General features: G+C 55.6%; 110 protein-coding genes, 2 tRNA genes, 1 other RNA gene and 1 pseudogene (2 of these 114 running past the window's edge). 49 read left to right on the top strand and 65 right to left on the bottom strand.

Annotation, left to right across the window (positions count from 1 at the left end; all coding sequences use genetic code 11):
* On the bottom strand, window positions 1–942 hold the 5' portion of the coding sequence (gene murJ / locus SynSYN20_RS01675) for a murein biosynthesis integral membrane protein MurJ (RefSeq protein ID WP_186524478.1). Its footprint begins 666 nt before the window's first position; only the first 942 of its 1,608 coding nucleotides appear in the window; the start codon lies at window positions 940–942; its stop codon lies off the left edge, out of view.
* Between the two features lie 80 nt (window positions 943–1,022).
* Here murJ and sfsA point away from each other — a divergent pair, with 80 nt between their 5' ends.
* The 4 genes from sfsA to SynSYN20_RS01655 all read left to right on the top strand — a co-directional run bounded on the left by sfsA (window position 1,023) and on the right by SynSYN20_RS01655 (window position 5,393).
* Window positions 1,023–1,775 carry a DNA/RNA nuclease SfsA gene (gene sfsA, locus SynSYN20_RS01670; protein ID WP_186524477.1) on the top strand — a complete coding sequence of 251 codons (753 nt, stop codon included), beginning with the start codon at window positions 1,023–1,025 and terminating at the stop codon, window positions 1,773–1,775.
* A gap of 132 nt (window positions 1,776–1,907) precedes the next feature.
* Complete coding sequence (locus SynSYN20_RS01665) at window positions 1,908–3,380, top strand: ammonium transporter (RefSeq protein ID WP_186524476.1); 1,473 nt, start codon at window positions 1,908–1,910, stop codon at window positions 3,378–3,380.
* 129 nt (window positions 3,381–3,509) lie between these two features.
* Window positions 3,510–4,706 carry a 4-hydroxy-3-methylbut-2-enyl diphosphate reductase gene (locus SynSYN20_RS01660; RefSeq protein WP_186524475.1) on the top strand — a complete coding sequence of 399 codons (1,197 nt, stop codon included), beginning with the start codon at window positions 3,510–3,512 and terminating at the stop codon, window positions 4,704–4,706.
* Between the two features lie 60 nt (window positions 4,707–4,766).
* Window positions 4,767–5,393, top strand: coding sequence for a DUF1997 domain-containing protein (locus tag SynSYN20_RS01655; protein ID WP_186524474.1), 627 nt, complete (start codon window positions 4,767–4,769; stop codon window positions 5,391–5,393).
* A gap of 6 nt (window positions 5,394–5,399) precedes the next feature.
* Here SynSYN20_RS01655 and SynSYN20_RS01650 read toward each other — a convergent pair whose 3' ends face one another.
* Window positions 5,400–5,861, bottom strand: a complete 462-nt coding sequence (locus SynSYN20_RS01650) for a DUF4079 domain-containing protein (protein WP_186524473.1) — start codon at window positions 5,859–5,861, stop codon at window positions 5,400–5,402.
* Window positions 5,862–5,911: 50 nt separating this feature from the next.
* Complete coding sequence (purH, locus tag SynSYN20_RS01645) at window positions 5,912–7,501, bottom strand: bifunctional phosphoribosylaminoimidazolecarboxamide formyltransferase/IMP cyclohydrolase (protein WP_186524472.1); 1,590 nt, start codon at window positions 7,499–7,501, stop codon at window positions 5,912–5,914.
* Between the two features lie 60 nt (window positions 7,502–7,561).
* Between purH and SynSYN20_RS01640 the strand changes: the two genes are divergently transcribed.
* Entirely contained in the window at window positions 7,562–8,185 is a 624-nt protein-coding gene (locus SynSYN20_RS01640) for an alpha/beta hydrolase (RefSeq protein ID WP_186524471.1), read from the top strand.
* A gap of 34 nt (window positions 8,186–8,219) precedes the next feature.
* On the opposite strand, the gene SynSYN20_RS01635 is transcribed toward SynSYN20_RS01640, so the two are convergent.
* Window positions 8,220–8,588: a DUF3155 domain-containing protein gene (locus SynSYN20_RS01635; protein WP_186517788.1), complete on the bottom strand. Its 369-nt coding sequence runs from the start codon at window positions 8,586–8,588 to the stop codon at window positions 8,220–8,222.
* Between the two features lie 391 nt (window positions 8,589–8,979).
* On the opposite strand from SynSYN20_RS01635, the gene SynSYN20_RS01630 reads away from it, so the two are divergent.
* Window positions 8,980–10,140, top strand: coding sequence for an ATP-binding protein (locus SynSYN20_RS01630; RefSeq protein ID WP_186524470.1), 1,161 nt, complete (start codon window positions 8,980–8,982; stop codon window positions 10,138–10,140).
* Here the strand turns inward: SynSYN20_RS01630 and SynSYN20_RS01625 are convergent.
* Window positions 10,073–10,846 (bottom strand): adenosylcobinamide-GDP ribazoletransferase, encoded by a 774-nt coding sequence (locus tag SynSYN20_RS01625; RefSeq protein WP_186524469.1) that lies wholly within the window; start codon window positions 10,844–10,846, stop codon window positions 10,073–10,075. The two genes, SynSYN20_RS01630 and SynSYN20_RS01625, sit on opposite strands and share 68 nt — an antisense overlap.
* Before the next feature lie 59 nt (window positions 10,847–10,905).
* Between SynSYN20_RS01625 and tgt the strand changes: the two genes are divergently transcribed.
* Both tgt and SynSYN20_RS01615 read left to right on the top strand, forming a co-directional pair.
* On the top strand, window positions 10,906–12,024 hold the full coding sequence (gene tgt, locus SynSYN20_RS01620) for a tRNA guanosine(34) transglycosylase Tgt (protein ID WP_186525376.1): 1,119 nt from the start codon (window positions 10,906–10,908) through the stop codon (window positions 12,022–12,024).
* A gap of 30 nt (window positions 12,025–12,054) precedes the next feature.
* Entirely contained in the window at window positions 12,055–12,198 is a 144-nt protein-coding gene (locus SynSYN20_RS01615) for a photosystem II reaction center protein K (RefSeq protein WP_006853705.1), read from the top strand.
* Here SynSYN20_RS01615 and SynSYN20_RS01610 read toward each other — a convergent pair.
* The gene (locus SynSYN20_RS01610) at window positions 12,137–12,922 is read right to left on the bottom strand and encodes a WecB/TagA/CpsF family glycosyltransferase (RefSeq protein ID WP_186524468.1); all 786 of its coding nucleotides are present in this window, start codon (window positions 12,920–12,922) and stop codon (window positions 12,137–12,139) included. The two genes, SynSYN20_RS01615 and SynSYN20_RS01610, sit on opposite strands and share 62 nt — an antisense overlap.
* Between SynSYN20_RS01610 and SynSYN20_RS01605 the strand changes: the two genes are divergently transcribed.
* Window positions 12,915–16,163 (top strand): glycoside hydrolase family 15 protein, encoded by a 3,249-nt coding sequence (locus SynSYN20_RS01605; protein ID WP_255476329.1) that lies wholly within the window; start codon window positions 12,915–12,917, stop codon window positions 16,161–16,163. The genes SynSYN20_RS01610 and SynSYN20_RS01605 overlap by 8 nt on opposite strands.
* A gap of 1 nt (window position 16,164) precedes the next feature.
* On the opposite strand, the gene SynSYN20_RS01600 is transcribed toward SynSYN20_RS01605, so the two are convergent.
* From SynSYN20_RS01600 to SynSYN20_RS01585, 4 genes are all read right to left on the bottom strand, one after another.
* Window positions 16,165–17,169, bottom strand: a complete 1,005-nt coding sequence (locus SynSYN20_RS01600) for a Gfo/Idh/MocA family protein (RefSeq protein ID WP_186524467.1) — start codon at window positions 17,167–17,169, stop codon at window positions 16,165–16,167.
* 53 nt (window positions 17,170–17,222) lie between these two features.
* Window positions 17,223–18,500 (bottom strand): hemolysin family protein, encoded by a 1,278-nt coding sequence (locus SynSYN20_RS01595; RefSeq protein ID WP_186524466.1) that lies wholly within the window; start codon window positions 18,498–18,500, stop codon window positions 17,223–17,225.
* 14 nt (window positions 18,501–18,514) lie between these two features.
* Window positions 18,515–18,587: transfer RNA gene (locus tag SynSYN20_RS01590), tRNA-Ile, on the bottom strand.
* A 14-nt stretch (window positions 18,588–18,601) separates the two neighbouring features.
* Complete coding sequence (locus SynSYN20_RS01585; RefSeq protein ID WP_186525374.1) at window positions 18,602–19,090, bottom strand: occludin/ELL family protein; 489 nt, start codon at window positions 19,088–19,090, stop codon at window positions 18,602–18,604.
* 90 nt (window positions 19,091–19,180) lie between these two features.
* Here SynSYN20_RS01585 and pyrE point away from each other — a divergent pair, with 90 nt between their 5' ends.
* On the top strand, window positions 19,181–19,750 hold the full coding sequence (gene pyrE, locus SynSYN20_RS01580; RefSeq protein WP_186524465.1) for an orotate phosphoribosyltransferase: 570 nt from the start codon (window positions 19,181–19,183) through the stop codon (window positions 19,748–19,750).
* Window positions 19,747–20,601, top strand: a complete 855-nt coding sequence (locus tag SynSYN20_RS01575; protein ID WP_186524464.1) for a folate-binding protein YgfZ — start codon at window positions 19,747–19,749, stop codon at window positions 20,599–20,601. Before pyrE ends, SynSYN20_RS01575 begins: the two co-directional genes overlap by 4 nt.
* Here SynSYN20_RS01575 and SynSYN20_RS01570 read toward each other — a convergent pair.
* A complete protein-coding gene (locus SynSYN20_RS01570) occupies window positions 20,598–22,100 on the bottom strand; it encodes a TM0106 family RecB-like putative nuclease (protein ID WP_186524463.1) in 1,503 nt (500 codons plus the stop codon). The genes SynSYN20_RS01575 and SynSYN20_RS01570 overlap by 4 nt on opposite strands.
* A 52-nt stretch (window positions 22,101–22,152) precedes the next feature.
* On the opposite strand from SynSYN20_RS01570, the gene SynSYN20_RS01565 reads away from it, so the two are divergent.
* The 6 genes and pseudogenes from SynSYN20_RS01565 (at window position 22,153) to SynSYN20_RS01540 (ending at window position 29,137) form a co-directional block, all read left to right on the top strand.
* Window positions 22,153–23,616 carry a phosphoglucomutase/phosphomannomutase family protein gene (locus tag SynSYN20_RS01565; RefSeq protein WP_186524462.1) on the top strand — a complete coding sequence of 488 codons (1,464 nt, stop codon included), beginning with the start codon at window positions 22,153–22,155 and terminating at the stop codon, window positions 23,614–23,616.
* Complete coding sequence (gene rdgB, locus SynSYN20_RS01560; RefSeq protein ID WP_186524461.1) at window positions 23,613–24,233, top strand: RdgB/HAM1 family non-canonical purine NTP pyrophosphatase; 621 nt, start codon at window positions 23,613–23,615, stop codon at window positions 24,231–24,233. The genes SynSYN20_RS01565 and rdgB overlap by 4 nt, the downstream gene beginning before the upstream one ends.
* 42 nt (window positions 24,234–24,275) lie before the next feature.
* Window positions 24,276–25,312 (top strand): annotated as a pseudogene (locus SynSYN20_RS01555) (SAM-dependent methyltransferase).
* Complete coding sequence (locus SynSYN20_RS01550; protein ID WP_186524460.1) at window positions 25,312–26,376, top strand: Glu/Leu/Phe/Val dehydrogenase dimerization domain-containing protein; 1,065 nt, start codon at window positions 25,312–25,314, stop codon at window positions 26,374–26,376. Before SynSYN20_RS01555 ends, SynSYN20_RS01550 begins: the two are co-directional and overlap by 1 nt.
* Window positions 26,373–27,560 (top strand): FAD-dependent oxidoreductase, encoded by a 1,188-nt coding sequence (locus SynSYN20_RS01545; protein ID WP_186524459.1) that lies wholly within the window; start codon window positions 26,373–26,375, stop codon window positions 27,558–27,560. Before SynSYN20_RS01550 ends, SynSYN20_RS01545 begins: the two co-directional genes overlap by 4 nt.
* Before the next feature lie 20 nt (window positions 27,561–27,580).
* Complete coding sequence (locus SynSYN20_RS01540; protein WP_186524458.1) at window positions 27,581–29,137, top strand: BCCT family transporter; 1,557 nt, start codon at window positions 27,581–27,583, stop codon at window positions 29,135–29,137.
* A gap of 131 nt (window positions 29,138–29,268) precedes the next feature.
* On the opposite strand, the gene SynSYN20_RS01535 is transcribed toward SynSYN20_RS01540, so the two are convergent.
* The 9 genes from SynSYN20_RS01535 to fabI all read right to left on the bottom strand — a co-directional run bounded on the left by SynSYN20_RS01535 (window position 29,269) and on the right by fabI (window position 42,913).
* Complete coding sequence (locus SynSYN20_RS01535) at window positions 29,269–29,652, bottom strand: response regulator (RefSeq protein ID WP_186524457.1); 384 nt, start codon at window positions 29,650–29,652, stop codon at window positions 29,269–29,271.
* A gap of 116 nt (window positions 29,653–29,768) precedes the next feature.
* A complete protein-coding gene (locus tag SynSYN20_RS01530) occupies window positions 29,769–30,689 on the bottom strand; it encodes a helix-turn-helix domain-containing protein (RefSeq protein ID WP_186524456.1) in 921 nt (306 codons plus the stop codon).
* A 912-nt stretch (window positions 30,690–31,601) separates the two neighbouring features.
* A complete protein-coding gene (locus SynSYN20_RS01525) occupies window positions 31,602–32,969 on the bottom strand; it encodes a sensor histidine kinase KdpD (protein WP_222929748.1) in 1,368 nt (455 codons plus the stop codon).
* A gap of 385 nt (window positions 32,970–33,354) precedes the next feature.
* On the bottom strand, window positions 33,355–35,508 hold the full coding sequence (locus tag SynSYN20_RS01520; protein WP_186524454.1) for a hypothetical protein: 2,154 nt from the start codon (window positions 35,506–35,508) through the stop codon (window positions 33,355–33,357).
* A gap of 670 nt (window positions 35,509–36,178) precedes the next feature.
* Window positions 36,179–38,818: a vanadium-dependent haloperoxidase gene (locus tag SynSYN20_RS01515; RefSeq protein WP_222929747.1), complete on the bottom strand. Its 2,640-nt coding sequence runs from the start codon at window positions 38,816–38,818 to the stop codon at window positions 36,179–36,181.
* 174 nt (window positions 38,819–38,992) lie between these two features.
* On the bottom strand, window positions 38,993–40,492 hold the full coding sequence (locus SynSYN20_RS01510; RefSeq protein WP_186524452.1) for a carotenoid oxygenase family protein: 1,500 nt from the start codon (window positions 40,490–40,492) through the stop codon (window positions 38,993–38,995).
* A 73-nt stretch (window positions 40,493–40,565) separates the two neighbouring features.
* Window positions 40,566–41,171, bottom strand: coding sequence for an imidazoleglycerol-phosphate dehydratase HisB (gene hisB, locus SynSYN20_RS01505; RefSeq protein ID WP_186525373.1), 606 nt, complete (start codon window positions 41,169–41,171; stop codon window positions 40,566–40,568).
* A 54-nt stretch (window positions 41,172–41,225) separates the two neighbouring features.
* Window positions 41,226–42,083, bottom strand: a complete 858-nt coding sequence (locus tag SynSYN20_RS01500) for a bestrophin family ion channel (RefSeq protein ID WP_186524451.1) — start codon at window positions 42,081–42,083, stop codon at window positions 41,226–41,228.
* 47 nt (window positions 42,084–42,130) lie between these two features.
* Complete coding sequence (fabI, locus tag SynSYN20_RS01495) at window positions 42,131–42,913, bottom strand: enoyl-ACP reductase FabI (protein WP_186524450.1); 783 nt, start codon at window positions 42,911–42,913, stop codon at window positions 42,131–42,133.
* A gap of 110 nt (window positions 42,914–43,023) precedes the next feature.
* Between fabI and SynSYN20_RS01490 the strand changes: the two genes are divergently transcribed.
* Together SynSYN20_RS01490 and SynSYN20_RS01485 are read left to right on the top strand one after the other, a co-directional pair.
* Complete coding sequence (locus SynSYN20_RS01490) at window positions 43,024–43,959, top strand: FAD-binding domain-containing protein (protein ID WP_186524449.1); 936 nt, start codon at window positions 43,024–43,026, stop codon at window positions 43,957–43,959.
* Complete coding sequence (locus SynSYN20_RS01485) at window positions 43,959–44,387, top strand: hypothetical protein (protein WP_186524448.1); 429 nt, start codon at window positions 43,959–43,961, stop codon at window positions 44,385–44,387. The genes SynSYN20_RS01490 and SynSYN20_RS01485 overlap by 1 nt, the downstream gene beginning before the upstream one ends.
* On the opposite strand, the gene SynSYN20_RS01480 is transcribed toward SynSYN20_RS01485, so the two are convergent.
* Window positions 44,384–44,914, bottom strand: coding sequence for a hypothetical protein (locus tag SynSYN20_RS01480; RefSeq protein WP_186525372.1), 531 nt, complete (start codon window positions 44,912–44,914; stop codon window positions 44,384–44,386). The genes SynSYN20_RS01485 and SynSYN20_RS01480 overlap by 4 nt on opposite strands.
* Before the next feature lie 43 nt (window positions 44,915–44,957).
* On the opposite strand from SynSYN20_RS01480, the gene SynSYN20_RS01475 reads away from it, so the two are divergent.
* Together SynSYN20_RS01475 and SynSYN20_RS01470 are read left to right on the top strand one after the other, a co-directional pair.
* Entirely contained in the window at window positions 44,958–45,575 is a 618-nt protein-coding gene (locus tag SynSYN20_RS01475) for a thioredoxin family protein (RefSeq protein WP_186524447.1), read from the top strand.
* A gap of 10 nt (window positions 45,576–45,585) precedes the next feature.
* Window positions 45,586–46,800 carry a DegT/DnrJ/EryC1/StrS aminotransferase family protein gene (locus tag SynSYN20_RS01470; protein WP_186525371.1) on the top strand — a complete coding sequence of 405 codons (1,215 nt, stop codon included), beginning with the start codon at window positions 45,586–45,588 and terminating at the stop codon, window positions 46,798–46,800.
* Here SynSYN20_RS01470 and SynSYN20_RS01465 read toward each other — a convergent pair.
* The 3 genes from SynSYN20_RS01465 to folK all read right to left on the bottom strand — a co-directional run bounded on the left by SynSYN20_RS01465 (window position 46,779) and on the right by folK (window position 49,434).
* Complete coding sequence (locus tag SynSYN20_RS01465; RefSeq protein ID WP_186524446.1) at window positions 46,779–48,263, bottom strand: FAD-binding domain-containing protein; 1,485 nt, start codon at window positions 48,261–48,263, stop codon at window positions 46,779–46,781. The genes SynSYN20_RS01470 and SynSYN20_RS01465 overlap by 22 nt on opposite strands.
* Window positions 48,263–48,823 (bottom strand): NUDIX hydrolase, encoded by a 561-nt coding sequence (locus SynSYN20_RS01460; protein WP_186524445.1) that lies wholly within the window; start codon window positions 48,821–48,823, stop codon window positions 48,263–48,265. The genes SynSYN20_RS01465 and SynSYN20_RS01460 overlap by 1 nt, the downstream gene beginning before the upstream one ends.
* A gap of 62 nt (window positions 48,824–48,885) precedes the next feature.
* Window positions 48,886–49,434, bottom strand: coding sequence for a 2-amino-4-hydroxy-6-hydroxymethyldihydropteridine diphosphokinase (gene folK / locus SynSYN20_RS01455; RefSeq protein WP_186525370.1), 549 nt, complete (start codon window positions 49,432–49,434; stop codon window positions 48,886–48,888).
* Between the two features lie 21 nt (window positions 49,435–49,455).
* Between folK and bchD the strand changes: the two genes are divergently transcribed.
* The gene (bchD, locus tag SynSYN20_RS01450; protein ID WP_186524444.1) at window positions 49,456–51,558 is read left to right on the top strand and encodes a magnesium chelatase ATPase subunit D; all 2,103 of its coding nucleotides are present in this window, start codon (window positions 49,456–49,458) and stop codon (window positions 51,556–51,558) included.
* Here bchD and SynSYN20_RS01445 read toward each other — a convergent pair.
* The gene (locus SynSYN20_RS01445) at window positions 51,555–52,448 is read right to left on the bottom strand and encodes an MlaD family protein (protein WP_186524443.1); all 894 of its coding nucleotides are present in this window, start codon (window positions 52,446–52,448) and stop codon (window positions 51,555–51,557) included. The genes bchD and SynSYN20_RS01445 overlap by 4 nt on opposite strands.
* 3 nt (window positions 52,449–52,451) lie before the next feature.
* Window positions 52,452–53,279: an ABC transporter ATP-binding protein gene (locus SynSYN20_RS01440; RefSeq protein ID WP_186524442.1), complete on the bottom strand. Its 828-nt coding sequence runs from the start codon at window positions 53,277–53,279 to the stop codon at window positions 52,452–52,454.
* A gap of 140 nt (window positions 53,280–53,419) precedes the next feature.
* Between SynSYN20_RS01440 and yvcK the strand changes: the two genes are divergently transcribed.
* Entirely contained in the window at window positions 53,420–54,775 is a 1,356-nt protein-coding gene (yvcK, locus tag SynSYN20_RS01435) for a gluconeogenesis factor YvcK family protein (RefSeq protein ID WP_186525369.1), read from the top strand.
* Between the two features lies 1 nt (window position 54,776).
* On the opposite strand, the gene SynSYN20_RS01430 is transcribed toward yvcK, so the two are convergent.
* Genes SynSYN20_RS01430 through SynSYN20_RS01420 form a run of 3 tightly spaced genes read right to left on the bottom strand, consistent with a single transcriptional unit; the run spans window position 54,777 to window position 56,470 of the window.
* Window positions 54,777–55,328 carry an NAD(P)H-quinone oxidoreductase subunit J gene (locus tag SynSYN20_RS01430; protein ID WP_186524441.1) on the bottom strand — a complete coding sequence of 184 codons (552 nt, stop codon included), beginning with the start codon at window positions 55,326–55,328 and terminating at the stop codon, window positions 54,777–54,779.
* Window positions 55,325–56,104 (bottom strand): NADH-quinone oxidoreductase subunit NuoB, encoded by a 780-nt coding sequence (gene nuoB, locus SynSYN20_RS01425; RefSeq protein WP_186524440.1) that lies wholly within the window; start codon window positions 56,102–56,104, stop codon window positions 55,325–55,327. Before nuoB ends, SynSYN20_RS01430 begins: the two co-directional genes overlap by 4 nt.
* Before the next feature lie 3 nt (window positions 56,105–56,107).
* Window positions 56,108–56,470: an NAD(P)H-quinone oxidoreductase subunit 3 gene (locus SynSYN20_RS01420; protein WP_186525368.1), complete on the bottom strand. Its 363-nt coding sequence runs from the start codon at window positions 56,468–56,470 to the stop codon at window positions 56,108–56,110.
* 100 nt (window positions 56,471–56,570) lie between these two features.
* On the opposite strand from SynSYN20_RS01420, the gene SynSYN20_RS01415 reads away from it, so the two are divergent.
* The 7 genes from SynSYN20_RS01415 to SynSYN20_RS01385 all read left to right on the top strand — a co-directional run bounded on the left by SynSYN20_RS01415 (window position 56,571) and on the right by SynSYN20_RS01385 (window position 59,584).
* On the top strand, window positions 56,571–57,044 hold the full coding sequence (locus SynSYN20_RS01415) for a rubredoxin (protein WP_186524439.1): 474 nt from the start codon (window positions 56,571–56,573) through the stop codon (window positions 57,042–57,044).
* 17 nt (window positions 57,045–57,061) lie between these two features.
* Complete coding sequence (locus SynSYN20_RS01410; protein ID WP_186524438.1) at window positions 57,062–58,072, top strand: photosynthesis system II assembly factor Ycf48; 1,011 nt, start codon at window positions 57,062–57,064, stop codon at window positions 58,070–58,072.
* Window positions 58,073–58,181: 109 nt separating this feature from the next.
* Window positions 58,182–58,430: a cytochrome b559 subunit alpha gene (psbE, locus tag SynSYN20_RS01405; protein WP_186524437.1), complete on the top strand. Its 249-nt coding sequence runs from the start codon at window positions 58,182–58,184 to the stop codon at window positions 58,428–58,430.
* Window positions 58,431–58,433: 3 nt separating this feature from the next.
* Window positions 58,434–58,571: a cytochrome b559 subunit beta gene (gene psbF, locus SynSYN20_RS01400; protein ID WP_006853745.1), complete on the top strand. Its 138-nt coding sequence runs from the start codon at window positions 58,434–58,436 to the stop codon at window positions 58,569–58,571.
* 18 nt (window positions 58,572–58,589) lie between these two features.
* Window positions 58,590–58,709 carry a photosystem II reaction center protein L gene (locus SynSYN20_RS01395; RefSeq protein WP_186517718.1) on the top strand — a complete coding sequence of 40 codons (120 nt, stop codon included), beginning with the start codon at window positions 58,590–58,592 and terminating at the stop codon, window positions 58,707–58,709.
* 11 nt (window positions 58,710–58,720) lie between these two features.
* Window positions 58,721–58,921, top strand: coding sequence for a photosystem II reaction center protein J (locus SynSYN20_RS01390; protein ID WP_011618220.1), 201 nt, complete (start codon window positions 58,721–58,723; stop codon window positions 58,919–58,921).
* A gap of 210 nt (window positions 58,922–59,131) precedes the next feature.
* Window positions 59,132–59,584, top strand: coding sequence for a hypothetical protein (locus SynSYN20_RS01385; RefSeq protein ID WP_186524436.1), 453 nt, complete (start codon window positions 59,132–59,134; stop codon window positions 59,582–59,584).
* Here the strand turns inward: SynSYN20_RS01385 and SynSYN20_RS01380 are convergent.
* The 3 genes from SynSYN20_RS01380 to hisS are packed head-to-tail and all read right to left on the bottom strand — an operon-like array spanning window position 59,575 to window position 63,386.
* Window positions 59,575–60,627 carry an NAD-dependent epimerase gene (locus SynSYN20_RS01380; protein ID WP_304623039.1) on the bottom strand — a complete coding sequence of 351 codons (1,053 nt, stop codon included), beginning with the start codon at window positions 60,625–60,627 and terminating at the stop codon, window positions 59,575–59,577. The two genes, SynSYN20_RS01385 and SynSYN20_RS01380, sit on opposite strands and share 10 nt — an antisense overlap.
* Window positions 60,624–62,063: a nucleotide sugar dehydrogenase gene (locus SynSYN20_RS01375; RefSeq protein ID WP_186524435.1), complete on the bottom strand. Its 1,440-nt coding sequence runs from the start codon at window positions 62,061–62,063 to the stop codon at window positions 60,624–60,626. Before SynSYN20_RS01375 ends, SynSYN20_RS01380 begins: the two co-directional genes overlap by 4 nt.
* Window positions 62,064–62,099: 36 nt before the next feature.
* Window positions 62,100–63,386, bottom strand: a complete 1,287-nt coding sequence (hisS, locus tag SynSYN20_RS01370; RefSeq protein ID WP_186524434.1) for a histidine--tRNA ligase — start codon at window positions 63,384–63,386, stop codon at window positions 62,100–62,102.
* A gap of 90 nt (window positions 63,387–63,476) precedes the next feature.
* Here hisS and galE point away from each other — a divergent pair, with 90 nt between their 5' ends.
* A complete protein-coding gene (galE, locus tag SynSYN20_RS01365) occupies window positions 63,477–64,592 on the top strand; it encodes a UDP-glucose 4-epimerase GalE (RefSeq protein ID WP_186524433.1) in 1,116 nt (371 codons plus the stop codon).
* Window positions 64,583–66,778 carry a selenide, water dikinase SelD gene (selD, locus tag SynSYN20_RS01360; protein WP_186524432.1) on the top strand — a complete coding sequence of 732 codons (2,196 nt, stop codon included), beginning with the start codon at window positions 64,583–64,585 and terminating at the stop codon, window positions 66,776–66,778. The genes galE and selD overlap by 10 nt, the downstream gene beginning before the upstream one ends.
* Here the strand turns inward: selD and SynSYN20_RS01355 are convergent.
* Together SynSYN20_RS01355 and SynSYN20_RS01350 are read right to left on the bottom strand one after the other, a co-directional pair.
* Window positions 66,684–67,964: a CCA tRNA nucleotidyltransferase gene (locus tag SynSYN20_RS01355; protein WP_255476328.1), complete on the bottom strand. Its 1,281-nt coding sequence runs from the start codon at window positions 67,962–67,964 to the stop codon at window positions 66,684–66,686. The genes selD and SynSYN20_RS01355 overlap by 95 nt on opposite strands.
* A complete protein-coding gene (locus SynSYN20_RS01350) occupies window positions 67,924–70,335 on the bottom strand; it encodes a UvrD-helicase domain-containing protein (RefSeq protein WP_186524431.1) in 2,412 nt (803 codons plus the stop codon). Before SynSYN20_RS01350 ends, SynSYN20_RS01355 begins: the two co-directional genes overlap by 41 nt.
* Before the next feature lie 363 nt (window positions 70,336–70,698).
* Between SynSYN20_RS01350 and SynSYN20_RS01345 the strand changes: the two genes are divergently transcribed.
* Window positions 70,699–71,685, top strand: a complete 987-nt coding sequence (locus SynSYN20_RS01345) for an SIS domain-containing protein (RefSeq protein ID WP_186524430.1) — start codon at window positions 70,699–70,701, stop codon at window positions 71,683–71,685.
* Between the two features lie 10 nt (window positions 71,686–71,695).
* Entirely contained in the window at window positions 71,696–72,259 is a 564-nt protein-coding gene (locus SynSYN20_RS01340) for an HAD family hydrolase (RefSeq protein WP_186524429.1), read from the top strand.
* A gap of 493 nt (window positions 72,260–72,752) precedes the next feature.
* Here SynSYN20_RS01340 and kdsB read toward each other — a convergent pair whose 3' ends face one another.
* The 3 genes from kdsB to kdsA all read right to left on the bottom strand — a co-directional run bounded on the left by kdsB (window position 72,753) and on the right by kdsA (window position 75,206).
* Window positions 72,753–73,571 carry a 3-deoxy-manno-octulosonate cytidylyltransferase gene (kdsB, locus tag SynSYN20_RS01335; protein ID WP_186524428.1) on the bottom strand — a complete coding sequence of 273 codons (819 nt, stop codon included), beginning with the start codon at window positions 73,569–73,571 and terminating at the stop codon, window positions 72,753–72,755.
* 5 nt (window positions 73,572–73,576) lie between these two features.
* Window positions 73,577–74,293 (bottom strand): glycosyltransferase, encoded by a 717-nt coding sequence (locus SynSYN20_RS01330; RefSeq protein WP_186524427.1) that lies wholly within the window; start codon window positions 74,291–74,293, stop codon window positions 73,577–73,579.
* A 67-nt stretch (window positions 74,294–74,360) separates the two neighbouring features.
* Window positions 74,361–75,206 (bottom strand): 3-deoxy-8-phosphooctulonate synthase, encoded by an 846-nt coding sequence (kdsA, locus tag SynSYN20_RS01325; RefSeq protein WP_186524426.1) that lies wholly within the window; start codon window positions 75,204–75,206, stop codon window positions 74,361–74,363.
* A 53-nt stretch (window positions 75,207–75,259) separates the two neighbouring features.
* On the opposite strand from kdsA, the gene SynSYN20_RS01320 reads away from it, so the two are divergent.
* The gene (locus SynSYN20_RS01320) at window positions 75,260–76,372 is read left to right on the top strand and encodes a hypothetical protein (protein WP_186524425.1); all 1,113 of its coding nucleotides are present in this window, start codon (window positions 75,260–75,262) and stop codon (window positions 76,370–76,372) included.
* Here SynSYN20_RS01320 and SynSYN20_RS01315 read toward each other — a convergent pair.
* The 12 genes from SynSYN20_RS01315 to SynSYN20_RS01265 form a co-directional block, all read right to left on the bottom strand.
* Entirely contained in the window at window positions 76,300–77,220 is a 921-nt protein-coding gene (locus tag SynSYN20_RS01315; protein ID WP_255476327.1) for a sulfotransferase, read from the bottom strand. The two genes, SynSYN20_RS01320 and SynSYN20_RS01315, sit on opposite strands and share 73 nt — an antisense overlap.
* Before the next feature lie 207 nt (window positions 77,221–77,427).
* Window positions 77,428–77,553, bottom strand: coding sequence for a hypothetical protein (locus tag SynSYN20_RS14405; protein ID WP_255476326.1), 126 nt, complete (start codon window positions 77,551–77,553; stop codon window positions 77,428–77,430).
* A gap of 649 nt (window positions 77,554–78,202) precedes the next feature.
* A complete protein-coding gene (locus tag SynSYN20_RS14640) occupies window positions 78,203–80,449 on the bottom strand; it encodes a glycosyltransferase (RefSeq protein WP_186524423.1) in 2,247 nt (748 codons plus the stop codon).
* A gap of 3 nt (window positions 80,450–80,452) precedes the next feature.
* Window positions 80,453–81,337, bottom strand: a complete 885-nt coding sequence (locus SynSYN20_RS01305; protein ID WP_186524422.1) for a hypothetical protein — start codon at window positions 81,335–81,337, stop codon at window positions 80,453–80,455.
* A complete protein-coding gene (locus tag SynSYN20_RS01300) occupies window positions 81,334–82,290 on the bottom strand; it encodes a glycosyltransferase family 2 protein (RefSeq protein WP_255476325.1) in 957 nt (318 codons plus the stop codon). The genes SynSYN20_RS01305 and SynSYN20_RS01300 overlap by 4 nt, the downstream gene beginning before the upstream one ends.
* Window positions 82,290–83,255 carry a glycosyltransferase family 2 protein gene (locus tag SynSYN20_RS01295; protein WP_186524421.1) on the bottom strand — a complete coding sequence of 322 codons (966 nt, stop codon included), beginning with the start codon at window positions 83,253–83,255 and terminating at the stop codon, window positions 82,290–82,292. The genes SynSYN20_RS01300 and SynSYN20_RS01295 overlap by 1 nt, the downstream gene beginning before the upstream one ends.
* The gene (locus SynSYN20_RS01290; protein WP_186524420.1) at window positions 83,252–84,418 is read right to left on the bottom strand and encodes a glycosyltransferase; all 1,167 of its coding nucleotides are present in this window, start codon (window positions 84,416–84,418) and stop codon (window positions 83,252–83,254) included. The genes SynSYN20_RS01295 and SynSYN20_RS01290 overlap by 4 nt, the downstream gene beginning before the upstream one ends.
* An 8-nt stretch (window positions 84,419–84,426) precedes the next feature.
* Entirely contained in the window at window positions 84,427–86,244 is a 1,818-nt protein-coding gene (locus SynSYN20_RS01285; RefSeq protein WP_255476323.1) for an ABC transporter ATP-binding protein, read from the bottom strand.
* A gap of 130 nt (window positions 86,245–86,374) precedes the next feature.
* Window positions 86,375–87,550, bottom strand: a complete 1,176-nt coding sequence (locus tag SynSYN20_RS01280; RefSeq protein ID WP_222929746.1) for a hypothetical protein — start codon at window positions 87,548–87,550, stop codon at window positions 86,375–86,377.
* Between the two features lie 44 nt (window positions 87,551–87,594).
* Window positions 87,595–88,695, bottom strand: a complete 1,101-nt coding sequence (locus SynSYN20_RS01275) for a glycosyltransferase (protein ID WP_186524417.1) — start codon at window positions 88,693–88,695, stop codon at window positions 87,595–87,597.
* Window positions 88,696–89,409 (bottom strand): heme oxygenase (biliverdin-producing), encoded by a 714-nt coding sequence (locus tag SynSYN20_RS01270; protein ID WP_186524416.1) that lies wholly within the window; start codon window positions 89,407–89,409, stop codon window positions 88,696–88,698. It lies immediately after the preceding gene.
* A gap of 74 nt (window positions 89,410–89,483) precedes the next feature.
* Entirely contained in the window at window positions 89,484–89,945 is a 462-nt protein-coding gene (locus tag SynSYN20_RS01265; RefSeq protein ID WP_186525364.1) for a hypothetical protein, read from the bottom strand.
* A gap of 43 nt (window positions 89,946–89,988) precedes the next feature.
* On the opposite strand from SynSYN20_RS01265, the gene SynSYN20_RS14390 reads away from it, so the two are divergent.
* Window positions 89,989–90,441 (top strand): GtrA family protein, encoded by a 453-nt coding sequence (locus SynSYN20_RS14390; RefSeq protein WP_255476322.1) that lies wholly within the window; start codon window positions 89,989–89,991, stop codon window positions 90,439–90,441.
* A 63-nt stretch (window positions 90,442–90,504) separates the two neighbouring features.
* On the top strand, window positions 90,505–90,846 hold the full coding sequence (locus SynSYN20_RS14385) for a hypothetical protein (RefSeq protein ID WP_255476321.1): 342 nt from the start codon (window positions 90,505–90,507) through the stop codon (window positions 90,844–90,846).
* Between the two features lie 218 nt (window positions 90,847–91,064).
* Here SynSYN20_RS14385 and SynSYN20_RS01255 read toward each other — a convergent pair whose 3' ends face one another.
* Complete coding sequence (locus tag SynSYN20_RS01255; protein ID WP_186524415.1) at window positions 91,065–92,018, bottom strand: glycosyltransferase family 2 protein; 954 nt, start codon at window positions 92,016–92,018, stop codon at window positions 91,065–91,067.
* 95 nt (window positions 92,019–92,113) lie between these two features.
* On the opposite strand from SynSYN20_RS01255, the gene SynSYN20_RS01250 reads away from it, so the two are divergent.
* Together SynSYN20_RS01250 and SynSYN20_RS01245 are read left to right on the top strand one after the other, a co-directional pair.
* The gene (locus tag SynSYN20_RS01250; RefSeq protein ID WP_186524414.1) at window positions 92,114–93,538 is read left to right on the top strand and encodes an NADP-dependent isocitrate dehydrogenase; all 1,425 of its coding nucleotides are present in this window, start codon (window positions 92,114–92,116) and stop codon (window positions 93,536–93,538) included.
* Window positions 93,539–93,572: 34 nt separating this feature from the next.
* A complete protein-coding gene (locus tag SynSYN20_RS01245) occupies window positions 93,573–94,847 on the top strand; it encodes a (Fe-S)-binding protein (RefSeq protein ID WP_186524413.1) in 1,275 nt (424 codons plus the stop codon).
* Here SynSYN20_RS01245 and SynSYN20_RS01240 read toward each other — a convergent pair.
* Window positions 94,844–96,217 (bottom strand): four-carbon acid sugar kinase family protein, encoded by a 1,374-nt coding sequence (locus SynSYN20_RS01240; protein ID WP_186524412.1) that lies wholly within the window; start codon window positions 96,215–96,217, stop codon window positions 94,844–94,846. The genes SynSYN20_RS01245 and SynSYN20_RS01240 overlap by 4 nt on opposite strands.
* A 41-nt stretch (window positions 96,218–96,258) precedes the next feature.
* On the opposite strand from SynSYN20_RS01240, the gene SynSYN20_RS01235 reads away from it, so the two are divergent.
* Window positions 96,259–97,491, top strand: coding sequence for an FAD-binding oxidoreductase (locus SynSYN20_RS01235; protein ID WP_255476320.1), 1,233 nt, complete (start codon window positions 96,259–96,261; stop codon window positions 97,489–97,491).
* Here SynSYN20_RS01235 and SynSYN20_RS01230 read toward each other — a convergent pair.
* Window positions 97,466–98,326, bottom strand: a complete 861-nt coding sequence (locus SynSYN20_RS01230; RefSeq protein ID WP_186524411.1) for a galactose mutarotase — start codon at window positions 98,324–98,326, stop codon at window positions 97,466–97,468. The two genes, SynSYN20_RS01235 and SynSYN20_RS01230, sit on opposite strands and share 26 nt — an antisense overlap.
* Before the next feature lie 56 nt (window positions 98,327–98,382).
* Complete coding sequence (locus SynSYN20_RS01225) at window positions 98,383–99,249, bottom strand: alpha/beta fold hydrolase (RefSeq protein ID WP_255476404.1); 867 nt, start codon at window positions 99,247–99,249, stop codon at window positions 98,383–98,385.
* Between the two features lie 126 nt (window positions 99,250–99,375).
* Between SynSYN20_RS01225 and SynSYN20_RS01220 the strand changes: the two genes are divergently transcribed.
* Window positions 99,376–99,690 (top strand): hypothetical protein, encoded by a 315-nt coding sequence (locus tag SynSYN20_RS01220; protein WP_186524409.1) that lies wholly within the window; start codon window positions 99,376–99,378, stop codon window positions 99,688–99,690.
* On the opposite strand, the gene SynSYN20_RS01215 is transcribed toward SynSYN20_RS01220, so the two are convergent.
* The gene (locus SynSYN20_RS01215; RefSeq protein ID WP_186525362.1) at window positions 99,687–101,081 is read right to left on the bottom strand and encodes a cation:proton antiporter; all 1,395 of its coding nucleotides are present in this window, start codon (window positions 101,079–101,081) and stop codon (window positions 99,687–99,689) included. The genes SynSYN20_RS01220 and SynSYN20_RS01215 overlap by 4 nt on opposite strands.
* Before the next feature lie 191 nt (window positions 101,082–101,272).
* On the opposite strand from SynSYN20_RS01215, the gene SynSYN20_RS01210 reads away from it, so the two are divergent.
* Window positions 101,273–103,795, top strand: a complete 2,523-nt coding sequence (locus SynSYN20_RS01210) for a glycogen/starch/alpha-glucan phosphorylase (RefSeq protein ID WP_186524408.1) — start codon at window positions 101,273–101,275, stop codon at window positions 103,793–103,795.
* Window positions 103,796–103,878: 83 nt separating this feature from the next.
* On the opposite strand, the gene SynSYN20_RS01205 is transcribed toward SynSYN20_RS01210, so the two are convergent.
* Entirely contained in the window at window positions 103,879–104,334 is a 456-nt protein-coding gene (locus SynSYN20_RS01205; RefSeq protein WP_186524407.1) for a hypothetical protein, read from the bottom strand.
* Between the two features lie 36 nt (window positions 104,335–104,370).
* A complete protein-coding gene (locus SynSYN20_RS01200; RefSeq protein WP_186524406.1) occupies window positions 104,371–104,724 on the bottom strand; it encodes a hypothetical protein in 354 nt (117 codons plus the stop codon).
* A 141-nt stretch (window positions 104,725–104,865) separates the two neighbouring features.
* Here SynSYN20_RS01200 and mscL point away from each other — a divergent pair, with 141 nt between their 5' ends.
* On the top strand, window positions 104,866–105,249 hold the full coding sequence (gene mscL, locus SynSYN20_RS01195) for a large conductance mechanosensitive channel protein MscL (protein ID WP_186524405.1): 384 nt from the start codon (window positions 104,866–104,868) through the stop codon (window positions 105,247–105,249).
* Window positions 105,250–105,285: 36 nt separating this feature from the next.
* On the opposite strand, the gene SynSYN20_RS01190 is transcribed toward mscL, so the two are convergent.
* Window positions 105,286–105,359, bottom strand: a tRNA-Arg gene (locus tag SynSYN20_RS01190).
* A 22-nt stretch (window positions 105,360–105,381) separates the two neighbouring features.
* On the opposite strand from SynSYN20_RS01190, the gene rnpB reads away from it, so the two are divergent.
* The 3 genes from rnpB to SynSYN20_RS01175 all read left to right on the top strand — a co-directional run bounded on the left by rnpB (window position 105,382) and on the right by SynSYN20_RS01175 (window position 106,816).
* Window positions 105,382–105,772: RNase P RNA component class A (gene rnpB, locus SynSYN20_RS01185), an RNA gene on the top strand.
* A gap of 81 nt (window positions 105,773–105,853) precedes the next feature.
* Window positions 105,854–106,618, top strand: a complete 765-nt coding sequence (rnc, locus tag SynSYN20_RS01180) for a ribonuclease III (RefSeq protein ID WP_186524404.1) — start codon at window positions 105,854–105,856, stop codon at window positions 106,616–106,618.
* Between the two features lie 9 nt (window positions 106,619–106,627).
* Window positions 106,628–106,816 carry a hypothetical protein gene (locus SynSYN20_RS01175; RefSeq protein ID WP_186524403.1) on the top strand — a complete coding sequence of 63 codons (189 nt, stop codon included), beginning with the start codon at window positions 106,628–106,630 and terminating at the stop codon, window positions 106,814–106,816.
* A 168-nt stretch (window positions 106,817–106,984) separates the two neighbouring features.
* Here the strand turns inward: SynSYN20_RS01175 and SynSYN20_RS01170 are convergent, their stop codons facing one another.
* The gene (locus SynSYN20_RS01170) at window positions 106,985–107,794 is read right to left on the bottom strand and encodes an ion transporter (protein WP_186524402.1); all 810 of its coding nucleotides are present in this window, start codon (window positions 107,792–107,794) and stop codon (window positions 106,985–106,987) included.
* A 4-nt stretch (window positions 107,795–107,798) separates the two neighbouring features.
* Window positions 107,799–107,981: an NAD(P)H dehydrogenase subunit NdhS gene (locus tag SynSYN20_RS01165; RefSeq protein WP_186524401.1), complete on the bottom strand. Its 183-nt coding sequence runs from the start codon at window positions 107,979–107,981 to the stop codon at window positions 107,799–107,801.
* Window positions 107,982–108,017: 36 nt separating this feature from the next.
* Between SynSYN20_RS01165 and rimM the strand changes: the two genes are divergently transcribed.
* Window positions 108,018–108,581, top strand: a complete 564-nt coding sequence (gene rimM, locus SynSYN20_RS01160) for a ribosome maturation factor RimM (RefSeq protein WP_186524400.1) — start codon at window positions 108,018–108,020, stop codon at window positions 108,579–108,581.
* Here rimM and SynSYN20_RS01155 read toward each other — a convergent pair.
* The 4 genes from SynSYN20_RS01155 to SynSYN20_RS01140 all read right to left on the bottom strand — a co-directional run bounded on the left by SynSYN20_RS01155 (window position 108,578) and on the right by SynSYN20_RS01140 (window position 111,799).
* Window positions 108,578–110,332 (bottom strand): SLC13 family permease, encoded by a 1,755-nt coding sequence (locus tag SynSYN20_RS01155; protein ID WP_186524399.1) that lies wholly within the window; start codon window positions 110,330–110,332, stop codon window positions 108,578–108,580. The genes rimM and SynSYN20_RS01155 overlap by 4 nt on opposite strands.
* 248 nt (window positions 110,333–110,580) lie before the next feature.
* A complete protein-coding gene (locus tag SynSYN20_RS01150) occupies window positions 110,581–110,985 on the bottom strand; it encodes a type II toxin-antitoxin system VapC family toxin (RefSeq protein ID WP_186524398.1) in 405 nt (134 codons plus the stop codon).
* A complete protein-coding gene (locus tag SynSYN20_RS01145) occupies window positions 110,982–111,275 on the bottom strand; it encodes a type II toxin-antitoxin system Phd/YefM family antitoxin (RefSeq protein ID WP_186524397.1) in 294 nt (97 codons plus the stop codon). Before SynSYN20_RS01145 ends, SynSYN20_RS01150 begins: the two co-directional genes overlap by 4 nt.
* A gap of 185 nt (window positions 111,276–111,460) precedes the next feature.
* A complete protein-coding gene (locus tag SynSYN20_RS01140) occupies window positions 111,461–111,799 on the bottom strand; it encodes a VapC toxin family PIN domain ribonuclease (RefSeq protein ID WP_255476318.1) in 339 nt (112 codons plus the stop codon).
* A 90-nt stretch (window positions 111,800–111,889) separates the two neighbouring features.
* Here SynSYN20_RS01140 and SynSYN20_RS01135 point away from each other — a divergent pair, with 90 nt between their 5' ends.
* Entirely contained in the window at window positions 111,890–112,261 is a 372-nt protein-coding gene (locus tag SynSYN20_RS01135) for a nucleotidyltransferase domain-containing protein (RefSeq protein WP_186524396.1), read from the top strand.
* Complete coding sequence (locus SynSYN20_RS01130; protein WP_255476317.1) at window positions 112,210–112,653, top strand: HEPN domain-containing protein; 444 nt, start codon at window positions 112,210–112,212, stop codon at window positions 112,651–112,653. Before SynSYN20_RS01135 ends, SynSYN20_RS01130 begins: the two co-directional genes overlap by 52 nt.
* Here SynSYN20_RS01130 and SynSYN20_RS01125 read toward each other — a convergent pair.
* Complete coding sequence (locus SynSYN20_RS01125) at window positions 112,628–112,987, bottom strand: type II toxin-antitoxin system PemK/MazF family toxin (protein WP_186524395.1); 360 nt, start codon at window positions 112,985–112,987, stop codon at window positions 112,628–112,630. The two genes, SynSYN20_RS01130 and SynSYN20_RS01125, sit on opposite strands and share 26 nt — an antisense overlap.
* Window positions 112,984–113,198 carry the 3' portion of an AbrB/MazE/SpoVT family DNA-binding domain-containing protein gene (locus tag SynSYN20_RS01120; protein ID WP_186524394.1) on the bottom strand. Its footprint extends 10 nt past the window's final position, so only the last 215 of its 225 coding nucleotides appear in the window; its start codon lies off the right edge, out of view — the gene reads right to left on this strand; it ends in the stop codon at window positions 112,984–112,986. Before SynSYN20_RS01120 ends, SynSYN20_RS01125 begins: the two co-directional genes overlap by 4 nt.

The following is a 113,198-nucleotide window of genomic DNA, read 5'->3' as shown; positions in this document are numbered from 1 at the left end:
GCGAGCGATCAGCTCTGGGCGATCTTGCGGAGCCGTCAGACGGGAAAATGTTGGCAACAGCGGCACCAACAACGCGTTGGAAATCAACCCCAGCGGCGTCTGAACCAGCAAATTGGCGTAACCAAGTCCAGCCGCCGCTCCAAGCAACCCCGAAGCGAAAAACAGATCAGTAAACACATTGATCTGCAGCATTCCCGACGACAGGGTGGCCGGGCCCATCACCTGCCAAACCTCCTGAACACCGGGATGGCGCCAATCCCAGGCGAGACGCAACTGAACCAGCCCCTGCTTCATCAGAGCAGGTAGCTGCAGAAGCCATTGCAGAAACGCTCCCACCAGGGTGGATAACGCCAACACCACCCCTCCCCAAAGCGCGAGAGCGGGCGTTGAGATCGCAGAGCCCGCCTGCCACCAGAGCAAACCGATGCCCACGATGAGCGCGAGGCTGGACATCAACGGCGAAATCGCCGGAATCCAGAACTCATCAGCAGCATTGAGCGATCCAAAGCCAAGGCCGATCAGACCAGCCAACAAAGCCATTGGAGCCATCACTTGCAGTTGCACCGCGGCGATGCGGTGCAACTCCGGACTGAGACCAGGGCCAACAAGCGTGATCAGAGGATCAGCTGCCAACACGAGAACGATCGTTACCAGCAGCAGCAGAGCGCTGACCATCGTGTTCAACGTGGCCAAAATATGAGCACCCTCCTCACGAGGACGGCGGCTGAGCACGCTCACCATGGCGCTATGGAATGGACCATTGATCCCTCCCAGAAGAATCAATAAAAATCCAGGAAGAACATATGCATAGTTGTACGCGTCATAAGCAGCACCCACCCCGAAGGCTGCCGCAATCACCAACTGACGAACCAGGCCGCCAACTTTGCTCAACAACGTGCCGTAGGTGACGACCAGGGCAATGCGCTTCAGAGATCTCGCCATTCGTCGTCTGATCACAGCCCTTCTGAGAGAGCATTCTCAACCCTGTGCCAGGTCACCATGGACTGATTCAGCCAGCAGCCATGACCGGCACCTCGATCCTTCAGTTTCCTGCCCTCAGTGAAGGAGTGCTCCTGAAGCGCTACAAACGCTTTCTGGCTGATGTGGAGCTCAACGATGGACAGGTCGTCACCGTCCACTGTGCCAACACTGGACCCATGAAAGGCGTACTCCATCCGGGCGGGAGAGTCCGGGTTCGCCATGCCCCTTCCCCGAAGCGCAAGTTGGCTTGGACCTGGGAGCAGGCCGAGGTCCCAAGCAGCGACGGAACGCTGTGTTGGGCTGGTATTAATACCGCTTTGCCGAACAAACTGATTCGGGCCCTGATTGAAGCCGGTGGACTCAAAGACCAGCTCGGTCCGATCAAGTCGATCCGCGCCGAGGTCCCTTACGGACACAATCGCAGAAGTCGAATTGACTTATTGCTCACCCCAGACGACAGCGCAGACGATCAACGCCCCATCTACCTCGAAGTCAAAAACACCACCTGGAGTCACGGCGACGTTGCACTCTTCCCGGACACGGTGACCGAGCGGGGCCAAAAGCACCTGGAGGAACTTACGGCACTCATTCCTGAGGCAAGAGGTGTGTTGGTTCCTTGCCTGAGCCGGCCGGATGTCAATGCTTTTGCCCCCGGGGACAGCGCCGATCCCCGCTACGGAGATCTGTTCAGGTTGGCCATGACAGCAGGAGTGGAAGTGCTTCCTTGCCGCTTCAACTTTGAGCTTGATCAGATCACATGGGAAGGCCTCCAGCCGGTTCATCCCCGTCAGTAAAAAGACCTAAAACGTTATTAAATCCAGATTTGGTAGCAACAGCGACTTGAGAAGTGTGCCTTAGCGAGCAGTTTTAGTTCGTTCAATCGGACATCTTCTCGTCCAGCTCAAATTGCAGTCCTGCTTTTTTCCATGACAACTGCTTACGAGTCGCCCACTAGGCGACGCAAATCTCGCCTTCAAGAGGCAAGCCTCTTAGAAGGCCCGATGCTGCTTCTCCAAAGCATCCGCGGATTTAAAACCAATCGCTCGCTCTTGTGGCTTGGCTGCGTGCCACTTGCCCTGTTCGGTCTTGGCCTGTTCAACCTCTCGGCCCATGCCGCAGAGATGCCAGAACTCAGTGCAGCGTTTCTAGCCAACAACCTTTGGCTGCTCGTAGCAACGATTCTGGTGATTTTCATGAACGCCGGTTTCGCCATGGTGGAAGCCGGAATGTGTCGCCAGAAGAATGCAGTCAATATTCTTGCTAAAAATCTCTTCGTCTTCGCCCTTGCTGTAACCGCTTATTGGTTTGTTGGCTATTCGTTGATGTACGGCGATGCCATAGCCGCAGGCTTTCTCTACTTCAACGGGTTGTTTTTTGATCCAGCTGTCACGCCCGAGCTGATCTCAGAAGCTGGACTCGTTCCAAGTGTTGATTTCTTGTTTCAGGCTGCTTTTGCTGGAACCGCGGCAACAATCGTTTCAGGCCTCGTCGCAGAGCGCGTGAAATTTGGCGAGTTTGTGGTGTTCTCGCTCATTCTCACCGCTTTCATCTATCCCATTGCAGGCAGTTGGGAATGGAATGGCGGATGGCTGAATTCTGTTGGCGATAAAGAGTTCATCGACTTTGCTGGATCATCGATTGTTCACTCCGTTGGAGCCTGGGCAGGACTGATTGGAGCGATGCTTCTCGGCCCACGTATTGGCAAATTTATTGATGGCAAGCCTCAGGCCATCCCTGGTCACAACATGGCCATTGCCACTCTTGGCGCACTGATTCTTTGGATTGGTTGGTACGGATTCAACCCTGGATCCCAGCTCGCCATGGATCAGTGGGTCCCTTACGTGGCAGTAACCACAACATTGGCTGCAGCTGGTGGCGCGATCGGAGCCACCGTGATCTCAACCCTGACCTCAGGAAAACCTGATTTGACCATGATCATCAACGGCATCCTTGCCGGCTTGGTGAGCATCACTGCAGGATGCGGCAACCTCACCTTTGTTGGCTCCTGGGTTGCTGGTCTGGTCGGCGGAATCATTGTTGTCTTCGCCGTATCAGCTCTTGACGCATCAGGCATCGACGATCCAGTCGGAGCCTTCTCCGTCCATGGCGTCTGTGGCGTCTGGGGAACCTTGGTGGTTGGTCTTTGGGGTTTTGACATCCAGGGCGATGGCTCACCACTGGGCTTACTCGTGGGAGGTGGCATCAGCCAGCTTGGAATCCAAGCACTGGGTTGTGCGGCCTATGCCATTTGGACGATCGTGACCTGCTGGATTGCTTGGTCTGTCATCGGTGGTTTGTTCGGTGGCATCCGAGTCTCCGAGAAGGAAGAAACAGAAGGGCTGGATATTGGTGAGCACGGCATGGAGGCCTATCCAGATTTCGTGTCATCAGGCCGATAACCCGTTCCATTCGCAGCATTTGATCTGCGCTTCACCTTGTCCCATCCTGGGACAGGGTTTTTTATTGGCTACTGCGATCAGTCGCTAGTGCCAGACAGCCCATAGAGTCGAACCACTGCCGTTACAGATATGGATACTCACGCCTTCAAACGCTCGCTGCATCATTCCGATCGCTACAACCGGCGAGGCTTCGGTCGAGCCGAAGAGGTGGCTGGGAGTTTGGAACAGGCTTACCAAAGCAGCCTGATTGGTTCCATCCGAGACAACGGGTATCACCTAACCCATGGCCGACTCCAGGTGCGCCTCGCCGAAGCGTTTGGATTCTGCTGGGGAGTGGAGAGGGCTGTCGCCATGGCTTATGAAACGCGCCGTCACTACCCGCAAGAACGCATCTGGATCACCAACGAAATTATCCATAACCCCTCAGTGAATGACCACCTTCGAGAAATGGATGTGTTGTTCATCTCCGTGGAGGGTGGAGTCAAGGACTTTTCTGGTGTGGCATCGGGCGATGTGGTGATCCTTCCCGCCTTTGGTGCCACCGTTCAAGAGATGCAACTTCTCAATGAGCGTGGCTGTCACATTGTTGACACCACCTGCCCATGGGTTTCAAAGGTGTGGACGACCGTTGAAAAGCACAAGAAGCAAGCCTTCACCTCGATCATTCACGGCAAGGTGAAACACGAAGAGACGCTTGCAACAAGTTCATTTGCAGGAACGTATCTCGTCGTTCTCGATCTTGAAGAGGCCCGGCTCGTCGCTGAATATATTCTCGGCAACGGCAATCGCGAATCGTTTATGGAACGGTTCTCCAAGGCCTGTTCACCAGGGTTTGACCCTGATCGTGATCTCGAACATTTGGGTGTGGCCAATCAAACCACCATGCTCAAAAGTGAAACCGAAGAAATTGGACGCTTGTTTGAGCGCACCATGCTCAGCAAATACGGGCCAACGAAACTCAATGAACATTTTTTAGCTTTCAACACCATCTGCGATGCCACTCAGGAGCGGCAGGACGCCATGTTCTCGCTCGTTGACGAAACCGTGGATCTGATGGTGGTGATTGGGGGCTACAACTCCTCCAACACGACCCATCTGCAAGAAATTGCGGTCAGCCGTGGGATCCGTTCCTTCCACATCGACACTCCAGAGCGAATCCACACCGACAATTCGATCGAGCACAAGCCCCTGGGAGAAGAGCTCACAGTTGAAGCACTATTCCTGCCCAGTGGGCCCGTAACCGTGGGGATCACCTCCGGGGCCTCCACCCCAGATCGGGTTGTGGAGCATGTGATCCAGAGACTGATCGCCCTGAGCGAAAACTGATCCCCAGACCCCTTTACATTGGTTCATCATGGAGACCTCTCCAACCGGGGACCTGCAGACGTGCTGCTCTTGACGAGACCCTCAACCGACACATTGCGCGGTAGCGAAAGCCGTCAAGTTCGCTGTTATCGCAGTCAATTTCGCGATCGCATGGAGATGCGTGCCGACTTCCAAACCGTTGGGGCCTACCTCGATCGGCATGAAGGCTGGTTTCGACGTTGCGCAGCTCCCATGGAGGTCAAGCCCATCGACGAGCAGGCCTATGCCCTCACTCTTGGACGGTTTGGCAACTTCGGTTTTGAAGTAGAACCCACGATCGGGTTGCGCCTACTCCCTCAGAACGCTGGTAATTATGCAATCTGCACGGTGCCTCTCAGCAATCAAGATTCAGCCTTAGCTGATCTCTATGACGTTGATTTCCAGGCCAACCTCCGCCTTGAAGACAACAGTGCAAGCGACTCGATTGAAGAGCTCACAGCTGTGAGCTGGGATCTTGATCTTTCGGTTTGGATTCACCTTCCCAAGATGATCACCCTGCTTCCTGACGGACTGGTCCAGTCCAGCGGTGATCATTTACTTCGCCAGATTGTCCGCCAAATTTCAAGGCGTCTCACCTGGAAAGTGCAAGAAGATTTCCATGCAAGCCACGGTTTGGCATGCCCACCCAGAAGGCGGGCAGCCTTTTGATCAAGATCAGCGGTTCACCCAGATCTTGTTCACAATCTCCATGCCGCTCACCGCTTGCCAAAGGAACAAGGTGAGCGTGCCCATGTTGAGACCAACGTGCGCTTTACGAGCAATCACATTGCCCTGCTGCATGAACGGAGCCAATGATGCAGCCAAGGCAATCATTCCAGTCATCGCTAAGCCCACGAGCAGATGCGGGCCCACGAACAACTTGCCGTTGTTGATGTAAGTCACGGCCATACCACCGATCATTCCGGTCACCATCACCCCGAGGATCAGGCTTCCCCAGCGGTAATGACGCTGAGCAAACTTGCCTGGGAGCAGGGCCTTGCGTTGCTCTGGGGTACCTGTGCGTACCTTCTTGGCTTTGATCCCAAGAAACATGGAATAGCCACCTGCAGCCAGGAGCCCCCACATCATCAGAGGGTGCATGAAGCTGGCGGCAAAAGGCAAAGCGGGCAGGGTCATAGGTCAGTTCGTTGAGTGGACGGGTAAAACGAGATTAGGTGCCCGCCTTCTCAGTGAAGAAAGTGACGGCGTCCGGTAAGCACCATGGCCAAGCCAAGTTCATCGCAGGCCTTGATCGAGTCAGCATCCCGAAGGCTTCCGCCTGGATGGATGACGGCCTTAATCCCATGGCTTGCGGCAAGACGCACGGTGTCATCGAAAGGGAAGAAGCCATCACTCGCGAGCACAGCCCCTACGGCTTGCTCACCAGCAGCGTCTAAGGCAAGTCGGGCAGACCCAACGCGATTCATCTGACCAGCCCCAACGCCCAGGCTCTGACCATCACGTGCGACCAAAATCGCATTCGAGCGCACGTGACGCACGAGCTGCCAAGCGAAACGGAGATCGGCATCTTCAGCCGCGGTGGGTTGACGCTGGCTCGCCACCGTCCAGGAGGAAGGATCGATCGGTTGATCGTCGAGATCCTGCACCAAAACCCCACCAAGAATGCTGCGGACGTGGTCTTTAGGTGCCGCATCAATCGCCTCAGGCGCCAATTCGAGGAGGCGGAGATTACCTTTGGCTGCCAAGATTTCGCGGGCTTCTGGGCTGTACCCAGGAGCGACAACACACTCCAAGAACAAGCTGGTGAGCTCCTTGGCCGCCTGGCCATCCACCACAACATTCAGGGCAACAATGCCACCGAAGGCGCTGATTCGATCACCATCAAGAGCCCGAGTGAGGGCGGTGGCCACGCCATCACCCACCGCAACGCCACAGGGATTGGTGTGCTTCACCACCACAGCCGCCGCTTGCTCTGCGCGATGCAGGCCCTCTGAGCCATAACCAAACTCACGAACGGTGGCCAAGGCCGCTTCCAGATCGAGCAGATTATTGGTGCTGAGCTCCTTGCCTTGCAGCTGCTTGGCCCCACCCCAGCCCACGGGGCTGCTGAACCAAGCCGCCTTCTGGTGGGGGTTCTCCCCGTAGCGCAAGGTCTGCCGGAGCGGCAGAGCCTCCAGCCATGGCAGAGCTTCGGCTGGAGCTTTGGCTTCGGCAGCAGGTTGCAACTCAGGGCGAGATTGCATCCAACGACTAATCGCAACGTCATAGGCAGCCGTATGAGCAAATGCCTCTAAGGCCAACTGCCGGCGCACATTGGCGTCCACGCCTCCAGCCGATCCAGACAGCGCTTGCAAAAAACTGTCGTACTGCTCAGGACTGGTGAGCACCGCCACATGGGCATGATTTTTGGCAGCAGAGCGAACCATCGTGGGTCCGCCAATATCGATGTTCTCAATGGCGGTGTCCCAACTCACATCGGGGGCTGCGATGGTTTCCCTAAACGGGTAAAGGTTCACCACCACCACATCGATGGGATCGATCTTCTGTTCGAGGAGATCCGCCTCATGGGCCGGATCTCCCCTTCTCGCCAAGATTCCGCCATGGATTCGAGGGTGGAGGGTTTTAACGCGACCACCAAGGATCTCAGGGGCTCCGGTGTGGTCTGCCACTCGCGTGACGGGCAATCCAGCCTCTTCAAGCACTTTGGCTGTTCCACCACTGGATAGCAGCTGATAACCATGGAGCCGATTGAGAGCCTCAGCGAGGGGCACCACACCCCTTTTATCAGACACGCTCAGCAAGGCAGTTGGAGCCATGGCAGCAGGACGAAAGACAGGGCTTAGGCCAACCTACGCAGCAACCGCGCACCTAATGCCATGGCCGCCGATCTGCTCCGCCAACCCACAGCACGGGCTCAGGCACGCCTCGTTCTTCTCCATGGCTGGGGAGCCGATGCCGGCGACCTGATGCCGCTGGGAGAAGCGCTCGCCGAGGCGATCGCGACACCACTCGAGCTGGTTGCCCTGCAAGCTCCCCAACGCCAAAGCCAAGGATCAGGACGACAGTGGTATGGCCTCTTCCCCGCCGATTGGGCCGCCGTTCCAGCAGCTGTTGAAGGGTTAAAAGAACGCATCAACAGCTTGAGTTCAGAAGAGATTCCACTGGAAGCAACGGTGCTCTTGGGTTTTTCTCAAGGAGGTGCCATGACCATGGCTGCCGGCTGTGACTTGCCTCTCGCCGGATTAATTGCATGCAGTGCCTATCCCCACCCCAACTGGCAAGCCCCTCTAACTCGCCCACCTGTGCTTCTTCTGCATGGACGGCATGACGAGGTCGTACCGCATTCAGCCGCCTTAGCGCTAAAAAATGACTTAGCGGACAGCAATCAAGCTTGCGATCTCTTCAGTTTTGACCATGGTCATGCCATCCCCGTTGAGGCTCAGGCTGAAATGAAAAAAGCCCTCAAGCGTTGGCTGGATCAACCAGCTCAGAGCGCTTAAGGGCTTTGCAATCAAGGGTTGGAATGAAAGGGAATCAGACGAAGGCGTATTCGTACTCTTCCATTTCCTCCCAATCATCAGACGCCAGGTCTAGGCCTTCAAAGATGACCTCTTCACCAACGTGATCAACGATGGAACGAAGGGAAGGGAACAGAAAATGATTTTCCTCGGCGTACTGAGCGCTGAACAGTCCTTTTTCACCCCAGAAGAATTTGTCTGTGGTGTGTTCGTTACGGCGCACGTTGACCAGGGCCGGGGGCATGAGAACACCCTCAGCGATATAGCGGCGAGCCGCTGTCACAGGCTTGTGTTCACCAGTTTCGAGATGGTGAGTCGGCACATGCGCCAGCACACGCTGGCCAGCGAGGCGACGACGACTAATCCTCTTACGTTTTTTGGACATTGGGCAAAAATCCCTGTTGAGGGAGTGAGAGGGGGCTGTCAAGAAAGACCGGCACCGTTTTGAAGCGGCAAACGATCAAGTGAGACGCTCATAAAGAGCATCGTGACGTCAGCGAATCGGGGGATCGATCGCGCAGCCAAAGCGGCACGAACAATCGACAAACACCATCGCTTTCAACGGCATAGAACCGATGACAACAGGAGACACATCAACCTCTGCTGTAACCTTGGTAGCAACGAAAGTGCAACCCGAGCAGAATCGACAGGAAACCGGCACCTCAACGAAGAGCGCCGTCGGTCGATCATCTGATCTTAAGACTTTTTCCTGAATTGGCAAGACGGTTCACTCTTGGGTTGCTGTCCCGGCTATATCCAGGCACACAATTTCACGCATGCAGCTGTCCAACCGGTTCCTAACCCTGGTCAAGCAACAGCTGCAGAGCTTCTCTGGCGACGCGTCTCTGGAGAGACTTGTTGTTTACATCGCGCAAAGCAGTGAGGGAGACGCGCCCAGCTTCACGATGTTGGATCAGTGGCCTCCAGATGGTGGCCGACTCCCGGAGATTGCCGACGACCCCCTTCTGCGCATTCCGGCGCCAGAGCGGCACTGGTTTCCCCTTCGCCATGACGACCTCTTGTTAGGAGTTCTGAGAGCAGAGCAGCAGCGCGAATCGGAATGGTCCGAGCAACTCGATCACCGCCTGCAAGCCAGCGCCTCTGCCTTGGCTTACAGCCTTGGCCTTGAGCTCGAACGCAGCCGCTTACTAGACGAGCTCCATCAGCATCGCCAACAGATGAATCTTGTGGTGCATCAGTTGCGCAACCCACTGGCAGCCTTGCGCACCTATGCCCAGCTTCTGCTCCGACGCTTGGGGCCAGAGCATCTCCAACGCCCACTCGTCACAGGGCTTCTTCAAGAGCAGGCCCAGCTCGACCGCTACATCACATCCCTGGATCTCATCGGTCAAGAGAACCTGCCGCATGGCCCCGAGGCGCCCGCCCCACTTCTTCTTCCCCAGGTGGCATCAAAGGGGCCAGGGCTCACGATCGAACACCTGCTCCAACCTCTGATTGAACGGGCTGCCGCAACTGCCGCACTTCAGAACCGCGCATGGCAAGCACCAAGAAACTGGCCTGATTGGACTCAAGAGATTCGGCCAGATGACGATGCCGTTGTCTCAGAGGTCGTGGCCAATCTGCTGGAAAATGCCTTCCGCTACAGCCCCACAGGCTGTCCACTAGGCCTCAGCCTGCTGGAGCACAGCATCTTGATCTGGGACGGGGGACCTCCCATCCCAGATCAAGAACAAGAACTGATCTTCCGCAAAGGCGAACGGGGCAGCAGCAGCAAGGATCAATCCGGATCCGGGCTAGGGCTCGCCCTCGCTCGCCTTCTCGCCGAAGAACGAGGCGGGGCACTGGTTTTAAGCACCAATCCGAACCAGCTCGACCCCAGCTTGCCCAGCCGCGGCAATGGCTTCCTCCTCAGCCTGCCCCCGAGCCCAGAGAAGGCGCCAACAGGGCCGTCAACAACAAACCAGAGGTCTCGCTGAGCATCACAACAGCTCCATAACCATCTCCCGTCATCCCTCCGAGGCGCCGGCCAAGCCACTCAGCCACAACCAAAGCGCTCAGCAAACAAAGAGGAGCCATCCAGAACGGCAGCTGCTGAAACAGTGGGTTCAGTGGGCTCAACACCACCAACAAAACCAGGGTGGGGACAACGTCTCCAAGACCCTTTTGGTGACGGCGGTGAAAACCAGCCGTTCCATTCACCCGCAAATAAGCGAACCGCGCCATGGCCCAAAGGGGCGACACCCTTGCCAAAGCGCTCGTGACCAGCAAAGCGATCGGTGCCAGCGGCCCCAAGCGCACCAAAGCAGCGAACTGCAACAACAGCACCACCACGGACAACTGCACACCACTGGCACCCACACGGCTGTCCTCCATCGCCTCCAGGCAACGCTCAGGCCCTGCAGCGAGACCATCAGCCGTATCCATCAACCCATCGAAATGGAGCCCACCAGTGAGCCACAACCCCAAGGCCAAAACAGCTGGAACGAGCGCGACTTGAGGCCATTCCAAACCGGACAAAAGCCACCACAATCCCGCCTGCAAACCACCAATGACCAAGCCGATCCAAGGAGCAAAGCGGGCGATGCGTTCAAAGCGAGGCTGAGGCCAGGGCCAGGCAGGCAGCACGGAATAAAAAATCCATGCACCCACTAAATCGCGCAGCCACGAGGGCGCTGAAGGCATGACCTCAACCGATCGACCAACACGGCTCACCGTAAATTGATGCGTTGCACGGAGGGCCTGTGTTCCAGTTCGAGATTCAGGCCACTTGCCGCAACACGGGCGCTCGTTGTGGATGCTTCCACACACCTCACGGTCCCGTGATGACGCCACGGTTCATGCCCGTGGGCACGCTGGGCACCGTGAAAGGGGTGACCACCTCCCAATTGGCAGAGACCGGCGCCCAAATGGTGCTGTCCAACACTTATCACCTGCATCTCCAACCTGGAGAGGAGATCGTTGCTGACGCCGGGGGGCTGCATCGGTTCATGGGCTGGGACGGTCCGATGCTCACCGATTCCGGTGGCTTCCAGGTGTTCAGCCTCGGCGACCTCAACCGCATTGACGACGAAGGGGTGGACTTCCGCAACCCTCGCAATGGCAGCCGCATCTTGCTGACCCCAGAGCGGTCGATGCAGATCCAAATGCGCCTTGGCGCTGATGTGGCCATGGCCTTCGATCAATGTCCGCCCTATCCAGCCACAGAAAACGATGTCGCGGAGGCCTGCCGGCGCACGCACGCCTGGCTAGGCCGCTGTGCAGACGCCCATCAACGCGACGATCAAGCTCTGTTTGGGATTGTGCAAGGTGGTTGTTTCCCCCACCTTCGGGAGCTGAGCGCGCGAACGGTGGCGGACTTCAACCTCCCCGGCATCGCCATCGGCGGCGTCAGCGTTGGCGAACCGGTGGAGGAGATGCATCAGATCGTGCGCCAGGTCACACCCCTGTTACCCGCTGATCGCCCCCGGTACCTCATGGGCATTGGCACCCTGCGTGAAATGGCAGTCGCTGTCGCCAATGGAATCGACATGTTTGATTGCGTTCTGCCCACCCGTCTTGGACGGCATGGAACGGCACTGGTTGGGGGCGAGCGCTGGAACCTGCGCAACGCTCGGTTCCGGCACGACCACACGCCGTTAGACGCAAGCTGCCCCTGCATCGCCTGCCGCCAGCACACCCGTGCCTATCTGAATCATCTAATTCGTAGTGAGGAACTGCTCGGCCTCACGCTCTTGAGCATCCATAACCTCACCCATTTGATCCGATTCACCACCGCGATGGGGCAAGCCATTCGTGATGGTTGCTTTTCAGAGGATTTCGCTCCGTGGGAGCCGAGCTCCATAGCCCATCACACGTGGTAGCGTCCGAGCTCCGACCATGAATTCGCCGGGATGGCTGCTTACACCCTCGATTTGCTGGCCCAGTTACCTGAGGCCTATCAAGCCTTCGGTCCGCTGATCGACATCCTGCCGATCATTCCGTTGTTTTTCCTGTTGCTTGCTTTTGTTTGGCAGGCTTCCGTCGGCTTCCGCTGACCAAAACAGCCCAAACAAACTGGGGCAGTGCGAGATAACGCCTCCAGCGGCTTGGTTCCTGTGCGAGCCTGTAAAGCCATTCCACTTGGAAACGGCTTGCCCATTGTGGCGCTCGTTCCTTGAGGCCAGCCCAAACATCAAAGCTGCCGCCAACCCCCATCCAGACACCGGTTTGCGTGGCTTTTAAACGCTGTGTCCAAAGTTCTTGACGGGGAACGCCGAGCGCCACAAGCACCAAGTCAGGGTTGAGCTCGCACAAGCTTGCTTCGAGCTCGGGCCAATCCTCCTCGCTGAGATAGCCATGTTGCGCCAGCACCAATTGCAGTTCAGGGCGCTCCACCACCAAGCGATCACACAAGCGTTCCATCACCTTCGGCGCAGCACCCACGAGTGCCACAGACCAACCATGGGCCTCGGCGTAACCCAATAGTTCCCACGCCAACTCAATGCCAGGGCTTCGGCGAACGCGTACGCCTTGTAAACGAAGAGCCCACACAACGCCTGCACCATCGGGGACCACCAGATCGGCGTCAGCAATCACTGCACCCAAACGAGGGTTGGCTCGTGCTGCCATCGTCATCTCGGCATTCAGGGTCACGATCTGACCTCCCCCATCGGCATGCACACCAATGGCTGCTGCAGTGACATCGCGACACGCATCTACTGGCACCCCAAGCACTTGGAAGCGACGTTGATCACGCGGACCGGTGCTGGTGATGTCCATCCCTAACTCGACTGCGAGGGAGAATCTAGATCCGGTCCCCTGGAAGGCCACGGTTTTGTCGCATCCGAACCCTCAGGAGCAACACGCGCTACGCCTTGAAAAACTCAAGAGCCTGGATGTAGCCATCGAAACGGTGGTTTTGCAACGTCAGCATCCAGTGAGCGGATTGCTTCCAGCCAGCACGGCCAACACCGTGCACGGAAATTACGGAGACGCCTGGGTTCGCGACTGCGTGTACTCGATTCAGTGCGTTTGGGGCCTGGCCATCGCCCATCGTCGCCAGCACGGGGGCACCACCCAACGCAGTTGGGAACTCGAACAACGAGTTCTGGGGCTGATGCGCGGCTTGCTCAACAGCATGATGCGCCAAGCCTCAAAAGTGGAGCGCTTTAAATACAGCCTCGATCCACTCGACGCCTTGCATGCCAAATACAACAGCGCCAATGGCGATCAGGTGGTTGCCGATGACGGCTGGGGGCATCTGCAGCTCGATGCGACCTCTCTGTTTTTGTTGCAATTAGCGCAACTGAGCCGCGGCGGGATCGCCGTGATTCGCAACCGCCACGAAGTGGCTTTCATCCAAAACCTCGTCTACTACGTAGCCCGGGCCTACCGCGTGCCCGACTACGGAATCTGGGAGCGTGGGGACAAGGGGAATGAAGGATTACCCGAACGCAACGCCAGCTCCATTGGCATGGCCAAAGCGGCACTAGAAGCCCTCGATGGCGTGGATCTGTTTAGTTCCCACGGCGATGGATCGGTGCAAGTGCTGGTGCCTCAAGGCGCTGTCGTCCGCTTGCGCCGGGCACTCCAAGGACTGCTGCCAAGGGAATCGGCTAGCAAAGAAGTCGACAGCGCTTGTCTGTCTGTGATCGGCTACCCAGCCTGGGCGGTGGAGGAGCGAGACCTGGTGGAGCGAACCGTCCAGCGAATCCGGCGGGAGCTAGGAGGCCCCTACGGATACAAACGCTTCCGCCGGGACGGTCATCAAACCGTTGTAGAGGACGTCAGTCGACTGCATTACGAACGGGCCGAACTGGTCAACTTCGAAGGCGTGGAATCGGAGTGGCCTCTCTTCCTGGCCTATGAGCAGCTCACAGCCTGCTGTGAAGAGCGTTGGACCGACGCGCATTACTGGCAAGAACGGCTCAAAATCCTGCAGGTCGAACGCCAGGGCCAACAGCTCTACCCAGAGCTCTATTTGGTTCCAGACAGTGCGATCGAACTTGAACGACGGGCACCGGGAAGCCAACAACGACTAGCCAACGACAACGTGCCTCTGCTCTGGACCCAGAGCCTTGCCTGGCTCGGGGAGATGCTGATGGAAGGACTGATCGAGCCAGCGGACCTTGATCCCTGCGGGCGCAGATTTCAGGCCGAGATCGGCGCCGAACAGGTCCTGGTTGCCCTTGCACCAACCAGCAGCGCACTCGCAACCGAACTCAAGGCACAAGGGTTGCCAGTGAGCGATCCGGAGGCCTGCCCCATCCAGGTCGTGCCATCCAGCAACCTCAACGATCGCCTCAGCGCCGTCGGAGGCGATGAGGCTCTCCGCTTGAGCGGTCTACCGATGCTCCGAGCCGACACCTCGGATACAGCCCGCCTCTATAGGCAGGGCGACGAGCAGCTTGCCGTCCTGCCGGCTGTCTTGGAAGAAGACACCTTTTTCGTGAGTCATGACCCACGCCAGCTGATGGAAACGGTTCTCAATGAACTGCACCTGCTGCAGCGGCACTGGCGCGGAGAGGGTTCTCCGCTCTTATTGATCCCGATTGAAGCCGCCCTGCTGGAGAACAATCCAGAGCTGCTGAAGGATCTCACCACGCGTCTGCACTCAGGACAGCTTGAAGATGTTCCCGTTTGCTTCAGCGACCTTGAAACACTCGCCCACAGCGCTCAATGGGTGACGCTGCCAGCCGCAACACCCAGGAACCATGCCCATCAACGCAGCGACGCTGCGCGTTATTTGCAGGACTCCACCGACTTCAGTGACCTCACCGCAGCCCAGGAGCAGGAGCTCGATGACATCCCCCTCGCTCAACTCCGTGATCGTCTCTGGAGCAGCCATTCACTTCGGGAACAAGCCGAAGTGCTTGAACTGCTGAAGCGTCAACTCGGTCATCGAGCGATCCTCAGCGGCCCGAAAGGAACACCGATTGAGCTGATCACCCTGCTCGAGGAGATTTACCACCGCGGGCTCAGCCAGGAGGACTGGAACGTAGCTCGCCGTTGCGCTGGCGCGATGGGGCTCGTCCATCCCCAACTCGAGGATGCTGTCATCGACCTGCTCAGCCGCCAGAAGCAAGTGGTCGTAGGAAGGAACTACACCAGCGACTCTCGCCTCAGCGCCCCGGCCTCAAGCCCGGCGATCGCTGCCCTGATTGAACGCACCTGTGGCAATGACGGCCGTGAGCGCATGTTGCAACAGGAATTGCTGGTGGCTCTTGATGGTCTTGCCCGTCGAGAACCGGAAAAACTCAAGGGGACGCTCACCCTGCAGCTCGGTCAACTCCTGCTTCTGCTCACCTCAGAGCTCGCATCCGAACGCCAACTCAGCCAGGACGAAGCCTTTGAAGCCCTGTGCAGCGAAGCCCCCCATGCGATCAGTTTGCGTCTTCAAGCACTCCTAAATGACGTCGACCACGCCCGAGCAGCCCTACAGCGACGCGAGCTGCTTCACCTGCGCGGCCATGTGCAGTGGACCGTGCCTGAGCCCCTTGAAGAACGACCCAGCGGATCGGACTGGCTCCAACACCGGATGCGACTGGGCTCCCTGCAGCAGGTCCCGAAAGAGTTCTATGCCGGCATCTGGTCCTTACTGCATCACTGCCGCGGCCTTGTGATTGGAGACAAGTTAGAGCGGCGCAACCGGCTCAACAGCGCCTTGGTGCTCGAAAAAACGCCAGGAGAACGCAACTTCGCCATTCAGGTCGAGCACCTGCTCAGTCGCATTGAAGCCGCTGAATACCGCCAACTGTGCTCTGAAAGCCTGCTTTCGCTGATGGCCTTTACGACGACCAACCCCGACATGCACTTTGAAGACGACATCGCACTGGATGTGGTGATTGGTCATGCCGTTCGGGTGGGCTGGCAAAGCACCCATCCCCAACAAGACATTGGAACCTACAGCCAGTACAAAGCTGCCGCTTGGCAACAGTTTTACAAAGCCTCTCCAGCGCAATGCCGCCAGTGGCAAATCGAAGCGCTACGGGAGCTGGCTGAACAAGAAGGTCTTCTCTAAATCAGATCGGAGCGTCCAGAGCAATGCCAACTCCTGGCCGCTCCACAGCCTGCTCAATCAAATCGGCAAGACGAAGGGCCCTTGATGCCTGCTGACCGTCCACAGCGGGGGTTTCACGTCCACGAACACACTGAAGAAAATGCTCCAGCTCGGCATAAAGCGGCTCGATCGAAGTCGTGCTCACCTCTTCAATGAAACCGTCATTGCGGTACAGCAGCTCGCCGTGATCAGCGGAATACCACTCATGCGCACGCCGATGAATATGCAAGGTGTGATTTAAAAAATCCGTTTCCACCAGGCTCCCGCGGCAGTGAGCGCTCAAGCTTCTGATCTTGCGATGACTCATTTTGCTCGCCGTCAGGCTTGCGACCACACCGTTGTCGAATCCAAGTGTTGCGTTCACGTAATCGATCGGTCCTTCTGCACTACGTCCACCAGCCGCTGATAGATGCACCACAGAGGCCCCAGCAAGTTCCAAGACAAGATCCAAATCGTGGATCATCAAATCAAGAACCACAGAAACATCGTTAGCTCGATCGGAATGGGGGCTGTGACGTCTGGCTTCCAGTACGACAACTTCCTCATTCGCCACCACCTTGGTTAATTCACGAAACGCAGGATTGAAACGCTCGATATGCCCCACCTGCAGCAGCCGATCCACCCGACTTGCCGACTCGCTGAGTGAAGCCGCTTCATCCTGACTGGCCGCAATTGGCTTTTCGATTAAAACGTGCAGTCCAGCCTCTAAACAGGCCAAACCAACGGCATGGTGAAGCAGGGTTGGCACAGCGATACAAACCGCTTCGACCTCAGGCAACATGTCGCGATAATCCGCAAACCAACGGCAAGCAAATTGGTCTTTGGCCAGCGCGCCACGCTCCCCATCCGGATCAGAAACGCCCACCAGATCCGCGTCTTTCAAGAGACTGAGCACACGGGCGTGATGCCAACCCATGTTGCCGATTCCGATTACTCCGACCTTTACCGGAACCATAGGGTCGGTCATCGGAGGGAATGCAGGTCAGATCTAATTATCGGTGATCAACCGCTAGGACCGCTTCAGCAATTCGTCACACCAGGGATCACCAGTCGCACCTGAACGATGCGCGGGCCTCTCATCATGATGATTTCAAATTGAACTCCGTTGTGCCGCAGCGCTTCTCCGGCGGCAGGAATGTGCTGCAAGCGTTCCAACAGGAAGCCAGCAAGCGTGTGATGGTCCGAGGCCTCAGGCAGGTCAAGGTCGAGTTGGCGATTGAGCTCAAAGATCTCCAAATCGCCAGCAACCAGCCAGGCACCCTCCTGGCCCTCAATCGCCTGCAGGTCTGGCTCGGCACTTTCATGCTCTGGCTCATCCCCAACAATTTCACCCGTGAGATCGGCTGCCGTGACCAATCCCTCGGTGCCCCCGTGTTCATCCACTACCAATAACAACGGATGGCCAGATCGAATAATCGCAAGCAATTCAGCGAGATTGCTGGTCTCCGGCACCCGCTCTGCAGGACTCAAATAAGGCTCTAAAGCGGAGTCTTTTTGCAGTTCGCCACGGGCGATGGGTTCAGCCAACCGGCGTAAATCCAGCACACCACGAACATCATCCAGTGACTGCCCAATCACAGGGAAACGCGCATGCCGGGTGCGGTGAACGGCCTCCATCAACTCGGCGAAACGCACCTCCACCGGCAGGGTGACCATCCCAGAACGAGGGACCATCACCTCCCTCACCTGCATATCCCGTAACGCAAACACCCCTTCAAGGATGTTGCGTTCATCTGGCCGTAGGCCCGTGACTCCCCCGCTCTCCACGAGCGTCTCTAACTCACCGGCTGTGAGTGCCGGCACGAGGGCATCCCAGCGAGGCTTCAAGCCCACAAGACGTAGCAGGAGTGAGGCGATGACTTCCAGGGAGGACAGCAGGGGACGCAACACCTGCATGGTGGTTTCCAACACAGGAGACAATTGCAAGGCTGCTGGCTCAGGACGGCTGAGGACCAGAGCACGTGGGAGCAGCCCAGACAGCAGCGTGGCCAAGACCACCAACACAAGGAACCAGGCCAGATCCCACCAACGACCGGCTGGTGTGTCCATCGGCCACCAACGCTGACCAAAACCTTTGGCAATCCAACCGAGCGCCACCAACGACAAGGTGGTCCCGAACTGGGTCATCAGCAGAGCCCTTCTCAACCGGCGCTGGAGGCGCTCGACCGCCAGAGCACCGGGCTGGCCCTCCTCACGCAATTCATGAACGCGACTCGGACGCAAACGCAGCAGTGAAACTTCAGCCGCTGCAAAAAACGCCGGTAAGACCAAAAGCGCGATCAGCAGCAGGTTGCGCATGAGTCAAGAATGAATGGGGGTCCCGAGGATCGAACTCGGCTAAGGCGAATTATGAGTTCGCTGCATTCACCAGATTGCTAGACCCCCGCGTTAGCACGGGTTTACCACAAGGCACGAATGGGTGCAGGGGGTGGATCATCTCGCTCGATTGGCATTCTGACCTGCCCCTCCTCCGCCAAGCTGCTCGTGAACCCGTTGGAAATATCCACCGTGCGCCACGGAATCGCTGGACTTTGCTCCTCCATCAACACCTGATAGGTGGATTGCAAGGCAGATCCATCCCAAACAATCGTTTGGTCGGGGAAGCCAAATCCCATCACCCTGTTGCCCTCAGGCCCCGCCACGGCAATGCCAAGAAGGTCGGTGATCTGGTGCATCACATCCACCCCACGAGCGAAGGGTGCCGTCCAGGTATAAAACCGCTCCGTGACCATCGCGTCGGTTGTTTTAACAGGGCCACAGCGAGTCACCTCAACAGGAGCAAAGACCTCGCCACCACTGCTTGCAGGCGCAGGAGCTTCAAGGCTCGTCACGCAAACCACAGGATTGGCATGACCAGGGTCCGCCTGCCACAGAGCGAGTGGGCCCATGATCACCAGAACACCAAACGGGAGCCTGCGCACAAAATCCGTCACCACTGCGCGCAAACTAGGCAGAGGATTCGCTGCGCACCAGCCCCGATGTCTCAACTTTTTGAACACGATCCCCTGCTGGAACGTTTAGCGAAGGAGGCTTACCGCCACGGCAACTTCACCCTCGCGTCCGGTCGCAGCAGTGATCACTACGTGAATTGCAAGCCGGTCAGCTTGAGCGGCTCAGGTCTAGCCCTGCTCTGCCCGGCAATGTTGGCCCTAGTGGAAGCCGATGCGGCAGCCGTTGGCGGCCTCACCCTTGGAGCCGATCCGCTCGTGAGTGGCGTCGCCCTTGCTGCTGCCCAGGGAGGACGCTCCCTGGATGCTCTGATCGTGCGGAAGCAGGCCAAAGGCCACGGCACTGGTGCCTGGCTGGAGGGTCCCCTGCCAGAGCAGGGCGCGCTCATCACCGTTCTTGAGGATGTGGTCACCACCGGTGGGTCATCCATCAAGGCTGTTGAACAACTCCGAGCTGCTGGCTACAGCGTGAATCGGGTGGTGACGATTGTTGACCGTGAAGAGGGAGGGGCTGCTGCGATGCAAGCTGCTGGCCTTGAATTACACAGCCTGTATCGCCTGGAAGAGGTGGCCGCCAAGTCCCGTGAGTTCCAAGCATGAGAAGGCTCCTTTGGAATGAATACTTCCCGGTGCTGCGACTCGAAGGGAGTGGCAGTCGCACGTTTCTTCAAGGTCAGACGAGTGCCGACGTTCAGCAGGCTGAGGACGGTAATCCCCTTCCTGCCTGCTGGCTTGATGCCACCGGAAGGGTGCAGGCACTGCTTGAAATCCGCATGGACGCCACAGGTGCTGATGTGCTCGTTCTCGCTGGAGCGGTGGATGCCGTAAGCCAAGGGTTCGATCGCGTGATCTTTCCCGCCGACCGCGTCCGCCTCAAAGGGACCCGCCAACAACGCAGACAAGAGCTCCTGGTTCAAGGCCAGCCGATGGAGCCGGTCAATGTGTGTTGGACAGAGGATGAGCCAAACCAAAGCGATCGCTTCCCCGCCAGTGAGGCCGCCAACACCAACCAGCTCGATCGTTGGCGTCTGGAACAGGGGTGGCCTCTCGGTGCTGGTGAATTGGATGGAACCACCAATCCCTTTGAACTGGGCCTCTCCCCCTGGGTCCACCTCAACAAAGGGTGTTACCTGGGGCAGGAAACGGTGGCAAAGCTCGCTTCAAAAGGGGAAGTCAAACAGCAACTGCGGAGTTGGCGCGCCCTCTCCAGCGATCTTCAGGGGACTCACCCTGAGAGGGGAAGCGTGCTGCGACGCCAAGGGGACCGCGCTGGTGTCATCACCTCCGCTGTTGAGATTGCGTCTGCTGATGGGTCGCCCCAGGAATGGATTGGCCTCGCCCTGGTGCGCCGACAAGCATTGGCAGATCCCCAACTCACTCTCGAAGGCGATCAAGGAACAATTCAGTTGTTCAAACCGCAGGCCTTTTCCGAGCCACCCTCCCGCGCTTAGCTCGGGCGTTGATCACCACTCAACAACCATTGCGCCACCGCCCATGTGGCCAAGCCATCGTCGCGGTTGTAAGTAAGGATCCAACGCAAGGCATGACTGGAACCCCGCGCGTTGGATCCCTCACCATGCCACTGACGCCACCACAACAGAGCCCTTGCTCCATCCACTCCTGCCTGGCCCCACTTGAATCCTCTCCACCCCGCTACGGCCTTGAGGCCATAGCTGCTAAGGGGAAGTTGCCAATGGGCACGCAAGCGGGCATGAACATCAATCAACCTCTCTCGCAGGGCTTTCTGTTCTGTCTCTGAAACGCCTTGGCGTTTGGCCATACGCAACAGGGCCAACGACTCGGTTTCGCCGTAATGAAGGATCAACCAATCGGGATAGGTGGAAAGAAAGCGCTGGATCCTTTGCCAGCAGCGCTTCTCACCATGCTCTTGAAGCACCAGCAGCGGGTGGTAGGCGGCACGCGTCAGATCCCAACTAGAGACTCCGTCATTCGCCAACCCGTTCTTGGGCAAGCGGACAAATCCGTGCAGAAAGTCATCGCGCGCATCCGGATCTGATTCGATGTCGTAGAGCAACACCCCTGGAGCATTCCGCAATTCAGGCAAGGCGGGAAGCGCATCAAGACGCTCCACAACCCCATCGCGTTGAACACGGGCTTGAGCCACCAAAGGGGCCGCCATCGCCGCGTGCTGTTCGCCGAAGCTCTTGAGCTGCCCAGCGAGATCCTTGGGGTTGGCTGCGGCCAAGGCCTGAAGGCTATGGATCCCAATGTCTTGAAGCATCTCCCGCCTTTTGGCGCCAATTCCACTCACTTCACTGAGATGCCCTTCTTGAGACGCAACGTCGTTGCAGAGCCCCCGCCAGCTGCAGAGGGTGCACTTGCGACGATCTGCCGTCAAAGCTGGCGGATCGGTTCTGTTCAGATCGGCTGACAGTCGCAGCAGAGAGTCGTCGAGCTGGCGATTCAAGCTGTTGCCAAGCGGTAAGCGCTCACGCTCTAAACGTCGCCCCGACCCTGCCAGGGCAAGGCCATCAGGCACAGGCCCACCTTGAAATTCAGCCAACAAGCGTCCAGCCAAAGCAAGCTGGAAACGGTGTTCTCGGGTTAAGCGGCGGCCCTGCCGAGCGATCACGGGCCGATAGGCAAAGTCCCCCCAACGACTCGCCCCTTTCACCCTCTCCAGCAGAGGCGGATGGGCTTCTAGAGCCACATCCTTTAGGGATGAGGCGTCCGGCATAACACCGCGCAACCTCACCCCGACAACTCCGGCATCTCCGCGCTCGCAAGCCGACAGGCCATGGCCTGGCTTTCCCGGCAGCAAGGCCACAAAACTGCGCTGTTGGTCATCCAACTGCAAGGTGCGATGCGCGGTGTAGAGGCGATCATCTGGATTGGCATGGCGGTCGAGCCATGCCCTCCTTCGGCAGCGCACCCAGCTCCGCAGCAACCTGTCGGTGAGTGGCTTGTCAGCGTGAGGGGTGGCACCCATCAACCGACGGTAAGGCGGCCAGCTGCTAGATCCTGTGCATCGATTGCAACCCATGGTGTCTTCCCCTCTTCCACTGGACGCCTCTCCGATCCGGTTTGGTACTGATGGTTGGCGAGGGATTTTGGGGGTGGATATCACTGTGGAGCGATTGCTTCCTGTGGCCGTCGCCGCAGCCCAGGAGCTCGCCCACCAGGCACCTCAAGGCTTAAACAGTCGCACCGTGGTGATCGGCTACGACCGCCGCTTCCTCGCCCCTGAACTCGCCGAAGTTGTAGCTGCAGCCGTCCGCGGCTGCGGCCTGGAACCGCTGCTCACCGATACGGCCGTTCCCACACCGGCCTGCAGCTGGGCAGTGGTGGAACGCCAATCACTCGGAGCACTTGTGATCACCGCCAGCCACAACCCTCCGGAATGGCTTGGGCTCAAAATCAAAGGCCCCTTTGGTGGATCGGTGGAGGGCACCTTCACTGCTGCGGTGGAGCGACGGCTGGCCGCTGGAGGCATCACAGTGCCGGTGGCTGGCAGTAGCGAACGTTTTGATGGCCGCGGAGAACATCTCGCAGGATTGCGAACCAAATTTGACCTGCAGGCTCTGACCGTTGGCCTGCGGACCATGGGGATCCACGTGTTCGTCGATCCCATGCATGGCTCGGCAGCCGGCTGCGTGTCAGACCTATTGGGCGACGACGCCAAGGATCTGATCACCGAGATCCGAACCAACCGTGATCCACTATTTGGTGGATGTGCGCCGGAACCCCTGGCCCCTCACCTTGGGGAACTGATGGCAGCGGTGAAAGCCTCAAAAGCAGATGGCCGCCATGCCGTTGGCCTGGTCTTTGATGGCGATGGCGACCGCATTGCCGCCGTTGATGAAAACGGACGGTTCTGCAGCACCCAGCAGTTGATGCCACTGCTGATCGATCACTTGGCTCGTGCCAAAAATCTGCCTGGATCGGTGCTGAAAACGGTGAGCGGTTCCGACCTCATGCGCCTTGTTGCGGAAGATCTAGACCGGGAGGTCCTTGAACTGCCTGTGGGCTTCAAGTACATCGCGGCTGAAATGTTGGCCGGAGAGGTGCTGATCGGCGGAGAGGAGTCCGGCGGCGTGGGATTTGGCATGCACCTGCCAGAACGGGACGCCCTGTTTGCCGCCGTGCTCGTGCTCGAAGCGTTGGTGGAAGGGAAGCAGCCCCTTGGCGAGCGCATGAAAACCATCCAAGAGCGGTGTGGTGGCGAGGCTCACTACGACCGTCTCGATCTCCGCCTCGCCGACATGGAGTCCCGCCGCCGGCTGGAAGCCCTTTTGGCTGACACGCCTCCCCAAGAAGTCGCTGGATGCCCTGTTCTCGAGGTGATCACCACAGACGGCGTCAAACTCAGGCTCGGCCCAAGCCATTGGCTGATGCTGCGCTTCTCTGGAACAGAGCCCTTGCTTCGCCTGTATTGCGAAGCCCCAAGCCCGTCGCGGGTTGAGGAGGTTCTGAGCTGGGCCCGCACTTTTGCAGCCGCCATATGAACAACCGCGTTCTTGTGATTGCGAGCGGTAATGCCGGCAAGATTCGAGAGTTTTCGAACCTGCTGCAACAGTTGCCCCTGCAAGTGGATCCACAACCCGAAGGGATCGAGGTGGAAGAGACCGGCATCACCTTCCGCGACAACGCCCTCCTTAAGGCCAGGGCCGTTGCTGAAGCCACTGGCCATTGGGCACTCGCTGATGATTCAGGCCTGAGTGTGGATGCACTTGGCGGTGCTCCGGGGGTTTACTCCGCGCGGTACGCAGACTCGGACCCAGCACGCATTCAACGCCTGCTCAGAGAGTTGGGGGATCGCAACGACCGCCAGGCACACTTCAGTGCGGCGCTGTGTATCGCAGCACCTGACGGCAGCGTGCTGGCAGCAGTGGAGGGGCACTGCGAAGGATCGATCACCTTCAGGGCTCGCGGGACGCAAGGGTTCGGGTACGACCCTGTATTCGAGGTCAAAAACAGTGGACTCACCTTTGCTGAAATGACTCTGGATCACAAAAAACAACACGGTCATCGAGGGCGCGCCTTTGCCCTGCTAAAGCCAGAGCTGGAGAAGCTTCTCGCCAACACGCCAAGCCAAGACGCGAGCACAAGGCCAAACCTCTAACAGAACAACCCTGTACGGTGCCCCTTGCTACTGACGAGGTCTATGGCCATCGCCATGACCACGGGTTACAGCGCGCAAACCGAGGGCGCACGCCTCTGCATTGATGCCGCCTCGGACTGGGCCCTGACTTGTGTTGATCAATTAACGAACGATTCCAGCTACGTGCTGATGGATTACGGCGCTGCCGACGGCGGCACCGCTGTTGGGCTGTGGTCTCAGGTTTTGGATCGGCTGCACAAACGCCAGCCCAAAGCCCACCTCACCTTGATCGGCAACGATCTACCAAGCAACGACAACGTTGCCCTAGCCGAAAACATTGCCAAGCAGCTGGGTCGCCCTCCCAATCCCACCGTGCTGGTGAGTGCTCGCAGCTTCTATGAGCCCCTAGTGGCCCCTGAGACCGTGAGTTTTGGCTTCTCAGCCACAGCCATGCATTGGTTGAGTGAATCCCCTGGCCCCCTCAACACGCACACCCACGTGCTCGCCTCAGACGACAAGGAGGCCCTTGAGCGCTTCACGGCGCAAGCGATGAAGGATTGGGCCAGCGTCCTCGAACTGCGCAGCGTGGAGCTCGCCGTGGGCGGCCGCCTGCTCACCGTGAATTTGTCCCGTGATGAAGAAGGCCGATACCTCGGTCATAACGGTGGAGTCACTCGCAACGTTCATGACCAGCTGCATCAGATCTGGCGCAGCCTGGCTGATGAAGGCGTGATCACGAAGAGATCTACCGCAAGGGAACGATCCTGAACTTCTACAAGTCTCCGGAGGAGTTCATGGCGCCCCTCAAGGACAAGACTTCAGCGGCCTACCTCAATGGCCTCAGGCTCGTTGATGAGCGCACGGTCCACGTGCCCTGCCCCTATCGCAAGCGTTGGAACGAAGACGCCGACACCGCAGCTTTCGCCGAAGGACTGATGGCGACGATCCGTAGCTGGAGCCGCCACAGTTTTGCCTCCGTCGCTGGAGATGCAACAGCGGATCTCGTGTATGAGCGCTTAAAGCAGCGCATTGCAGCCTCCCCAGAGGAGTGGAGCCTCGATTACGTGGAGCACCACCAGATCATGGAGCGTGTGGCCTGATGACCATGGCCTCTCTGCAATCCGCCGGCGCCCCTGCGGTGTCGGTGTTGGCTCAACATGTCTCCGATCATCTTTCGGTGTTTGTCGTAGCCGAAAGCAGCGATACCGGTAAACCCGCAAACGGCGGCCTGCGACTGCTCAATTACTCCAGTGATGAAGCCTGCATCGCCGACGGGCATCGGTTGGCCAGTCTGATGACCCATAAGCACGACCTCTATGGGACGGGCTTCGCTGGCGGCAAAATTGTCGCCAGGGCTGCGGAGCCCGCCGCCGTTAAAGATGAGTTGATCAGCGTCACCGCTGAGCTTCTCCAATCTTTGAATGGCGCGATGATTACCGGGTGTGATCTCAACACAAGCCTGGAAGACATGGAGCGATTGATGTCGCTCACACCCCATGTTTTGGCCGCCGTTGGAAGCCCAGTGGATGCAAGCGCCGCCACCGCCTTCGGAACAGTGGGTGCCGTTGAGGCGGTGCTCGCTGAATCTCTGACAGAGGCTATGCCAGGCAAGGCCCTGGTGCACGGATGTGGAGCCGTGGGTGGAACGGTGGCGAAAACCTTGATCCAGCACGGCTGGGATGTCTTCACCGTTGACATGGACCCAAAGCGGGCGGGACTCCCTGGAGCGACACCCCTTCCACCCAGTAGTGCGTGGTGGGAACAGGAACTCGACCTCCTCTTGCCCTGCTCCATCTCAGGCCTGATTGACCCAGAGATGGCCAGCGCGATGCAGGTGAAAGCGATTGTTCCAGCCGCTAATGCGCCTTTCCAGCAGCCCGAAATTGCCGATGATCTGCGTCGACGCAGAATCCGCGTCCTGCCCGATCCACTCGTGAATGCTGGCGCGGTCATTGCCGACTCGATCGAGCGCTTCTCGCCTGATGATTGGGGTCAAGCCACACCCCAGCAGGTGTACGACTTTGTGCGTCATGAAGTGCGTCAGCGCGCCACTGATTTCTTAAAACAACGAGGAGATGGCCTCACTGTCAGTGACGCTCTGGTTGAAGTTGCCGCCCACACCGGTAAAGATCCCATAGGACTCAGTTTCGGGATAGCCGCATGACATCCACATCTCTCCCTTCAAGCGCAGCAGTGGTGATCATCGGAGGCGGCATGGCCGGCCTCAGCTGTGCAGCATCACTCGCTCGCCGAGGGATCAGCGACGTGATTCTTCTTGAAGGCAAAACGCTGGCCCATGCGCGAGCCAGCAGCTTCGGCGAAACGCGAATGTTCCGGGAAATGTATTCCGACCCAGTGCTCTGCCGTCTGGCGCAGGAAGCCAATCGCCTTTGGCGGGAAGAGGAAACTCATGCGGGGGAAATTCTGCGTGACACCCATGGACTTCTTTTTTACGGCGAAAGCTGGGATGAGGAAACGATCGAAGGATCGATCCCGGGAGCTCGGAAAGTCATGGATGATCAGGGCATCCCCTACGAAGCCCTGAGTGCCGCTCAGATTACCGAGCGCTTCCCGCTGAAACCCAAGGCCGATTTCACTGGATTGTTCGAACCCACCGCTGGTGCCGTCCGCAGCGACAAAGTGATTGCCCATTGGGTTCGCACGGCCCGTACTGCTGGCCATCAGCTCGTCGAACACAGTCCGGTTAGCAGCATTGATGCCGATGGCGGTGGCGTCACCCTCAAAGGCGGTCATCACATCAGTGCAGGGCATGTTGTTGTGGCCTGCGGCATCTGGAGTCAACTCCTGCTGGCCCCATTAGGACTGGCTCCAAAACTGGAAATCTGGCCGATGCTCTGGGCCCATTACACCGTGGACCCAGCTCTCGCCAGCCGCTACCCCCAGTGGTTTTGTTTCCAAAAAGAGCGCGGCGATGACGGAGGCCTCTATTACGGCTTCCCCTCTCTCAGTACTACCGCTGATGGGCGTCCTCGCATTAAAGCCGGGATCGACTGGTCTCCCAAGGAGCTCCGCGTCGCTGAACCCAACGCCATGTGCACCGAAGCGCCTGCCCGCCTCCTGGAACTCCTGGACACCTTCCTGTTTAACGAGCTAGACGGCGTGCAAGAACGGGTGGAAACGGTGATGAGCCCCTATTCCATGACCAGCGATGTGAATTTCGTCTTGGATCGGCTCACGCCGAAATTGAGCCTGTTTGCCGGCGGATCCGGCCAATCCTTCAAGTTTGCGCCGCTGATTGGTGATTCACTCGCCCGTCTTGCCAGCGGCGATCAACCCGCTGCAGACATCTCCTGCTGGAGCCACCAACGCGACGCCGTCCGCGCCTGAACCTTTTCTTCTGAACAACATTGTCTGAATCCCCCACGACAAAACGCTCCTCGCTGAGCCAGCCACCCCTTTGGGTTGGTGCGATCCCACTGCTGATTTTCCTGCTGGTCTCCGCCATCGATCTGGCGTTAGCGAAGCACTTCACGGAAACCGGCAAAACCATTGTCAGCCATTCGCTCGGGGGGCTGTGGCAATGGATGGTGATGCTTCTGTTCCTGATCGCCATCGCCATTGCAATCAGCCCGGTTGGGAAGCTCCGCCTTGGGGGAGCAACAGCCAAGCCCAGTCTGAAATTTTTCGATTGGTGCGCTGTCTTGATTTGCACCCTGCTCGCGGGCGGGGGTGTGTTCTGGTCTGCAGCTGAGCCGCTATACCACTTCCAAACACCCTCACCAGTCTTTGAAGGGGTGGTGGGGAGCACGGCAGCTGCCGTGGATCCGGCTTTGGCGGTGAGTTTTCTGCACTGGGGCTTCCTCGCCTGGGCGCTTGTGGCCACCACCACCACGATTACCTTTTCGATTTTGGAACAGCGGGGCGAACCGCTGCGGCCTCGCACTCTCCTGGTGAACATCCTTCCCAAGGGTTGGGTGAACGGCCCAATCGGAGATCTTGCGGACGGCCTTTCCGTTGTTGCGGCCATCGCCGGCACCGTTGGCCCTTTGGGTTTCCTGTCGCTTCAACTCAGCAATGCAGCGGGACAACTCCCGTGGTTGAGTGACAGTGCAGGACTTCAGTCGCTTGTCGTGGTCCTGCTCACAGCAGTGTTTGCTACATCCACCGTCAGCGGCATCCAAAAAGGGATTAAGTGGCTATCGGAACTTAACGTTTGGCTCACTCTTTTATTAGGGGCTGGGTTGCTGATCCTCGGACCTGGCATTTGGCTGATCCAACATTTTTTCAGCGGTTTTTGGACCTACCTGGTGCATCTGCCTCAGATGGCTTTGATGCCTCGAACAGACGTCTCTGAACCGTGGTTGGACAGCTGGACTGTTTTTTATTGGGGTTGGTTTTTGGGCTATGCACCACTCATGGGTCTGTTCACGGCCGGAGTGAGCCGCGGCCGCAGCATCCGTGAATTGGTCTTAGCCGTTGCGATCCTCTGCCCGATCGTGACCAATATCTGGTTCACCTTGCTTGGTGGAACTGGAATGAACCTGGAGCTCGGAGGCGCAGGCATCAGTGAAGCCCTAGCGCAGAGCGGGGCGGCTGCATCCTTGCTGGCCATCCTGAGCGCGCTTCCCCTCTCAGGCCTGCTGATCCCAATCGGGCTCATGTTGGTGGTGCTGTTCATGTGCACCAGTGCCGATTCGATGAGTTACGCCGCCGCCATGGTAGTGAGCGGACGCAATGAGCCATCGCAGCGGTTGCGGCTGTTCTGGGCCTTGATGATCGGCAGCCTCACCCTGGTGTTATTGAGAATCGGTACGGGATTAGGTGACAGCACCTCGATTGATGCCCTGCAAGCGTTCATCGTGATCACAGCAGTGCCTGTCACACCGCTGGTGTTGTTCACGCTATGGAGCGCTCCAAGGCTCGCTTTCAAGGAATGGCAACGCAGCGGTCAAATTACAGAGTGAGCGGTAACGGACTATAAATACGAGAGAAACTCAACATCAAAAGAATTGAAGAACTAAGCTAAAATCGAATGAGACTACCAGGATTCCAGGCATTAAAGGCCTCTCCCGAATAGAAACAAATAAGGTCGCAATTAAACCGAATACTTACCCAGGACAGTTTCAAGAGAATCGAAAAAGTCGGATTTAATAATAAAATCATTAGCGCCCGCAGCAAGAACCTGCTCACGCATAGCGGGATCACAAAGAGCTGTGACTACAACTATAAAGCCTTCAAATCCCGAACTACGCAGCCTTTCAACGCAATCAATTCCACTCATAGTAGGAAGGATTAAGTCCAAGAAAATAACAGAAGAGTCTGAAATTTTCGTATTATCAAAAAGTTCGAAGGGGTTTGACAAAATCAGCGCAGAAACTCCTATGTCAGCGAGCTCAGCTTTAAGAGCATCGCGAACACGAGGATCATCATCGACAAAAATGAACGAATTCGAGCGAGTGGAAGAATTAGATGAAGTCACGCAAAAGACCAGGAAAAGGACAACTATGCAACAATATTAAACCAAGACCGACCTTATTGCAAAACCAAAAAGGAATCGCAGTTAAACAATACATAGGATGACAATTAATAAAAGAATTAAAACCGACGTTGGCGCGTATTACGAGGCAACTCGCCAAATAAATCCTTGTATTTTGCAGAAATCCTTCCACAATGGCGAAGGCCAACTTGATCACAAGCATTTCCTACTTCCTTACCCTGCAACAAAAGATCATGCAGCCGGTTCAAGCGGAGTTCCATAAGAGCTTGCAGAGGAGTCTTACTCATAACCGTCTGGAAAGACACCTGAAGAGTGCGAGACGAGACACTACATTCGATACAAAGATCCCTAAGAGATATCTCTCTCTTGATATTAGCTTCCATATACGCAAGGGCAACATCCACATGTATATTCTGAGGTGGATCAGAAGAAGTCTTTGGCAGAAAATCTGATGATAGGCCAACCAAAGTAGCCAATAAAGAAACAATCGAACCCTCAAGAGGCTCTAAAAGTCGCAAATCAGAGAGATCATCACCAATGGAAGAAAACTTTAATAGTTGCTTAGAACAGGCAAGAATCAATTGCTCATGGTCAGGAATCGTATCTTGAAGGCTTAAGAGGCTAGGCAAGAGAGTACCGTGGCTTACAGCTTCGTCTAAAAGAAATTTGGCCGATAATCTGTAAACGTATGCAGCAATAGTGTCAGAATTTGGAATAATTTTTATTGCTTCCCCAGGAAGCAATAAAAAAGCGAAACGATTGGGTGACATGAAAATTTCTCGTGAACCTGCGACTCCCCGAAAAGATCCAGTCGCTGCTATACAAAAACAAAAAGAATCTTCTGGATTAATCGCTAATATACGAGATGCATTTTTTAATTCAATTTTCAATATTGAGATTGTTTTTCCAATATAATCAGCACCAGTAACACAAGGAGATGGACTAGATTCGCAAGGATCCACACGCATGCGCGAGTCAAAAATCCACGGCTCAATTTCCTTATTAACCTGGAATGTCACAAGAGATGAGAGTCAAAAGTCCTACTGAGGCAGAAAAGTGATCTCAAGATCACCTTTCTTGTAGTCTGATATTAGTGCATTCTCACGGCAATGACCTAGAAATTTCTCTTGATCAACTGCGTTTCCCGACACCCTGTAATTACAGAGATGAAAAGCAAGAATCATTCTTGGCGCGCTTGCAACTCATGTCATGATGAGGGACAAGCCTGCTAATACGAATTGCTTCGCCAAAGAGAACTCACACAGGGCCATGAACAATGAAAAGCATCCAAAAATACAAAAAACGAATGTAACAAGTAACGCCTTACAACTAAACCCTTAGCATAATTCGCAAAGGCTTTCACTGAAAAATCACAAAAGATTCAATTAAAATAAATATCCAGCCTGACTCTAGGCAAATATCAACCCATATCATAATACAGACTATTCTTACTATTAAGAACCCTCTTTAATTAATTCTGACACACCTAGCTCATCGCAGTGAAAAACATCCTAGAAGTCAAAAAGCTTAAACAATTAACTGCACCAAGATACGCCCCACTGTCTCCGACGAATCCATGAAAAATAAACGAAGCGAATCCCAAACAGAATAATTTTATTGTAGGGGTAGGAGTCCCTCACCTTAGAGAAGAGCTTGCTTGATCAACTATATCGTAGGCATCTAAATCAATGCAATATAACCTGAAAGGGAAAGAAAGAAGGCCCTAATATAAAGAAGCGACCAAAAACGTGAAACGACAGATCGGACTAAAAGAAGAGCGCATGAAACATCATCACACACCATAAAGGTCATGAATACTGCAAAAATCAAGACGATACTAGAATCTTTTGTAATACACTTGGCAAGCACAAGAGCACTTCTTTCTGCAAGAATTAGCCCACAAAGAAACAACAGTCTATTGGGTTCATGGGTCAGCCTGAATACAATGGAACCGTAATTCTCATCGTAGTTCCACTATCGTCTGATCTCAATACGCGCACATTTCCATTCATTAGTTTCATCAATTCGGCCACAAGAGCTAGGCCAACTCCAGAACCAGAAACATCACACACACCCTTAGTCCCTCTTTTAAATGGTTCAAAAATAAGCTCATGCTCTTCTTCTGCGATACCATGACCAAGATCAATGATATCAAAATAAACATTAGCCTCATCAAGAGAGATTGACAACTTAATTTCAGAATTAGCTGGCGAGTACTTATGAGAATTCTCTATGAGATTGCAAATACATTGCCGCAGTCTGTTATCGTTTACCAGCAGGCTAATCTGAACTGGATCAGAAATGTCTTTAGCATAAATAATTTTACAGCAATCGCTCCACGGCAATAATGCGATATCACTCTCTAAATGAACTAATATTCCCGACAAGCTTAGAACTTCCAAATCAACGTGCAAACTTCCAGATTCACTTCGTGCTAACTCAACTAAATCCCTAATCAAATAATCTGCTGACTTAACTTCAGAATTAATCGACTCAAGAAGAGCTTTATCCTTATCGGAAAGATTCTGTAAGCGACGCGAAAGTCGGCGTGACGAGCTTCCGATCAAGGCTAATGGAGTAATCAACTCATGACTGACTGACCGAGCAAACAAAAGCTGCTGAGTCCAAGCCTTTTGCAAACGATCTGCAAGATTATTATACGAAGCAATGATTCCTAAAAGTTCTGTAGGCTCAGATTCCAAATCTACACGCTCACTAGAAACAATTCCAGAGGCTCGCAGGCTTACATTATCCATCATCTTCTCAAGTCTACTCAATGGAAACAAGCCAACCGTTAAAACCTTCCTAATGTATAACGAAGAAAAAATCACAAGAAGTGCCCAAATCAACAGAAGCGAATAAATATTTTCTCTTCTAACGGTTGGATTAATACCAACATCCTCCAAAAAGCGAAGAACTCCTTGACCATCTGGCAAAGGCATAGAGCAAGTAAAATAGGTTTTCCCGTTAAATTCGAAACTGCGAGGCTTTTGCATTCCTGGCGAATTTACACCAGCTTTTTTTAAAAGCTCGCTATTCTCTAAGAATTTACTAACAGCAGTGTTTTGGGGGAAAATAGGATCCTTGTCTGGTCTACTCAACCAAATCACAACACGCGTTGCCGAGAAATCATTCAATATATTTTTATATGCTTCATCGGAAATCTTTTGACTTGAACCTAATATTATTCCAGGCGAACTATCAATTGTTCTTCCTACTTCCTTTGCTGTAGCCATCACTAGACGCTCGTGACGTTGCAATCGATCCCTTTTAATCAATTGATCAGTTGAGATCAACAAGATCCCAGTGCTGATAGTAAAAGCCGCTACAAGTGACAAGCCAAGACGCCTTCGAATAGAAATCTGCGAACTTGGCATGTGAATTTTGAAGATTTAATCCAATATAGATAGTGATCAAAGTGTCTGCACAAGGCTGAAATAAAAGCTCTTCAAGAAGGGCTATGCAGTTCAGCAGTCAAGCACAGTTCGTCAGTAGGCAATAGTCTGATGGGTTTTTACCTGTTAGCGTTTGGCTGCGTCAACAAGGAGAACGAGACAGAAATCCTTCAATCAATGGAATTCCAAGAAATATTTGACCAATTCCAATCTCAAATAATGACAATGAGATCGCAAAACTTTTACACTAGTGATAATATGACCTATTAAAAGATCGCTAGAAGGGAAACTAGGCAAACCCTGATATGTCAAAGGCATTCGCGCTGTGGTTAGGACCAAATGCTGGATCTCCAGAGGCTATAAGCCCGGATGGGCCAAAATCGATCTGATTGAGATGTATTGAAGTGGAAGGCGTTGGAGATTGTATTCCATAGACTTCACCCGATAGGGAAGATAGGTTATCAATATAAACCTCCTTGACTGAAACATCTGCTGAACCCGAAAAAGTGAAACCCCTAACAGCGGCGCCATTGTAACCACCCAATTCCTGCTTAACGAAGCCCTTCTCCTCCGATGTGTAATTTCCATTAAAACCAGGCAGGCCAGAGGAGACGATATTACTAGCCGAAACATCTCTCCACACTCCTCCAGTAAGTGCATCTAGCTTAAAACCAATGGTTCCTTTGTTCACATGCACCATGTTATCCACATTGTAAATCCAGCCATTGTCTTCACCACCATCCACATCCAAAGATTCTCTCAATTGTGACAACGGTTCCGCACTTTCTGCCCAGTCAATAATATCAATACCAATTGAATTACGAGAGATATCAAGGAATGAGTTTTCGAACCAAAGCTCATGATTGTTCTGATGCTGGTGTATCGCTTTTGCAAGAATCAATTGTGCATCAGCAACCACATTACCATTGTAACTAGCATTTAATACATCAGTAGTATCAGCACTTGCATTCAAGCTCTGGCCATCTTGAGAGATCAATGTACTATAAACACCATTCTGATTATTCCGTAGCTGAAAAGCAGCACCAATAGGATCAATCACTGGATACTCTTGACCATCCTCAGCATTAGAGAGTACTGGAACTTCGATAATATGCGATTTCAAGCTTAACACATGTGTGTTTTTGATCGTTACATCTTTGGAAGGAGATTGAAACCCATCTTCAGGAGAAACGGGGAAGCCATTCACTTGCACCCCAACTGCGCCTACTAAATATCCATAAGAATTAGCCTCAACCAATCCAGTAGAATTACTGAACAGCTGATGATATTGACTGGTTTGATCAATTCGATTGTCACCTTCAACTATTATATCATCATAAACAGAATTAATAGCATCGCGTAGCGACTTTTGGATATCAAAGACTGACTTAATTTGCCCCTGAACGGTTAATGTTAAATCGGAATCAATAAGACCATCCCCGTCATTGGTCGCATCTTGAGAGGCCAGATAATCAATATATGGGATCAAGAAACGAGCGTTACTGAAGAATCCTAAAACAGGAACATCTGAACGATTAGAGGCCGTTGAATCAGTTATTTTCAAACCATCAACACCATTAAGAGCAACAGCTGCTACTTCAAAGTCAATAAAATCTACATTACGTATTTTTACGTTGCTATTACCATTCCCATGGATTCCATGATGAGAGGACAAGCCAATTATTCCATTTTTAATCGAAAGATCATGGGCAGACTTTGAACCATTCGGACCAAAGTCATGAGGGCCCTGATCAGAAATGAATGGAGCTCCAGCTGTTTCAATATTCGAATAGAACCTCTGCAATAATGCATGCTCTTCACTTTGTTGAATCGTATGCCCCTGCAAATCTAAAACCACATCATTGCTTGTAATTGCGAGCATTGAAAAGAAGCCAATTCCAAATGCTTTAGGATCATATTGATCGTCTCCGTACCCCAATTGGCTGGGTAGTGGCCTGCCCGCTAATGAGGCATCAAGTTTGTCGCCAACCTGTAAGCCCAAAGCCATTGCATCTAAGGGATTTCTGATGACTGTTCCTACAGGATTAGGGTTAAAAACCAGGTCTTCCATCACCAAATACTTCCCTGGCTTATCAATAAGCAAGGTGCCCCTATCAATATCCTCTTGATAAATATAATTAACGCCACCATCGGACGATTCACTCTCTGAAACTGTTATATCAACTGCCGAAGATTGGAGGACACTATCTTCTAATGAAGGTTTCTCCTCAAAAAATGCCTCGGGTACACTTTCACGACTAAGCCATGGAACAAGCTTAAGTGTATCATTGACCTGTAAAACCCTATGGGAATACTTAACGGATAAGAGGCGATTCTCAATTGGCAATAATCGTGACGAATCCGAAACAAGTTGATTAACAGCTCTAGCCTTACGTTTAAAAAAGCAAGACCAATGATAATTGTTTGAATTTGTTTTTTTCATGACTCACGAACACGTAACAATAATTCGCATATATAAAAGATAGGTTTTTAAACGCCAAGTGAACCCCATAACAGCACTCATTGCGCATTTGAGACAAAAGCCGATGACGATTGGTTGAGTATCACAGAGTGGAGCCTGCAAAGACTGGGCTTTTCCTCAAAACCCCTCTTAAAGCTGTGCACATAACGCAGTACACAAATTTTGATTGGAACGCACACGACTATAGGAGAAGTGGAAAGGCCCGGCCTTGCTTTCACATCTCTGAGGACCAATATATTAAGAAAAAACATCCTTCCTTATATAAGGATCCAAGCCGTTCAATCTGGTGTATCACGAGTCAATTTTTTAGTAACCATTTAAAACTAGCCACATTACTAACTTCTTCGAGTTCATGTAAATCGAAAAGATCGCGGCAATTGCCGCGCAGATATCAGAGGAAAAGCAATGGGGTTAAAATTTAGCGTTCTAAGATGATCAAATCCCAAGACTTGCACCAAGGAAGGCACAAGAGAATGGCCATGTGATATCTACCAAGGGATATCAAGATGTACCGGAGAAACAAGAACAAACTTCAGGAGACATAGCGCACAAAACAAATAACAAATAACAAATATGATGACTTACATCATAATATCAACTTGAACAAATGCGAGCAGCTTGATAACACTAATCACGCAAAAGTTGACAAATTGACATCGTCTAGCCCCCATGATCCATCCATTATAAACAAAGTACGTCCGTTAAGAGAAACATCTGTGAATGGCTCTATAGAAGATACTGCAAATTGAATATCTTCTATAGTTTCTCCTAGCTGAAAAATCTCTGAGTTCAACTCAATCCTCTCCATTGCTTGATAATCTCGCAACATTAATGATTCTGTTTCGTAAAACCTAAAAGTATCTATTCCTGAGCCTCCATAGACCTGCCACTGCGAGCCTCCTCTTACAGTTATTATATCTTTTCCACCAAACGCATACAATTGTTGAATCTTACTTGAGCTAACATCATCGGCAGGCAAACCAGTTAATATATCTGAATCCATGGTCCCAAAAATTTGAACTGAAAGCGGATCTCCATTCTCAGGAAGTAGACCCTTTTCAAGGCTATTTATCTTCTGACTATTCACCAGTCCAACCTTATTACCAATTACTTGTCCTTTAAGATCTCCATCTTTCTGATGGATACCTCCATAAATTCTTGACATTCCAGCTTGGGCGGAAGCTTCTGAAAAGTAAGTAGATGAAATAACGAGATCTTCACCAGAGCCTGGAATGCCGTCAAAACCATTAGCAGAATATTGAGAGTCATCGTCCTTTAGAGTTACTGATAAGTCAAACTGATTGCTTCCAAAAAAATCAATCAAAAAATAGTTGGCAGCGCTACTAAAAGACGAATGACCTGATGGTGTATCAGGAAAAGGTGGCGTTGGCAAAAAAGGGGCCCATCCACTTGCAAGTGTTCCGTCACTTAGTCTTGTATCAGGCTCATATTGGCGAATTGCTGTAATAGGCCGAACCGAATCATATTTATATTTGGTTGCCCAGGTAGCGATTCCCGCATCATACATAGATTGAGACACCCCAAAAGTAACCTTGAGAGACTCATCCAGATTTAGATTGCGACTTAAAGATAGATCGATGGTGTGATCAAGCCAGAGACCTGGAGGGAAAGCAGTACCATCTCCACCTTCATAATATTCAGCAATAGCTTTTTCTAATGGAGTGAGATTAATACCAATATCTCTGACTTCAATCAGTTGACTTATAAATGTAGAATTTAAATCACCTTGATCTGTATATGGTTTAACAATATCAGTTGGAATCAAATCATTAGTATTAATAGCAAATGGTATTACCTCCCCCCAATGAGGAGTCAGCGGATTCTGTCCCTCTAGAGGCTGCCAGAATGAATCTATTTTTGAATTCGGGTCCCCAGGAATAAAAACGCTTTGGGAGGGTTGATAGTCAGTAGTATCCTGGTAAAATTCAGCCTGATTAGAGCCATCTTTCAATGCATACTGATTAATACTTGACGAAATACTCTCTCCAATATTTGTTCCTATAGAGACAACTAAATTAGCAATTTTTTTGCCTAGCTTGGATATATCAGTAAGATTATTGTCCAATAGCTTTTGAGCAGTACCAACTAGAGCATCAGGAATTCCATCTTTAAACAACGAGGACTGTATTGCAGAGAACACATTGAATGCGGAAACGTCCATTACCACTTGGCGAATAGCGCTTTCGAGTATCTCCCTAACACTATTTCCAGAAGATTGGTATAGATATTTAAATTCAGCCAAGTCAATGCTTGAAATTTCAAAACCTTCAAGTAAAGCAATAAAATCTTCTTGCTTTTCCTGCTGATAGATAGAGCCTATAGCCTTATCCTCAAAGACTGCCCAAGCATCCCAAAGAGAATTACCGAGATAAGCAAAAAACCGGGAGCAGGGGGTGGGACCACTAGATGAAGCAGTCGCAAAATCCAATGCAAGACTATTCCATGCCAAAAGGTTGTCAGGTTTATCAAACAGACCATCTAAATTATCTAAATTTTGTATATCTAACAATAAACAAGCAGGCTGAATGTCTATTTTTTTAATTAGCGAATCAAAGCCCCCCAGAGCAGTGAAGATAGCCTGAGAATGAGCCCTGTTGCCTACTAACTCATCTATTAAACGCGACAAAGATGCAAACAACCTATCTGTATTAAGGTCATGGGAGAAACTATCAAAGAGCAAATCAATAGAAGAGCTAGCTGGCTGCATATCAGCCTCGGATTGAACTGTAAAAAGCTTCGTCAGAGTATCGATACCTGAGACTTGCGAGGATGCCTTTAAAGTGACGTCGATATTATTGCCTGCAGAGAAGATTTGGGGTTCAAGGAAAAATTCAACTGATTTTTGCTTAATATCACTACTTAACTCCAAGCCATGAGACTCTACCTCTATATCTAGGCCTAACTCCAAGCCATGAGACTCTACCTCTATATCTAGGCCTAACTCCAAGCCATGAGACTCTACCTCTATATCTAGGCCTAACTCCAAGCCATTAAATTCTATCTCGATATCACTATATAATACCAAAACAGCAGATTTAGTATTACTTTCACTACTAAAGCAGGTTAAAGCATACCTTGTTTTTTTGCCAATGATTAAGCATTCTCCAAAACTGGGCTCGCCTCGAATTGCATCCGAAAAAGCAATATTATAATAATTTTTTCTTGGCTGCTTACGCCAAATTGAATCCAAAAATGAGCTATATTTATAGATTATTCCGCTCTTAAGGGAAACAGGGATACCGATAATCAATGCTGTGCATCTTTAAGGTATAGGCAGATTAGCGCAAATTCAATACTTGCCAAGCCTTAATACCGCATAACTCAAACAGATGATTGTATGATTAACTACATTAATGCAAAGGCCACTGGTTGCAACCCTCCTTCAACATTTTCTGACTTGAGCCAAATTCACTTCAGCAAGCCCTCATTTATTCAATACTGATGATTCACACCAGCTTCCATGCAAGCCATGAGGTATAGCTAGTGGCAATTCCAACAAAGCAACTTCGCTGAGGTCTCGAGCATCGAGAATGTAGAGATCTGATGCAGATCTAGCTCCGTTCCAAACTAAATCCAACACCCAGCCATCATCTTCAGAGCTTGCATTTGGCCTAGGCACCATTAGCGGTTCACTGACGAAACCAGAGGGGGCTGCACTCCAAATGTGCCGTTCACCTGTTTGAAGATCAAGCTTTTTCACGACTTGCAATGGATCATTCCCCTGTTCTCGCGCAGCGGCCGCCATCCAGGCAAAGCGACAGGGAAGGCCTTCTTGATTGGGGTTAACCATCGCGAATTCACAACAGCGTTCGCTCAAGCGAGTGGTCTCAACCTTTGCAGAATCCAGATTGATGCGGCACTGCTCGAGCAAGCCCTCAGGGATGAGATCGAAATTCACATCAGCAAAATCTTGATCAGGACCGATCGAAGGAAAGTCGTTGTAGTAAATGCTCTCCACGACCACCTCTCCATCGTCTTCCCAGGCATTGAGGTGATGGAATACGAAGCCATCGGGAGCATCGATGACCCGTGGTTCTTGACCAGCGAAAACACCGCTATCTCTGGGGATCAACCAAAACTTGGCCTTCCCATTGGGATTGGACGTGAGGCATTGAGCCGCCCCTTTTTGTCCGAGCACAAAGGGGAGCGGATTGAAATTGATCGAATTTTGCAGAAACACCGCCCAATTGGGCGTGATGGCGAAGTCATGCAGGAAGGCAAATCCAGCAAACGTATCTCGGCGATCACTGAGCAAATCACCGGCTCGAATACCAGCCGCGGCATTGTCGGTTGTCGCAAATTCCATCAAGCGAACGGTGCTGCGAGGCCCGGTTTTCACTCCAAAGGTCACCATCCGCGGGTCACCGTGATGGCCAGGGTCGAAACGGGGGTGAGCACTGAAGGCCTCCCCTTTCTTGAGCACACCACCGAGAAGGGAAAGGCCTCTTGTCTCCAGGGTTTGCGGATCTAAGGCGTGGGGCTCAGCGGCTTCCCATAACGCCAGGAGATCATCTCCAAGCCGAACCACACTGGTGTTGGCAATATTTTTGAGCCGTAAATCAAAGGCGTTCGCCAGCGGCCCCCCTGGCTTTTGGCTCCCAAAAACACCACGAAACAGCACCTTGCCTGCAGACTCCTCAGCTTTCCAGCCACTGGTGCGCACAAAGCGGTTGCTGCAACGAACACCTTTCGCATCAAAGTGGAGGGCGGTGATCATTCCGTCACCATCGAACGGATGATGCACGCGCTGACCATCCCGTTCCAAACGGCCAGGTCCATTGCGATACAGCGAGCCGCGCAACGCATCCGGCACCTCGCCACGCACGGGCTTCAAGGGCACATCCGTGAGTTCTTCGTCCACGTTGCGGAAGGCACTGGACCATTCCGAGCGATTGAAACGAGCAGAAGCGGGTGCAACGGTCACTGGGTTACCCAGAGGCAATCACCATCCTCTCGTAACAGACCATGAAGCGTGGCCTTGAGGGAAGATCCGTTGGCTAGGAGCCACCTGCTTGCTCCAACACCCCCTTGCTGCTGGGCACCGATCCAGACCGGCGAGGGTCAATCTCAGTCGCCATGCGCAGCGCCCTTGCAAAGGCCTTGAAGCAAGCCTCAACGATGTGGTGGGAGTTCACCCCATCCAACTGGCGAATGTGCAGGGTGAGGCCAGAGTTGTTAACGACAGCCACAAAGAACTCTTTGACCAGTTCGGTGTCGTAAGTCCCGATCTTCTGCGTTGGAATCGTGAGCCCCCAACTGAGATGGGGGCGTCCGGAGCAATCCAGAACCACCTGCACTAACGCCTCATCCAGCGGTGCCACAAAGTGGCCAAAGCGGTAGATCCCACGACGATCACCCAGGGCCTTCGAGAGCGCCTGGCCAACGGCAATCCCAACGTCCTCATTGGTGTGATGGTCATCAATATGCGTGTCGCCACTTGCTGTGATCTCTAGATCAATCAGGCCATGGCTGCTGATCTGATGCAGCATGTGATCGAGAAAAGGCACACCTGTACTGGCCTGACACCGGCCGCTGCCGTCAAGCCCGAGCCGAACGCTGACATCGGTCTCGCCTGTAACGCGGTGAATCTCCCCAGTGCGCATGCGTTCTGGCGCCGCTTGACGCCCCGTGACTGACTTGATCATCGCGAATCACGTTCAGCGCAGCCAGGGCCCCTTGGTGGGGCAAGGTTGAGCCAGGGGGTCGAGTGGATCGGAGGCCCCCAGAAGATCGAAGCTGATCAGGTCACAAAATCGATCCATTGGCAAGGCGAAGCGGGCATCAACAAACGGATGCTCCAGGAAGGTGCCGATCCGCTCCGCCATCAGAAAAACGAGAAACACCAGCCAGCCCACGAGCGCTGTAGTGGTGGGGCCAATGGCATCAAGCTTGAGAAACACCAAATAGCCGTACACCCATGTCAAGGCCCGGATGAAAAACGTTGAGGACGCTGGAAGGGGCTGGTGACGGATCCGTTCCAAACCACCAAGGGCATTCGTGATTTCCTGCTGCACGCGTCCAAACTCACGGCTTTCAACGTTGTCGAGCCAACCGTCCTGATGCAGCTTGTACTGCTCCTTTGCCATGTGCTGAAGCAAACGTTGAACGCATGGATTTTTGAATCCAAGCTTCAGAGCGAGCGCCTGGGCTTGTGGAGCCAGCACTGTCGCTTCACGATCAAAGCCGCGCAACTCAGCATTTAGGCACCACATCAGCAGCACCACCTGCTGCAGAAGACGACGCCTCAATGACAGCGGCAACTGGCTGGGTAAAACACGCGTGAGCAAATCACGCCAGTTGCGACTTTCATTCACCAACGCCCCCCAGAGCACACGCGCTTCCCACCAGCGGTTGTAGGCCTGGCTGTAACGGAAACCAAGGAAAAGGCTGAGAAGCAAGCCAAGAACCTGCACCAAGGTTTCCGGAAGCAACGTTCTCGCAACCGTTACGTTCACAGGGAGGCTGAGCACGCACAACAACGTTGCGAGCAGCAAGCTCCTCCCCTGGCGTTTCATCAACCACCAGGAGAGCTGCAGATAATCAAGACATCCGCGCGGCCGAATCACATGCCATTGATGCAGTAACCAGCATCCACATAAATGGTTTGGCCAGAGATGCCACTCGACAAATCACTGAGCAAGAACGCAGCAGTGTTTCCGACTTCGTTTTGAGTGACCGTGCGGCGCAGTGGTGCCTTCTCCTCCACGTTGTGGATCATGTCGAGGATCCCTCCGATCGCAGAACTCGCCAGCGTGCGGATCGGACCAGCACTGATCGCATTCACGCGCACCTGCTTTTCGGGTCCAAGCTCAGCTGAGAGATAGCGAACGGAGGCTTCCAGAGCCGCCTTGGCCACACCCATCACGTTGTAATTGGGGATCGCCCGCTCAGCGCCGAGGTAGGTCAAGGTCACCACACCCGCTTTCTCACTGAACAACGGCTTGGCGTGACGACAGAGAGGAGCAAGGGAGTAGGCGCTGATCTCTAAGGCACGGGCAAAGCCCTCAGCCGTGGTGGCACTGAAGTCGCCCACCAGTTCTTCCTTTCCCGCAAACGCCAAACAATGCACGAGACCATCCAGCTGCCCCCACTTGTCTTTGATTTCAGCGAATACCGACTCCATCTGAGCGGCATCCTGAACATTCAGAGGCAAAAACAACGAGGGCTCTAATGGAGCCGTGAGCTCACGAACCTTGGTTTCAAATCGGCCCTTCTCATCAGGCAGATAGGTGATCCCGAGCTCGGCCCCAGCCGCCGCGAGCTGTTGCGCGATGCCCCAGGCAATGGAGCGATTGTTGGCGATGCCAGTAACAAGGATCTTCTTACCAGTGAGATCAAGAAGCATCAGGCCGCATCCCGGAATGGTTGATTCGAGCGATTCTCTCCCATGCCGGGGCACTCACGCTCACAACGACACATCGTCAGCATGGTGATGCGTTTTTTTGACATGCACCGGTGTCCAGGCTGCCGCACGCTGCGCCGCTCAGTTGGCCGAGCGAATCCACAGATCTGCCCCGAGATCTTCCTGAGCGCAAGGCGCTGAATGCCCTGTTAGCGCAACAGTTTCCAAACGCGTCCGGGGAGCTCAGTCCGATCCCAGGCGGTCGAGCGGCGGCTGAGCAGCAGCTCAATGCGATGGATGCCAAGCGCTACGGCCGCAGTCGCAACCATCTGAATGGCTCGGTCACACGCCTCTCGCCCTACATCCGCCACGGAATTCTCACGCTTGCGGAAGTGCGAGATGCCGTCTTCTCACAGCTGAAACACAGCAACCAAGGAAGAGATGCGGGCGGAAAACTGATCAACGAGCTGGGATGGCGCGATTTCTGGCAGCGGATGTGGCTCGATCTCGGCGATCGCATTCATGACGATCAGGAAGATCACAAAACTGGCCATGCCGCCAGTGAGTATCAGCAGGATCTCCCCGATGACATCCGGGAGGGACGCACACAACTGGCCTGCATGGATGGCTTCAGGAACGAGCTGGTTACCCAGGGATGGCTGCATAACCACGCGCGGATGTGGATGGCGGCCTACCACGTGCACTGGAGACGGGTGCACTGGCGTGCGGGGGCTGACTGGTTCCTCGAGCACCTTCTGGATGGCGACCCCGCCAGCAACCACCTCAGCTGGCAGTGGGTGGCCAGCAGCTTCAGTCACAAGCCCTACTTCTTCAATCGCCAAAACCTTGAGCGCTACAGCAACGGGCGGTATTGCCAGGAGTGTCCAAGCCACGAATCCTGCCCCTTTGACCTGAGTTACGAACAGTTGGAACAACAGCTGTTCAAGGTTCAGCCCGCCATCCGTGAGGGGACCACAAGGCGCTCATCCCGGTCCAGCTCACGGTCAAGTCAACGCCCCAACTCAAAGCCCAGTACCCAGCGCTTTTAATGGACTCCCGCAAACCAATCCTCTGGGTGCATGAAGAAGCCCTGGGACCCGCCAACCCCGCGCTTCAGGACTACCCCAACACACCAGGACTGTTCGTCTTCGACGACGCCTGGATTCAAGACCAATCCATCAGCCGTAAACGCATCGGTTTTTTGTACGAATCCGCTTTGAGCCTTCCGCTCACCCTGCGCCGAGGTGATGTGGCGCATGAGGTGCTGCGTTTCGCCCAACGCCACGGAGCCGACGCTGTGGTCACCAGCACCATGGTGGATCCCCGCCTCCAACGCATTGCTGCGGCTATTGATCGGGAGCTTCCTCTCTGGATGCTCGATCCCGATCCTTTTGTGAACTTACCCAAACCTCCGCGACTGGGCCGCTTTAGCCGCTACTGGCGAGAGGCCGAAACTGTGGTCTGGAAGGGGTTTTAGTTCTCCTTCAAAAGCTTGTCCTCACGCTCTTTTTCCTCAACAGGATCGGTAAGAAGGTCTGGGTATTCCAAGGCCGGAAGGCTTACAGGCGTCAGCTCTGATGGCTTCAACGGTGGTTCAAGCCATTGCCAACGCGCCTGAGGAGCTCGGAGCTTGCACAACGCCTCTAGCTCCTGCTTCAAGGTATTGCGAACCTCTCTCCGATTCACTGCGGCAAAAAACTCTGAGCGGGGCGCCAAGCCCGAACTAAATGGAGCACTGCCGTTGCCATTGAATAATCGCGCCGGGTCTGGAAGCCAGCGCGGTGCACAGACGGCTGGATCGCTGGTATCGGTTTCTAAGTAGAGGTGAACCCCATAGCCATCGGGTTGACTGACGACAGCGAGTCCGTCATGGGGAGTGTTGCGCTGCAGCGGAAAGATTTTCCAGGTGGTTGCTTTCTTCTGCGCGCAGGCGCTCAACAGTCCTGCCATGACCACCATTGTCAGCACCCGCTCCATCAACTCGATCCCTCTTTGACAGGTCATTCTGGCCGGCCCAGGATGGCGAGATCCACCATCGCTTGAGGCCATGGTCCTGACACCATCCACGATGCTTCCCCTTCAGCATCCACTCCCTCAATTTTCACTGCCCTTGGTGTCGGGTGATGCGCCCTGGTCCTCGCTGGATGATGTGATGAGTAGCGGTGATCTGCCAGGGCGCCCTCTGCTGGTGATGCTGCTCTGTGCTCATTGCCCATTCGTGAAACATGTGGAGCCAGAGATCAGCCGTTTGGAGGCGGATTTCGGAGACCAGATGACCCTGCTCGCCATCTCCAGCAATAGCCTCATCACCCATCCGCAAGACGGTCGTGATGGGCTGCGTCAACAAGCTGATCAGCAGGGTTGGCGCTTCCCCTATCTCCTGGATGAGCAGCAAACGCTGGCGAAAGCCCTGCGGGGCGCCTGCACCCCTGAGTTCTATGCCTTCGCACCCGATGTCGATGGCACGCAAACCCTTCGTTATCGAGGCCAACTCGATACGAGTCGGCCAGGGAATCACCAGCCTCTCGACGGAGCTGACCTACGGGCTGCCCTCAAAAACATCTTGGCTGGAATCCCTGTGAGCGAGACGCAGCTGCCTTCGGTGGGCTGCAACATCAAGTGGAACCCGGGCCAAGAACCGCCATGGTTCGGTCAATCGACTTAAGGTGCCCGCCATGCAGGTGCCTCCGTTCAGCCTCACAGATCAGCTTGCCGACCTCGGATCGGAGCTCGATGATGCCGTCTTGCGGGTGTTGCGAAGTGGGCAATACATCGGTGGCGCCGAGATCAAAACATTTGAGGACGCGTTTGCAGCAAGCGTGAACTGTCGCCATGCCGTGGGTTGCAACAGCGGGACAGATGCCTTGGTCCTGGCGTTACGAGGCCTTGGCATCGGCTCTGGCGATGAGGTGATCACCGCATCCTTCAGCTTCTTCGCAACGGCTGAAGCAATCAGTGCCGTGGGAGCGACGCCAGTGTTCGTGGACGTGGACCCTGTGACCTATCTGATCGACCTCAATCTGATTGAAGCCGCGATCACACCCGCCACCAAGGTGCTCCTACCCGTCCACCTGTTTGGCCGTCCGGTGAACATGGCCCGCATCACGGACATCGCCCAGCGGCATGGGCTCAAGGTCGTGGAGGACTGCGCGCAGGCCACCGGGGCCAGCTGGGACTCCAAACCCGTTGGCAGTTGGGGGGATGTGGGCTGCTTCAGCTTCTTCCCCACGAAAAATCTTGGAGCTGCTGGTGATGGCGGCGCCATGACCTGCCAAGACGATGATTTGGCGCAACGCATGCGTGAACTCGCGGTACACGGCATGCCCCGCCGCTACCTTCACACCGCCTTGGGATATAACAGCCGCCTGGATTCCATTCAGGCCGCTGTTCTTAACGTCAAACTGCCTCACCTCAACGAATGGGTCGAGAAGCGTGCAGCGATTGCCAAGCGCTACCTCGACGCTCTTCAAGACCTCCCCGGCATTCAGCTGCCCGATTCCGCGGCTGAGGCAAGCGTTGGCCATGGTTGGAACCAGTTTGTGGTGCGCGTGCGTCTATGCCCAGACCATCAGCCCTCGTGCGGTGGAACCTGCTCGGAAGTAGCCAGCCCCTTGGGCCTGCCCACCAGCCGTTGCCGGGACTGGCTCAAGCAAAGCCTTCAAGAGCAAGGCGTAAACACGATCATTTACTACCCCATCCCCATCCATCGCCAGCCGGCTTACGACGACCAAAAGCACGCTGAGGACAAGCTTCCCATCACAGATCAACTGTGCAGCGAGGTGCTGAGTCTGCCGATTTTTCCGGAATTAACGCCTGAACAACAGGAACGCGTGATCGCGGTATTGCGCGAACAACTCGTTGCTCAGAGTCAAGAGCGGATGGTGGCGTAGAGGGCTTTGAACTTGGCCTGCTGCACCTTGTGATTGATCAGCAACTCCGGATAGCCCCTGCGCTCTAAAGCAGCGATCTCACCACTGATCAAATCCTTGGTGTTGACGTGCCGCAATTCAGGCACCCATTCACGGATGTACTCGCCTTCGGCGTCAAATTTTGAAGCCTGCGTGGCCGGATTGAAGATCCGCAACGGCTTGGGATCCATGCCACTGCTAGCGCTCCATTGCCAGCCGCCGTTGTTGGCAGCCAAATCTCCATCCACCTCCAGCTCCATGAAGGCGCGCTCGCCCCAGCGCCAATCACAGATCAAATCCTTCACAAGAAAGGAGGCCACGATCATGCGGCAACGGTTGTGCATCCAGCCGCTTTGGTTGAGCTGTCGCATCGCTGCGTCGATGATCGGCATTCCCGTTTGCCCCTGCTTCCAAGCCTCAAACCAGTCGTTGTTGTTCTCCCAAGGGAAACGCCGCCATTGCTCGCGGTAAGGCCCATCCGCTAGCTCAGGGAAATGGAACAAGGCCTGCTGGTAAAACTCACGCCAGCAGAGTTCCTGTTCCCACACCGTGATCGCCTGCCGTTGCTCATCGCTGCGAGCCATCTCCTTGGCTCCTTGGGCAGCACACCAGGCTTGGCGAGGGCTAACCGTGCCCACACTCAGGCCCGCACTGAGATACGAGGTTCCTGGTATCCCGGGAAAATTGCGATCGGGTTCATAGGCCAGCAATGCTTCGTCAGCAAAAGTGGCCAGCTGCTCAGCAGCCGCGGCCTCTCCTGGGCGGCTGGGGCAGAGATCCATGCCACAAAAACCATGTTCAACCAGCAGCTGCTCCAGTTGCAGCTGACCCTCAGCGCACAAGCGGCCGAGAGTGCCCTCACCGCCACTGACGGCCTCCAGCGTCTCGGCCTCCAGATCGATTAAGGCCTTGGGCTTGGGAGCGTCCACCGTGCTTGGCGCACTGCGCTCCACCTGTCCGCGCCAATTGCGCAAAAAAGGTCCATACACCCGATAAGGATCACCTCCACCGGTTTTGATCAGATCTGGTGCCAGCAACAGCTGATCCCAGTCCACCAACACCTGGCGCCCATCCGCTTGCAGGGCTTTGGCCACCTGACGGTCGCGTTCCCGTGCATAGGGCTCCACATCACGGCTCCACACCACCACCGGCACCTCAAGCAGCGACGCCAGCCGCGGCAACAACTGCACCGGTTCGCCAGCCACCACCAGCAAACGACTCCCAGCTTCCAGCCAGCGCTGCTGGAGTTCGCGCAGGGTTTCCACAAGGAACCAAAGGCGAGCCGGAGCCATCGGTGGCAGCGACTCCGGGGGGTGAATCAGCGCTGGGTCCAGCACATACACGCCCGTTACCGCTGGGCTGATCGCCACAGCCGCCTGCAGGCCGAGATTGTCGGCCAAGCGCAGGTCGCGGCGATGCCAAAACAAAACGCGAGACGCTGCCATCAGAGACCCAGCAGTTGCTTGGCACGGAACCAGGCGGTGACACTCTTGCCATCCAGCCATTCATCACCGGACGCCAGACGGGCATCCAGCTCGGACGGAGGCATCAAGATCACCTCCAGATCCTCATCCTCATCGCCAGCTGGTGGATGCTCCAAACGCGTGAGCTCCCGCGCCAGAAAGCAATGAATCACTTCGTCGGAGTAGCCAGGACAAGGCAACATCGGTCCGAGTGGATCCCAACGGGCAGCGCTATATCCAGCTTCTTCTCCAAGCTCGCGCTGCATCGATTCCAACGGATCTTCTCCCTTTTCAAGGGTGCCTGCAGGAAACTCAAGGAGACGTGCCTGCACTGCAAAACGGTATTGGCGCAAAATCACCACCTGGCCGTCAGCGGTGATCGGAACCGCCAAGGACGCCCCGGGGTGGCGAATGATCCCAAACGTTCCTTCCACCCCCATCGGCAGGCGGATGCTCTTGCGCTCAAAGCGAATCTTGCGCGCATCCATGGTCTCGAGGGTCTCCAACACCTTGGAGGGCTCAGGCGCGGGCAGCGGTGCCATGCAAGAGGAGCAATCGTTAAACCAGCATGACGGGTTCAGGTCCACAGCCGTGCGCTCAGCCCTCAGCTCCGCCAGGGCGTTGAAGCCTGCATGGCCGCCAGCAGTGGCTCCATCACAAAACAGCGCAAATGCAAGCGAGGATGCGGCAGCGTTAATCGCGGGTGATCGACACGCAACTCGCCCCAAAACAACAGATCCAGGTCAAGTGGCCGCGGACCCCAGCGTTCTTCTTGAGAACGGTTGCGCCCAAACGATTGCTCCAACTGTTGCAGTGCATCCAGCAAATGCAATGCAGCGGCCAGTTCAGGTTGGGCCTCCAGCCCCTTCACCAGCAGAACGGCATTGAGATAAGAAGGCTGATCGCGCGGTCCACCGACAGGATCGGTCTGCTGCAACGGAGACCACGACAACGTCAGTGCTGAAGAGGCGCCATTCGGGGTCATTGTCCCTGGGTTGCTCCCTTGCATCAACTGAACCCAACTGCCCAGCACACCCTCCAGCAAAGGCCTTACGGCCATGAGGGTCTGCAGGGGAGAACCAGCAGGGCCTGCCTGATTGGCACCGAGGGCTACAGCAAGGCTGTAGGTCTGATCAGCGAGACTGTTTCTCACAGGTGGAGTCAAGGCGCATCCATGGTTGCAAGCGGGGTGACATCAAACGGAGTCATCAGCACAGCGGCGCTGGATCAAGCCAGCCGATCGTTTCCGCTGGCGGCAATCACCGGCCACGGCACTCTCAAACTGGCTCTGCTTTTAGCAGCGGTGGATCCCGGCTTAGGCGGCGTGATCATTGCTGGCGGGCGGGGAACAGGAAAGTCGGTGCTGGCTCGAGGCTTGCATGCCCTGCTCCCTCCGATTGACATCGTTGACCTTGATGCGGCTGGAGAGACCAAGCTGCCGGGACGCAACCTCGACCCCCAAAGTGCCCAGGATTGGGGCGAACGGCCTCAAGATCCACCCACAACGGTGATTCCAGCCCCGTTCATCCAGATCCCCCTTGGCGTTACGGAAGATCGCCTGGTGGGCTCCGTTGATGTCACCGCCTCCTTGGCCAGTGGTTCTCCAGTTTTCCAGCCGGGATTACTGGCAGAAGCACACCGCGGCGTGCTCTACGTGGATGAGCTGAACCTTCTCGATGACGGGATCATCAATCTTCTTCTCGCCGCCGTTGGCAGCGGCGAAAACCAGGTGGAACGGGAGGGGCTCAGCCTGAGCCACCCCTGCCGGCCCCTGCTGATTGCCACGTACAACCCCGAAGAAGGGGCGATTCGAGATCACCTGCTCGATCGCTTTGCGATCGTCTTGTCCGCCAATCAAATCGTTAGCACTGAGCAACGGGTGGAGATCACCAACGCGGTACTGGCCCACGGTCAGTGCAGCCGGAGCTTCTCAGAGAAGTGGAGCGAAGAAACCGACGCGCTCGCCACCCAACTGCTCCTGGCGCGGCAATGGCTACCGGATGTGAAGGTCAGCAGCGAACAGATCGAATATCTGGTGACAGAGGCGATTCGCGGTGGCGTGGAAGGGCATCGCTCCGAGCTCTATGCCGTACGTGCCGCCAAAGCCCATGCCGCCCTCAGCGGGCGCGACCAGGTGGAAGCCGAAGACTTGCAAGTGGCCGTTGCCTTGGTGATCGCCCCACGCGCATCGCAAATACCCCCACCTGATCAACAGATGGAGCCGCCACCACCCCAAGACCAACAGCCACCCCAAGACCAAGAGCCACCGCCACCACCTGAGGGCTCCGGAGACGAGGACCAGCAGGACAGCGAGGAGCAGGAGAGTGAAGACAGCAGTGATGAAGATGAAGACGACTCCCCTGAGGAGCAGGCGCCACCGTCGGTGCCGGAAGAATTCATGCTTGATCCAGAAGCCGTGGCGATTGATCCCGATCTACTGCTGTTTAACGCCGCCAAGAGCAAAAGCGGCAATAGCGGCAGCCGCTCCGTCGTGCTCAGTGACAGCCGCGGCCGTTATGTGAAACCAATACTGCCCCGTGGCCCGGAGCGCCGCATCGCCGTTGACGCCACCTTGCGCGCTGCAGCTCCTTATCAAAAGGCGCGCCGAGCGCGGCAGCCTGATCGCGTTGTCATCGTTGAAGAATCAGACCTCCGCGCCAAGCTGCTCCAACGCCAGGCCGGTGCCCTGGTGATCTTTCTGGTGGACGCCAGTGGTTCGATGGCTCTGAACCGGATGCAGAGCGCCAAAGGGGCCGTGATCCGACTCCTCACCGAGGCCTACGAAAACCGAGACGAGGTGGCACTCATCCCCTTCCGAGGCGATCAAGCTGAAGTGCTGCTGCCCCCCACCCGCTCGATCACAGCCGCACGTCGACGCCTGGAATCGATGCCCTGCGGCGGAGGCTCACCGCTAGCCCACGGCCTCACTCAAGCCGCACGGGTTGGTGCCAACGCTTTAGCAACAGGAGATCTCGGCCAAGTGGTGGTGGTCGCGATCACGGATGGGCGAGGCAATGTTCCCCTCAGCACCTCTCTTGGTCAACCGGTACTGGAGGGAGAGGACAAGCCCGACTTAAAGCAAGAAGTGCTGGATGTAGCCAGCCGCTATCGAATGCTTGGCCTCAAACTGCTGGTGATCGACACTGAGCGCAAATTCATCGGAAGCGGCATGGGCAAAGATCTCGCCGAGGCCGCTGGGGGCAAATATGTACAGCTGCCAAAAGCGAGCGATCAGGCGATTGCCGCAGTGGCCATGGATGCTCTGAACGCGGTTTAAGGCTTGGTCTCGTCCAGGGTACTGGCGGGATAAAGCTCGTTGAAAAACTGCCCTAAACCAATCGTGACGCTGCGCACAGCCGCCATGAATTGGGGGTCTGCCGTGAGTTTCTCAACATCACCACCCACCTCATCAAATGTTGCCGTCAACGAGCGGGCATTGCTCACCGTTTGCTTGAGATCAGTAATCGTTGTTGGCGTATTGAAAGCACTCACCACTTCATTGATATGACGGCTGGCACTCGCCGCCTGAGACGTGGCTTCGTTGAGGTTCGAAATCGTGGGAGCAGCCCTCGCTAAATCTTCTCTGAGTTGAGTAGCAAGCAGCTCAATATCCCGCAACGTTTCGTCGAACTGTTCTGTAGATCCAACCAACTTGGGAACCAACTGTTCTGTCTTTGCCTGATTTAAAAGCTCCTGGAAAGAGTTGGTGATGGATGCGAGGCTCGCGGATTCGCTGCCTTGAATGGTTGCTCCATCACACAGCACACCCTGCCCCTTACAGCGTTGAGATTTGGGCATTGGCGCATCCTTCTTGAGTGGCGGGCCAACACTGTTCAAGGCCACCTGAGAGTCACCTCCCAACAGAGATGCGGAAGACACAGTGGCTTGCACAGGCAGCGTTAACTGAAGATCATCCTGATTGATCTCGATCGACACCCTCACAGCCTGAGGCGTGACTTTGATGTCCGTCACGTTTCCCACCATGACTCCCCTGTAAGTGACAGGTGAACGCACCGCCAATCCCCCTGCATCCTGAAAATCAGCCGTTACGCTCCAACTCTTCGAGAAGGCACGCTCACCTCTGAGCCAGAGCATGGTGCCTGCAAAGGCAACCACTGCGGCAATTACGGAAAAACCAACGATCCCCTCTCGGACGCTCCTACGCATAATTCAGTGCTCAGCAGGCTGCATCGGTCCGCGCAGATTACCCGTCCTGAACTGAACCACGTAGGGATTATTTGTTGTTCGGTAATCGTCCACTGTTCCGTCCCATTGGAACCGGCCGCCGTACAGCATCACGATGCGCTCCGCCGTGCGTTCGATCGTGCTGTGCACATGGCTCACCACCACCGAACACCCCTGAGCCACGGTGGTGGTTTTCACAATCAAATCTTCAATTCTCGTGGCTGCGACTGGGTCGAGACCTGCTGTGGGCTCGTCATATAACAAGAGAGGCATCGCCTCTTCATCTCGGTCTGGGTCGTCGATCAAGGCACGAGCGAAGCTCACTCGCTTCTGCATCCCTCCGCTGAGCTGGCCGGGATATAGAGCAGCGACTTCATAGAGCCCCACCGCATCCAAACAGGCCATCACACGATCGCGAACCTGGGCCGGCCCCATCCGTCCGAGCCGGTTCAAGAGAAAGCCAACGTTTTCCTCCACCGTTAAAGACGCCAGCAGTGCTGGGTTCTGGAACACAAGCCGAACATCCGGCGGGCGGCGCTGATCGAGGCGGAGGTAAGGCTGAGGCTCATCAAACAACCTCAATTCACCAGCGGTGGGCAGTTGCAAACCAGCTAACAGACGCAAGACCGTGGATTTTCCCGCTCCTGAAGGCCCCACAACCGCAATTCTCTCTCCGGGTTTCATCAATAGATTCACCCCGTCCAGCACGGGATGGGCCCCCCACTGCATCGTGAGAGCTCTCATCTCAACAACGGGCTTGAACGAGGAATCCCGCGCGTTAACCAAAGGGCTGATGGCTGAAAGTTGACTCATCCTGCCTGGATTGCCGCAAAAGGTTGGTGATCAGGTTCAACTTCCGTACAGTTCAACTACATCGGTGGATTTGACGCCATCGCACCCGAGCTCTTTTGACCAGCCCTCCACGCCGCGGAAATCGTCAACGACTCCGAGCCATGCAGGCGGAACGGCAGCGCGAGCTGATGCTGCGCTCCCGCAGGGCGATGAGCTGGTTGCGACCCGGACTGGTGGTCAAGCGATGGCTGTTGACCTCGGGGATCGGATTGGTCTTAGCCCTTTTAGGAGCTGCCGTCTGGGCCGATCTGCAACCGATCTATTGGATGCTCTGGGTCATTCAAGAGGCTCTCGGCTGGATCACCAGAGTATTGCCGGGGGCGATCACGGGTCCTCTCGTTCTGTTGCTGGGGATCGGACTGCTGCTCTGGGGGCAAAGCCAGAGTTTTGGCTCGATCCAACAAGCTCTAGCGCCGGAAAAAGACACGGTGTTAGTCGATGCACTGCGTGCCAAAAGTCGCCTCAATCGAGGGCCCAACATTGTGGCGATTGGGGGAGGGACAGGCCTATCCACGTTGCTAAGTGGACTGAAGCGCTACAGCAGCCATATCACTGCGATCGTGACCGTTGCCGATGACGGAGGCAGTAGCGGCGTGTTGCGTCGCGAACTTGGCGTGTTGCCTCCAGGCGACATCCGTAACTGTCTTGCTGCGCTCTCCACAGAAGAGCCCTTACTCACCCGTCTGTTCCAATACCGCTTCTCAGCAGGAAGCGGTCTTGAAGGCCACAGCTTTGGCAATCTCTTTCTGTCCGCCCTCAGCGCGATTACGGGAAGCCTGGAAACAGCGATCACAGCCTCAAGTCGCGTCCTCGCCGTTCAAGGCCAGGTGGTACCTGCCACCAATGCCGACGTCCGTCTCTGGGCTGAACTCGAAGACGGCACCAGGATTGAAGGGGAATCGGCGATCGGCAAAGCACGCAGCCCAATTGTGCGGATGGGATGCCTGCCGGAGAAGCCACCGGCACTACCCAGAGCACTGGAAGCGATTTCCCACGCTGATTTGATTTTGCTGGGGCCAGGAAGCCTGTACACCTCCCTCCTCCCAAACTTGCTGGTGCCTGAATTAGTCACGGCCATTCAACGCAGCCGCGCGCCCAGGCTCTACATCTGCAACCTGATGACGCAGCCTGGCGAAACGGATGGGTTGGATGTGAGTGGTCACCTTCGCGCCATCGAAGCGCAATTGGCATCTCTAGGGGTGAGCAAACGATTGTTCGACTGCGTGCTGGCCCAGGAACCAATCAATGAGTCTTCCCTTCTTGCTCACTACCGCAAGATGGGTGCAGAACCCGTGATCTGCGATAGCAGGCAACTCCAACAAGAAGGCTTTGACGTGATGCAAGCCCCCCTTCAAGGGAGTCGGCCCACTGCAACACTCCGCCACGATCCACGCAGTCTTGCCTTAGCAGTGATGCGCTTTTACCGGCGGCATAAGCGTGACAACCAAAACGCCTGAATTAGTAAGCGTCTTGCATTTCATAGAAGTCGGGTTGCACATAGTCCTTGCGCAGCGGCCAACCCGTCCAATCCTCAGGCATCAGTAAACGCTTGGGATGGGGATGACCTTCGAAGTGAATACCAAACATGTCGAAGGTTTCACGCTCCTGCCAATCCGCGCCACGGAAGAGGCCATAAAGGCTGGGAAGACTGGGCTCTCCCTCCCGAGAGAGGAACACCTTGAGGCGCACTTCACGCAGGGTGTCTCTCTTGCCGTCGATGAGCTCAGCCATCGCCACAAAGTGATAAAAGCAAACGAGCCGCTCGCCTGGGCCCTCGTCATATCCGCCCTGACATTGCAAATAGTCGAAACCATTGCTTTTCAAAGCAGCAGCGATCACTTGCAGGAAGAGAGCTTCAACCCCGATTTGCTCGACACCGAGATGGTCAGCATCCAAAGCATCGTGGTCAAAGCCTTGCTGGTTCAGCCACTGGCTCACAGGCCCTGGCTGAGGAGACGCTGCAACCGGGACATCAGCAGACGACTGCTTCTCGGGAGACTTAGGACTCATGACGACGTACCTGAGGAGACGGGCTCAGCGGACTCAGTTTGCTCTGGTGCAGGCATCGGGACCCCAGCTCCAGGGGCCAGGGCTGCGACCTGCGTTTCAGCGCGCAAGTAAGAACCCGTCACGATCGGCTCAACGGAAACCATGGCGTGATCGACAGTGCAATACCGATGGGTTTGCTTCAGCTGGCGGCGATCACTGATCGACTCATTGCCAACCTTTTTACGGAGCTTGATCACCGCATCAAAAATCGCTTCAGGCCGTGGTGGACATCCCGGAAGGTAAAGATCCACCGGGATCAACTTATCGACTCCACGAACAGCGGTTGTGGAGTCAGCGCTGAACATGCCACCGGTGATGGTGCAAGCTCCCATCGCGATGACATATTTCGGCTCTGGCATCTGCTCATAGAGGCGCACCAAGGCCGGACCCATTTTCATCGTGACCGTGCCAGCAACGATTAAGAGATCGGCTTGCCTTGGCGAACTGCGAGGCACAAGCCCGAATCGATCAAAGTCGAAGCGCGAGCCAAGGAGAGCCGCAAACTCGATAAAGCAACAGGCCGTCCCGTACAGCAATGGCCAAAGACTGCTGAGACGTGCCCAATTGTGTAGGTCATCCAAGCTCGTCAGGATGACGTTTTCACTCAGGTCGTTCGTGACAGTGGGCGAGCCCTCTGCAGCACCACCAACCGGCCCACAACTCGCCTCACGAAGATCGCGAAGAGATTGGATCGAAGGGCTATCGCCGGTTGAGGTCATGGTGATGGGGTCGGTCATCAATCAGCTCCACTCGAGGGCGCCTTTGCGCCATGCATAGGCCAGTGCCACAAGAAGGATGGTAATGAAAACGAGGGCTTCGATGAATGCCAATAGGCCCAAACGATGGAAGGCCACAGCCCAGGGATAAAGGAAGACCGTCTCGACATCAAAAATGACGAAGACAAGGGCAAACATGTAGTAGCGAATATTGAATTGAATCCAAGCTCCACCGATCGGCTCCATCCCGGATTCGTAGGTGAGCTCCCGTTCTCCGGCCTGACTGCGAGGAGCCAAAAACTTGTTGGTCACCAACGCCAAGACCGGCACTGCTGCTGCAATCAGCAGAAATCCCAGAAATGCGTCATACCCCGGCAGCACAAACATCAAGGCAGCCCCTACATGAAGCTCAGTCTGGCATTCGCAGACCACCTCTGTCGTGGAAAGGTCCAACGCCGATAGAGTCTTGTCACCTTGAGGAGGAGCGGTGAGCGACGAGATCAGCCCAACAGCGGAAGTTCCCGCTGAAGTGGACCCTCCCGCAGAGGAGTTAATCCCCACCGAAGCCACGGAAGCCGAAGCAGCCATCGAAGCTGAAGCCAGCGAAGAAGAGGCAAGCGCCAGCGCAGACAATGAGACATCCGATCCACGCACCCACCGGTTCGAATGCCGAAGCTGTGGATACGTTTACGACCCCAATGAAGGTGTCAAGAAGATGGGCATCGTGGTGGGCACCGCTTTTGAAGATCTTGACCCGATCGGATTCCGTTGTCCGGTCTGCCGCAGCAGGGTCGGAGCCTTCACCGATATTGGACCTCGCTCCAAAGCGAGTGGATTTGAGGAAAACCTTAATTTCGGTCTCGGTGTTAACCGCCTCACTCCTGGGCAAAAAAATGTGCTGATTTTTGGCGGCCTCGCCCTCGGCTTTGCTTTCTTTCTCTCCCTTTATTCACTGCGCTGAGACCACCTCTGATCCCAATGAAGCAACTGCTTACCCCTCTTTTTAACCTTTTTTTAGTGGCCTGCATTGGCCTCGGACTTGGCGGATGTGTCACCACGCGTCTGCCAATGGCTCAATCCAGCCCTTGGCAAGCGATTGACCTCAACACGAAAGGCAATCCCCTGGATGTGGCCTTCACGAGTGCCGACCATGGCTTCCTAGTAGGCAGTAACAGACTCATTCTTGAAACGAATGATGGCGGCGCCAATTGGAATGAGCGCAGTCTTGATCTTCCCGAAGAAGAGAATTTTCGCCTCATTAGCATCGCCTTCGACGGTGACGATGGCTGGATTGCCGGTCAGCCTGGCTTGCTGATGCACACCACCGATGGTGGCAACAACTGGACTCGGCTTTTCCTTGACACCAAGCTTCCAGGAGAGCCCTACTTGATTACCGCCCTTGGACCGAACACAGCCGAACTGGCTACCAATGTTGGCGCCGTGTATCGCACCAGCGACGGAGGCGGAAGCTGGGAAGCGGAAGTGAGTGACGCAGCAGGGGCGATTCGCGATTTGCGCCGCGGACCTGAAGGCGGGTACGTCAGTGTGAGCAGCCTTGGCAACTTCTACGCCGGGTGGGCTCCAGGTCAAGACATTTGGCAAGTGCACCAACGCGTGAGCAGTCAGCGCCTGCAAAGCATCGGCTACCAACCTGACGGAAAGTTGTGGATGGTGGCTCGAGGCGCTCAGATTCGGTTTAACGAAGACGACGTTGATAACGAGAACTGGGGCAAGGCGATCATCCCGATCACCAATGGCTACGGCTATATGGATATGGCCTGGTCCGATGACGGCGCCATTTGGGCCGGTGGTGGCAATGGGACCTTGCTGGTGAGTCGTGACAACGGCGACAGCTGGGAACGGGATCCCGAAGCGAATCAGACCCCCACGAATTTCAACCGTTTCGTGTTTGATCACAGCGGCAATCAATTGCACGCCTTCCTTCTCGGCGAGCGCGGCAACCTGTTGCGTTGGTCAGCGACGAGCTGATCCCATGTGAACTCAGGCTGCTCTGACAACGCTCTGTAACCAGTGCGGTGTGAGCAGCGCGAGTTCGGGGCAGCTGCCCTAAGATCAATTAGCTGATACGCCCGACGCTATGGCTGCCGGCTCCACCGGGGAACGCCCGTTTTTTGAAATCATCACCAGTATTCGCTACTGGGTGATTCATGCGATTACCTTGCCATCGATTTTCTTGGCTGGGTTCCTTTTTGTGTCTACAGGTCTCGCTTACGACGCCTTCGGCACACCTCGTCCAGATGCTTATTTTCAAGCCTCTGAAAGCAAGGCTCCGGTTGTGAGCCAGCGTTTTGAGGGCAAATCTGAACTCGACCTGCGCTTGAAATAAGCCATGACACAGACTCCCGCCACCTCAACGCCTCGCAATTACCCAATTTTTACGGTGCGTTGGCTCGCTTTGCACACCTTGGGTGTTCCCACAGTTTTTTTCTTGGGTGCCCTAGCTGCGATGCAGTTTATTCGCCGCTAACTACCCAACGAAATCTCCATGGAGCGCAATCAAAACCCCAACAATCTTCCGGTTGAGCTGAACCGAACCAGTCTTTATTTAGGACTGTTGATTGTTTTTACGACTGGAATCCTTTTCTCCAGCTACTTCTTCAACTGAAGGCCTGAATCATGAGCGGTAAGAAATCCAATCTGCCAGACGGTCGCATTCCGGATCGTCTTCCCGACGGCCGGCCTGCAGTTGCCTGGAAGTCTCGCTGGACTGAAGGCACGCTTCCTCTTTGGCTTGTTGCCACAGCAGGCGGCATGGCAGTGATCTTTGTTGTGGGCCTGTTTTTCTACGGCTCCTATGTGGGCGTAGGTTCTGCCTAACCACGATCCAAATTTTTAAGCGTAATCCCCCGTTTATTGCTTTGCTATAAACGGGATTTTTTATGCCCAGATAAAAGGATTAACCAGGGGCGACACTTGCTGGATTATTCAAATCGTGCATAAAGCGTCTTCTCAAGCGAAAAATGTTCTTTTGGGCTGATCCAACGGCGGAAGCGGGCATAGCTTAAAGACAGATTCAAATGATTCTCATTGGCCTCTTCAGTCAATCAGCGTCAGACAACGCAGAGATCTCGCAACAGACGTCCCAAAGGCCGGCAGTTGGTGTGCCCGGTGCACCAAGACCAAATCCTGCGCGGAAACGGAAAAAAATATTTTTTGCATTTATTGAGCGCAGAAGCCCTGCAGCAACGTGGCATGGCTGCCAAAACCGCGCGACTCGTGATTAATGCTTATCCAGTGTTTGTCTTAAGCAACGAGTGGCTTGAGGAGTTGTTCTGCGAACAATGCAGCAGCAACCATTGGTGCCACATCACCAAACATTCCCCTGATCAATACAACGTGCGCTGGGCGCCCCAGCATCTGTGGGAGCAGGTCGCCCATGTTGACCCCAGCGTGGCCAATCCAACCGTGAGTGAATACACCCGCAAGCAAGCCCGCAGGCACCAACAAAAACGGGTGGACGGAAAACGCTTCTACAGTTGATAAAAATGCTGATACCAATCAGCAAACCGTTGGATGCCTTCTTCAATCGGGGTGGAAGGCTTGAAGCCCACCCAAGCTTCTAAACCCTCTGTGTTTGCAGCCGTGGCCACCACATCACCGGGCTGCATCGGCTGAAAATCCTTGATTGCTTCCCTGCCCAACGCCTGTTCCATCACCTCAATGAAACGGAGCAGTTCGGTGGGCTGACTGTTGCCGATATTGAACACACGATGGGGTGCAGCGGCAGTGGCCGGGTCAGGCTGCATCGGATCAAAGTCAGGGTTCGTCGTGGCTGGCTTGTCGCAGCAGCGCAACACGCCCTCCACGATGTCGTCGATATAAGTGAAATCACGCTGCATTTTGCCGTAATTGAACACCTTGATCGCTTCGCCCGCCAAGATCGCCCTGGCAAACAACATTGGAGCCATATCCGGTCTGCCCCATGGGCCGTAGACCGTAAAAAAGCGCAGGCCAGTGGCTGGCAACCCATACAGATGGCTGTAGGTGTGCGCCATTAATTCATTGGCTTTCTTGCTGGCCGCATAGAGACTCACGGGGTGATTCACCGCTTGCTGTTCGTGGAACGGCAAGTTGCGGTTGCCGCCATACACCGAGCTGCTCGAGGCGTAGACCAAATTCTCAACGTCGTGATGACGACAACCTTCAAGGATGTGGCCAAAACCCACCAAATTGCTCTGGATGTAGGCAGCTGGATTTTCCAGCGAGTAGCGAACACCCGCCTGGGCGGCAAGATTCACCACCACACGCGGTTTCTCATCCGCGAACAGCTTGAGCAAGGCCTCGCCGTCTTCTAAGGCCAGGCGTTGGAAGCCCCAAGCTCCAGCGGTTGGCGCGGCCAGCGCCTCGATGCGAACAAGGCGTGCCTGCTTCAGGGCTGGGTCGTAGTAGTCATTGAGATTGTCAATGCCGATCACACGGTCGCCGCGTTGGAGCAGTCGCTCGCACAACGCGGCTCCGATGAAGCCAGCCGCACCTGTGACCAGGATCGGTCGTGAAGACAACTGAGACGACAACGGGCTCACGGCTCACCCTCGCCAACACGCCAAATATTTAAACCTGCAGATTCAACTTGTTTCGAGTCAACAACCCCGCGAGCATCAAACACCCACGCCGGTTTGCGCATCAAAGGCGCCAATTCCACCCAATCCAGCTCCCGGTATTGTTGCCACTCCGTGAGGATCAGCACGGCATCGGCACCCTGCAGCGCTGATGCCTCATCGGTGCTCGGCCACCAGGTGGCCTCCCCGCTTAAGGCCCCACGCGTTGGTCCGGCATCCGCCTGCGGTTCGCTGCTTGCAATCAGGTTTAAATCGCGGCTGATCTGTTCCGGATCCACCTTCGGGTCATGAATGGCCAGCTGGGCCCCCTCTTCCAGCAGGTCTCTGCAAATTCGAATTGCTGGGGCCTCGCGCGTGTCGTTGGTGTCCGCCTTAAACGCAAAGCCCAAAACAGCCAAACGCTTGCCCGTCACCGTGCCAAACAATTTCTGCACCACCAAGCGGGCGATGCGGTGCTGTTGCCAGGTGTTGAGCAGAACCACGCTCTCCCAATAGTCGGCCACATCCGGCAACCCGAAATGGCGACAGAGGTAGACCAAATTGAGGATGTCTTTCTGGAAACAGCTGCCACCAAAACCAGGGCCTGCACTTAGAAATTTGGGTCCAATCCGGCTATCAGTGCCGATCGCCTTCGCCACCTCGCGCACATCAGCACCAGTGGCCTCACACAGGGCTGCAACGGAGTTGATCGAACTAATTCTCTGCGCAAGAAAGGCATTAGCGGTGAGCTTGGACAGCTCGCTGCTCCACAAATTGGTGCGCAGAATCTTCTCTTCAGGCACCCACTGGCTGTAGATCTCTGCCAAAGCATCGATCGCTTCGGCATTGTCCCCACCGATCAAGACGCGATCAGGGCTTGCCAGATCGCGAATCGCCGTCCCCTCTGCCAAAAATTCAGGATTGGAGAGCACCGAAAAGGTTTTCAGATCCGCTGATGCATCAACAGAGCCCAAAATCGCCTTGACGGCTTCCGCCGTTCTCACCGGAAGGGTGCTTTTCTCCACCACAATCGTGTGGCCCACAGCCGCCTTCGCCACCGTGCGCGCGCAGGCTTCCACCCAGCGCAGATCACTGGCCTGTCCTGCTCCCAAGCCCTTGGTCTTGGTGGGTGTGTTCACGGAAATAAACACCATGTCTGCCGTTGCAATCGTTTCCTCCACGGCCGTGGAGAAAAACAAATTGCGGCCGCGTGCCCGCTCCACCACCGCATCGAGGCCTGGCTCATACACAGGCAACTTGGAAAGATCGCTGTTGTTCCAAGCAGCAATCCGGTCCTGATTGATATCCACAACCGTGACCTTCACATCCGGGCAACGATCGGCGATCACCGCCATGGTGGGGCCACCCACATAGCCAGCGCCGATACAGCAAATCGATCGAATGGAGGGATTGCTGCTCATCGGAAAAACTATGGCGCCGTCTTTGATCTCGGCAGATTATCGCTGTTTTGTCAGGTAAGACAGGGCGTCCTCCCAGCTGAGTTGCTGTTCCTCACCCTCACCCCGCAAGGACTTCAACCGCAACTGGCCTGCCAGCGCCTCTTCATCGCCAAGCACCACAGCCCATGGCGCCCCTGAGCGATCAGCACGCTTGAACTGCTTACCGAACGCCGCGCTCGAGCCATCCAGCTCAACAGCGAGGCCTGCCGCCCGTAATTTCCGGGCCAAGGTCAACGCTTGAGGCTCCGCCTGCTCACCGCGATTGATGAGATACACCAGCGGCGCTGAGGTTGCTGTGAGCCGAGCGGCAGGTCCACCTGGATCGGCTTGCGCAGCAGCGGCGATCACCAGCAACAGCCGCTCCATCCCTAAGGCCCAGCCGATTGCGGGTGTGGCGAGGCCACCCAACTGCTCGATCAGGCCGTCATAACGACCACCGCCACAGACCGTGGCCTGGGCACCGAGTTGATCGCTGGTGATTTCAAAGGCGGTGTGGCCGTAGTAATCAAGGCCGCGCACCAAGCGGGGATTGAGTTGATAGGGAATCTGCAGCGCGGTGAGCAGGGCGCGCACCTCATCAAAGCGATGGATACTTTCCTCGCTGAGGGCCCCTAACAACGTTGGAGCCTCGTTCAACAGCAGCTGGGTGCCCTTATTTTTGCTGTCAAGAATGCGCAGGGGGTTGGTGCTGAGGCGCTCCTGGGAGTCTGGATCTAACTGTTCAACCCGCTGCTCGAGCCAGCCCACCAGCTCAGTGCGAAAGCGCTGACGATCCTCAGGAGTGCCGAGGCTGTTGATCTCGAGCTTGAGGCCTTGAATCCCTAAAGCAGAGAGAAGGTCCCAGGCCAGAGCAATCACCTCAACATCACTACGCGGGCTGCTGGCCCCGAGGAATTCCACGCCAATCTGGTGAAACTGGCGCTGACGGCCGGCCTGAGGACGTTCATAACGGAACATCGGACCGCCGTACCACAGGCGCTGCGTTCCTTGGGTGAGCAAACCATGCTGGAGGGCTGCTCTCACCACAGAGGCGGTGCCTTCTGGACGCAGGGTGCAAGAGCGGTCGCCCCGATCCACAAAGGTGTACATCTCCTTGCCCACCACATCCGTGGCCTCACCAATGCCCCGCGCAAACAGGTCCGTGAATTCGAGCAACGGGGTACGAATTTCGTCTACGCCTGCGCAACGAAAGTGTTCGCGCGCCACCGACTCGACAGCCTGCCAACGTCTTGTCTGCTCAGGCAGCAGATCAACCATGCCGCGCAACGTCTGCAGCTGACTCAAAACGCCATCACCATTCCAGAGCCAGTCTGCCGTTTCACAACCTGAATCGGCCCTATCTCCCTCAGAATGCTTAGGGAAAGGGATGGATCAATGGCCCAGCTGCTGATTACGGGCGGAGCCGGCTTCATTGGCAGCCATACCTGCCTCGTGCTTCTGGAAGCGGGTCATCAACTGCTGGTGCTCGACGATTTCAGCAACAGCTCAGCCGCCGCCCTGGAGCGGGTCGCCGAACTCGCAGGCACTCGCTTGCTGCGCGCTCAGTCAACACTGGTATCGGCACCTGAGGTATTCACCCTGGTCGAGGGAGATATCAGGGACGCCCCATGCCTGGATGCACTCTTTGCAAGCGCCAAGGCATTCGGCCAACCGATTGACGCGGTGATTCATTTTGCGGGACTCAAGGCTGTGGGTGAATCGGTGCAACAGCCCCTGCGCTACTGGGATGTGAACGTTGCTGGAACGCAGCGCCTGCTCAGCGCAATGGACAAGCACCACTGCCGCACGGTGGTGTTCAGCAGTAGCGCCACCCTTTACGGCTACCCGGATCAAGTGCCGATTCCGGAAACAGCTCCGATCCAGCCGATCAATCCCTATGGCGCCAGCAAACAAGCCGCAGAAGCGCTGCTCGCCGATGTGGCGGGCTGCAGCGGCAACCCTGAACCGATCCAAGCCAGCGAGGGTGGCTGGCGCATTGCCCGGTTGCGCTACTTCAATCCAGTAGGCGCCCATCCCAGTGGCCGAATTGGGGAAGACCCCAATGGCATCCCCAACAATTTGTTCCCGTTCATCACGCAGGTGGCCGTTGGGCGCCGGCCCGAACTCACCGTGTTTGGTGATGACTGGCCGACGCCGGATGGAACCGGAGTGCGCGACTACATCCACGTAATGGACCTCGCCGAAGGTCACCGAGAAGCGCTCCATTCCCTGCTCAGCTCTGATCCCCAATTGCTAACTCTCAACCTGGGCAGCGGGCAGGGAGCGAGCGTGCTGGATGTGGTGAAAGCCATGGAAGCGGCAAGCCACCAGGTGATTCCCTATCGAATTGCTCCTAGGCGACCTGGCGATGCAGCGATCACCGTGGCCAAACCAAACCTGGCAGCCCAACAGCTCGATTGGCGGACGCAACGCTCGCTCACGGACATCTGCCGTGATGGCTGGGCTTGGCAAAAGGCCAATCCCAATGGCTATGGAGAGGCATGCCTCTGACGGGCTTTCACCATCTCGTGCTGGCGGGAGGTGGGCACAGCCACGCCCTGGTGCTTCTCGATTGGTGCATGCATCCGCAACGGCGACCAGCTGGATTGATCACCTTGGTGAACCGGCAGAGCTCAACGCTCTATTCCGGGATGATTCCCGGCCTGATCGCAGGCCACTACAAACGCTCTGATGTCGCCGTTGACCTCCGCCGCCTGTGCGATCGAGCCGGCGTTGCGCTGGTGATCGCCGAGATCACCGGTGTGAATGTGAGGCAACAGCAGCTGCAATTGCGGAACCGGCCTGCCCTGAGCTTCAGCCAACTGAGCATCAACGTGGGCGGAGACACACGACCAGGACCTCTGCTGGCGATCAAGCCCCTGGAACCAGCACTGGACACGTTGAACAACGGCCATGACCCGACCTCCACTTCCTTCCAACTGCTAGGAAGCGGCCTCGCGGCCATGGAGGTGGCCTTGGCCTTGCGGCAGCGCTGGCCTAAACGCAGGCTGCAACTCCTGCATCGGCCTGAAACGGCTCCGAGCCAGCTGCTCTCCAGTCTCAACCAGGTGAGGATTGAAGTGCTACCAAATACCGCCCTCAACCCATCCGGGCCAGGGCTGCGCTGTACGGGCAGCCAAGCCCCTGAGTGGCTCCACTCCAGCGGCCTGCCCTGTTGCCCAGAGAGCGGGCGGGTACGGACCCATTCCAGCCTTCAGGTGCTGGGGCAGCCAGCGATTTTTGCGGCCGGGGACTGCGCGGTCGTAGCCGACAAACCCCGTCCCCCGTCTGGCGTGTGGGCCGTTCGCGCTGCCACCACCTTGGCGCACAATCTCCAGGCCTGGAGCCAAGGTGATCCGTTGCGCCACTGGCGTCCTCAACGCCGGGTCTTGCAACTGCTTGGTGGGGTGCATCCAGAGGGCTACCCCCACGCTTGGGCGCTATGGGGAGGAATGCAGATCGGTCCCCACCCCTGGATTTGGCGCTGGAAACAACGCATCGACCGCCAGTTCATGGCACGGTTTGATCAGGCTCCAGCCATGAGCTCAGGACCCATGGACTGCCGCGGCTGCGCGGCCAAGCTCCCTGCTGCCCCACTGGAAGCAGCCCTTGAAGCGGCTGGCCTGAAAGCGCTCGGAAGCTCACCGGAAGACGCCGCCAGCCTTGGCAACGACTGGCTGCAAAGCGTGGACGGCTTCCCTGCCTTGATCAGTGATCCATGGCTCAATGGCCGGCTCACCGCCTTGCACGCCAGCTCTGACCTCTGGGCCTGTGGCAGCAGCGTGGATTCAGCCATGGCCGTGATCACCTTGCCCAAAACAGCCTCGGCACTGCAGCAGGAGTTGCTGAGCCAAACCCTGTCGGGACTGCGTTCTGCCTTCGAGCCACAAGGGGCCAGGCTGATTGGCGGACACACCTTGGAGGCTCGCGCAGAGGCTCCCACCCCTCTGTCGCTCGGGCTACAAGTGAGCCTGACTGTGAATGGCAAACGCGCCGCTCACCCCTGGAAGAAAGGAGGTTTGCAGCCGGGAGATCAGCTCCTGCTCTCCCGACCACTCGGCACAGGCGTGCTGTTTGCCGCGGCCATGGCCGGTGCCGCCCAACCTGAGGATCTCGACCATGCCTTGACGCAAATGGGGACGAGCCAACACCCCATCGTTGAACAGCTGCAGGAGCTAATCAGCCTTGAAGCCAAGACCAAGGCCAAGGCGCAACCCAGCTGCACCGATGTGACTGGTTTTGGTCTGCTTGGCCATCTCGGTGAAATGCTCCAGGCCAGCAGGCAAAGCCTGCAAGTGGTGCTCGATGGCTCGGCGATTCCCGCCTTGCCTGGAGCCTTAAAGCTCTTGAAAAAGAAGTACGCGAGCAGCTTGGCGCCAGCCAACCGCAGGGCCTGGTCGTTGCTGGATCCCAGCCAAGACCATCCCGCGAAGGTGAGCCTTGCTGGCGCAGGTCGCGGCGTTGATCCCGAGGATCAGCAAGCGATGCTCGAACTGCTGGTGGATCCCCAGACCTGCGGACCGCTGCTGCTGAGCTGTTCCGGAGCGATGGCGGATGCGTTGCTCCAAGCCAACAACACGCCGTGGCATCGCATTGGTGTGGTCAGCGCATCGCGCGCAGCCGCTGCCGACGCAAGCGCTGCAATTCCGCTCCAAGCGCTGGGCCCGGCTGCCAACCCTGGGCCAACAGATCCTTAGCAGTGAGTGGAGAGGTGCAATGGCGCCAGCGCCCCCACCAGCGCAACAACGGTCTTTTCTGCGCCGGGTTCTGACTCACCAGCAACGCCACCGCTTCCGCACCCCAGGCCTGCTGCTCCAAGACATCACACCATTCCTCCGCCGTCCAGCCAGCCGAGGCGTCCTCGCACGCGTTGGCTGGCAGCCAAGCGCTGAGCGCCTGCATCTGCTGCAACCAGCGCAGCTGTTGCTGCGGCAGCTGCAGCCGAGCCGCAAGTTCCAGCGGGTCAGCCGCTCCAGCCACAAGCGCAGGCAACAAAGGCAGCTGCAGCCGCTGGGCCTGAAGCAAACGCCGAATCAGGCGGGGATCAGCCTGCAGGGCAGGGTCCAGCAGACTCAAAGCTCCCCAGGACTGCAGAGCGATCAGAGCCTCAGGCCATGGCTCTTGTGCAAAAAGCAGCTCTAATTCCATGCGCAGCCGCGTGGCGAGAGCAGGAGGAGCAGCAGCAGGCGGATCGCCGTGGGTCCATGACCAAGGCCAGGCCTCGAGCGTTTGGGTGATCTGCTGCTGCGCTTCTGGTGCCAAAACGAACGCCAAGCGCGCGGCATAACGGCAGGCCCGAACCACCCTTGTGGGGTCATCGGCCACGCTGCAGGCGTGCAAGAAGGCAAGTTCTCGGCGCGCCAGATGGGCCTGGCCGCCGTGCGGATCCAAGAGCCATGGCTCACCATCACCAGAGAGCGACAGCTCCAAGGCCATCGCGTTCACCGTGAAATCCCGGCGCTCGAGATCTCGTTCCAAGGAGCCGCTTTCCACCACAGGGTTTTCGCCTGGAGCCGGGTAATGCTCTCGCCGCGCCCCAGCGAGATCGAGCAACACACCATCGAACGACAGCTCAGCGGTGCCGTAGGCATCGTGGATGCGAACTTCCTTCACCCGCTGATCTCCGTAGTACCGCTCCAGCGCTGCCGCCAACTCGGAGGCCGAGCCCTCCAGGACCAAATCCAGATCCGGCAGGTCTCGCCATGGATCGCAGTGCTGATCATGCAGCAAGGCATCACGGACAGCACCACCCACAAGGGCTAAGCGGAACACTCCAGCTGCAGATGCGATGGCCTGAAGCGCCGGCAAAAGCTGAGATGGAAGGCCTGGACGCTCCACCCACTCAGCCTCCAGCAGGCTCGATGGGTGCCAAGCGCGGGTCAAGAATTTTGGGCCCCATGCCCGCAAATTTCACAGCAATCGACACCTTTTCGCCACTACCAAAGGTGTGGGTGATCTCCCCGACCCCGAAGCTGGCATGGACCACCTGATCGCCCACACTCCAGCTTTTCCCTGGGGCTGGCCCGGCCTGGCGGCGACGCACGGCATTGGCTGGCGCTCCAGATGCTCCACCCGAGGCCACCCGTTGTGAGTCATTGCGGTCCACGCGGGTAAGTCGCTCGAGGCGCTGCTCACGCCGTAGCGCCGCTCCTCCGCTTCGAGGGACATCGCCCTGAACAAGACCTTCCGGCAATTCGGACAGAAACACGCTGGGCATCGCCGGCTCGCGCATTCCGCCCCACAAGCGCCGTTCACTGGCGTGGGAGATGAATAAGCGCTCTTTTGCGCGGGTGATGCCGACGTAACAAAGCCGGCGCTCCTCCTCCAGCGACGCTGGATCATCCAGGGAGCGATAGCTAGGGAACAACCCCTGCTCCAGCCCAACCAGGCACACCACGGGAAATTCGAGTCCCTTGCTGCTGTGCAACGTCATCAAGGTGACCCTGTCTGCCGCCGTGTCCTTGCTGTCCGCATCACTGGCGAGCGCGGCGGAGGCCAGAAATCCCTCGAGGTCTCCCTCATCATTTTCTTCCTGATATTGGAGACCCGCATTCACCAACTCCTGGAGGTTGCGGCGGCGCTCTTCGGCCTCATCGGAACCATCAGCGATCAACTCGCTCACATATCCGCTCTTTTCCATCACCTCTTGGATGAGTTCGGATGGGGTCGCAACATGAATTCGCTCCTTCATGCTGTTGATCAATTCACAGAATTGAAGCAGCCCTCTGGCGGACCGGCCTCCCAGGGAGCGCACCGCCTCGGGATCGCTGACCACATCCCAGAGCGGGATCCCCAGCTGATTCGCGGCGTCGGTTAAGCGCTGAATGGTGGTTTTACCGATCCCGCGCTTGGGCACGTTGATCACCCGCAGCAAGCTGACGGTGTCGGCGGGGTTGATCAGGAGGCGTAGGTAGCCCAAAAGGTCTTTGATTTCGCGACGGTCGTAAAAACGCAGACCCCCCACCACCACGTAGGGGATGCGCCAACGCACCAGGGATTCTTCAATCGCTCGGGACTGGGCATTGGTGCGATACAGCACGGCCATGTCTTTCCAGCTGAGATCTGGATTGGCGGCCTCCATCATTCGCATCCGATGCACCACCGCTTCCGCTTCGGCGATTTCGTCATCGCAGCGGGTGAGTGAGATCAACTCACCCTCACCACGCGTGGGGCGCAGCACCTTATCGATCCGCTCGCTGTTATTTGAAATCAGCGCATTAGCCGCTTCTAAAATCGTGGCGGTGGAACGATAATTTTCCTCTAATTTCACCATTGTGCGGGTGACATCATCAGGAGCTTTGTCACCAAAGTCGTCCTGAAAACCCATCAAGATCGTGAAATCGGCGGCACGAAAGCTGTAAATACTTTGGTCCGCATCACCCACCACAAACACTGAGCGGCCGGACCAATCATCCACTTGTTGCGGCTCTTTTCCATCCGTCACCAACAGCTTGATCAACTCATACTGGGTGCGATTCGTATCTTGATATTCATCGACAAGCACATGCCGAAACCGGCGATACCAATACCCACGCACTTGCTCATTTTGCTGAAGCAACTGCACGGGCAAGAGCAGAAGGTCATCAAAATCGAGGGCATTGTTTGCAGCTAGAGCCTTGCGATAGCGCCTGTATACATCAGCGCTGAGCTTGCCCCGTTGCCCCTCGGCGTTGGCCTCTAAATCATCGGGCGACCAACCTTGATTTTTGGCGTTACTAATTGCCCAACGCACTTTTTTGGGCTCAAAACGTTTTGGATCAAGCTGCAACTCTTGGGTCACAATCTCCTTCACCAAACTCTGAGCATCCGCCTCGTCATAAATGGAGAATTGCTTCGTCCAGGTGAGGCCTTCTGGATCCTTAAACTTATCAATATCGAAACGCAACATCCGTGCAAACAAGGCATGGAAGGTGCCGATCCATAATTCTTTCGTGACCTCGCGATAAATCCGCGTGCGCAACTGGCGCTGCTCCACCGGAGGAAGCGTGCTCCAGGGTTGACCAAATTGACTTTGAGCGAGGCGTTGCGCCAGAAGTAGTTCCAACCGCTCCTTCATCTCTCGGGCGGCCTTATTGGTGAAGGTCACCGCCAAGATCTGGGCCGGATCGGCCCCATGCTCACCAATTAAATGGGCAATTCGATGGGTCAGCGCCCTGGTCTTGCCGCTCCCTGCTCCAGCAACCACCAGAAGAGGACCTTCATAGTGATCAACCGCCCGCTTTTGGGCGTCGTTGAGACCGGCGAGAAAACTCATTGGCTGATGGTATGTGAGCGATCTGACGAACTGGGAACAGACGCTACCCACCAAGGAATCGCCAACAGGTATCCAGGTACCAATTGCTGCAACACTGTCTTCAGCCGGGTGGATTCAACCAAAGCGACACGTATCAACAAAACAAGAAATAATCCTTGCGCAAGTGGATTGGGAAGACGCGTGGAGAGTTTGAGGCCGCAACGCAGAGGAAGGAGCCAAACCGTGACGAAGGGATGAGGACATTCATCCAGGGCACGGCAGCCCTTAAGTGCTCAACCAACCAAGAGTCCATATCTGTTCAGTTGGTCTGAGCCTGACTGATCCATACGTGCACGAGAATATAAATATTCGAGCCTGAAACGCTTGTCCGCACTCACACGCTGCTTGCAAGAAGAAGCTGCTGCGATCGCCTCTGCAGCCTCACGCCTGAGCCATGAGGAGACTGAGAAAGCGCTCGAGCTCTTGGAGCGTTGTGCCGACCGCAAAGCGAAGCTCGTAATCACCGGCGTGGGCAAAAGTGGCATCGTCGCGCGCAAGATCGCAGCCACCTTTTCGTCTATCGGCTTGATGGCGCTTTACCTCAATCCCCTTGATGCCTTGCACGGGGATCTAGGGGTCGTCGCCCCAGACGATGTCTGTCTGCTGCTCTCCAACAGCGGAGAAACCGCCGAGCTCTTAGAAGTGCTTCCTCACCTCACGCGCCGAGGCACAGCCCGAATCGCCCTGGTCGGTCGAGTTGAATCATCACTCGCGCAAGGCAGCGATGTAGTGCTGGAAGCCAGTGTGGATCGAGAAGCTTGCCCCCTCAATCTGGCACCAACCGCCAGCACGGCCGTAGCAATGGCCATCGGGGACGCTCTTGCCGCCGTTTGGATGGAACGACGCGGGATTTCACCCGCTGATTTCGCCATCAACCACCCCGCAGGATCCCTCGGGAAACAGCTCACCATGACGGTGGCCGATTTGATGGTGCCGGTCACTCGACTGCACTCCCTCCACCCCGAAACACCGTTGGCAGAGGTGATAGGGCACCTCACTAGCGATGGGATCGGCAGCGGCTGGGTCGAAAGCCAGGATGCACCTGGAGCGCTAATCGGACTTATCACCGATGGCGACCTGCGACGCGCTCTGCAAGACCACAGGCCCGCCCAATGGTCAACACTCACGGCTCTAGATCTAATGACGTCAGACCCGATCACGGTGAACAAAGGAGTCCTGGCCGTGGAAGCGCTGAAGCGAATGGAACACAATCGACGCAAACCCATTGCCGTACTCCCAGTGGTGAGCGACCAAGGTCAACTCCAAGGCCTGCTGCGTCTGCATGATTTAGTGCAAGCCGGCCTGGGATGAGGAGCAACTGATGCGATGGCTCTGGCGGGAATGGCTCTGGCTTCAACAACGCCAGGCACTCAGAGACGTTCAACTACTGGTCTTGGATGTAGATGGAGTGCTCACCGATGGCGGCCTCTGGCTGGACCCTCACGGACAACTCCTCAAACGTTTTGATGTACGCGATGGGCTCGGACTGCGCTTGCTGCAACAAGCTGGCATCCAATTGGCTTTTCTCAGTGGTGGACGTGGTGGTGCCACAGAAGCCAGGGCACGCCAACTCGGAATTGAGCATTGCCTAGTTGGCATCAAAGACAAACCAGCAGCCTTGAGCCAATTGCAGCGGGATGTTGGCGTCAGGGCAACAACCACCGCCTTTGTGGGTGATGACCTCAACGACCTGGCGGTACGCCATTACGTGCGACTTCTGATCGCACCAGCCGATGGCTGCAAACCCCTACGCCTTCAGAGCGATGCCGTGCTTCAACACGACGGCGGTCGAGGAGCCGTACGTGAACTCGCCGAGCGGATTCTGCAACAGAGAGGAGATCTCAAAAAAATCCGCAGTCGAGGCTGGATTGATCGCAATGACTAATCAACAGCCACCCATTACTGACGAGGACCACACCCCTGCTTGATTGAAACATGCAACATTAAAGAAAAATCAAAGACGGCATCCCTCGGCCCATGGCAACCTCAATCACACTCTTTAGATAAAGTCAAAGGCCTTTCCTTTAGCTCATAACGAAAATCACCACCAAAAGATAACAGCCGCAAAAGATTGCATCGACAAATCTTGCCTAACAACAAGGCCAACACAAATACAAAAGCTGCTCTGCCAGCCTAGAAAAACATACCCGGACTAAACAATTCTGATACTCATGCATAGTTAGCTCATTACATTCAGAATCCAAAGCTCAATAGCCTGAACACGATCCTGCCAGTACCACACATTCTCTAACATCAACGTCCACCTTCTTGAAACACAACAGAACAAACCGTGATTGCGAACCCAACAGGCCAAATTGTTTTTAGGTTGCAAATAGTGATCGCCAAAGAGATCTTCACGTCGAGTTTCTTTTAGATATTTACTGGTCTTGCATCGCCAATTGACGTGCCATCTCTAACTGCTCCGCAGTATCCACGGAAAGAGATGTGCCCTCAACCACAAAAGTAGCGATCTCATAACCTGCCTCAATCAACCTGAGTTGCTCTAAACGCTCCAGATCTTCCAATGGAGAAAGAGGCAACCCGTTCCAACCGGCCAATACATCCGCGCGGAAGCCATACATCCCTACATGCCCCCAATAGGGGGCATGTAGATGCCAGAGCTCTGGATCTATATCTCTTACGTGGGGAATCGCAGATCGTGAAAAATACAACGCTCGGCCGTCAGAGGCCAACAATGTTTTGACAACTGCTGGATTGTGGATCGTATTGGACGTAAGGCGATATACCGGAGTCACCACAGCAGGAGGCAACTCCCGTTCCTGAAACTCGCGAACCATTTTGGTGACGATCAAAGGGTCCAGAAAGGGCTGATCTCCCTGAACATTGATCACTGCCGTTTGAGACAAACGCTTCGATCGCAGCAGTGGATCCCATGTGTCCAGATCTTCCTCCCAGGCCAGAGCCACCAAAGCATCAGCGACAGAAGCAATCCGCTCGCTGCCAGAACTACATGTTTCGGCTGTGATCAACACCGGAAAGCCCCATTCCTGCGCCAACTGCTGAAGTTGCAAACTGTCGGTGCAAAGCACAACCGAGCAAGGACCTTGCGCCTCACGGCAGCGCTCAAGAACCCTCTGAATCATCGGCTGGCCGCCGATATCCGCCAAAACCTTATTGGGGAGCCGCGACGATTGAAGCCGCGCAGGAACAGCTACAACATTGCGTTCAATCGCCATATCCCTTAATCCCAAAGCTTCATAGCGTCATCTCGAGCACCAAACCATTCAGCCGCCAAGAGGCCGCCCATCGTGCGCTGCTCTCGAAACCAAGGGCCTCCCAGCGTCCAATGCAACAAACAAGGGCCACCATCAAGTGTTGAGGCCGTCGGAGCAGGCTGCACATCCACAAGGTGATTCCAACCCGCATCAACAGCACCGATTGCATCGTCACCACCAAGCCAGTGGAAGCGATGTAATTCAAGGCCTGAAGCGGTATTGACGTAATCCGGCGTGAGCTTGGTGCAACGACTGCAATTGAGCAGCATCAAAGAACTCCAATTTTTCTTGGGGTAGGCGCTCTGAACCTCTCCAAGGAACTTCACAGTTTCACCCGGTACATGCTCGTGCTGCACGCACATCGCTCCATAGCGCTCATCGCGCAAATCCCACAACGCTTTGATATCAGTGCGGCAGAGCATGTCGCAATCCATAAACAGCGCCCAACCCTGGTAACCCATCAGATGGGGCACCAAAAATCGCGTAAACGAAAAGGCCGTGCTCTGCTTCGGCTCACGCGCACGCCAAAACAGCCCTTGCGCCTCCAATTGCGGTGTCACTAACGGAGTGATTGCTAAAGGAACCGAACTGTGCTGATAAAGGCTGTCGATCAAAACATTGGTCGCCGCCCGCTCGCGAGGGTCATAACCAATAAAAATCGGCAGCGGCTGCACGCTGGCCATCAAACGGTTCCTATAGACGTCTGGAGATTAAGGCGTTTGCCCGCCAACTTGATACCGGGACTTAATTTCAAGAAATCACAAGCGGTGGAAGACTCTTAACGAGATCATCGACGGCCTTCACCTGCATCAGGAATGGCTCCAACTGAGCCAATGGGAGAGCACTCGGACCGTCACAACGAGCATGGTCTGGATTGGGATGGGCTTCAAGAAACAAGCCTGCCAAGCCCACTGCCATCCCAGCCCGAGCCAGCTCTAAAACCTGCGCACGACGACCCGAGGAAGCCGCCCCGGCTGGATCGCGACACTGAAGCGCATGCGTGACATCAAAGATCACGGGCAAGTCATCGCAGCAGCGCTTCATCACCCCGAAGCCGAGCATGTCAACAACAAGATTGTCGTAGCCGAAATTGGATCCGCGCTCACATAGCAGCAATTGCTCGTTGCCACATTCCCGGAACTTCTCAACCAGGTTGCCCATTTGCTCTGGGCTCAGGAATTGAGGCTTTTTAATGTTGATCACGCGGCCCGTCTCAGCCATCGCACGGACCAAATCGGTCTGCCTTGCCAAAAAAGCCGGCAATTGAATGATGTCTGCCACCTTGGCCGCCTCAGCTGCTTCTTCTGGGCTGTGCACATCGGTAATGACCGGAATGCCATGGGTGTCTTTGACCGCCTGAAGAATCTCGAGCCCTTTCTCAACCCCAGGCCCGCGATAGGAATAAATGGATGAACGATTGGCCTTGTCATACGAGGCCTTAAAAACCAAGGGGATGCCAAGGCGTTCGCACACCAGCTTGTAGTGGCCAGCGCAATCCAAAGCAAAAGCCTCATCCTCCAAAACGTTCACACCGCCCAGCAACACGAATGGGCGGTCATTGCCAATCGTGATCTCACCGAGTTGAACGTTGGCCATGGGCGATTGCATCAAGATTGCTGTGAACCTAACCCTCATAGGCTGAAAGGGCAGTGATCCAAGATCCCGCGGAGGATAACGACCTCATGGTTCGAGACCAGTTCCGTTGGTCAGCCATCGGCTTCAGCCGCCGTCTGCTCAGGCAACGCATCGCCAGAACCGAATGGGAAGCCTTATCCGCATGGAGAGGTCTGGTGCATCAGGCCTACCAAGGTCAGCCGCTACAACCCAACCTCTGTAGCGATCTCTGGCATCGAAACCACTTTCAAAATCCCTCCGCCCGCAAAGCATTTTTTACGCCCAATCGCCGGGAAAGAGAGGCTTCATCTCACCACTATGGGCATGACATTCAACTCAAGCGCTATGCAGGGACTCCACTCATCGGCCCGCCGCTTCCGGTGCTGCTCGAACATGGTCTGAAGGTGTCCGAAGGTGCCCGCTTCGAGACGCCCAAAGGCTGGGCCCATCGTGGATATCTGTGCATGGGTCCCTTACGCGCCCGTTGGCTGCGCGAACAACACCAGGTGCCTGCCCATGCGATCGGACCCTGGATTCAATTTGCTCAACCACTGCTCACCAATACCCAACTGGAAAGTCAACGCCAACGGTGGGGGAAAACGCTTTTGGTGGTATTGGCCCATAGCTGGGATCAGGTAGAGCGCTCCATGGACCAGCAAGCCTGTGTTGTCGCGATAAAAGCATTAGTTGAAGAGCACAACTATGAACAGGTTGTGTGGCTCCGGCATTGGAAAGATCCTGAGATGCTGCCACTACCGAAACACTGGATTCCAGCCTGCAATGGACATCGCTCCAACCCCTGGTTTTTGGATGCTCTACGCACGCTTCTTGAGCTCTGTGATGGGTTAGCGAGCAATGCCTTCGGTACCCATCTCGGCTATGCCGTGGCCCTCAACAAACAACTGCACTGGATCGACGTTGATGCAGAACAAGACCTCAGCCATCTTTCCTCAGACAAAGCAGCTGAAGAAGCTGCCGAATGGGAAGAAAGGCAACGACTCAGCTCTGAATTGAGACAGATCCTCTCCAAGCCTCAACCAAAGCAGCAACAGGCAGTGCGCGCTCTTATTGAGCCCTATTGGGGCTTGTCCCTACGACCTTCCCCTGAAGAACTCCTTCGCTGGCTCGGTCTTAGGGGCCAACTTTGACCAAGCACTCCCTGGCTGTACACCAACCGTCGATTCATCGCTGCAATGGGCGGAACCAACAAAGCACAGCCCAGCAAAAATGATGCGCTAGACAACCAGGCGCTGTCATAACAAATTCGAGCGGAGCGATCGGGATCGAAACGCATACGATTCCCCGACAAAATATGACTTCGAGATGAACCTCCAGGCGTCAACATCGTTTCAACAAAGTCCAGACCCATCCAATTACACAACCTTCCCAAGCTCTGCTCGGGAGCCAAAGCCAACTCCTCATAACCCAAGCAAAACACGTCACAACCTGAAGCTTTCAAATCTTTTTCCAGCAAAGAGTTCACACGCCACCAACGCAACAATCCACGTAAAACAGGGAAAAGACGCTTTCCCTTACTTCGTCTCGCCTCAGAGTGCACCCAAGAACGCACATCACGCACGAGCAGGACAACTTTCACCGGTCTTGATGGCTGGACGTTTCGCAGGCGATCAGGCATGACTCGGTCTGCTTGATAGGAATCAATAACCCAATGCAATGGCTGCTCCGAAGTTTGTGCAGCGAATCCTTCCACCCGATGAAGCAATTCAACGAGCTTGTCTTCATCACGATCGGCATCATGATCTGACAACCAGGGCAAAAAATCTCCCCACACAAGGCACTCAGCCGCAAAGGCTCCACAAGTGCAACGGCGCTCAAAACGTTCCTGTCCACGCAGGCGAGCTGGACCCTTACCTGACTCAGAAGGGGTCGGCTTGCGAACAATCCTTACGGCCTCACCAAGGCCAAGCATCTTTGGATGCGAACCAAGAGCCATATCAAGCACAGTGGTTCCACTGTGGCCAAGTCCTCGAATCAACAACAATCCTGCTGGAGGAGGAGAGAATCTGTTCCTCACATCAATTCACCGTATCGATCGGAGCGAAACGAGGATCAATAATCTTTGGGTCCATAACAATGAACTGTACGACGACCGATACCTTTGAACCACTGCCGAAAGTAGGCGTCATCTCTCATCCACAGCGTAATTGGCATTTTCACTTGGCCTTCCACACTCCAGCTGAGCTCAGCCTCCCTTAATCATTTGCATCCAGCCGATGAGGCGACTAGAAATAATTTTAGCAATGGCGATCACTCCAATTAATTGCTTAAGCCCAAAGTGACTAGGGTCAAGTCGTTGAAACTGGGTCATGATTTCTATCACCAGTCTCTAAGCATCGGCCCTTCTCTAATCGAGAACCACTTTGCCTAGACAAGGCCATCAAAATCTATGAACTTACTAATGCTGAAATGCAACATGAGTACAAACATCGCAGAAAATCTATCCCGGACTGACCGAACTAACGCTGGAAAAAGTCTTGACCGGTAGCAATTTAAACCATTCTTTCATCTCCCACTCTACCTTACCAGCAAGGCTCATACCCAAAATTTTGACCGGATCGTCAGAAATCTATTATCTATTTGACATCAGCAATTAAGCACTTAATACAGCGCGAAACTGAGATAAATCTCAGTCCACGATCCGGCTGTTCACGTTGAGCGGCCAAGCCCCCTCCCCATCTACTTGCTCTCTGATCACGCTTGAGAACGCAGCGAATAAAAAGCGCATGACAACTTTAAAATCGCGAACTATTTAATTACTCCAAACACCAACAAAGGATCCACACAATACTTTGAGCAATTATATTTACACTTTTTTGTAATTACCAAGCGATCCAATTCAAGCGATATGAGCCTTTTTAGCAATAAAACAATTTACGATCAGTAGCAAGGGGAATCAATCCCTTTGCTACTGATTAGACGTGACATTTTCTGATTGCAGTATCAGCGAAACAACAGCCTCAAAATGTTCTTGCTTCAGTTGACAAAACAGAAGACAACACCGACGTCACCGCGTCGATGTGATGGTTGAGGGTGAAATGGTTTCTGGCATAACGTTGCGCCGCTAAACCCATCTCCCCGGCTTGCTCCGGATTACGCAAAAGCGACTCAATCGCTGACGTCATCGCCTGCACATCTCCCTCATGACAAAGAAAGCCGGTTGTGCCATTAATTACGACCTCAGGGATACCAGCATGAATGGTAGAAATCACGGGCAATCCCGCCATTTGGGCTTCTTGCACCACAACTGGGCAACCTTCCGAGTCGCCATCATGAGCCGTTTTCGAGGGAAGCAATAAACATCGGCATCGCCGCATCAGATCAGCAACTTCAGCAGGCTCACGCAGCCCCTCAAAGACGACCCAATCCTGCAGTCCGAGTGTTTCGACCCGCTGCTCCATCTCAAATCTCAAGGGTCCATCCCCAATCACCACCAACTGCATCAACTGAGCCAATCCCAACGTGCTGGCTGATTGACTCCAACGGGCATACACCGCTGCAAAAGCCTCCAAGGCATCCAAGGGGCCTTTTTTTTCCACCAAGCGTCCTACAAACAGAACTCTTGGCGGAGCAGCCGCCGGATCCGCCCCATTAAAAAGTGTTGGATCAGCACCGGAAGGACTAATCGTGATCTGCTCTGCTGAAGCACCCAGGCTTTCCAGTACCTGTTGCATCGGACGACTTTTCACAATTAAAGCCGCAGAGATCTTCATTAACCGCCGATAACGCTGAGCCAACAAACGCAGGCGACGGTCGGCTGACGCATCGGAGCCACGAAAGTGCACCACCAAGGGCACCCCAGTCCAAAGCGCCGCATCCATCACGCGAACGGCATGAAATCCAAACTCAACCATCACCACATCAGGGCGATTCCAACGAATTAAAATCCATGCCGCTAACGAGCCAGGAAGCGTCGCCAACCGTTGCCAACCCAAACGCGTACAGATCTTGCTCAGCACAATCGCCAATCCATACAACGAGCGCTCGTCGCCGAAATAAGCCACTTGGCGCAACGGCAAGCGCGCCAAATTGGCCCGCACAAAAGTTTCTGTTGGCGATCGGCGCGTAGGGGCGAGCAATAAAACCTTGGACCGCAAACAGGAGCCCACCTCAGTTAGGAACTGGGCTTGGATGGATGCTGGAGCCAGATCTGTGCGAACGCTCGTGGCCTGAAGACCCAAGGCTGCACGACGAGCCGGATCCTGCATTAATGCAAGCAGAGCATCCTCAAGCCCAGCCAAGGATTGAGTCGAAACCTCTGGGTCTGGAACCAACACGCCATTGACGTTGTCTCTAATCAATTCGCGAGGTCCCGTAGGGCAATCGATGGCCACACAGGCACAACCCGCTGCCATCGCCTCAGAAAGCACATTGGGAAAGCCTTCATAACGGGAGCTCAGCACAAAAATCGACGCCCGTTGGTACCAAGCAGAAAGATTGCCAACTCGCCCTGGCAACACAAGTCGCGACATCCACTCGCCCGTGGGATCGAACTCAGTCAACATCGCCTGTAAACGTGGATGTTGAGGGTCAACACCGGGCAAGACCAACCACCAGGAGGGATGTGCTGGAGCCAAACTTTTGAAAACCGCGAGCAAACGATCAAACCCTTTTTGGTCTGGCTTAGTCCCCACCGCCAGAAGCACGTTGGCCGCGGGAGGCATCCAGGCATCAGGGTCAACAACAGGCTCCCGAACAGGTAGGGGCCAAAGCACGGGATTAGGCAATACCGCCAACTTTTTGGCCAATCCCTGAGCGAGCAGCCAATCAGCGATGCGCTGCGTCTGAACAAGATGCAAAGCCGCTTGCGGATACAGCCAGCGCCTCAGCAAGCGCCAAGGCAGAGGCAACAACTTGGCAGGGGGAAAATTACGCTCAGCGACCAGAACCGGCCAAGGTTGACCGACGCTGGCCAACAGAAGATTGATCGCAGGACGACTCGTGATCCCTATCGCCAAATCAGGGCGATGCTTCAGCATCCAATGCCGCAACCAAACTGCACTGCCGCCTGGAATAGCACCCCAAAACGTTGGGCGAAAGCACAGCGTTATTCCTGAGGGAGCGGCAAAAAAAGCCTGCCTAGCCTGCTGCCCCACCAAGAGAAAGACTTGATGCCCATGATCCCGCAGCCAAATCGTCCATTGCAGAGCAACGCGCTCGGCTCCACCTAAATCCAGGGAATGAATATGGAGAACAATCTTCGCCATTTTTCAATGCATGAGGCTCTGAAACCAGGCCTCAGCGCCAAGAGCTACAGCGGGCGCTGGACTATTCACCATCAGCCCGATCCATGAGGAGCGAACCTCACAGATATCACCAGTCAACAAGGCAGAAAAAAAAGTATGAGCCACTTCCAATCCCGCCAAGTGATCTTCACTTGCCTTGACAATAACGTGACGGAAACGCCTCTCCGCAAAAGTGCGTTGCAACCTTTCCACCTGAGCACAGGCCCTAAGCAATTGCTCATCATCACCTTTAAGCACCAAGAGTCCTCGCATTAAATTTGACGTGCTACGGAACAACGCATCTGCGGAGACCTTGCGAAGATTTAGTCCCTCCAAAAGAGATAGATTAGACTCACCAATCGCACGCGTCATGGCATCATTTCGCCGTTGGTTTAGTGCAAAATAGTATTGCAAAAGACAACCTCGCGCGGATACAAGCTGCTTAAACCTACTCTCTCTATTGCGAATTCTCGGTTCTTCATATTGCTCGACAGCTTGATTCAAGCTAGCCACATCAATTAACCATGGCCTGATCATCCTCAAACGGTCCTGATCATCCTTTTGAATAGCCGCATAAGCGAAGGCAATACCTGCATAAAATCGCTGATGCCTCAACACCCCATCAGAAACTCGCAAAGCATCCAGGAAACCAAGTGTTTGCTCAATCTCCATCTGTCTTGCCTCACGCTTGAATAAAAGAGACTCAGCCTGAAATGGCCATTGATAGTTGCGCTGCAACTCTTCTAGGGCTTTGACTGCAAATACAATCTCTTGATCAGCAAGATGCTTTTTTACTTGCAATTCCAATCGTTGAATTTGACGCCGTCTTAAACACCAGACAAAACGACGAATCAGCGCGGCTTGCCTCAAGACCCCAATCCTTTGAACAGAGACAGGCAACGCACGGGGAACAAGAGAATGGGCCTAAAAGTCTTGGCATAGACAAGATGCCACCAACGCACTTGCCATCTCCCCTGATCACTAGCCGGAAGCAGGCGCTCAGGCAACAATTCAACTACAACTTCTGGCAATGCCAAGAATGAACCCCAGAAACAACGTCGAGAAGCTTGAGATAATTTATGGTTTAATTCAGCGCTGAGCTCAGGTCTTGAGGACTTATTCAGAGACCAAAAGTTCTCGGATTTAACATAAAAACTTCTAGGGGAATGACAGCCCCAAGGACAGTGAGCAGCAACTAAGCGATTGCGCAACCGTGACGCACGCAAAGCCGCAAGCCCTCTCTCTCTCGAACACAAACCACGCACACTCATTCGTTCAGAATCTCCGTGTTCCAGCACCCCAATCAGCGAATCATCAAACTCACTTAGGTCAGTCTGCTGATGGGAATGCAGCCTAAATCTCAAATCTTTATCTTCGAATCCCCAACCTCTCATATACTCATTAAATCCTCCGATGCCCCAAAAAGTATCGCAAGGCATCAAAAATTGTCCATAACGACCCTCTCCACCAGCTCCCACCCAAACACGATTTTTACGTAAAATACTCTTAGGGTCAAAGCCTAAATTGGGCCAACAATCAGCATCCATTCTGATCACAAATTCAGTCTTCACCAGTGAAATAGAAAAATTATATGCCAATGAAGGATTCCAGGACGATTCACCTTCAACCCTTACCAACTGAATCCTACTATCGTCAGGCAAATCTTCACACTTAACCGGTACATCGCTACTCCAATCCACAACAACATGAGAAATGTGGTGAGGCCAGGCCGAAACCAAAGGCGAGGTACGCCTCAAATGCTCAATGCGATTCATGCAAACCGTGACAATCGAGATTGACGGAGTAGCGAACAGATCAGACATCAAAATCTCCAGAATCCTGGCTCGAGGGGCATAACTAAAAAGCGAAAGATTTGACGAATACTTAACCAGTAGATTTTATGCCAAAGCTTTACATTATAAAAGCCTTTCACGTCGCTAGACAGCAAACATTGAGGCAAGCGACGCACAACAGCCGCTGGAATCAACAAGAACTCTCCCCAAAACACCTGGCGCCTTAGCCTCTCCAACTCTTTCGCAACAGGAGGTTCATGCTGAGGTACTGAAGCCTGATCTGCAAGCAAAGTTTGGTGCTTTGATTGCACATAACGCGTGCCCATGCGGCGAAAGGTCCAAGGAGAATGAGCAGCTGCTATGCGATTGCTCATCGCTGAGGCTCGCCGCTGGGCAAAGCTCAGAGAGTCTTGCAAAGGCGAGGATCTCAAGGCTTTGATATCAGTTCGACTGACGCGCTCATGAATGGAATGGGGAATCACTCCAATGGATGCTTCTGGTAAAAGTTGAATCGCAAAATCCAAACTTTTGAGGCGAGCCTTGAGGTCTTTGTCATCAAAGCCATAACCAACAAGCAGCTCATTGAATCCCCCGACCGCCTCAAAAGCAGCGCGAGTCATTAAAAACTGCCCCAGGCGTCCGTCCAAACCCGAACCAAACCAACACACATCTGAAACCGTTTTCAAATGCAAATCCAGGTCTATCTGTTCAAGCCAACAGTCGGCATCAAGCTTTAACAACACATCTCCATGAGCCAATTGGGCCGCGACGTTGTAAGCCCGACAAAGATTCCAACGCGTTTCCCCTTCCACCCTCTCCACGCGAATGCGGGAGTCGCTGGGCAACTGATCGCGACGCAAAGGCTCGCGACTGCTCCAATCCAGCACCAAGTGCTCTTGATGATGCGCGAATTCAGCCACGCGGACAGCCGTTGACTGCAAATGCTGCTGACGGTTCATGCAAACCGTGATCACACTCAGGCCCTTGGTCGTCATGACATGCACTCCAGTGTTTGGAGCATCCGTTGGGTGCGGGCGCTGTAGGTGTGCTCATAGGCAAGCGCCAAACGGGTGGCGCGATCCGGGCCTTCCCCTGCCAAACACCCCCTTAAGGCAATGTTGAACGCTTCAACCGTGGGATCACACAACCATGCCGCTTCTGAAAACTGTGACAGCGCATCGATCGCAGAAGCAGCAACAGGCAGGCCTGCAGCTAAGTACTCAAAAAATTTCATTGGAAACATGGCCTGGGTGTAAGGATTGATCCTTAGAGGCAACCAGCCACAAACAAAACCAGCGCAGTAACGAGGAAGCGAGCTGTACGGACGCTGCCCCAACAGATAAATATTGGGCTCAGCTTTTAGTAGCTCGGTATCCGTATGGGGCTCACCCTCACCGGTAGGGCCGATGAACACAAAATTCCATGCTGGATGAGCTCGAGCAACGCCCGCAATAAGAGAAAAATCAAGCTTGTAACTACTTACAGCACCAATAAACCCCACCCGTGGTTCTGGGATCCCGGCAAGGTCCGCTGGGATCGCATCCTGCGTCACTGTCATCGCAGAAGCAAAATGATCCTGATCGGCAACGTTGGGATCAAAGCGAATGCGCCGCGCATAGGGAGACAACTGGCGTTCCAGTTGGGGCGAGGTCACAAACACTTGATCCACGTTTTGACAGAGACGACGTTCCTGCGACTCGATAAAGGCACGAGGCATGCACGGCTGTTCATGTACAGCATCAACAGCGTGATAGATGGTGCGAGAGAAGACTTTGAGATTAATTAAAGTGGCTGTAACAGGGTTATACGTCCACAACCAAGGGCGGCGAAAGCCCAGAAGAGCCAAGGCCACACCAAGGCCAACAGCAAGACTGAATCGATTCAGCCAAAGCCCCATTCCACGACTGCCTCCTGGAAGCACCAAAGGAGACCAAACCCATAAATTCCGTTGCACACGACGGGGAGGTCGCAAGCCTCTCCACAAACGCTTAGTAATACGCCTGAAATCACGACCGGTGGCTTGGGCAGGTCTCAGCCCAAGGGAGTCGAGATACAGCACCCTGCAACCAGCATCAACGAGCGACATAGCCACATGCTGCTTGTTCGTCCATAAAGGATGATCCCAATCCGCCGTGGCCAGCACAACAACATCCCTCATCACAGTCCTCAACGACGCTGCAGTTCGACAAGTTCGCGGAAACTAGAGGAACGATCTTGCAACTCCTCATAGTTACCGTGGGCAACAACTTGTCCACGATTGAATTCGTAAATTCGATCGCAATAACGAATCGTTGAGAGTCGGTGGGCAATCACAATCGTGGTGCAGCGGCGACCAATCAACTCAAGAGACTCCATGACTTCGTTTTCGGTTTTATTGTCTAAGGCACTCGTCGCTTCATCCAACACCAACACCTGGGCTTGTTTGTAAAAAGCCCGTGCCAAGGCCAAGCGCTGACGTTGTCCACCAGACAAACGCATTCCGTCTTCACCGATTCTTGTGAATGCTCCATAGGGAAGGTCAGATACAAACTCTGAAAGCTGAGCCATTTCCAAACTATCCCAAAGTTTGTCTTCATCGATATCATCATCTTCAACTCCAAAAGCCACATTCCCACGAACACTGGCATCTAGCAATTTGATGTTTTGAGGCACAAAAGCGCAACAACGCTGCCAAGCTTGTATCTCCCTATCTTGAATGGATACCCCATCCAGGAGTAGCTGTCCCTCTTCAGGAGATAGCAAGCCAAGCAACAAATGTGCAGCTGTTGTTTTACCTCCGCCAGTACTACCCACTAGAGCGATTCGAGCACCCACTGGCACGGTGACATCAACATCACGCAAGGCCCATCCCGCTGTTTGATCGTAGCGATAGGAAATATGGCTCAACTTGATCGTGTGCCGGGGCATAATTCCTGCCGGAGTAACAGGCAAATCCGACTGATGCGCAAGACGCACTGGCCTCAATTCCAATAAATCCAAGGCATCTTCCAAATCAGGTAGTGAGCCGCGAAGCTTATTCATGGCCTTAAACACAGCCTGAATTGGAGCTGCAAGCCGCAAAGACGCAAACACCACTCCGATTAGCGCTGGCAGGGCATCACGGACCGCTTCAGTTCCACCACCACTGAGCAGAGGAGGCAATAATCCTAAAACAAACAAAACGGTAACTCCAGCTGGCTCAATTACAAATCGAGGCAAATCTGGGAGGATTTTGAGCATCCTGTCATATCTCTTACCCTGAGAACCGATCGCTCCAAAACGACCTATAAAAAAATCTTCGACTCCATGCAAATGTATGTCACGGATAGATCGGGTTGATTCAATCAAGATCTTATTAACATCCCGAGAATATATAAATTGCTGGCTAGTCAAAAACCTCATTCGAGGCGTGATCAAAATAGACGCCATAACATACCAGACAATCAATAAACCAAAAACAGCAAAGGCTATCCAGCCAAAGGCAACAACCACCCCCAAAACAAGAATTCCAGAAGAGATGATATTTCCGCAAATTGACAGCAAGGGCATCACTACACTGTCAGAAACCTTGCTAAGGACTCGATTCAATCGTGTTAGCAATGTCATCGAACTACTGTCTTTGTAGTAATCGTAAGATTGAAGGATTAGATTCCCATAGATACGGCTACCTAATACAGCCCATATCTCTGCGCTAACTCGGGCTTCAACCAGCCTAGACGCAAACTTTAACGCAGTAGAAATCCATATCAGCGCCAACAAGATACCAACAATCCACAACCCACGATCTAATACATCGCCACCAAAAACACGAACAAAAGGAAGATTATCAGAAAGACTAGAACCACTGAATGACCCAACAAGCTTGGCAATCAAGCCAACAAAAACTAAGTCGCCAATACCAACAGCCGTCGAAATAAACAGCAAAAACCACAACGCCCGATATTGCCTCGGAGGAAGATAAGAAACAACCGCCCTCAAAAGACGAAGCGTCTCACTTCGACCCAAGGAACTCCATCCATTCGGGCGACGTTTTGACACGCGTCAACCTCACCACTATTTCTGACAATTTAGGCTCGGCGGATTCTAGTGACAGGACTAAGGGGGTCAGCCAGACAACCGATCGACCACTTCGCAGCTAGTCGTATCGGATCAACCAAGGCAAACGGTCCGGAATACAAAGAAAATCATCATCATCACCACAATTCAGCCCATTGGGCATCCACACCTGCTTTGCCCAAAACAGAAGACCGTTCAACAGCAATGGCAGCAACAGCCAAAGCGACTGGTAATGGCGAAACCATTGCAAAACAATTAACAATAAAAACAAGCCAACAACATCTGCAAAGCGAAAGGTGATCTGAGGAAGAACGCGCCAAACAATGCTCAACTGAATCAAACCGTAGACAACAACAAAAAAGCTCAAGAGCTGGCTCCAGCGACAACAAACAAATTGCTTCAGGCCAATCCCCTTACGAAAACAAGTCACCAGGACACCCGCGAGCATTGCCATTTCCCCCCGAAGTACCACTGGCTTGACCGGATAGGAACTAAAAAAGCTGTTTTGGTATGCGTAAGTCACCACCTTGCTTTGTATTGCAGGCAGCAACAACGTGACCGAAAACACTGCTGCTAATAAAAGAACGATGATCCATGCGGATTTAATCCGAAATCGTTGGGAGCCAAATTCACGAATGGCTCCAGCCTGAGGCAATGCCATGGGCAAGACGGCCAAGCCCAAGGTCGGAACAGCTGCAAGATGAACAGTAAGGGATACTCCCGCTGAAGCCATCACGGCCAAAACCTGACGACGCATCACACCAACAGCCGTGAGAAAAAGCGGCACTGCCAATATCGCAGCCAAAGCCTGCCGTGTATGTGCATTTTGCAAAAAACCGCGCAACATGGGGCTTGTGATGATGAGAAGCGCAAACCAACCACCCCAAGCCTGAACCCCCCAGGCCCTTGCTAAAACAACTCCGAGCAAGGCGTATAAAGCGGCGACCAAACCGTGGACAAAGGCCATCCGATAAGGAAGAGCAACCACAACCGGAGCCAACAACCACCAAAACGGCTCAGCCGGCAAACGTTCTCTTAACGCAACCGACGTAAGCAAAGGGTCCAGAAAGTGATTGAGCTTTGTGATGTCGCTCGTTCCCCAGCACCCCAAAGTGAAAAACAATGTTGTCGATACCATCAGCAGCATTACTCCAATCCACCAAGCTCGGATTCGACGACTCCCTGCAACACTCATGCCAATAGAGGCAAGCAGCTGAATGGCGAATAACGACCCCATTAGCACTGGGGCCTCCATGACTTGGTCAATGCGAAATGGTGACTCCGTTGGAAACGGCATTATCAACGTTGAGTTAAAACTGGACGAGCTTTAGAGATAACTGCACGCATTACTCTCTCCCAGTACAACCACCAAGTTGGTTTAGAGCTGAGGAGTTGGGATGAAGGGCTCATACCACCTGCATCTGAGCAGGTCTGAAGTTGATCCAGAACAGTTTGCCATCGCTTCTCCATGACAACTTCTGAACCAAGCCCAATCAATGTCTCCAACTCTTGAATTGGTGCTTGCCATCGCTGCGGAGTCGCTACCGCCTCAGTAATCCGCTGTACGTCATAACGAAGGCTGCCACAACCAATCTGGTGAGCCATCACGCCTGGGGTCAATGTATCAACAAGAGCATGATTGAAGCTGCTAAAAACAACACAACCACAGGCCATAGCCTCCAGTGGTGGAAGCCCAAAGCCCTCACTGACTCCGCGACCACGCCAGTATTCTGCTGAGTCGTATAAATAAACGCTAGAGCTGTTGAATAGACCTACGAGATCATCAATCCAGCCGCTTTGAACCTCCACACGTAATCCTTGTTGCTTTAGAGCAGGCACCAATTGATTGAGCACATAAGGGCTGCTTTTACGCCTCTGAACCAAAACATCAATGGAACGCTGCGTACTAACGGCAGAACCTTGATTGGAGCGAGGGCGTGCTCCACGCGCCAACCATTGGGGCTCCAGTCCGTTAGGGATAAGAAACAGAGGATTGCGCGGAGCACGGTCACCCCAATACCCAAGGGTGTTGCGGCTGACGGCAATCACCGGAACACCTGGAGGAAGGTCAAATCCATACCCACTGCTATGCGCCTGATAAGCGACAGGTCTTCCCTTCAATTTTTTAATCAACTTGGGCACGTCAAACCCCCAGCTCACCAGCCACAGAGCCTCCCCGGGTGCATCTTCTTGATGAAGGAGATCGTCAAGAAACAGATGGGATTGCTCACGATCTCGATAGGTCACAACCTCCGTAGCGCGCAGCTGCGACAACAAACGGGCCGTTTGCAGCGCAACGCTCAATCCTCCACAACGAAATCGGGGCCCGGTGCCTGGAACCAGAACCCGAATCGGAGTGAGCGATCGTGAGGAGTCTTGAATGCCGTCCTCGCTGAACACCTAGGCCACAACAGCCTCAGTGCTTCCAGTCCGCTCACGGCGCGTGAGAAAACCAAACAGAACCTTGCCGATGGCGGCAACAAGATTGCCCTCAAGCTCCTGAAACATTTTCATGTTCAGGTGAAAGGCCTGATTGGCCTCTTCGACGATGCGATCAGCTGTGGACTGGTCGATGGGCAAGGCATCCATCGCCGAGCGATAGGTGGTTTTAAAGGCTTTTTCGTCCGCGATTTCAGGAAAAACGTAGAAGTGCAATCCATCATCGGTGGGGTTATTCATCGCCTTCTGAGCAATGTTCTTGAGAATCTGGCCGCCGGAGAGGTCACCCAGGTAGCGGGTGTAGTGATGACCCACCAGCAACTCAGGTGCCGTCTGAGCGACTTCACGAATCCGAGCCACATACTCCGTTGCGGCAGGAGAGGCTTCGATCTGTTGACGCCACTCAGGGCCGAAATAGAAAGCGAGGTCTTCCTCGAGGGCTTTGACGCGATCGAGCTGCTCAAAGGCAATCGGGGCCAACACGGGGTGATCCTTAAGTCGATGCATCTCCTCTTCCATGGCTTCGTAGACAAAAAAGAGATCTGCCACCAACTTGCGATAGCTCAGTTTGTCCACCACACCCTTCAGGAAGCAGCTCACGAAGCCGGTGTTCTCGGCCATGGTGTGTGACTTTTTCGTTCCTTCCCTGAGCTGAGTAGCCAAAGCGACGGACATACGAGTGAAAAACGAAGCGATTGAACGACCTTAAATTCAGTTTCCTAAAGATGGCTCTGATCAGTTGCGAAGGGTTAAGAACTGGTGCCATTAAGCACACCCTGTTCGAACACTTCAAACAACTCTCGACAGATCAGTTGCAGCTGCTCCACCTGATCCCGTTGGGGTAGATGGGGACCAGCCGGCAACCAATCACCCACCGTTGCCAAACGCCAGCGTTCGCCATCAAAAGTCATGCCACGCATGACCACGCCAAGAAGCGATGGGCAAAACGAGGCCATCTCTCCCTCCTCTGGCTTGAGCCGTAATTGCAGCAACAAGCTGCGGCACTGCAGCCGCGGGCTCCATCCTGGGAAATCGAAGGCCAAATCCAAGGTTGTGCCCTCATCCCAATGGCGGGTGCAGGAGTCATCACGCCAGGGGCTCAAATTCGGCTGAGCCGCAGGGAACTGCCGCCGAACCAGCGTGATGCTGGAGGCCAAGGACTGGGCCAAGGCCACGCTATGGACCGCCGTCGCCGCATTCACTGGGTTCATCTCCGCTGGCCTCAGGGTGCAGGGTTCCCAGAGCTTGCGCCAGATGCCGTTACGGTTCATTCATACCAACACCAAACCCCTGGCATCTCCCCTCATTCGGATCAGTCTTTACGGACTCGTCGGCATTGGTGCCGCGATCGTTCATGCCGGTGTCTTGCTTGGTTTGAGTTTGCTGATGCCGCTATGGGCGGCGAATCCGTCGGCCTTTTTGGCGGCCTCGATCGCTAGTTACCTGGGTCATGCCCGCTACACCTTCAGGCCTGAAACCGGGGGACAAAGATTTGCGCGGCGCTGGCTTGTTATTCAATACGCGGTCAATCTTTCCGTCTGCGGCGTGCTGCCGCTCGTTCTTCCAGAGGTGGTCCCTAATGGGATCCGACTGGGGATTTTGGTATTCATACCAACGGTTCTCAATGCTCTGATCTGGTCGAAGGCCGCTCGCTTCAGTGCAAAGCAGCGAAACAAACAGCAACCGACCACGGATGCATCCAGATGATCTCAGCCTCAGCGAATCCATCAACAACGCCAGCTTTCTGTTGCAGGGCCAGTCTCAGAGGGGGTGACGGCCTGGACAGCACTCCAAGCCGAGCAGCCAGATCTTGAGCTTTGTCTCCACCTTTGCTTAACCGAGGCGCCTTGCACCGCCCTCGCCTCCGTGATTCCCGATCTCGTCAATCAAGACGCCCATCTCAAGCTTTCATTTGAAGCCTGGCTTTCGCTCTCGCTGTTACCCGCCATGCACCCGCGGCGACGGCGCATCACCCGTCAACTCCACCAAGAGGTTCAGGCGCAAATGGCACGCTTCCGCCAACTCTGCGGCGCTGCTCAAATGGACCGTGCTGAAGGTTCTCAGACGCCGAGCTCAGCGAAAGCAACAACGCCTTGGCATTGCCAGCAGTAGCGGGTTTGTCGGTGTGCTGTTCACCTGACAGATGGCAGGCCCATTACAACGAGCAGCCCACCAAACCCTTTAGACGGTACCCGCTCGAACGAATCGAACCCCACCACTCCTGCTCGCCCACCGCGAAGATCGCTTACGCGCAATCTCACGGATGCAGGCTTCTCTACATCACAACCCTTTGCCGCGTCTTCGTGGCGGCAACGCGAATGGCAAGCGCTTCAGGAGTTGTGAATCGCTCGGATGAAGTAGTGGGGACGCCCCTTTACCTCCACATAAATCCGGCCGATGTAATTACCGAGCACACCGATTCCGATCAACTGAATGCCGCCTAAGAACAGCACTGCAGTCATTAACGATGCATAGCCAGGCAAGTCGATGCCAAACAGAACTGTCCGCAGCGCAATCATGGACGCATACAGCAAGCTCACCAGAGAAACCACTACACCTAGTGCAGTCCAAACCTGCAAGGGGATCGCCGAAAACGAGAAGATCCCATCAATAGCGTAAGTAAATAACTTGAAAGGGCTCCAAGCCGTTTGGCCCGCCAATCGAGTCACTCGTTGATAGGGCACTTCGACACTGCGAAATCCAGTCCATGGCAAAAGTCCTTTAAAAAAGCGACTTGACTCCCGCATCGTGATCAACGCTTCGACAGCGAAGGCATTGAGCAAAATCAACTGATCACCAGCACCATCGCGCAGCTGAATCGTGTCTACCAGAGCGTTAAACACTCGATAAAACCATGAGGCGCTGGCAATCTTCAAAAACGACTCTTGATCACTATCGTCACGAACGGCTGAAACCACTTCAGCCCCATCATGCCAATGCTCCACCATCGTTTGAATCAATTCCGGTGGATGCTGAAGGTCGGAATCAATCAAAACGGCAGCCCCGCAATGGCCATTCACATGGTCAAGGCCAGCAAGCATTGCTGCTTCTTTGCCGAAATTACGCGTGAGTTCCAACAGGGTTACTGGCGCCGGATCACCAAGCTTTTGTTGCCGCTGTTGCCAGGCACAAATGTGAGCCACAGTGTCATCCCGAGATCCGTCATCGATCAATACCAACCGTTCCACCTCCGATACCGCCAAAACGCGCTCGATGAATTGGCTGATCACGGCCTGCTCATTGAAACAAGCAGCCACCACCCAAACACCACTTGGTTTCTCCATGGCACGCGCACGAGGCGATTAAGGCGAACTTTAAGAAACACCCACTAAGTCATAAGCTCGCCCAATCCAAAATGCCGCCAGGCAGCGCCCCCTCCATGGCTCAGTTTGAGAAGCTCACCGCCCCAATCAAGGGCACCCCAATCCGCTTCGAAAACGGCCAACCCGTCGTTGCGAACGATCCGATCATTCCTTTCATTCGCGGCGACGGCACCGGAGTGGACATCTGGCCCGCCACCCAGAAAGTGCTCGATGCTGCTGTCGCTCAGGCCTACAAAGGCGAGAAAACAATCGAGTGGTTCAAGGTCTATGCCGGTGATGAGGCCTGTGATCTTTACGGCACCTATCAATACCTTCCGGAAGACACCCTTGAAGCGATCCGCAGCTTCGGCGTGGCCATCAAAGGCCCGCTCACCACTCCCGTAGGTGGCGGCATCCGCTCGCTGAATGTCGCCCTGCGACAAATTTTCGATCTCTACTGCTGTGTCCGGCCCTGCAGCTACTACGAAGGCACCCCCAGTCCCCACAAGCGCCCCCAAGACCTTGACGTCATCGTTTATCGAGAAAACACGGAAGACATCTATATGGGAATTGAGTGGGAAGCCAACGATCCGATCGGCCAAGAGCTGCGCAAGCATCTCAATGAGGTGGTCATCCCTGCCAACGGCAAGCTTGGCAAGCGGCAAATCCCGGAGGGATCCGGCATCGGGATCAAACCGGTGAGCAAGCACGGCAGCCAGCGCCACATCCGCAAAGCGATCCAACACGCCCTGCGCCTGGAAGGGAACAAGCGTCACGTGACGCTGGTGCACAAAGGCAACATCATGAAATTCACAGAAGGCGCATTCCGCGACTGGGGCTATGAGCTAGCCACCACTGAATTCCGCGACGTTTGCATCACAGAACGAGAAAGTTGGATTCTCGACAATCTCGACCGGGATCACTCACTCAGCGCCCAGGACAACGCTCGCATGATTGAGCCCGGCTACGACAGCCTGACTCCCGAGAAAAAAGAGACGATCGATTCAGAAGTGCGCGATGTGCTCGCAGCGATTGGCGAAAGCCACGGCTACGGCAAATGGAAAAGCATGGTGCTGGTGGACGACCGCATCGCCGACAGCATCTTTCAGCAGATCCAAACCCGCCCCCAGGAGTATTCGATCCTCGCCACCCTCAACCTCAATGGCGACTACATCTCCGATGCCGCCGCGGCGATGGTGGGCGGTCTTGGCATGGCTCCAGGAGCCAACATCGGTGAAACAGCCGCCATCTTCGAGGCCACCCATGGCACCGCCCCCAAGCACGCAGGACTGGATCGCATCAACCCCGGTTCCGTGATCCTGAGCGGCGTGATGATGCTGGAATTCCTCGGCTGGCAAGAGGCCGCCGACCTGATCACCAAGGGGCTCAGCGCAGCCATCAAGGACAAGCAGGTCACCTATGACCTCGCCCGACTCATGGAACCCAAAGTTGATCCCGTGAGCTGTAGCGGCTTCGCAGACGCCATTATCCAGCGATTCTGAGCACCAACAGGCCGATTCAAGTCAGAATCTGCCTATGGCTTTTGTCGACCCAAGCGACCCCTGCGTTCACTGCGGATTTTGTTTGCCCACTTGCGCCAGCTACCGGGTGCTTGGCACGGAGATGGATTCCCCGCGCGGACGCATCCACACCCTCAAAGCGATTGAGGCTGGAGAGCTGGAGATGGATGCCACGGTGGCCAGCCATTTCGACAGCTGCTTGGGCTGCTTCGCCTGCGTGACCGCCTGTCCATCAGGCGTGCGCTACGACCAGCTCATCGAGGCGACCCGCCCCAAACTCAACCAACCGGAGTTTCGGAGCAGTTGGCAAACCAGTTTCCGGCAGCTGCTGCTGATGGTGCTGCCCTACCCCAACCGCTTGCGTGCTCTGCTGCAGCCCTTGCGCGCCTATGCCGGCACCAGACTCCAGCGATTCACGCGGAAAACAGGTCTTTTACAGCTGATGGGTCCTCAACTGGCAGCGATGGAAGCGCTCTTGCCTCCCTTGCCTCCTGAAGGGTTTACCGATCATTTCCCGCGGGTGAATCCGGCACAAGGCGAGCAACGGGGCCGGGTGGGGTTGGTGCTTGGTTGCGTGCAACGTTGCTTTGATCCAGGGGTGAATGAGGCCACCGTTGCCGTTTTGCAGGCCAATGGCTACGAGGTGGTGATTCCAGCCCATCAAGGCTGCTGCGGGGCGGTGAGTCATCACCAAGGCCAACTCCAACAAACCAAGGAGCTGGCCAGCGCCTTGGTGCAGAGCTTTTCAGAGGAGGCCCTGGATGCCGTGCTGGTGGCTGCCTCCGGCTGCGGGCACACCATGAAGGCCTATGGGGAGCTTCTTAATGGTGCAGGCAACTTCACTGCGCCGGTGTTGGACGTGCATGAATTCCTTGCGCATCAGGGACTGTCTGACTCGTTTCGACAAGCGCTCAGGCCGCTGCCCTGCACGGTGGCTTATCACGACGCCTGCCACATGATCCATGGCCAGGGGATTGCCGCCCAGCCCAGGGACTTGCTGCGTGCCATTCCCCAACTCAGGCTCAGAGAAGCCACAGAAGCCGGAGTGTGTTGCGGGAGTGCCGGCATTTACAACCTGGTACAACCCGACGAGGCCGCAGAACTGGGCCAACTCAAAGCCGACGACCTCAGCAGCACCGGAGCCGAGATTGTGGCCAGCGCCAACATCGGTTGCAGCCTGCAACTGAGGCGTTACCTCCGCCAAGACGGCCCCAAGGTGGAGCACCCGATGGAACTGCTCGCGCGCTCCGCTGGTGTTGGGCCTTTTAGTCCAATGCCAAGCAAGACCTAATGCTCCTCGAACCAACGCCAAGCCTCGGTGAGCGTGTCTGACTTACCGAGATTGCCTGGGAAGGTGATCACCGGCAGCGAATCGCTGGGACCAGTGATGGGGCGCACCAGCGATAAGCCTGGCAAGAGCTGCCCCTCCAGCTGCACAGCCTCGAGGCCAAGCCCCTCCACAAGCAGGGTGCCGGTGGTGATGCCTCCTTTGCTGATCAAATAACCAAGTCGCGGTGCCACACCGGCCAGCAAACGGGCCATCAGGGATGCGAGCTCCATCCCAAAGCGCAACCGCCGCGCCGCCGCCGCACCTGCTCCAAAAGACAATTCACCACGACTCGTAAACAGCACCGGCGTGAGCCCCTCCTCCAGCGCCAGCTCCAGCTGACTGCGCCATTCAGCCTCCAGATCCGGCAGGAGCCAATCAGATGATCCCCCCTCCAGCACCCGGGCGATGCGAGCCACCGGCAACTCAATGCCGCGGCAACGCGCGTTGGCCAGCAGATCTTTCAACTGCTGATCTGCCAAGGCCACGTGGGAGCCCACCACCACCAACCCAGGAAGCGGCTGACCCAAGGGATCCCGGCGACGCAAGCCCACCAGGCCGCTGGCGTCCAGGGGCTGGGGTCCCAAGGGCGATGGACCGGAATCCACCAGGCCATTGAGCAGGCTTGCCGCTGAACGGAACAAGAAACGCTTGCGCCCCTGCAGCCGGCGGATTGCGACTCCGAGCGCCCGGAGATGCTCAGGGTGGGTCGCATCGACGACAACCGATTTGTTCGCGTCTAACGCCTCAAGACAAGCCAAGAGATCCTCCGCTCGCTCTGCCTCCAGCAACGCAAGCGGGATTCGCACCACTGCGTCTGCAGCGATCTGCCCAGCACTCTTTTCTTCGAGCCACTCCGTCAGATCACTGGTGCCATAACCAAACAGGCGATCTTGGGCAAACGCTGTGGTGTGCACCGGCTCTCCATGGAGCAGATGCACCCCGTTCTCGGTGGTGCGCCCTCCTTCGAAGAATGCAGGCACATGCAAGGTGGCATCCACCGCAGCGAAATGCTCCTCCCAGGCCTGCGCCAGCACCTGGGGTTCGAGCACGCCATGACCGCGCAGGGTGGAATCACCACGGCTCACGAGCAGCAGCTCATGCTCCTGAAGGCCTTCAGCGGCCATGGCCAGCACCAGAGCGTCCACAATCTCGCGGTTGCGGAATGCCGCGGCCTCAGGCGTGAGCGCCCGCGTGTTCGCCAACACAAACAGCAACGGCGAGGGATGCCCTAATCCCTTACGCAATGCGGCTTGATCCCAACACAACAACAGCGGGCAACTGTGCACCGTCTGAGAACCGGTGGGATCGTCGTCGATTACGACAATCTTCATGGCACGATCGGTTGTTGTATTGATCTGGCCTGGTTGCTCACGTGCCTGAACAAGGGTTGTCCTCCACAGCGGTACTAGCACCCAAGTCTCTTGAGGAGCTTGGCCAACTCATCGCCGACCTGCATACCGAAGGACGGCCCTGGGTCCCCTCCGGTCTGGGCAGCCGTCTGCACTGGGGCCCTCCTCTCGCCGCAGATTCGGGGCCGGTGCTGAGCATGCGCGAGCTATCTGGAATCATTGATCACGCGGTGGATGACCTCACCATCACCGTGGATGCCGGCATGCCCTTGGCCGACCTTCAGGCAGCCCTGGCCGAGCATCAGCAATGGCTGCCGCTCAACTGGCCCTGGGGCAGCAGCATGGCCTCGCCTGTATCGGCGGGAACGATCGGCGGACTTGTGGCCAGGGGGTTGTCTGGAGGTCTGCGCCAACGTCACTTAGGCGTGCGCGACCAGATCATTGGCATCAGCTTGATCCGCAGCGATGGGGTGAGCGCCCGTGCGGGCGGCAGGGTCGTGAAAAACGTGGCGGGCTATGACCTGATGCGCCTGCTCTGCGGCAGCTGGGGCAGCCTCGCCTTGATCAGCGCGCTCACCTTGCGCGTGCAACCGATTCGTGAACCACGCGGTCAGCTGGTGCTGGACGGTGATGTCAGCCAACTTGAAGCCTTCCGAGCCGCCGTGGTGGGCAGCAGCTTCACCCCCGAATGGATGGATTGGGAGCTGCGCCCGGACCAGGGGCCAAAGATCCTGTTGGGCGTGGCCAGCATCAGTGATGGTGCGGTCGTCGACCAACTCAACCGGCTCGAGACACTCGCCGCCAACCAGGGAGTGAGCAGCGAACGCATGCCGTGGGAGACCCCCATCCCGGAAGGATCTTTTACTCGCGAAGATCCAGCCTGGCTGCTGCGCCTCTGCCTACCGCCCGCGCAGCTCCAGCAGTTGTTCAGCTCGCGCGAATGCACGGCTCTCCAGGGCTGGTCTTGGCAGCTCGCCGCTGGAGCCGGCAGCGGTGAGGCCTGGCAACCCAGCGGTTCTCCCGCACCGGAGTATCAAATAGAAGCACTGAGGCGACGGGTGATGGCGTTAGGGGGTCAGCTCAGCGTGCTGATCCAACCTGGAGCCCAGCCAGGGGCTCTACCCGCCTGGCTGGATGCCCCATCCCGCCCCCTGATTGAAGCCGTGAAGCATCAGTTTGACCCGAAACAACAGCTCTCCAGAGGACGGTTGCCCGGGGTCGCCGTGCCTTTCAACTCACCGCATAGCGGCAGCTGAGCTGGAGACTGTCGCCAGGTGCGAGCTCGAGCTTGCCGTCCCCGGTGATCAGGGACTGACGCGGGCCTGTCCAGGGCTCGAGGCAAACCATCGGGCGAGGGGGCTCGGTCCAGACCACCGTGAGATCCATGGGCGCTTGATGCTGCAGCTGCAAACGCGTTCCCGCAGCCTCATCCACCAAGGTGACCGGTCCAGCAGGGCGGGTGAGAAAGTCCACCCCCTCTGGCAATCGGCTCAATTGGCCTGCAGTTTCAGCCTCTGCCATCACGAGGTGGTTGAGGCACTGGGGTGCCAAACCTTCGAGGCTGGTGCGACTGAGATCGGTCACATTGAAATAGGGATGGAGACCAAAACTGAACGGCATCGACTCGCCGCCCTCATTGGTATTCGCAATCTTGGTGGTGATCTCCAGGGCACCATTCACCGGCCGCACCGCCATCTCCACACGGAAGCGGAACGGGTAGTCCGCACGAGTCTCGTCCGTATCGGTTAAGCACAAACGCACGCCGCTTTGGTCGTCTAGCAGCTCCAGCTGCCAGGGCAAGCCGCGCGCAAAGCCATGCTGCTTGAGGGTGGCGTCACCGCTCTTTAAGGGCAGCCGGTCGCCGGGAAGGTTTCCGCAGATGGGGAAGAGCACTGGAATCCCACCTCGGATGCTCTGCTTTGGATCGGCGTAACGCGTCTGGTCGAAATAAAGAATCTCTCGCCCATTGCAGAGCCATTCCGTGACAATGCCGCCGCGTTCAGGCACCACCCGCAGGCGATCACCAGTTTGGGGATGGACGTATTCCCAGTGGGTATACGGCGTTGACAGTTGACGAAGGGTCATGGCCATGAAACCCGGAGCTTCCTCAGTGTGACCACAGGGCCGTGATCCGCGCAGCCATGGTTTCAATCCTCTTGGAGACTTTTCATGGGTTGGCTTTGCAGGGAACCCAGCCAATCGAGCAAGGCCTTGTTCACCTGATCCGGGACCTCATCATGGGGACAATGGCCAGCTTCTAACACCACTTCATGGGTGTTCTCCGGAGCATGGCGCTGAAAGCTTGCCCGGCGTCCGGCGGCATTGATCCAGGGATCACGGATCCCCCAGAGCAAAAACAGTGGCGATTGAAGCTGGGCAAACAACTCATCGAGAGGTTGACCGCTGGGAATATCAAAGACAGTGCGAAACACCCCAAAAGCACCAGGATCCAGCGACGGAAGACGAATCGCCTCCACCAGGGCGTCGTCGACGTTGGTGCGATCGACATACACCTGATTGAGGGTGCGCCGAATCGTGGAGCGCCGGCGCAAATTCTCAAACAACACCCGTTGCAGCACTGGGCTTTTGAGCAGGGCTGAACCAATCGTTCGGCGAGCGATGGAGCCCCAGCCACTGGGCGACGCGCGCTGTTCATCACTGAAGGGGCCAGCGGCATTGAGAAGCACCACACCCGCCGATTGGTCCTTTAAAGCGGCCCCAGCCGCTAAGGCGGCAAACCCCCCGAGCGAATTTCCAGCAATCACGGTGGGGCGACCGATCCGCTCCTGGACATAGGCCACCAACTGATCGCACCAGAGCGCACCGCCGTAGGTGAGCCCTGCTGGTTTGGCGCTGCGGCCGAAGCCAAGGAGATCAAGTGCATGCACTTCGTATTCGCTTGCCAGCACGGGGATGTTGTGGCGCCAATGGTCGGTAGAAGCGCCAAAACCATGCACAAGCAACAGCGCTGGTCGCGTTTTGGCCTGAGCCGCGGCCTCAGGCTGATCAGGCATCTGGCATAGACCATGCACCGCATGGTTTTCAAACTGCCACCAGGTCTCGCCCACCACTCTCTGTTCGTCGGGCAGCGATGCTAGGCATCCTGTTCATTCCTCCGCAGCGCCGGGCACTTGCCAACGATGGACACTTACGAGATGGGGCCCCTGCTGCAAAGCAGCACGCTCAGCGGAGGCCTGTTTTGGGCGCTTGCCCTCTACCTGCCGCTTAGTGGCCCCCTGCAACGACTGGAGGCAAGCCTTGAGGCAAGCCCCCTCACTGGGGCCTGGCGTCAGGCCGCGTTGGTGATCAGCAGTCTTTTGCTCGCCCTTGCTGTGGGTGTGATCACCCAACTCATCTTGGCCTGGGCGCTCGGTCCAGGCTGGGCCTCCAGCCTGGCCTTAATCACCATTGGCTGGAGTTTGTTTCTCGTGGTGGCCCGCGGGCAAGAGGACTAGATCAAACCAATGGGATCCGCTGCGACATCGCCATCCACCGTGTCGTCGTCATCGGGCTTGTTTCCACCAATCACCAACCTGAGAAGCACCGGTGCCAGGAAGGTGGTGCCGATCACCATCAACAGAATCGCCGCCTCGAGCGACGGAGACAGAAGCTTGGCGCTAGTGCCAAGGCCCAGGAAAATCAAACCCACTTCTCCACGGGGCATCATTCCAAGCCCCACCACCAGGCGGCGGGTGGGTTGCTTGCTCACAAAAGCCCAACCAGAAGCAATCTTGCCGATCACCGCAACCACAAACAGGAAGGCGGCGATGATCAAGGCGGTTCTGCTGGCGGGATCCGACGGGTTAATTACTGACAGATCCATGCCAGCACCAACGAGCACGAAGAAGATCGTGGCGAACAAGGTCACGATCGGCAGCACCGCCTGCTGAATGGCGTGATTGTGCTTTGAGCTGCTGAGGATCAGGCCAGCCGCAAAGGCGCCAAGGGCGGCCTCCAGACCAATCGCTGTAGCTGTAAAGCAACACAGCGCGAGGATTACGAATGAGGCCACCAGCACCTCACCCGGTGCCTTGAGTTTGTCGATCAGCCAGTCGAACGCGGGGGCTGCCGTGCGGCTCAAGCCAATCGCCGCCACAACGAACACAGCGGCGGCCGCCACGAGCTTGAGGATCGGACCAATTTCCAAGCTTCCGCCGGAGGCCAAGGCAATCACCACAGCCAAAATCACGATGCCGAGGATGTCATCGAGAACGGCCGCACCGATCACGATCTGGCCCTCACGGGTTTTCAAATATCCGAGTTCTCCAAACACGCTGGCGGTAATGCCAATGCTGGTGGCGGTCATCGACGCCCCTGCAAAAATCGCCGGAATCGCTTCGACGTGGAAAATGGCCATCAACCCCCACGTCCCCAGGGCGAACGGCAACACCACACCCGCTACAGCCACGGTGAACGCCTGGGTTCCAACGGCGATCAGCTCATCGAGCTCACTCTCTAAACCGGTGAGGAACAGCAGGGCAAACAGACCCAGCTGCGCCACGGATTCCAGCGCTGGGAAACTTTCGTTGTAAAGCTCCGTGACCGATTCGGGGGGCACATTGCCCAGGGAACTGAGCAGGCTGACCAAGCCATTACTGAGCTCCACTTGCGTTTCAGGCGGCACCAAAAGATGCAAACCAGAGGCGCCGATCAGGACACCAGCCAAAAGCTCTCCCAAAATCGTGGGGAGCTGGAGTCGAACCAAAACTTCGCCCAGCGCTCGCGCCGCCACGAAAATCAGCATGAAGCGACCCACCCCAATGAGGGTTTCCGCCATCTCGAGATCGTGGGCAGACAGTTCAGCCATTAGCGGCGTGAGAACGGGTGGCATCGCGGCAGCGAGCATCAGAATCGGCATGTTTTCTCAGCGGGACCATAAGGGCAAACAAGGTGAGTGGCAGCGCATTACGAACGACTGCTTGCTGATGGCAACAAAAGGGACGCCTCGGTCACAGTTCCTGCACCGTTTCAAGCTTTCTTTGCCCAAGTCCACCAAAATGTCCCAATACAAAAAGCAAAAATCATATTTCTCTCTCCATGAGCAGCTCCGAACCCCTCGATCTTCGCCTTCCAACTCCTGGTTGCCACGCTGACCCAGAGCGGGCCGGGTTGGATGCTGATGCCGTGTTCGACGGCATGACAGAGCACCTGTTCTTCACGTTGGGCAAACTTGCACCATCCGCCAGCCGCCATGACCTTTATATGGCCCTGAGCTACGCCGTGCGCGATCGGCTGATGACGCGATACCTGGCCAGTTTGGAGGCAATTCGGGCTCAACCACATAAAACGGTGGCCTACCTTTCAGCAGAATTCCTGATCGGCCCACAACTGGCCAACAATCTGCTCAACCTTGGAATTCAGAACGAAGCGGAAGAAGCCGTGAAACGCTTCGGGATTGAATCCCTTCAGCAGATCATTGAGGTTGAAGAAGAGCCAGGCTTGGGTAATGGCGGACTGGGTCGCTTAGCCGCTTGCTATATGGAATCTCTCGCAAGCCTGCAAATTCCGGCCACGGGCTATGGCATCCGCTACGAATTTGGAATTTTTGACCAACTGATCCGCGATGGCTGGCAGGTTGAGGTCACTGACAAGTGGCTGAAGGGGGGTTGGCCCTGGGAACTGCCCCAACCCGATCAGTCCTGTTTTGTGGGTTTTGGCGGCCGCACGGAGAGCTACCTCGACGACAAAGGCAACTACCGCTCGCGCTGGATCCCGTCGGATCACGCGATTGGTGTGCCCCACGACGTACCGGTACTCGGCTACCGCGTCAACAGTTGCGATCGCCTTCGCCTCTGGCGCGCCGATGCCACAGAAAGTTTCGACTTCTACGCCTTCAATATTGGCGATTACTACGGCGCTGTGGAAGAGAAGGTGGGCAGCGAAACCCTTTCCAAAGTGCTGTACCCGAACGACGGCACCGATGAAGGCCGGCGTCTACGCCTGAAACAGCAGCACTTCTTTGTGAGCTGCTCCCTTCAGGACATGTTGCGCAGCCTCGATAACCGTGGGCTGTCCGTTGACGACTTCCCTGAGTACTGGACTGTTCAGCTCAACGACACCCACCCCGCCATCGCGGTCGCAGAACTGATGCGTCTGCTGATCGATGATCGCCACATGGAATGGGATAAGGCGTGGGACATCACCCGCCGTTCCGTGGCTTACACCAACCACACTCTGCTTCCCGAGGCACTCGAAAAATGGGACCTCAACCTGTTTGGAAGCCTGTTACCCAGGCACCTCGAGCTGATTTACGAAATCAACCGACGCTTCCTGCAGCAGGTGCGCTTGCGCTACCCCGGCAACGAGGCGATTCAGCGCAAGCTTTCAATTATTGATGAGGAGGGGGGTAAGTCGATCCGCATGGCCCACCTCGCCACCATTGGCGCCCACCACGTGAATGGGGTAGCGGCGCTCCACTCCGACTTGGTGCGAGAGCAGCTGATGCCTGAATTCGCAGAGCTCTGGCCCGAAAAATTCACCAACGTGACCAATGGCGTCACACCTAGGCGCTGGGTTGCACTCTCCAATCCTGGACTCGCCTCCCTGCTTGATGAGCATGTGGGCCCCGACTGGGTCACCAACATGGATCTTCTGCGCAAGCTTGAGGATCGCCAAAACGACACTGGCTTCTTAACGCATTGGGAAGACACCAAGCTCTCGGTTAAGCGCAAGCTATCGACTTACATCCACCGCAACACGGGCGTGTTGGTGGATCCATCCAGCCTGTTTGACGTGCAGGTGAAGCGGATCCATGAGTACAAACGCCAGCACCTCAACGCTCTGCAGGTGATCACCCAGTACCTCAGGATCAAAAACGGCCAGGCCGATGGCATGGCACCACGCACGGTGATCTTTGGAGGCAAGGCAGCACCTGGCTATTACATGGCCAAGTTGATCATCCGCTTCATCAACGGCATCGCCGAAACGATCAATGCTGATCCGGATATGGACGGACGACTGCGAGTGGTGTTCCTGGCTGATTACAACGTCAAGCTGGGCGAACAGGTGTATCCCGCGTCTGATCTTTCCGAACAGATCTCCACTGCCGGCAAGGAAGCCTCCGGCACCGGCAACATGAAGTTCGCGATGAATGGAGCACTGACGATTGGCACCCTCGATGGCGCCAACGTGGAAATCCGTGAGCACGTGGGTGCAGAAAACTTCTTCCTCTTCGGCAAAACCGTGGAAGAAATTGCTGCCCTCAAGCAAAGCGGTTACAGGCCTTGGGAAGTGGTGGAGTCAGTTCCTGAGCTCGCTGAGGCCATTCGCTTGGTGGAGATGGGTCACTTCAGCAATGGCGATGGTGAGCTGTTCCGTCCTCTGATCGACAACCTCACGGGGAATGATCCCTTCTTCGTGATGGCTGATTTCGCCGATTACTTGCGCGCTCAAGATGCGGTAAGCCTGGCCTGGACCGATCGCCATCACTGGAACCGGATGTCGGTGTTGAACAGCGCCAGAAGCGGCTTCTTCTCCTCGGATCGTTCGATCCGTGACTACTGCCGTGACATCTGGAAGGTTGAGCCCATGCCGGTAGAGATCACCTGCGATGTGCATTGATTAGTGGCAGGGCAATGCCTTTCAAAAAAAGCCCTCGCGATTCTCGCGAGGGCTTTTTTTGAAAGGCATTGATCTCAGATAGTTCAGCTGCGATCAGGAAGATCAGGGGTTTGGTGCAACAGGCGATTTAAACGCAACCGATCAGCATTCAGGGGGTCTGGGGCGAGCTCACCAGCCAGCTCCCTAAATTTCTGTTCAATATCGTCGGGCACACGCACATCAAAGATGCGCTCCATCAACGCTTCGATGGAAAACAAATGAGCATTGATATTTTCTAGATCAGCCATCGCCTGATGGATTGCATCAGCAGGCTCTTCTCCACCACCCATCGGGGTGGCATGGGTTTGGGCGTCAGCCTCAGGAGTGCCATGTTGCTTTTGGAGATCCTCCAGCACACGACCAGACAAGGTTCGGAAAGCTTGAAGCGCCGCCCAACTCAGCTCCTGCTGCTGACGCAACGTTGGTGACTCTCTGATCAGACGGTCGTGCTCTCGATAGAAGCGTTGACAGTCAGGACACTGACAGGGCTCTTCAGGCAAAGCAGACCCTCAGTTATTGACCATCATCGCACCTAATCAGGCCGCTAGCGGTGGATCCTGATCGAACCCAGACCGATCACCAAGCTGATCACCGAACGGATCTCCTTCCCTGTCCACAACCCCTGGAAGCGGAATCTCGATCGAGCTCACCACATTGAGCGCATCGCGCAAACGCATGGAATCAGCAAACCAACCCATCGCTTGTTCGGTGTCTCCACGACTCTCAGCATCACTGGCCTGATCTTCATGGGCTTCCGCCAAGAGGGCGAGCCAACAGAGGCAACGCGCTTGCACCACAGACAAATCAAGGTCTGTTGGCTGGCTGGCAGCGATGCGCTCGCTTTCCTGCTGAACCAAAAGCCGCAGCCGAAGCTCGTGAAGCTGGGTCATGGAACCGGTTCACACCACCAAAAATAACGAGGGTTGGGCCTCTGGCTACCCCCTCACTCCAAGACAATCGATCCATTTGTTTCCAAGGGCTGATAAAGCTCGCCCTGATGGCTATTCAATAGGAATCAATTCACGCCTTCCATGACTCGCAAGCCTGGTTTATTTGCAGACTTCCAAGCTTTTATCAACAAAGGCAACGTTGTTGATCTCGCCATTGCCGTTGTGATTGCAGGTGCATTCGGCAAGGTCGTTGGCTCTGTTGTGACCTTAGTGATGACCAATGCGCTTGAACCTGCACTCAAGGCAGCCAATGTGGACTCGATCAATGCCTGGCCTGCAGGAACCGTGATTGTTGCGATCATCAATTTCCTCGTGATCGCCTTTGTGTGCTTCTTGATTGTGAAATCAATTGAGGCCTCAAAGCGGAAGCAAGAAGTGATCGAGGAATCAAAGCCTGACCCCCAAGCTCAACTGGCTTCCGCCATCACTCGGCTTACCGACGCTCTAGAGCGCAAGGGTTTCTGAAGGTCCCAAGAGGAGGGAAGCAATGACAGTGAGTCACGGGGCTGGCGGGACTCGAACCCACGACCTACGGTTTAGGAAACCGTCGCTCTATCCGGCTGAGCTACAGCCCCTCAAAGGCCATTATGGGGGTTGAAAGTAGGCGAGGTGATCGCAATGGATGGGTGTTGCCTTCGGGCTGCAGTCATCGATTGAGGAAAGTCCGGGCTCCCCGATGGCCAGGCTTGCTGGGTAATGCCCAGTGCGGGTGACCGTGAGGAGAGTGCCACAGAAACACACCGCCGATGGCCGGTTCCGCCGGCACAGGCAAGGGTGCAAAGGTGCGGTAAGAGCGCACCAGCAGCATCGAGAGGTGCTGGCTCGGTAAACCCCGGCTGGGAGCAAGGCCAAGGAACGACGGGTGGCCATCTTCCCCGTTCCGCCAGAGTGCGCCGCTCGAGGTCGTCGGTAACGGCGATCCCAGATAGATGATCACCCCCCTTCCTTGGAAGGGTGAACAGAACCCGGCTTATGTCCTGCTTTCAACCCTCTTTGTTGCTGTTCCCTCAGGCTGCGTCAACAGGAATGAGCAGCTAAAAACAAGGCATTCGCATCCGAAGGAGTTGCTGTGATCACTCCCGACCGTGAACAGCAACTGCAAGAGCTCTGGCGCCAGCTGGTTGGCGATTCGAGCACTGCCAACCACAAAGAATTGAACCGGGAGCAGTTGGAGCACCTCGACGAAGCCCTCACCCACACCTCCACAGGGCTCGCGCGGCATCACGAACAGCTGGAGTTTCTCGGTGATGCGGTGCTACGACTGGCGGCCTCAGATTTCATCGAATCCGAACACCCGCAAATGCCTGTGGGGGAACGCTCTGCCTTACGGGCACAGCTGGTGAGCGACCGTTGGTTGGCGGAGCTGGGAAGCAAAATCGGCATCGAAGCGCTCATCAAGCTGGGAGCAAAAGCAAGCGGTGATAGAGCAGCTCGCACCACCCTCCGCGCCGAGCACTGCGAAGCCCTGATCGGTGCGCTCTACCGGATCAGCGGCAAGGTGTCTCCCGTGCAGACGTGGCTGACGCCCTATTGGCGGGAAACCAGTGACGATGTGCTCGCCGATCCCCACCGCGGAAATAGCAAGTCGGCGTTGCAGGAATGGACCCAAGCCCAGGGGCTGGGGTTACCGACCTACGCCTGCACCGAAATCAGCCACCGCCATGGCGACCCCAGGCGCTTTCATTGCCAGGTGTTTATCCAAGACCAAAACAGCCCAAGGGCAGAAGCCTGGGGTGGATCGCGGCGCCAAGCGGAGCAGCAGGCAGCCAAAGCGGCGATGCAACAAGCAACTCTTGCAAGCGTTCCATCAAGCTCTCAAACTCAAACCAGCTGAGGCAAAGAGTTGAACAAGAACCCCGCCGAAGGCAAGGCTGAAGTGAAGTTGAGTCCCTGCGCTCCTACGGCTGGATTGAAGAAACCTGGAGGTCTTGCCACTCTTTGCCTTCAGGCCTCCCAAGTGGATGAAGCGTTTGGGGAGGCCGTGGACCAGCAGATTGCCAACTTTTCAACAGTTGATGCTCTGACTGCTTGATACCGAGGTCATGATCTGGTGGCTCCTCGATGAGCCCAGATTGGGATCCGAGTCGCGACAGTTGTTGGCACGTTGGAGATTTCACCGGACGTGTTTCGCGATCAGAGCATCGCGGCGGATGCGGATCTTCTGCCGGTGCTGGACTCAGATGGTGAACGCCATCGCGCATCACGCCGATAGGGGCGGCAGCATTGCCCCGCACTGATCGCAATGCAGCGCTTTGTTGCGGTGGACCTGCGCTCCACAACTCAGGCAGCTGCGATCACCGCGGCGCACCTGCTGCATCGTTTCCACGGTGATGATCCCCGTTGGGATCGCAATGATCCCAAAACCCAGCAGCATCACCACAGCAGCCAGCAATTGGCCGAGCACCGTTTGGGGAACGATGTCTCCATAACCAACAGTCGTCATCGTGACGATCGCCCAATACACCCCTTGGCCAACGGTCTGGAACTGGGTTTCTGGATGGCTGCTTTCCACAAGAACCATCAAGTAGCCGAGCACCACTTGAGCCATCACCACAAAAAACAAAAACACACCGATGCGACGGGCGCTGGCTTTTAGGGCATTGCCCAGCAACTGGGCTTCATCGAGAAAGCGCAGCAGCTTGAACACGCGCAGCACCCGCCCAAATTTGAAGATCCAGAGAATCAGGCCGCTGCTGATCTGGGGAACGAAAAAGAACAGAACGGCTGAAACATCAATCAGGCCGTAAAAGCTGAACAAGTACTTGCGCGGCCTGGGCGACACCCACAGGTGCAGCAAAAAGTCGGCGATGAACACCAACAAACAACCATGTTCGAGTTGCCCCACCCAACTGGGCACTTCCCCCGGCGCTGCCAACCGCAAGGGATGGGGCTGCACCAACAGGCCAGCCACGCTGAGCAGAATCGTGCCGAAGATGATCAGGTTGTAGACACGTCCAGCCCGGGTGTCTGCCTCAAGGACAATCTTCCGTAAGTGCAGACGCAACGACACCAGATCAGGAGGCGCTGAGATCGCTCAGGCGCATCGTCACGAGCTTGTCCCAGTTGCCGCCTTCAAAGAGCACGGCGGCGCGGTCGCCACTGATGCGCTGCACAAAGCCGGTGTAGCCGGCATAGATCGAACGAGCGTCGACCACGGTGACCGTGGCGCCAGGCAGGATCAGGGCGGCGGAGGCCATACGAGAAATGGGCAGTCGTGGATCCATTATCGAATGATGACTTCCACTCCGTCACCCAGCTCAGCTGATCCGAACAGCGCAGACGATTGGCTACCGGTGGGAACGCTGGTGGGCGCTCAGGGGTTACGGGGCGAGCTACGCCTCAACCCGGCCAGTGATTTCCCGGAGCGCTTCACGGAACCAGGTCCGCGTTGGTTGCAAATCAAAGGATCAGAGCCAAAAGAAGTGGAGCTGCTCGAGGGCCGGCAACTGCCAGGCAAAAGCCTCTATGTGGTGCGTTTAAAAGGCGTGAACAACCGCGCCAGTGCAGAAGCGCTGGTGGGCTGCACCGTGCTGGTGCCCGCAGAAGACCGGCCCGAGCTGGCCGATGGTGAGTTTCACCTGCTCGATCTGGTGGGCTTAGAGGCGCGCTTGGCCGGAAGTGATGAACCGATCGGCACGGTGAGCAACCTGATCAGCGGCGGCAATGACCTGCTGGAGATCAAGCTGCAAAGCGGAAAAACGGTGTTGGTTCCCTTTGTGGAGGCGATCGTGCCGGAGGTGCAGCTGGAGGAGGGCTGGTTGCTGCTCACCCCGCCGCCTGGACTACTGGAGCTCTAAGCCAGCCAAAGCAACAGCAGCGGCACCATCAGGGTGTAGGCCAGCGAGAGCGGCCAACCAAAGCGGAAAAAATCCAGAAAGCGGTAGCGCCCAGGGGCATAGACCATCAGGTTGGTTTGGTAGCCAATCGGCGAGAGGAAGCTCTGGCTAGCCGCAAACACCACAGCGGTGGCAAACAACATCGGCGGCTGCCCCAAGCCGGTGGCCACAGCAGCGGCGATCGGCAACACCAGGGCCACGGCGGCCGCATTGCTGAGCAGTTCGGTGGCCACCAAGGTGATTGCATAGATCACCAACAACGACACGTAGGCGGAACTGTGCTGCAAGAGCGTGAGCAAACTTGAGGCCGCCTGATCGGCCAGTCCCGTTTTCTGCAAAGCCACGCTGAAGCTGTACAAGCCACCCAGCAGCAGATAGAGATCCCAGCGAATCGAGCGCAGCGCCGTTCCGGCATCGAGGCACTTCCCGATCACCAACACCCCAACACCCACGAGCACCGCCGCCACCAGGGGCATCACCTTGAAGCCGGCGAGCAGCAACACCGCGAGCATCACGCTGATCGCCAAGCCCTTGCGGTGGGTGGAGGGCAGATCGTCGTCGAGTTGATCGAGCACCACCAGATCGCTGGATTGCTGGAGGCCGCGCAGGGCATCGAGTGGGGCCTGCAGCAGCAGCATGTCTCCCTCGCGCAAGACCACCCGTCCCAGGCGATCGCGCAGGGTGCTGTTGGCACGGTTCACCGCCAGCACCGTGGCATTGAAACGCTGGCGAAAGCGCAGCTCGCGCAGCGTGGCACCGGCCAGCAAAGAGCCGGCCGGCACCAACACTTCGGCATGGCGGATGTGGGGGAGCTCTTCAGCGAGCAGGGTGCCGGCGAGATCCACCATCCGGTCTTGCTGCAAGCGCAACAGCTCCTGGCGGCTGCAGCGCAACAGCAAGCGATCAGATGCTTGCAAGCGCAATTGAGCCAGAGGGGGCTGCAGGCGTTGGCCGTCGCGGTGCACATCGAGCACATCCACGTCAAAGCGGCGCTGCAAACGGCTCTCATGCAGGGTGACCTCACAGAGCGGAGAGCGCTGCGGAATCACAACTTCTGTGAGGTAGCCATCCCGGCTTAAAGCCTGAAGGTTGTCGTCGCTTTGATCGCCGCGATCGGGCAAGCCACGGCCAGCAATCACCAGATAGCAGGCACCGATCAGCCACACCGGAATGCCAACTGCAGTGAAGGAAAACAGCTCGAAGGAGCCATAACCCAACCGGGACACCACATCACTGGCGAGCAGGCTGGTGGAGGTACCAATCAGGGTGATCGTGCCGCCGATCAGGGTGGCAAACGAAAGAGGCATAAGAACCCGCGACGGGCTGATCCCGCGGCGCTGACACCAGCCCTGCACCACCGGCAGCAAGATCGCCACGATCGGCGTGTTGGGAATGAAGCCGGAAATCGGCGCCACAACAAAGCCAAACACCAGCATCAACTGGCTGGGGTTGCGGATCCGTGGCGAGGCCAGCAATTCACGCAAGCGATCCAAGGCACCGCTGTGGAGCAATCCATTGGAGAGCACAAACAAACCCACCAGGGTGATCAGGGCAGGGCTACCAAAGCCAGCCAGCGCTTCATTGGGCGTGAGCACCCCTGTGGCCATCAGCAGGCCTGCAGCCAATAAGGCCACCAGCTCAGGCGCGAGCCAACCGCCGATGAAACAGGCGATCGCCAGCGCCAACAGCAACAACGTGACCAGGGCGCTCAAAAAAGCCTCACTGGGGGTAACAGCACAAACACAAACTCAGCGGAGGAAGTTGAGCCTCGGGCAGTCGTCACGAGACCGAAGTGCTCAAGACAGCGAAGGAACTCTTCGTTCGAGAAAGCCCATCGCTTGATTCTCGTTCAAGGCTTTCCGCTGAGACGTTTTATGAACAGCCAAGTTGCTTCATAACCATGGAGCAAATGCTCTGGAAACGATCTGCAGACGCACAGGCTCCTCTGCCATCTTTTTATTCAGCCCTCCCAAAGTTGACGGCAAGGGAAGGCCGAGAGTTGCGAATCAGCCGTAATCAGCACAAGCTGCTCGAGCTCTGCCTGAGCTGCAAGCATGCGATCAAAAGGGTCGCGATGGAGCTGGCAATAGGCGCCCGCACGCAAGGCATGGTTGATCGCAATCGAGAGGATCTGAAACCCATCAGCACGAAGCAAGGCCGGTAGATCGGTGATCGCATGCTCCAACTCCGGCAACTTGCCCTGGTGGTGCTTGATGCTGAGCTCCCAGACAGACGCTGAACTGACGACGATCGGCGTTTCCGGATTGGAGAGAAGGGCCAGCACCCCCTCAGGCATTCGCTGCGGATCGAACCACCACCACAGCAGCACATGACTGTCGAGCAGATAACCCGTACTGGCCGTCATGGCAATGGTGGAGCCTGAGGCAAGGAACTAGCGTCCCAGTCCGCCAATTGCTCGGGAGCGAGCGGCTCGAGCAGGGCTTCAGGATGCAGCAAAGAGCCCAGGCCACTCAACCGACCTGGGATGCGCTGCGCCGGAGGCGGCTCCAAGGGCATCAAACGCGCCCAGGGCCGTCCGGCCTTGGCAAGCACGATCGTCTCGCCCGCACGGGCTTCATCCATCAGGCGCGAGAGATGGGTCTTGGCTTGGTGCACGTTGACCAACCGCTGCTGGGACACATTCGGATTTTTCATCACAGCCGCGCCAATCACTAGCTCTTAGCTTAGTCCGCAAACTAAACCAAGAAAGCTGGTACTGGCCGTGCATGTTTCCTGAGAGCTCAACCTTCTCAGCAAGCGGGGGCATGTTGAGCTCCAAATGACCACCTCATGACGGAGAAGTGGCTGCTGACTGTTACGAACAGAGCGGACTCGGGTCATCAGCCTGGATCAATCAAATGCAGAGCTTCTTCTCCTCCGCATACAGCACGAGGGCTCAGACGCTTGTCAAAACTGACAAGCCTTCCGTGGTGATGAACTGCCAACCCAAGAAGATAGGTATCCGTGATTTGCCCGTGGTGAAGCAGTGCGTCTGCTTCAAAGACTCCAGCGACCTCCCAAGACAACACATCAGGCCAAAACACATGAGTCGGATGGGATAGCAGTTCTTGGAGTAAGGACATCACAACGACAGGCCCGCCAGGGCTGTTGGGATAACGCGGATTCCCGAGGATCCGCAACAGCGCGTTCTGAGTGAGAGGGCAGCTGGCCCAGCTCATGACCAATGGCATAAAAAATGAGCCAGAACTCCTTAGCTAAATTCAAGTAAAGGAGAGCATCAAGCCAACACTCTTTACCCGCCAAAGAACGTGAACAGGCCATCACCAACCGAGTCCAGCCTGGCGGACCTACGTACTCAACGTCACGCCCAATGGCTGAGAGATCTGCAACTGTCGCTACAAGAATTGGTGGAGCCCAGTCTCGAACGACCTGACCAGATCTATCTGTTTGGCTCCCGTGCTCGAGGCGATTGGGACGGTCTTTCAGACACCGATCTACTCGTGGTGGCTGCCAACAAACATCTGGCCGAAACATGGGCTGATCAAGTGCTTGATTCGGGCCTTGCTGAGGATGTGATCGGACTCGACCGTGAGGCCTGGGCTCAGTTGCCCAAAAGCACCTCAGTGGTTTGGCGCAACGCTGCCAAGGTCGCTATTCCGTTACTGGCGGAGAGGCCATGAATGCCCGACCGGATGCATGGCTACGCCAAGCCCAAAACGACCTCGAGCTTGCTCAACTGGCACGTGACAACGGCTACTTGGCGCAAGCCTGCTTTTACGCATCACAAGCAGCCGAAAAAGGCTTAAAAAGCGCACTTCTGGAATTGGGACTGGAGCCTCCGCACACGCATGTGCTCAACGATTTAACGAGGCGGCTGAGGGAAACAGGCTTAGAGACCAAGGATTTAGAAGCACTATCTCTGCGCAGCCTCAGCCGGATGGCGATCCAATCCCGCTCCCCCGTGGATGCCACCCCGCCTTCTGAGCTTTTCGATCCAGAGGAAACCGATCAAGCCTTGGCAACGGCCCGTGAGGTGCTGAGCATCCTCACGGCTTTGGATCAACAGAGCTGAGGGCTGCCACTTCAGTCAATCTGCTTTGGACACCTCGCCGATCCGCTTCTGACAACGCCCCAAGGGAACCAATCAACAAGCTCTGATCCAGGGTGAACAACTTGAAGCGAACAACACAAAGCTGAGGTAATCCAGCAGCTTGGAGATCCTGGATCTGCCAATCCGTTGGCCATTGACTGTTGCGAGCACTGGTCACCATCGCCAACAGGAGATGACCACTATGCTCTTGAAATGCAGGCTTGGAGAGAACCAACGCAGGCCTCCGCTTGATGACCTGACGCTCTGTGAATGGAAACGGAACCCGTACTAAAGCGAACGGTGGAAACGCTGTCACAGGTCCGCAAAGGCAACTTCATCCTCATCACTGCCCCATTCCGTTAGCCCAGCCTGAACTCCACGCAAATAGCCCAGGTCGAGCGGAGACACCACCCTGAGACGAACCGACTCATCCTCAAGCTCCCAACTCACGAGATCGCCACGCTTCAGCCCAAGAGCGTCCCGTACACCCTTGGGGATCGTGACTTGCCCCTTTGCCGTCAACGTTG

This window comes from Synechococcus sp. SYN20 (assembly GCF_014279555.1).
GTDB lineage: Bacteria > Cyanobacteriota > Cyanobacteriia > PCC-6307 > Cyanobiaceae > Synechococcus_C.
The sequence above is the reverse complement of the archived record's forward strand: the minus strand, read 5'-3'. Positions and strand labels throughout refer to the sequence as shown.

What these genes read in the sequence shown, in the direction of transcription:
- sfsA (WP_186524477.1), top strand. Translation starts at nt 1,023, where the DNA reads ATGACCGGCACCTCGATCCTTCAGTTTCCTGCCCTCAGTGAAGGAGTG.
- SynSYN20_RS01665 (WP_186524476.1), top strand. Translation starts at nt 1,908, where the DNA reads ATGACAACTGCTTACGAGTCGCCCACTAGGCGACGCAAATCTCGCCTT.
- SynSYN20_RS01660 (WP_186524475.1), top strand. Translation starts at nt 3,510, where the DNA reads ATGGATACTCACGCCTTCAAACGCTCGCTGCATCATTCCGATCGCTAC.
- SynSYN20_RS01650 (WP_186524473.1), bottom strand. Translation starts at nt 5,861, where the DNA reads ATGACCCTGCCCGCTTTGCCTTTTGCCGCCAGCTTCATGCACCCTCTG.
- purH (WP_186524472.1), bottom strand. Translation starts at nt 7,501, where the DNA reads ATGGCTCCAACTGCCTTGCTGAGCGTGTCTGATAAAAGGGGTGTGGTG.
- SynSYN20_RS01640 (WP_186524471.1), top strand. Translation starts at nt 7,562, where the DNA reads ATGGCCGCCGATCTGCTCCGCCAACCCACAGCACGGGCTCAGGCACGC.
- SynSYN20_RS01635 (WP_186517788.1), bottom strand. Translation starts at nt 8,588, where the DNA reads ATGTCCAAAAAACGTAAGAGGATTAGTCGTCGTCGCCTCGCTGGCCAG.
- SynSYN20_RS01630 (WP_186524470.1), top strand. Translation starts at nt 8,980, where the DNA reads ATGCAGCTGTCCAACCGGTTCCTAACCCTGGTCAAGCAACAGCTGCAG.
- SynSYN20_RS01625 (WP_186524469.1), bottom strand. Translation starts at nt 10,846, where the DNA reads ATGCCTTCAGCGCCCTCGTGGCTGCGCGATTTAGTGGGTGCATGGATT.
- SynSYN20_RS01615 (WP_006853705.1), top strand. Translation starts at nt 12,055, where the DNA reads ATGGCTGCTTACACCCTCGATTTGCTGGCCCAGTTACCTGAGGCCTAT.
- SynSYN20_RS01605 (WP_255476329.1), top strand. Translation starts at nt 12,915, where the DNA reads ATGTCCATCCCTAACTCGACTGCGAGGGAGAATCTAGATCCGGTCCCC.
- SynSYN20_RS01610 (WP_186524468.1), bottom strand. Translation starts at nt 12,922, where the DNA reads ATGGACATCACCAGCACCGGTCCGCGTGATCAACGTCGCTTCCAAGTG.
- SynSYN20_RS01600 (WP_186524467.1), bottom strand. Translation starts at nt 17,169, where the DNA reads ATGACCGACCCTATGGTTCCGGTAAAGGTCGGAGTAATCGGAATCGGC.
- SynSYN20_RS01595 (WP_186524466.1), bottom strand. Translation starts at nt 18,500, where the DNA reads ATGCGCAACCTGCTGCTGATCGCGCTTTTGGTCTTACCGGCGTTTTTT.
- SynSYN20_RS01585 (WP_186525374.1), bottom strand. Translation starts at nt 19,090, where the DNA reads ATGGGCCCACTCGCTCTGTGGCAGGCGGACCCTGGTCATGCCAATCCT.
- pyrE (WP_186524465.1), top strand. Translation starts at nt 19,181, where the DNA reads ATGTCTCAACTTTTTGAACACGATCCCCTGCTGGAACGTTTAGCGAAG.
- SynSYN20_RS01575 (WP_186524464.1), top strand. Translation starts at nt 19,747, where the DNA reads ATGAGAAGGCTCCTTTGGAATGAATACTTCCCGGTGCTGCGACTCGAA.
- SynSYN20_RS01570 (WP_186524463.1), bottom strand. Translation starts at nt 22,100, where the DNA reads ATGGGTGCCACCCCTCACGCTGACAAGCCACTCACCGACAGGTTGCTG.
- SynSYN20_RS01565 (WP_186524462.1), top strand. Translation starts at nt 22,153, where the DNA reads ATGGTGTCTTCCCCTCTTCCACTGGACGCCTCTCCGATCCGGTTTGGT.
- rdgB (WP_186524461.1), top strand. Translation starts at nt 23,613, where the DNA reads ATGAACAACCGCGTTCTTGTGATTGCGAGCGGTAATGCCGGCAAGATT.
- SynSYN20_RS01550 (WP_186524460.1), top strand. Translation starts at nt 25,312, where the DNA reads ATGACCATGGCCTCTCTGCAATCCGCCGGCGCCCCTGCGGTGTCGGTG.
- SynSYN20_RS01545 (WP_186524459.1), top strand. Translation starts at nt 26,373, where the DNA reads ATGACATCCACATCTCTCCCTTCAAGCGCAGCAGTGGTGATCATCGGA.
- SynSYN20_RS01520 (WP_186524454.1), bottom strand. Translation starts at nt 35,508, where the DNA reads ATGAAAAAAACAAATTCAAACAATTATCATTGGTCTTGCTTTTTTAAA.
- hisB (WP_186525373.1), bottom strand. Translation starts at nt 41,171, where the DNA reads ATGCGCACTGGGGAGATTCACCGCGTTACAGGCGAGACCGATGTCAGC.
- SynSYN20_RS01500 (WP_186524451.1), bottom strand. Translation starts at nt 42,083, where the DNA reads ATGAAACGCCAGGGGAGGAGCTTGCTGCTCGCAACGTTGTTGTGCGTG.
- fabI (WP_186524450.1), bottom strand. Translation starts at nt 42,913, where the DNA reads ATGCTTCTTGATCTCACTGGTAAGAAGATCCTTGTTACTGGCATCGCC.
- SynSYN20_RS01485 (WP_186524448.1), top strand. Translation starts at nt 43,959, where the DNA reads ATGGACTCCCGCAAACCAATCCTCTGGGTGCATGAAGAAGCCCTGGGA.
- SynSYN20_RS01480 (WP_186525372.1), bottom strand. Translation starts at nt 44,914, where the DNA reads ATGACCTGTCAAAGAGGGATCGAGTTGATGGAGCGGGTGCTGACAATG.
- SynSYN20_RS01475 (WP_186524447.1), top strand. Translation starts at nt 44,958, where the DNA reads ATGGTCCTGACACCATCCACGATGCTTCCCCTTCAGCATCCACTCCCT.
- SynSYN20_RS01470 (WP_186525371.1), top strand. Translation starts at nt 45,586, where the DNA reads ATGCAGGTGCCTCCGTTCAGCCTCACAGATCAGCTTGCCGACCTCGGA.
- SynSYN20_RS01465 (WP_186524446.1), bottom strand. Translation starts at nt 48,263, where the DNA reads ATGGCAGCGTCTCGCGTTTTGTTTTGGCATCGCCGCGACCTGCGCTTG.
- SynSYN20_RS01460 (WP_186524445.1), bottom strand. Translation starts at nt 48,823, where the DNA reads ATGGCACCGCTGCCCGCGCCTGAGCCCTCCAAGGTGTTGGAGACCCTC.
- bchD (WP_186524444.1), top strand. Translation starts at nt 49,456, where the DNA reads ATGGTTGCAAGCGGGGTGACATCAAACGGAGTCATCAGCACAGCGGCG.
- SynSYN20_RS01445 (WP_186524443.1), bottom strand. Translation starts at nt 52,448, where the DNA reads ATGCGTAGGAGCGTCCGAGAGGGGATCGTTGGTTTTTCCGTAATTGCC.
- SynSYN20_RS01440 (WP_186524442.1), bottom strand. Translation starts at nt 53,279, where the DNA reads ATGAGTCAACTTTCAGCCATCAGCCCTTTGGTTAACGCGCGGGATTCC.
- yvcK (WP_186525369.1), top strand. Translation starts at nt 53,420, where the DNA reads ATGCAGGCGGAACGGCAGCGCGAGCTGATGCTGCGCTCCCGCAGGGCG.
- SynSYN20_RS01430 (WP_186524441.1), bottom strand. Translation starts at nt 55,328, where the DNA reads ATGAGTCCTAAGTCTCCCGAGAAGCAGTCGTCTGCTGATGTCCCGGTT.
- nuoB (WP_186524440.1), bottom strand. Translation starts at nt 56,104, where the DNA reads ATGACCGACCCCATCACCATGACCTCAACCGGCGATAGCCCTTCGATC.
- SynSYN20_RS01420 (WP_186525368.1), bottom strand. Translation starts at nt 56,470, where the DNA reads ATGTTTGTGCTGCCGGGGTATGACGCATTTCTGGGATTTCTGCTGATT.
- SynSYN20_RS01410 (WP_186524438.1), top strand. Translation starts at nt 57,062, where the DNA reads ATGAAGCAACTGCTTACCCCTCTTTTTAACCTTTTTTTAGTGGCCTGC.
- psbE (WP_186524437.1), top strand. Translation starts at nt 58,182, where the DNA reads ATGGCTGCCGGCTCCACCGGGGAACGCCCGTTTTTTGAAATCATCACC.
- psbF (WP_006853745.1), top strand. Translation starts at nt 58,434, where the DNA reads ATGACACAGACTCCCGCCACCTCAACGCCTCGCAATTACCCAATTTTT.
- SynSYN20_RS01395 (WP_186517718.1), top strand. Translation starts at nt 58,590, where the DNA reads ATGGAGCGCAATCAAAACCCCAACAATCTTCCGGTTGAGCTGAACCGA.
- SynSYN20_RS01390 (WP_011618220.1), top strand. Translation starts at nt 58,721, where the DNA reads ATGAGCGGTAAGAAATCCAATCTGCCAGACGGTCGCATTCCGGATCGT.
- SynSYN20_RS01375 (WP_186524435.1), bottom strand. Translation starts at nt 62,063, where the DNA reads ATGAGCAGCAATCCCTCCATTCGATCGATTTGCTGTATCGGCGCTGGC.
- galE (WP_186524433.1), top strand. Translation starts at nt 63,477, where the DNA reads ATGGCCCAGCTGCTGATTACGGGCGGAGCCGGCTTCATTGGCAGCCAT.
- selD (WP_186524432.1), top strand. Translation starts at nt 64,583, where the DNA reads ATGCCTCTGACGGGCTTTCACCATCTCGTGCTGGCGGGAGGTGGGCAC.
- SynSYN20_RS01350 (WP_186524431.1), bottom strand. Translation starts at nt 70,335, where the DNA reads ATGAGTTTTCTCGCCGGTCTCAACGACGCCCAAAAGCGGGCGGTTGAT.
- SynSYN20_RS01340 (WP_186524429.1), top strand. Translation starts at nt 71,696, where the DNA reads ATGCGATGGCTCTGGCGGGAATGGCTCTGGCTTCAACAACGCCAGGCA.
- kdsB (WP_186524428.1), bottom strand. Translation starts at nt 73,571, where the DNA reads ATGGCGATTGAACGCAATGTTGTAGCTGTTCCTGCGCGGCTTCAATCG.
- SynSYN20_RS01330 (WP_186524427.1), bottom strand. Translation starts at nt 74,293, where the DNA reads ATGGCCAGCGTGCAGCCGCTGCCGATTTTTATTGGTTATGACCCTCGC.
- kdsA (WP_186524426.1), bottom strand. Translation starts at nt 75,206, where the DNA reads ATGGCCAACGTTCAACTCGGTGAGATCACGATTGGCAATGACCGCCCA.
- SynSYN20_RS14405 (WP_255476326.1), bottom strand. Translation starts at nt 77,553, where the DNA reads ATGACCCAGTTTCAACGACTTGACCCTAGTCACTTTGGGCTTAAGCAA.
- SynSYN20_RS14640 (WP_186524423.1), bottom strand. Translation starts at nt 80,449, where the DNA reads ATGGCGAAGATTGTTCTCCATATTCATTCCCTGGATTTAGGTGGAGCC.
- SynSYN20_RS01300 (WP_255476325.1), bottom strand. Translation starts at nt 82,290, where the DNA reads ATGTCTGATCTGTTCGCTACTCCGTCAATCTCGATTGTCACGGTTTGC.
- SynSYN20_RS01295 (WP_186524421.1), bottom strand. Translation starts at nt 83,255, where the DNA reads ATGACGACCAAGGGCCTGAGTGTGATCACGGTTTGCATGAACCGTCAG.
- SynSYN20_RS01290 (WP_186524420.1), bottom strand. Translation starts at nt 84,418, where the DNA reads ATGAGGGATGTTGTTGTGCTGGCCACGGCGGATTGGGATCATCCTTTA.
- SynSYN20_RS01280 (WP_222929746.1), bottom strand. Translation starts at nt 87,550, where the DNA reads ATGGAGGCCCCAGTGCTAATGGGGTCGTTATTCGCCATTCAGCTGCTT.
- SynSYN20_RS01270 (WP_186524416.1), bottom strand. Translation starts at nt 89,409, where the DNA reads ATGTCCGTCGCTTTGGCTACTCAGCTCAGGGAAGGAACGAAAAAGTCA.
- SynSYN20_RS01265 (WP_186525364.1), bottom strand. Translation starts at nt 89,945, where the DNA reads ATGAACCCAGTGAATGCGGCGACGGCGGTCCATAGCGTGGCCTTGGCC.
- SynSYN20_RS14390 (WP_255476322.1), top strand. Translation starts at nt 89,989, where the DNA reads ATGCCGTTACGGTTCATTCATACCAACACCAAACCCCTGGCATCTCCC.
- SynSYN20_RS01255 (WP_186524415.1), bottom strand. Translation starts at nt 92,018, where the DNA reads ATGGAGAAACCAAGTGGTGTTTGGGTGGTGGCTGCTTGTTTCAATGAG.
- SynSYN20_RS01250 (WP_186524414.1), top strand. Translation starts at nt 92,114, where the DNA reads ATGGCTCAGTTTGAGAAGCTCACCGCCCCAATCAAGGGCACCCCAATC.
- SynSYN20_RS01245 (WP_186524413.1), top strand. Translation starts at nt 93,573, where the DNA reads ATGGCTTTTGTCGACCCAAGCGACCCCTGCGTTCACTGCGGATTTTGT.
- SynSYN20_RS01240 (WP_186524412.1), bottom strand. Translation starts at nt 96,217, where the DNA reads ATGAAGATTGTCGTAATCGACGACGATCCCACCGGTTCTCAGACGGTG.
- SynSYN20_RS01230 (WP_186524411.1), bottom strand. Translation starts at nt 98,326, where the DNA reads ATGGCCATGACCCTTCGTCAACTGTCAACGCCGTATACCCACTGGGAA.
- SynSYN20_RS01225 (WP_255476404.1), bottom strand. Translation starts at nt 99,249, where the DNA reads ATGCCTGATCAGCCTGAGGCCGCGGCTCAGGCCAAAACGCGACCAGCG.
- SynSYN20_RS01220 (WP_186524409.1), top strand. Translation starts at nt 99,376, where the DNA reads ATGGACACTTACGAGATGGGGCCCCTGCTGCAAAGCAGCACGCTCAGC.
- SynSYN20_RS01215 (WP_186525362.1), bottom strand. Translation starts at nt 101,081, where the DNA reads ATGCTCGCTGCCGCGATGCCACCCGTTCTCACGCCGCTAATGGCTGAA.
- SynSYN20_RS01210 (WP_186524408.1), top strand. Translation starts at nt 101,273, where the DNA reads ATGAGCAGCTCCGAACCCCTCGATCTTCGCCTTCCAACTCCTGGTTGC.
- SynSYN20_RS01200 (WP_186524406.1), bottom strand. Translation starts at nt 104,724, where the DNA reads ATGACCCAGCTTCACGAGCTTCGGCTGCGGCTTTTGGTTCAGCAGGAA.
- mscL (WP_186524405.1), top strand. Translation starts at nt 104,866, where the DNA reads ATGACTCGCAAGCCTGGTTTATTTGCAGACTTCCAAGCTTTTATCAAC.
- SynSYN20_RS01165 (WP_186524401.1), bottom strand. Translation starts at nt 107,981, where the DNA reads ATGGCCTCCGCCGCCCTGATCCTGCCTGGCGCCACGGTCACCGTGGTC.
- rimM (WP_186524400.1), top strand. Translation starts at nt 108,018, where the DNA reads ATGACTTCCACTCCGTCACCCAGCTCAGCTGATCCGAACAGCGCAGAC.
- SynSYN20_RS01150 (WP_186524398.1), bottom strand. Translation starts at nt 110,985, where the DNA reads ATGACGGCCAGTACGGGTTATCTGCTCGACAGTCATGTGCTGCTGTGG.
- SynSYN20_RS01145 (WP_186524397.1), bottom strand. Translation starts at nt 111,275, where the DNA reads ATGAAAAATCCGAATGTGTCCCAGCAGCGGTTGGTCAACGTGCACCAA.
- SynSYN20_RS01140 (WP_255476318.1), bottom strand. Translation starts at nt 111,799, where the DNA reads ATGAGCTGGGCCAGCTGCCCTCTCACTCAGAACGCGCTGTTGCGGATC.